Raw genomic sequence first — 112035 nt, forward strand, 5'->3', positions numbered from 1 at the left:
GCCGCGTGTCTATGACGGCATCTACCGCGCAGCCCTTTCCTACGGCATGACCAAGGATATGACGGCGCTGATCATCAAACTGCTTGCCAGCAATGTCGATTTCCAAGCGCAGCTGCGGCCGACAGACAGTCTCGAGGCCTTCTTCTCCGTCGCCGACAGCGCCGGTCAGGCGACCGAGGATTCCGAACTGCTCTACGTCAATGCCCGTTTCGGCGATACGCAGACGCGCTTCTACCGCTTCCAGGATCCCGACGACGGCACGGTCGATTATTTCGACGAGAGCGGCAAGAGCATCCGTCAGTTCCTGCTGCGTAATCCGGTTCCGAACGGCATCTTCAAATCGGGCTTCGGCATGCGCCGCCACCCGATCCTCGGTTTTGCCCGCATGCACACCGGCGTCGATTGGGCAGCACCCCGCGGCACCGCAATCATTGCCGCCGGCAACGGCACGGTCGAAAAAGCCGGCTGGGATTCCGGCGGTTACGGCAATCAGACGATCATCCGTCATGCCAACGGCTACGAATCCTCCTACAATCACCAGAGCGCCATCGCCAAAGGCGTCATCCCCGGCGCCAAGATCCGCCAGGGTCAGGTGATCGGCTGGGTCGGCACGACAGGCGAGTCCACCGGACCGCACCTGCACTACGAGCTGATCGTCAACGGCACCAAAGTCGATCCGTTGCGCATCCGCCTGCCAGGCGGCAAGTCGCTGCAGGGCGAAGCGCTGGCGAAATTCGAGGACGAGCGCAAGCGCATCGATACGCTGCTGAACAACCAGACGTCGGATCAGGTAGCGAGCAAGTAGTCTCGAGCCGATGTTCCTCGTCGTCATCTCGCCCGCTAACGAAAAATGGCGGCCGAAGCCGCCATTTCTGATGCATCCGGCACACCGGTTTATGCCGCTTCGCTCACGGTCTGCTTCGTCCTGAACTGCAGCCGGTCCGAACCGCTCGTCACCTTCACCGTCGAACCGTCCGGCACCTGGCCGGACAGGATCTGCTCGGCCAGCGGATCCTGCACGAACTTCTGGATCACCCGCTTCAGCGGCCTTGCGCCGTAGACCGGATCGTAACCCTTGTTCGCCAGCCAGTGACGGGCTTCCTCGTCGAGGTCGATGACGATCTTGCGTTCGGACAGCAGCGCCACCAGCCGCTTCAGCTGGATATCGACGATCGCGCCCATCTCCTCACGCTTCAGGCGGTGGAAGAGGATGATCTCATCGATCCGGTTCAGGAATTCCGGCCGGAAATGCCCGCGCACGACCTCCATCACCTGCTCGCGAACCGTGTCGCTGTCGTCGCCGTCTCTCAACTGCGTCAGATATTCGGCGCCGAGGTTCGACGTCATGATGATCATCGTGTTGCGGAAGTCGACGGTGCGGCCCTGGCCATCCGTCAGGCGGCCGTCATCCAGCACCTGCAGCAAGATGTTGAAAACGTCCGGATGCGCCTTTTCGATCTCGTCGAACAGCACGACCTGATAGGGCCGGCGGCGCACCGCTTCCGTCAACGCTCCGCCTTCGTCGTAACCGACATAGCCGGGAGGCGCGCCGATCAGCCGGGCAACGGAGTGTTTTTCCATATATTCCGACATGTCCATGCGCACCATCGCCGTCTCGTCGTCGAAGAGGAAGCGAGCCAGCGCCTTGGTGAGCTCCGTCTTGCCGACGCCGGTCGGGCCGAGAAAGATGAACGAACCGATCGGCCGGTTCGGATCCTGCAGCCCGGCACGGGCCCGGCGAACGGCGCGCGACACGGCCTGAACGGCATCGCCCTGGCCGATCACCGATTTCGCCAGCTCGTCTTCCATCCGAAGCAGCTTGTCGCGTTCTCCTTCCAGCATCTTGTCGACCGGAATGCCGGTCCAACGGGAAACGACATGGGCGATATTGTCGGGGGTTACCACCTCCTGCACCATCGCGCCGCGTTCGCCATCCTGCTTCTCGGCGTCGACGAGCTGCTTTTCCAGATCCGGAATAACGCCATAGGTCAGCTCGCCGGCGCGCTGGAATTCACCCTTGCGCTGGGCGATCGCCAGTTCGTTGCGAGCATCGTCGAGCTGTTTCTTGAGATCGGCGGCCAGACCGAGCTTCTGCTTTTCCGCCTGCCAGCGGGCCGTCAGCGCATCGGCTTCCTCTTCGAGGTCGGTCAGTTCGGTCTCCAGCCGCTTCAGCCGGTCGGCGGAGGCAACATCGGTTTCCTTCTTCAGCGCCTCACGCTCGATTTTCAGCTGGATGATGCGGCGGTCGAGTTCGTCGAGCTCTTCCGGCTTGGAATCCACCTGCATGCGCAACCGCGCCGCTGCCTCGTCCATCAGGTCGATCGCCTTGTCGGGCAGGAAACGGTCGGTGATATAGCGGTTGGAAAGCGTCGCAGCCGCCACCAGCGCCGCATCGGCGATACGCACCTTGTGATGCTGCTCGTATTTTTCCTTCAGGCCGCGCAGGATCGAGATCGTGTCTTCGACCGTCGGTTCGTCGACCACGACGGGCTGGAAGCGACGGGCAAGGGCCGGATCCTTCTCGACATGTTTGCGATATTCGTCGAGCGTGGTCGCACCGACGCAATGCAGCTCACCGCGGGCAAGAGCGGGCTTCAGAAGGTTGGATGCGTCCATCGCCCCATCGGCCTTGCCGGCGCCGACCAGCGTGTGCATCTCATCGATGAACAGGATGATCTCGCCGTTCTCGGCCTGGACCTCGTTGAGCACGGCCTTCAGCCGCTCCTCGAATTCGCCGCGGTATTTCGCACCGGCAATCAGCGCGCCCATATCGAGCGCCATCAGCTTCTTGTCCTTGAGCGATTCCGGCACGTCGCCATTGACGATGCGCAGCGCCAGCCCCTCGACGATCGCCGTCTTGCCGACGCCGGGTTCACCGATCAGCACGGGATTGTTCTTGGTGCGGCGGGAAAGCACCTGGATCGTACGGCGGATTTCGTCGTCGCGGCCGATCACCGGATCGAGCTTGCCTTCGCGGGCTTCGGCGGTGAGATCGCGGGCAAACTTCTTCAGCGAATCGAAACCCTGTTCGGCATTGGAGGAATCCGCCGTCCGCCCCTTGCGAATGTCGTTGATGACTTGATTGAGGCCCTGAGCCGTCACGCCTGCGTTCTTCAGCGTCGAGAAAGTCGAGGCCGAGGATTCGATCGCCAACGCCTGCAGCAGGCGCTCGACCGTGACGAAGCTGTCGCCGGCCTTCTTTGCCGCCTCTTCGGCGGTCGAAAGCACTTTGGCGAGCGGCTGGGCCAGATAGATATTGCCGTTACCACCGGAAATTTTCGGCAATTTGGCAAGGGCCGCGTCATTGGCCAGGCGGGCAGCCTTGGCGTCGCCGCCGGCGCGCTCGATCAGCGACGCCGCCATGCCCTGATCGTCGTCGAGCAGGACTTTCAGCACATGTTCGGGCGTGAACTGCTGGTGACCCTGCGCCAGCGCATAGGTCTGCGCCGACTGGATGAAACCGCGCACCCGCTCGGAATATTTCTCGATATTCATATTCTACCTCCTGGATCGCCCTGCCCTGACGAGGCACAGACCGATGATTGAGATCGACCCCCTGAAAAGGCAGGCCGCGCTTGGCCCGTCTGGAATTTGGGCGAAGCAGTCGTGGAGAATATGGTAGCCTGTTCTGCGAGTTTAAAGAGCTGATAAAACGAAAATCCCCGGCGCGAGGCCGGGGATTTTCGTTGCAATTCTAACAGATGGCATGAACCTCGCGCCTCCGGGAAGGAGACGCCGGATCCTCATTCCGATGCTGCTTCCGCCAGCACGGGCGCTTCGGCAGAAGCACCCTCGCCTTCGCCGGCGGCTTCCCCTTCTGCGCCGCGACGCGGGCGACGGGGACGGCTGCCGGTGCTGCGGCGGCGGGGCTGGCGTTCGCGCGGCTGACCGCCGGAGCCTTCCTCGTCCATGGCGACTTCGGCCGGAATGCCTTCGATCTCCGGCTGCGGACCAGTTCCGTCGATGACCTCGGCCTGGGGCGCCACCGGCGCCGGGGCGGGAGCCGGCTGAGGCTGGGGCTGCGACTCAGGTCGCGGCCGCGGCTGATGCTGCCTGTTCTGCGGCGGCTGGACGACGACGACATCATCACCGTCATTGTCGTTGTTATCGATCTCGTCGCCGTCGCGATCCGCGGCGTCATTGTATTCGCCGCGATCGTCGCGCTGGAAACGTTCCTGCATCTGCGCCTGGGCGCTGGCAATGATACGATTGTAGTGTTCGGCGTGCTGGAGATAATTCTCGGCAATCACGCGGTCACCGGAGCTTTGAGCGTCACGGGCAAGCTGCGCGTATTTTTCGGCGATATGCTGGGCAGTGCCGCGAATCTTCACATCGGGGCCGGAGCTGTCATAGGTTCGGGTCAGCGGATTGCCGCCCTTGCGGTTGAAATTGTTGTTATTGTTATTTCCGCCGCCGCCGCCGTTGTTATTATTGTTGCCACGCCCTCGACCGCGCTTGTTCTGCTGTCCTGGCCTCATAGATCGTTCACCTGAATTCTCTGTTTGTGATGGATACATGGCACCAACCGCCATGACCGAAAAGCGGGTCAGGACCTTTGTGCCGCGAGCATACTGCGCCTTTGCGCCGACCTGCCGCTTGGTTTCAAGTCAGATTGACTGATTCACGCATTGGGTCGTGTTCAACCGTTGAAACTCTCGTTTAAAAGAGCGGACCCCCGAGGCAAACCAAGTACCGAACGAATCTCGTTCATTCCTATCTGCCCAACACGTGACCGCAACCTATATTGCTTCCCTGGGAAATCCAAGCCTTTTCTTCGCAATAACAATAATGTCCTGTTCGATGCAGCAATTATCGCCTGTCACGCGAGCGCGAAAACGAGCACCCTGTCGTTCTGACCATAATCTTTTACGGATTTGAGGCACTTGAAGCCTTTCGCTTCGAAGATCGCCGTCACATCGTTTCGCTGGTCGTAGCCGATTTCCAGTCCGACGACCCCGTTGGGCCGCATGAACCTTGCCGCATCCTTGGCTATGGCTTTGTAAGCGTCAAGCCCATCCGGGCCGCCATCCAGCGCTGCAACCGGATCAAATTTCGTCACTTCGGGAGCGAGATCGTGAATAACATTGGAAGCAATATAGGGCGGATTTGAGACAATCACGTGAAAGGAACCCTCGATGCTCTCGAACCATCTCGACTGTATGGCCTCAAAACGATCCTGTAGTCCGTTTCTTTCTGCATTCGATCTTGCCGTCTGAAGTGCATCCGCCGATATGTCGCTGCCGACACCTGACGCCTGGGGACACTCGCTCAAAAGCGCAAGGCATATCGCCCCGGTCCCGGTTCCCATGTCAAGGATATGGAGATCGTCGTACCCCTTTGCAAGGTCCCTGAGACAGGCAAGCACCGTATCAACCAGGATTTCCGTATCCGGCCGCGGCTCCAGCGTTTCCGCCGAAAGCCGTAACGGCAGCCCATAGAATTCCCGCTCGCCGAGAATGCGATGCACCGGCTCGTGGCCGAGGCGCCGTTCCACCGCCTTGAAAATCTCCTCGGCCTGCTCGGCAGAAAGCCGCGCAGCCGATCGCGTCAACAGCTCGGTCGACGACAGCTTCAAAAGACCTGCGACAAGCAGCCGCGCATCGGTCGCCGGATCGACGATGCCTGCTTCGGTGAAGCGGCGGCGCGCCTCGGCAAGCGCGTCGGCGACCGTCGAGCTCATTGCTGCTCGCCGAGCTGCGCCAGCTGGCTGGCCTGGTAATCGGCCATCAGCGCATCGACGACCTCCTCGATTTCGCCTTCCATCATCCGATCGAGCTTGTAGAGCGTCAGATTGATACGATGGTCCGTCACCCGCCCCTGCGGGAAATTATAGGTGCGGATACGTTCCGAGCGGTCGCCGGAGCCGACCTGGCTCTTGCGGTCGGCCGAGCGCTCGCTGTCGGCCCTCTGCCGCTCGGCATCATAGAGCCTGGAGCGCAGCACCTGCATCGCCTTGGCGCGGTTCTGGTGCTGCGATTTTTCCGAGCTGGTGACGACGATGCCGCTCGGCAGATGGGTGATGCGCACCGCTGAGTCCGTCGTATTGACGTGCTGGCCGCCGGCACCCGAAGAGCGCATCGTGTCGATGCGTATATCTTCCGGCCGGATCTCGATGTCGATCTCCTCGGCCTCCGGCAGCACCGCCACCGTTGCGGCGGACGTATGGATGCGCCCGCCCGCCTCGGTTTCCGGCACACGCTGCACGCGGTGCACGCCGGATTCGAATTTCAGCTTGGCGAAAACGCCCCTGCCGGTGATCGTCGCGATGATTTCCTTGTAGCCGCCGGCTTCGCCCTCGCTCGCCGAGAGCACCTCCACCTTCCAGCTCTTTTCGGAGGCAAACCGCTCGTACATGCGAAAGAGATCGCCGGCAAAAAGCGCGGCTTCCGATCCGCCCGTGCCGGCGCGGATTTCGAGGATGGCGCTCTTTTCGTCGGCTGCATCCTTCGGCAGAAGCAGGATCTGCATCTCCTGCTCCAGCGCCTCGATCTGCTCCTTCACCTCAGGCAGTTCCAGCTCGGCGAGGTCGCGCATCTCGCGGTCGACCGATTTGTCCTCGAGCAGCGTTTCAAGATCGCCAAGCTCGGCGATCGCCTTCTCATAGGCGCGGATCTTCGTGACGACAGGCTGCAGCTCGGAATATTCGGATGCCAGCTTCACATAGACGTCGGCGGCGGGACCGGCCGACATACGCGCTTCGATCTCGCCGAAACGGCGTTCCAGCTCGCGCATCTTTTCAACGGGAAGCTTCGCCACCCTTCACTCCGATTCTTCTTATATCTGTCTAAAGGGGAATATTGTGGCTTTCGGCGAAGCGGGCAAGCACCTCGCGCATCGGCATCATGGCGTGGACATCGTCCAGCACCTCGTCCATCGCCTTCGTCAGCGCCCCGACATCGAGCCCGAGGAGCATTGCCTTCACCGGTCCGATCGAGGCCGGCGACATGGAGATCGAGCGGAAGCCGAGGCCGAGCAGCGCCATCGCCGAGATCGGTTTGCTGGCGAGTTCGCCGCAGAGCGTTACCGGGGTCTTGTTCCGATCCGCCCCCCGCACGATATCGCGCAGGATGCGCAAAAACGGTTTGCCGAGTGGATCGAAGCGGTCCGAGACCCGCGCATTGCCGCGATCGACCGCCATCGAGAACTGGAAAAGATCGTTCGAACCAACCGAGACGAAATCGACCGCCTCCATCAGCTCATCGAGCTGCCAGAGCAGTGCAGGCACCTCCAGCATCGCCCCGAATTGCAGCTTGCGCGGCAGCCCGTGGCCGAAGCGCGAGAGATGCTGCACTTCCTTCTGCAACAGCTCGCGCACCGTCTTCAGCTCGGAAACCTCGGTCACCATCGGCACCATCAGCTTCAGCTCGGTGCCGGCCGATGCCTTCAAGAGGGCGCGCAACTGGGTGCGCAACAATCCCGGCCGGTCGAGCGACAGCCGGATGGCGCGCCAGCCGAGTGCGGGATTTTCTTCCTCATGGCCACGGAAATACGGCACGACCTTGTCGCCGCCGATATCGAGCGTGCGGAAGGTGACGGGACGGCCGGCAGCCTGCTTTATCACATTGCGATAGAACTGCTCCTGCTCCTCCGCCTTCGGCATGGTAGAGGCAATCATGAACTGCAGTTCGGTGCGAAACAGGCCGATGCCCTCCGCGCCCGATTCCGAAAGCTGCGGCAGGTCGACCAGCAGTCCCGCATTCATCATCAGCGCGATCCGCTGACCATCCCTGGTCACCGGCTCGACGGCGCGCAGCGCCCTGAACTGTTCCTGCCGCCTGGCGCGGAAGCGCACCTTTTCCTCGTAGGAACGCCGGTGATCGGTCATCGGCCGCAAATGCACATGTCCCTCGTCGGCATCGATGATGACAGCATCGCCGTTCTCGGCGAGCGCCACCACACCGGCTGCCTGGCCGATGACCGGAATGCCCATGGCGCGGGCGACGATCACCACATGGCTCGTCACCGCGCCTTCTTCCAGCACCAGCCCGCGCACATTGGCGCGGGGATAATCGAGCAGTTCGGCCGCCCCCATGGCGCGTGCCAGGATGATCGCATCGCTGGGGAAACCTTCGGCGGTCGTCCGCCCGGTATAACCCGTCAGCTGCCGGAGCAGCCGGTTCGCCAGATCCTCGAAATCATGCATGCGTTCGCGCAGATAGGGGTCGGTCAGCCGCATCATGCGGGCCTTGGTGTCGCTCTGCACCTTTTCGACCGCCGCTTCCGCCGTCAGGCCGTTGCGGATCGCCTCCTCGAGTTTGCGCACCCAGCCCTGGTCATGCGCGAACATGCGATAGGTTTCGAGCACCTCGCGATGTTCGCCTTCCATCGACACGTCGCGGCGCGACAGCATGTCGTCGATCGAGATCCGGAGCGAGCCCATGGCTTCGGCAAGCCGCCGGATTTCCTTCTCGGCATCCTCGTTCAGCAGGTTGGTGACGACGATGCGCGGTTCGTGCAGCACGACGTAACCAAGGCCGATACCGTCATTATAGGTGTCGCCGTCGATCGTCACCGATCGTGTCAGGTCGAGTTCGAGGCCCGGCTTGGTGATCTTCTTGAGTTCGCCGGTGGCGATCATCTCGGCAAGCACCATCGCCGTCGTTTCGAGCGCTTCCACCTCCTCGTCGCGATAATTGCGGCTTGCCTTGTTCTGCACGACGAGAACGCCGAGCGAGCGCCCGGTTCTCAAGATCGGCACGCCGAGGAAGGAATGGTAGATTTCTTCGCCCGTTTCCGGCAGGTAGCGGAAGGCCGGATGCGACTGCGCGTCGGACAGGTTCAGCGGCTGCGCCGAAGCGGCGATCGTGCCGACGAGGCCCTGCCCCATCTTCAGCTGTGCCAGATGCACGGCTTCACGGTTGAGACCTTCGGTCGCATAGAGTTCAAGCACGCCATCGGCGCGCAACACGTAGACGGAGCAGACTTCCGCCACCATGTTGCCGGCGATCTGGCGGACGATCCGGTCAAGCCGATCCTGCGGCTCCAGCGGCTCTGCCATCAACTCGCGCAGCCGCCTGAGCAGCACGCGCGGACCGCCGGAAAGGTCTCTCATGGCGTCTCAAGCTCCCGAAACAACGCACTCAGTCCCGGCAGGCCTGCCTTCGTCTCCTCAACCTGAAGGGGCAGGCCGCCCGCTGGGAATCAATTCTTATCCAGACCGTAGCAGGAATGCAAAGTCCTGACAGCGAGTTCTGCATAGGGACCATCGATCAGGATGGAAATCTTGATCTCGGAGGTGGTGATCGCCTTGATGTTGATGCCTTTTTCAGCAAGTGCACGAAATGCGGTGGCAGCAACGCCTGCATGGCTGCGCATGCCGATGCCGATGACCGACACTTTCACCAGCCCCGATTCGTTCTGCACGACGTCGTAGCCGATCTTCTCCTTATGGTCGCCGAGCACCTTGATCGCCTTCTCGACGTCGCCCGACGGCACGGTGAAGGTCATGTCGGTCTTCGAGCCGTCCTCGGAGATGTTCTGGACAATCATGTCGACATTGATGTGGGATTCGGCGAGCGGTCCGAAGATCGCCGCGGAAACGCCCGGCCGGTCAGCAAGACGGCGAAGCGAGATCTGAGCCTCATCCTTGGCATAGGCGATGCCGGTGACTACTTCCTGTTCCACGATTTCATCCTCGTCACAAATCAGCGTTCCGGGCGGGTTTAGCAGATCGCCCATGCCCGGAGCATCGGGATCTTCGAATGACGAGCGCACGAAGGTACGCACCTTGTGCACCATGGCAAGCTCGACCGAGCGCACCTGCAGCACCTTGGCGCCGAGCGAGGCCATCTCGAGCATTTCCTCGAAGGCGATCTTCTTCAGCCGGCGCGCCTTCGGCACGATGCGCGGGTCGGTCGTATAAACGCCGTCGACATCGGTATAGATATCGCAGCGATCCGCTTTGACAGCAGCCGCGATGGCGACGGCCGACGTATCCGATCCGCCGCGCCCGAGCGTGGCCAGGCGGTTGTCCGGCCCCAATCCCTGGAAGCCGGCGATGACGGCGACCTGCCCCTCGCCCATGCGTTTGATGATGTCGGAGCCGTCAATCTCCAGGATCCGCGCCGCGCCATGCGCGTTGTCGGTGCGGATCGGGATCTGCCAACCCTGCCAGGAACGCGCATTGATATCCATCGCCTGCAAGGCGATCGCCAGCAGCCCCGAGGTCACCTGCTCGCCGGAGGCGACCACCGCATCATATTCCCGCGCATCGTAAAACGGCGAATTGGCGCCGATCACCTTCGGCATGCCCTGCACCCAGCCGACCAGCTCATTGGTCTTGCCGGACATCGCCGACACCACCACCGCCACCTCGTGACCGGCATCGACTTCGCGTTTCACATGGCGGGCAACGTTCTTGATGCGGTCCAGGTCAGCGACGGACGTGCCGCCGAATTTCATTACGATGCGTGCCATATGCCTCTACCACGACTGGCGCCGGAAATCGGAAACCCGACCCGGCATCACGAAAGCTCTGGGGCGGACCGCTTGGCGAAAGAGCCGGACTCCCAATTTCTGGAACCGCTCTAAAAGCCCAGGCCCTGAAGGCCCCAAGTTGCGGGGTCTCTTAGCGAGTTTGGCGGGGGGAGGCAAGCACACGATATAAAGCAATTGCCGAGCGCCTCCACGCTCGTCGCTCCTTGATACCCACGCCCCTTGACTTATGGCCCCGATCGTCCGACTTCACATCTCACGAACGCAAGGAGAGGACGATGACCGAAACCGCCAGAAGCACGATCGACCAGGGCGAAGTGGACCGCTTCTCGGCGATGGCGGCGGAATGGTGGAGCCCGACCGGCAAGTTCAAGCCGCTGCACAAGTTCAATCCCGTCCGCCTCGCCTATATCAGAGACAAGGCCTGCGAGAATTTCGGCCGTGATCCGAAAAGCGCGCGCCCGCTCGAGGGGCTGCGCGTGCTCGATATCGGCTGCGGCGGCGGCCTGTTGTCCGAACCTGTCGCCCGCATGGGGGCCACCGTCACCGGCGCCGATCCCTCCGAAAAGAATATCGGCATCGCCTCGACCCATGCCAAGGCCTCCGGCGTTTCGGTCGACTACCGCGCCGTCACCGCCGAGGAACTGGCGGACGCCGGCGAAACCTTCGATATCGTCCTGAACATGGAAGTGGTCGAACATGTCGCCGACGTCGAATTCTTCATGACGACCTGCGCAAAAATGGTCCGCCCCGGCGGCCTGATCTTCGTTGCCACCATCAATCGTACGATGAAGGCGGCAGCGCTTGCCATCTTCGCCGCCGAGAACATCCTGCGCTGGCTGCCGCGCGGCACCCACCAGTATGAAAAGCTGGTGCGCCCGGAAGAGCTGGAAAAGCCATTGACGGCAAGCGGCCTCGAGATCACCGACCGCACCGGCGTCTTTTTCAATCCGCTGTCGAACCAGTGGAATCTGTCCAAGGATATGGACGTCAATTATATGCTGCTGGCGAAGCGCAGGGTGTAGAGCAACGTCCTTGCGCCCGGAAAATTGTGATAAGGTGATCGGGTCATCCGAAGGGAAAACCGATGGGCGAAGCCGCAAAAGTTACCGTTACCCTCGAGCCTCGTCTCGAAGAATATGTGCGCGACGAGGTCGCCCGCGGCGCCTATAAATCGAGCAGCGACTATATCGAAAGTGTGCTCCGCGAGCGCTACGATGATGATCGACGCATTCACGAACTGGAAGACGAGTTACAAAAGGGCATCGACGATCTGGAAGCAGGACAAGTCATGTCCCTCGACGAGGCGTTTGACAGTGTCTACGCGGAACTTGGTCTGGACAAGCTCCGCACCCGATGAAGGTTGTTTTTCCCGAGCTGCCCGCGCCGATCTGCTCACAATTGGCCGGTATATTCTTGAACAAAATCCGGCACGCGCTTTGCCATTCATGGACGAGTTGCACTCCGCATGTGTGGAGATCGCAGACATGCCGCGTGCCTTTGTCGAACCGCGGTTGCCACGACTGACAGGGGTTCGCAGGCGTCTTTTCGGAAACTATCTAATCTTCTATCGAATTGAGGATTCGACCGTCCAAGTGATGCGCATCCTCCATGGCGCGCGCGATTACGTCCGCATCCTTCGACGGATGACTTGAAATCTTAATTCACATCCTCGGGCAGCACCGGAATGGCGGCAATCTCGATGCCCTCTTCCACAAGCGCCTGCGCCTCGTCCACTGTCGCCTGGCCGATAATGCCGCGGGCATCCGCCTCACCGTAATGGATCTTGCGAGCTTCCTCGGGAAACTTGGTGCCGACATCCTCGGAATTGGCCTTGACGGCCGCGACCGCCTCTTTCAGTTTTTGCAGAGCCTCCTGGCGCATGGCGTCCATCGCCAGCGTCTGTCTCTCGTCCTTCTTGCGCGCCGTCGATACCGAAGGCGCCATCAGCAGCTTGGAGACGGCAGCGGAATGGCAGACCGGACAGGTGAGGAACCCCGTCGCGACCTGACGGTCGAAATCGGCGCTTTCAGAAAACCAGCCTTCGAATTCATGGGCATTGTCACAGGTGAGGGAATAGCGGATCAAGCGGCCACGCCTCCGGCGACTGCCCCGGCAATCTTTTCGACCGAAAATTCCCGGCCATTCCTCAGGTTCGGGACCTTGTCATGCGCAGCCTTGACCGCGGCAGGGTCGATCTCGGCGATGATGATCGCCTCGCCGGTCGCCCCGGCCGAGGCCAGCACCGTGCCCCAGGGATCGATGATCATCGAATGGCCGAAGGTCTCCCGGCCGTCCTCGTGTCGCCCATCCTCGTGCCGGCCGGCCTGCGCGGCGGCAATGACGAAGACGCCGTTCTCGATCGCGCGGGCTCTGAGCAGGATCTCCCAATGCGCCTCGCCGGTCTGCTTGGTGAACGCGGCGGGAACCGTCATCACCTCGGCGCCGGCAATCGCCTGGGCGCGAAAGAGTGCGGGAAAGCGCACGTCGTAGCAGATCGCAAAGCCCATTTCGGCAAAGGGCAGCGACAGCACGCGCGCCTCCGAGCCTGCGGTATAGGCGGCACTTTCGCGCCAGCTCTCGCCATTGTCGAGGTCGACGTCGAACATATGGATTTTGTCGTAGCGATTAAGAATCCTGCCGTCGGGGCCGAACAGAAAACCGCGATTGGCGATCTTGCCATCGGCAAGCGCGATCGCCGTCGAGCCGACATGCATGTGGATGCCGAATTCGGCGGCAAGCTCGGAGCCGGTCTTGACGATGATATCATGCGCCTCGTCGGCGAGCACGGCACGCGCCGCCGCGCGGTCGCGCTGCAGCATGCCGGTCATCTCGGGCGTTTGCACATAGGTCGCGCCCTCTGCGGCCGCCTCGCGCACCAGCCGCGCCATGGCGGCGGCGTTCTTCGCCGGATCGACCCCGGAACACATCTGGATGGCGGCGGCCTTGAAGCTCATCGGCTCGTCCTCAGGCCGCCAGCATCGGATCGAGCTTGCCGGCCCGATCGAGCGCAAACAGATCGTCGCAACCGCCGACATGATCGGCGCCGATGAAGATCTGCGGAAAAGTGGTGCGTCCGTTCGACTTGCCGATCATCTCCTGGCGCAGATCCGGCGAGTAGGTGGCGTCGTGCTCGACATAGTCGACGCCCTTTTCTTCGAGCAGGGACTTGGCGCGGCTGCAATAACCGCAAAACTGCCGTGTATAGATGGTGACGGGTATCATGATCTCTCCAGACCGATGCCGGGTATTTCTGTCATATAGGCTCGGACAGAGCCCTTGCAAAGGTCAAAACCGTGATCTCGGCCGCCCCCGCCTTGCGCAATGTCCGGCTTGCAGCGGCGACCGTCGCCCCTGTTGTATAGACGTCGTCGACAAGCACGATGCGCTTGCCGAAAATGTCGTTTTCGCGCCCCTTGGCAACCGCGAAAGCGCCCCTGACATTGTCCTCGCGCGCCTTCGCGCCAAGGCCGACCTGCTGGCTGGTGCGCTTGACGCGGACAAGCGTGGCGGCAAGCAGCGGCTTGCCCGAAAGCCTTGCCATATGGCGGGCAAGCTCGGCGGCCTGATTGAACTTGCGCGTCAGCATGCGGGTGCTGTGCAGCGGCACCGGGATCAGCGCATCGCAGCTTTCGACCGTCCCGTCGGACGCGCGCAGCATCCAGGCGGACATCATCGGCACCAGATCGGTGCGATCGCGATATTTCAGCCCATGAACGAGATCGCGAACCGCATGGTCGTGGATCGCAGCCGACCGCAGCCGATCGAAGGGCGGCGGGTGGGCGATCGCCTCGGCGCTGAGAATGCCGGCGCCGAGATCGTGCGAGAAGGGGACGCCGAGCACCTCGCAATAAGGCCGCTCGATGAAGCGGATGCCGGACCAGCATTTCGCACAGAGCCCGCGATGGCCGCCGGTCGAAATGCCGCAGACCGAACAGGCCGGTGGATAAAAGAAATCGGCAAGTGCCGAAAACGGCCGCAAGAGATGCGCCCGCAAGACCTTTGATGGACTTTCGAAATCGATCGGCCCCATGCCGGCAAGGCTAACGCATAATCTCGAAAAGGAAAATCGTCTTGCCGCTTAAACCGCGCGGGACTAAGGACATCGCCATGGAAACGATTTTCGACAAGGCCCGGATCGCCGCGCATCGCCATCGCGCGCTTGTCAACAACGACCCGAAAGCCGCCTTCCTGCTCGATATCGCAGCTGAAGAAATGGCCGAGCGGCTTGCAGTCGTCGAGCGGACCTTCGAGACGGCTGTCGAACTGCATGGCGCAACGGGTGCTGCCGCCCGTGCCGCGCTGGCAACGGGCAAGATCGGCACGATGATCCGCGTTGAGAGCGAGAGGGCCTATGCGATCCCGGGAGAGGCCCTGATCGAGGCGCCGCTCGAGGACGTGCCGCTCGAACCGCAATCGGCCAATCTCATCCTTGCGCCCCTCAGCCTGCATCTGACCAACGACACGCCGGGCGTCTTCATCCAGATCCGCCGCGCTCTGAAGCCGGACGGCCTGTTCATGGCTGCGATCCCCGGCGCAGGCACGCTGCAGGAATTGCGCGACGTGCTGCTGGCCACCGAGGCCGAATTGACAGGCGGCGCAAGCCCGCGCGTCATCCCCTTTGCCGATGTGCGCGATGTCGGCAGCCTCATGCAGCGCGCCGGCTTCGCGCTGCCGGTGATCGATGCGGAAAACTATACGGTGCGATATGATTCGCTCTTTCCGCTGATGCGGGATCTGAGAGCCATGGGCATGAGCAATCCGCTTGCAGCCCGCGGCCGTGCGCTCACGCGCGCCTTCTTCCTGCGTGCAGCCGAAATTTACGCCGAGCGCTACGCCGATCCCGACGGGCGCATCCGCGCGACCTTCTCGATCATCTATGTCTCGGGATGGGCGCCGCACGAGAGTCAGCAAAAGCCGCTCAAGCCCGGTTCGGCCAAGGCGCGCCTTGCCGATGCGCTGAAGGTGGACGAGCACAAGCTCAGACAGTAACGGCCGGCTGCTTGTTCAATTCGCCGGCAGATTGTTGCCTATCGAGTTGAAAATCCCCTGCAGGCTGCCGGAGAAAATTCCAAGAGCGGAGACGATTGCGCCACCAACGAGTGCGGCGATGAGACCGTATTCGATCGCCGTCGCACCTCTGTTATCTGCAAGACATGCTTTTAAAAGACGCATTACCCCAACCCCTAGAGCATGTCGCGCAAAAGTGTGCCGCGGTTTTGCGATAACGACATGCGTAAAAACAAAGACCTAAAGCGCGAGGAGCGAATCTGAAAGATCGCGACGCGCTTTAGCGCGAACTGACAGCAAACGACCATTCCACGACCATCGGGCGATGGCCAGCATTTTTCAGCAACCGGCGCCGACACCGTAGCCCTGGACGACGCAGACCGAGCCGGGCGTATCCTGGAGGACACTGCGGCGGATCGTATAACGCTTGCCGCTTTCGGTCTTCGGGATTGATCCTGTTGTCATCGTATCGAATTCAGCCGGCGCGCTGGCAAAGACGCTTTTCTTCGAGGAATCCGCAAGCATCGGCGTCAGGATGAGTGTCAGCGCCACCACCGCTGTGCCGAACAGAAGGGCGATATTGAGCGCACCCGTCCTGCGCGAGGCAGACGAAACCCGTTCCTTTTCCCGGACAGCTTTCCAGAAATCATCGTCCATGACGTCAAGCCTTTTAATACACGCACGCCAGATGCTTGATTGAGGCCGATCTTTGGCAGAAGGTGTTAAACGATCCATTAATATCCACAGCCGAAAACGGCGTGGCGCGACAATAATCAGGTAACGCTAATGCATGTCGCCTGGAAGTGTGCCGCAGTTCCAGGATAACGACATGCAATAAAATAAAGATTTAAAGCGCTTCGCACGAATCGAGGTCAATGAGACGCGCTTTAAAGCAAATCCTGCAGCATCGGGATCAGCGGCTCGTCGGCCGGCGGCATAGGGTAATCGCGCAGCGCCTGCGGACGCACCCATTTCAATGCCTGGCCCTCGCGGCCCTGCGGAATGCCCTCGTAGCGCCGGCAGATATAAAGCGGCATCAAAAGGTGGAAGGTCTCGTAAGAGTGGCTGGCGAAGGTCAGCGGCGCGAGGCAGGCGATCTTCGTCTTGATGCCGAGCTCTTCCTCGAGTTCACGCACCAGCGTTTCCTCCGGCGTCTCGCCAGGCTCGACCTTGCCGCCGGGAAACTCCCACAACCCGGCCAGCGACTTTCCCTCGGGACGCTGTGCCAAGAGGATACGCCCGTCGGCATCGATCAACGCACAGGCGGCGACCAACAATATCTTCCGGCCATTGCACTGTATGAGAGGCTCGCTCATCGCGGCTCCTGCTGCCAATAGCAATAATGATAGGCGTCGCGAAAACCGAGCCGTTCGTAGAGTGCGATGGCCGGACGGTTGGACAGCTTCACCTGCAGCCAGGCCGAGCGGGCACTGCGCATGCGCGCCCAGCGCAGCGCCGAAGTCAGGATCTCGGTGCCGAGTCCCTCGCGCCGCCGCGTCTCGGAGACCGAAAGCGACATGATGCCGGCAAGGTCGTTGTCCTGGACGCAGAGCACGGTCGCCAGCGGACCATCCGCGGCATTCTCGATCATGAACAGGCCCGACGGCGGCTTGATCGCCGAAATGATTTCGGCAAGCGCCGGCTTCAAGCTCAGCGGCGCCCGCTCGACGGCGAGGTTGGCGTCGACGAAACGGCCGACATCATGGGTCGGCAGGTGATCGAGCGTATCCGGCAGCTCGGCCTCGGCGAGGTCGCAGGTCATCACGACAGTCTCGTCGAACCGCGTCCAGTTCTGGGCGCTGAGAAGCTCGATCAGCACCGGCGAAGCAAGCGGCGTCTGGCGCACCACGGCGGCGCGGCCGTAGGCCTCGAATTTCCGGCTTGCCTTTTCCAGGCGGATTTCGACGTCGCGGTGATCCGACGGATCGAGCGGCACGATGGAATTCAGCCGGTTGGACGGGTGGCCGGCCGTCAGCCGCACCTGCCAGCTGCCGTCATATTGCACGGATGCCGCCGGCCAGGCGCGGAAGCCGACGGCCTCCAGCCTGCGCACCAGCGGCAGATTATGTTGGGAAATGGATGCCTGCGCCAATGACCGATCAGCTCCGATAGTCGCCATTGATCGCAACATATTCCTTGGTGAGGTCGCAGGTCCAGACGGTTGCGGTGCCGGCGCCGAGGCCGATATCGACTTTGACGGGGATATCCTGCGCCTTCATGACGTCAGAGGCGGCCTGCTCGGAATAATCCGGGTCGCGCTCGCCATTGACGGCGACCCTGACATCGCCGAACCAGATGGTAAGCCGGTCGCGGTCGGCCATCTCGCCCGATTTGCCGACGGCCATGACGATGCGGCCCCAATTGGCGTCTTCGCCGGCGGCTGCCGTCTTGACCAGTGGCGAATTGGCGATCGACAGCGCAATGCGTTTGGCGGCGGCATCGCTTTCGGCACCCGCTACGGTGATTTCGAGCATCTTCGTCGCGCCCTCGCCGTCGCGAACAACCTGCAGCGACAGATCCTTCAACACTTCGTTGAGGGCCGCGCGGAAGGCAGCAAGGCGCGGATCGTCGGCGCGTTCGATGCGGGCCTGGCCGTCCTCGGCCGCAGCCCCCGTCGCAAACAGCATCAGCGTATCGGAGGTGGAGGTGTCGCTGTCGACGGTCATGGAATTGAAGGTCGGGCCGACGCCGTCGGACAGCAGCGCCTGCAGCGCAGCCGGCGCGATATCGGCATCGGTGACGACGAAGGAGAGCATCGTCGCCATGTCGGGCGCGATCATGCCGGCGCCCTTGGCGATCCCGTTGATCGTGACAGCGACGCCGCCGATCTCGGCGCTGCGGGTCGAAACCTTCGGATAGGTGTCGGTCGTCATGATGGCCTTGGCAGCTTCGAACCAGAAATCGCCGGTCGCTTCAGCCTGCATCTTGTCCAGGACGCCTGAGAACTTGGTGGCATCGAGCGGCTCGCCGATGACGCCGGTCGAAGCAAGGTAGACTTCGTTTTCACCGCAGCCGACGGCAGCCGCAGCCGACTTCGCCGTCAGCGCGGTCGCCTGGCGGCCCTTCAGGCCAGTGAAGGCATTGGCATTGCCTGAGTTGACGACGACGGCGCGAGCGCTGCCATGGGGAAGGTTCGCGCGGCAGAAATCGACCGGCGCCGACGGGCACTTGGAGCGGGTGAAAACGCCGGCGACGGCGGCCGGTCTGTCGAAGACCATCATCAGCACGTCGGTACGGTTCTTATACTTGATGCCGGCAGAGGCCGTCGCCATACGCACGCCGCGCAGCGACGGCATCGAGACGAAGGATTTCGGAGCGAGCGGAGAGACGGAACCGGACATGATGCGACACCTGCTAAAGAGCATTTCCAGGCGAAAGGGACACCGGTTCGCCTCCGGAAATGCGACAACAACGATGATAGTGAAGGGCCCGGAAGAACCGGGCCCAGATGCGATTATTACTGCTTCGGTGCCGGCGCGGCGGGCTCGCTGCCCGGCTCCGGCTGCTTGTTGGCCTGGTCGTAACCCTTGCGCAGCGTCTCGTCGGTGATATCGATCTTGGCCGAGGCCTTCGCCTTGTTCAGAAGCTCAAGATACTTGTCGCGCATGACGAGCTGACGAACCTGATCCTGCACCTGCTCGAAGGGCGGCGGCGGGGCGTCGCGCTTATCCTCGACCTTGATGACGTGATAGCCGAAATCGGTTTTAACAGGTGTCTTGGAATAGGTGCCCTTCTCAAGCGCGAAGGCTGCGTCCTCGAATTCCTTGACCATGCGGCCGCGCGAGAAATAGCCGAGATCGCCGCCTTCCGACTTGTTCGGATCGGTGGATTTTTCCTTGGCGAGTTCGGCGAAATCCTTGCCGGCGTCGAGCTGCTTGATGATGTCCTTGGCTTCGTCCTCGGTCTTGACGAGGATATGACGGGCGTGGACTTCTTCCTGTTTCGGCAGGGCGGCGACTTCCTTGTCGTAGCGGGCCTTGACTTCTTCAGGCGTCACGATGTCGACGACATGCTTCTTGAAGTAGGCGTTGTGCAGCTCGCGGTCGGTGAGATACTGCATACGCTTCTTGAATTCGTCGGTCTGGTCGAGCTTCTCGGCCGCAGCGTCGGCGGCCAGCAGCTTCACGTCGATGGCGGCGGAAAGGGCTGCGACCTTCTTCTGGTCATCGGGAAGCTGTGCCAGCTGCGGGTCGAGATTGGCGACCGCGAGGTCGAGTTCCGACTGGTGAATTTCCAGATTGCCGACCTTGGCGATGACGGCGTCATCGGCATAGGCCGGGGCCTGGAGCGCAACAAAAGTTGCAAACGCCAGAACGGCAAGCTTGTTGGTGCTCAACATGAAATACCCTTCAAAGTTACATCGCCGGCTTCAGCATCCTCTGAATCCAGCCCAAAATAGCCATCAGCACCGGATTGTGGCCTTTCTGTATCCGCCAAATCCGTTGACATCATTCGACCCCCCTCTTATCTGTCACGCAACCTCGCGTCCAGAACAGTTTCCGGGCGTTTTAAGGCGCGCGCCTGATTTTCGGCTGGGCCGCGAACAAGAAACGCCGGGGATGAATATTGAGAAAGGGCCAGTCATATGGTCAGCTTTGGCGGTATAGCCCGCAAGTTATTTGGGTCTTCCAACGACCGCCGCGTGCGGTCCTTCCAGCCGAACGTCGCTGCCATCAACTCTATCGAAGAGAAGACCAAGGCCCTGACGGACGAGCAGCTCGCGGCAAAGACCGCGGAGTTTCGTGCCCTGCTCGCCGAGGGCAAGACCCTCGACGACATTCTGGTGCCGGCTTTTGCCGTCGTTCGCGAAGCGTCGCGCCGCGTTCTCGGCCTGCGACCTTTTGACGTACAGCTGGTCGGCGGCATGATCCTGCATTCGAATGCGATCGCCGAGATGAAGACCGGCGAAGGCAAGACCCTCGTCGCCACCCTGCCGGTCTATCTGAACGCGCTTTCCGGCAAGGGCGTGCACGTCGTCACCGTCAACGATTACCTCGCCCAGCGCGATGCCGCGACCATGGGCCGCGTCTACGGCTTCCTCGGCATGACGACCGGCGTCATCGTCCATGGCCTCTCCGACGAGGAGCGCCACGCGGCCTATGCCTGCGACATCACTTACGCCACCAACAACGAACTCGGCTTCGATTATCTGCGCGATAACATGAAGTACGAGAAGAACCAGATGGTCCAGCGCGGCCACAATTTCGCGATCGTCGACGAAGTGGACTCGATCCTCGTCGACGAGGCGCGCACGCCGCTGATCATCTCCGGCCCGCTCGACGACCGCTCCGAACTCTATAATACGATCGACGCCTTCATTCCGATGCTGGTCCCCAGCGATTACGAGATCGATGAGAAGCAGCGCTCGGCCAACTTCTCCGAAGAGGGCACCGAGAAGCTGGAAAACCTGCTCCGCCAGGCCGGCCTCCTGAAAGGCAACGCACTCTACGACATCGAGAACGTCGCGATCGTTCACCATATCAACAACGCGCTGAAGGCCCACAAGCTCTTCCAGCGCGATAAGGACTATATCGTCCGCAACGACGAAGTCGTCATCATCGACGAGTTCACCGGCCGCATGATGCCGGGCCGCCGCTATTCGGAAGGCCAGCACCAGGCGCTCGAAGCCAAGGAAAGGGTGCGGATCCAGCCGGAAAACCAGACACTGGCCTCGATCACCTTCCAGAACTACTTCCGCATGTACGACAAGCTCGCCGGCATGACCGGCACGGCGCAGACGGAAGCGGAAGAATTCGGCAACATCTACAATCTCGACGTCGTCGAGGTCCCGACCAACCTGCCGATCAAGCGCATCGACGAGGACGACGAGGTCTATCGGACCTTCGACGAAAAGTTCAAGGCGATCATCGAGGAGATCCTCGACGCGCATAAGCGTGGCCAGCCGGTGCTTGTCGGCACCACCTCGATCGAAAAGTCGGAACTGCTCGCCGATCGCCTGCGCAAGCAGGGCTTCGACGACTTCCAGGTGCTGAATGCCCGCTACCACGAGCAGGAAGCCTATATCGTTGCCCAGGCCGGTGTGCCGGGCGCCGTGACGATCGCCACCAACATGGCCGGCCGCGGTACCGACATCCAGCTCGGCGGCAACCTCGACATGCGTATCGAGCGCGAACTCGGTGAAGTCGAAGCAGGCCCCGAGCGCGACGCCAGGGTTCAAGCGATCGTCGAGGAGATCAAGGAACTCAAACAGAAGGCGCTTGCTGCCGGCGGTCTCTACGTGATCGCCACCGAACGCCATGAAAGCCGGCGCATCGACAACCAGCTGCGCGGCCGCTCCGGCCGTCAGGGTGACCCCGGCCGCTCGAAATTCTACCTTTCGCTTCAGGACGACCTGATGCGCATCTTCGGTTCCGACCGCATGGACAGCATGCTGACCAAGCTCGGTCTCAAGGAGGGCGAGGCGATCGTCCATCCCTGGATCAACAAGGCCCTGGAGCGCGCCCAGAAGAAGGTCGAAGCCCGCAACTTCGATATCCGCAAGAACCTCCTGAAGTATGACGACGTTCTCAACGATCAGCGCAAGGTGATCTTCGAGCAGCGTCTCGAGCTGATGGAATCGACCAATATTTCCGAAACCGTTTCCGACATGCGCCGTGAGGTGATCGAGGACATGGTCGAAAAGCATATCCCCGAGCGCGCCTATGCCGAACAATGGGATGCTGTCGGCCTGAAGACCGGCGTTACCAATATTCTGAACCTCGATCTGCCGATCGAGGACTGGTTCAAGGAAGAAGGCATCGGCGAGGACGATATTCGCGAGCGCCTGACGGAAGCGACCAACGCCGCCTTCACGGAAAAGGCCGAGCGTTTCGGCGACGATATCATGCATTATGTGGAACGATCGATCGTCATGCAGACGCTCGATCATCTCTGGCGCGAGCACATCGTCAATCTCGACCATCTGCGCTCCGTCATCGGCTTCCGCGGTTACGCCCAGCGCGATCCGCTGCAGGAATACAAATCGGAAGCCTTCGAGCTGTTCACCGCGCTGCTCAACAATCTGCGCGAGGCCGTGACAGCTCAGCTGATGCGCGTCGAGCTGGTGCAGCAGGCCCCTGCCGAGCCCGAACCGCCGCTGATGCAGGCCCATCACCTGGATCCGACGACCGGCGAGGACGATTTCACCCCGGCGGTCTACCAGGCATCGGAAGTCATCGTCTCTCCCGAGAACCGCAACCCCGATGACCCGGCCACCTGGGGCAAGGTCGGCCGCAATGAGACCTGCCCTTGCGGTTCCGGCAAGAAATACAAGCATTGCCACGGCGCCTTCGAGCAGGCCTGAGGCAAGCCGCAAAGACCGCGAAAATGCCGCCTTCGGGCGGCATTTTCTTTTTGCGGCAACATCGGAAAACCGGGATGTCGGCGTCGGGCAGCAGGCCCCATCCGGAACCGTTTCTTAACCCTGTTCTGTCAAGACTTCAGGGACGATTTGCCTGACCTTTAGAGTTTTGCGTGTTCATCATGGCAGTCATAGAAACAGCGGAGAAGATGCTGCCCGCGGGTCTGCGCCCGATCGGCGGCCGTACGCTGCGCATGCTTGCGGCCGTGCTCACCGAACGCGGCGAAAAGGCGGCTGCCCAGCGCATGGCGCTGACAGCCTTTGCGATCCGCGTCCTCAGCGCGGCACTCGCCTTCGTCTCCCAGATCGTGCTTGCCCGGCTGATGGGCGAATATGAATACGGCATCTTCGTTTTCGTCTGGGTGCTGGTCGTCGTCTTCGGCGATCTCTCATGCCTCGGGTTTCACACGGCAATTGTCCGTTTCCTGCCGCAATACAGGGCAGCGGGCGCCTTCGAGGAAATCCGCGGCCTGACCGGCACGGCGCGCATATTCGCTTTGCTTTCCGGCACGGCGGTGCTCGCCGCCGGCATGCTCGGACTGCATTTTTTCGGCCATATGATCCAGGTCTATTATCTCGTCCCGATCTTCCTCGGCCTGCTCGCCATGCCGATGATCGCGCTTGGCGACATTCTGGAAGGCACGTCGCGGGCCAACCATTGGCCGGTCATGGCACTGAGCCCGGTCTATATCGTCCGCCCGATCCTCATCATCGCCTTCATGCTGATCGCCATTGCCGTCGGCGCCGAGCACACGGCCGTCACCGCCATGCAGGCAGCGCTCGTCGCGACCTTCGTCACCGCCCTTGGCCAGTATGCCGCAACGCTCTATCGCCTTCGACGTCATTATGACGAAGGCCCGCGCAAGGTGGATTTCCTCGCCTGGTTCAGCGTCGCCTTTCCGATTTTCCTGATCGAGGGCGTGAGCTTCCTGCTCACCAATTCCGATGTCGTCGTGGTCGGTATTTTCCTCGAGCCGCACGACGTCGCCATCTACTTCGCCGCTGCCAAGACGATGGCGCTGGTGCATTTCATCAATTTCTCCGTCAAGGCAGCCTCCGGCCCGCGCTTTTCCTCCATCATCGCCGAGGGCGACCATGCGCAGCTCGCGACCGCCGCCATCGACGCCGCCCGCTGGACCTTCTGGCCGGCGCTCGCTGTCGGTCTTACGGTGCTCGCCGCCGGACATCTTCTGCTGTCGCTGTTCGGCGGCGCCTTCACCTCGGGTTATCTGGTCATGGCGATCCTGCTTGCCGGCATCCTCGCCAAGGCGTTGGTCGGCCCGGCCGAAACGCTGCTGATGATGGCGGGCAAGCAGAACCTCTGCGTTGCGCTCTATGCCGGCGCCTTGGCCGCCAATGTCGGCCTCAACCTTGCTTTGATCCCGCATTACGGCATCGAAGGCACCGCGATTGCCACGGCCTCGGCCATGGCGGTCGAGGCGATGCTGCTGCATCTGGCCGTCCGCCGCACGCTCGGCATCGTCCTTTTCGCCTTCGCCAGCCCCACCGCCGCAACGCCAGAAATGAGAGTTCGATAGATGGTGCGTATTCCCCCCGTGACCGAAAGCACCGACAGCACCGCCAACCGTATGGTGCATGATCTGGCCGCGCTGAATTTCGAAGCACCGCAGGCGGAGGCACGCGCCGAGATCGGCCGGCCGGGGCGCGAGCTTTGCCTCTATCCCGGCAAGCTCGGCTATGAGCTTCAGGAAGAGCTCGACTTTCTCTCCAACCGGGCGATGGAGCCGAACGTCTTCTTTTCCGGCCGTTTCCTGGCTCCCGCAATGCCGCGGCTCGAAGACCGGCAGGTGAACTTCGCCCTGATCCGCGACCACAATGCCGGCCGCAGCCGCATGCGCTTCCTGTTGCCGTTTTCGATCGACAAGCCGGGCTTTGCCGTCGGCCCGTCGATCATCCGCGGCTGGTCGAACAGCTTCGGCCCGCTCGGCACACCGCTCGTCGACAGCGAAGATGCCGCCGAGACACTCGACAATCTCTTCGAGGGGCTGACGGCGCGCGATCTCAATCTGCCCGGCATCATGGTTCTGCCGGATCTCAGGCTGAACGGCATCTTCGTGCGCATGGTCAAGGCGGTGGCGCTCAGCCGCAATCTCCCCGTCACCGTCACCAATCCCTATTTGCGCCCGATGCTGCAGAGCGACGAAGAGGCCCCGGCCTATCTCAGCCGCACCATCTCCTCCTCGCATATGCGCGAGATGCGCCGCCAGTGGCGTCTGCTGGAGGAACAGGGAATGGCGGTCTATGCCGTCGCCCGCCAGCCGCGCGAAATCCACGTCCGCTTCGAGGAATTCCTGGCGATGGAAGCCGGCGGCTGGAAGGGCAAGCGGCGAAGCGCTCTCGTCACCGATCGCTATCATACGGCCTTCGCCCGCGAGGCGGTGTCGAACCTCGCCGCCGTCGATGCCGTGCGTGTTCACACGATCGATCTCAACGGCAAGGCGATCGCCGCCATCGTCGTGCTGATGATGGGCGGTGAGGCCTATACCTGGAAGACCGCCTATGACGAGAACTATGCCCGCTATTCGCCGGGCAAGCTCTTGATGAGCGAACTCACCGAATGGCATCTCGACGACGCCAATATCGTCCGCTCCGATTCCTGCGCCGTCTCCGACCACCCGATCATGAGCCGCTTCTGGCAGGAGCGCGAGGAGATGGGAACGCTGGTGATCGGCCTGACGCAGAACAGCGACCGCGACATGCGCCAGGTCACAGCCCAGCTCCACATGTACCGCAGCACCCGCAACATGGCGAAGATGCTGCGCGAAAAGATCATGTCGCTCGCCGGCCGAAGCTGACGCCCCTTGTTTTATGCATATCGTTCTCCCGGAACCGTTGCACACTTCCGAGCGATATGCACTAACCTTCGGCGGCCGCTTTCTCGCGCAGCAGCCGGCGGATCACCTTGCCGGTGGTGGTCAGCGGCAGGGCGTCGATGAATTCCACCTCGCGCGGATATTCGTGCATCGAAAGCCGCGTCTTCACCCACTCCCTGATGTCGGCCGCCAGCGCCTCGCTTGGATGGTGGCCGGGCGACAGCACGATATAGGCTTTGACGATTTCGGTGCGCACCACGTCCGGTTTGCCGACGGCGGCGGCGAGCTGCACAGCGGGATGGCCGATCAGGCAATCCTCGATCTCGGCCGGGCCGATGCGGTATCCCGATGAGGTGATGACGTCGTCGTCGCGGCCTTCGAAGGTGACGTAGCCCTCGTCATCCTGCCGGCCGATATCGCCGGTGAGCAGCCAGCCCTTGACGAATTTTTTCTCGGTCGCCGCCGCATCGTTCCAATAGCCGAGGAACATGACGGGATCGGGACTGGCGATGGCGATCTGGCCCGGCTCACCGGCCGGCAGCTCGTCTCCCGCATCATTGACGATCGCAACGCGATGCCCCGGCACCGCTCGGCCGATGGCGCCGGCCTTGGTGACACCATGGGCGGCGCTCGAAGCGAGTACGAAATTGCACTCCGTCTGGCCGTAGAATTCATTGACGGTGATGCCGAGCGCGCGCCGTGCCCATTCATAGGTCTCGCGGCCGAGCGCCTCTCCGGCCGAGCCGATGGTGCGCAGTACCAGATCGTATTTCGAGCGCGGATCGGAAACGGCGCGCATCAGCCGCAATGCCGTCGGCGGAATGAAGGCGTTGCGCACTCCCATCTCCGCCATGATCCGATAGGCCATGTCGGCATCGAATTTCTGCGCCGGCGACGAGACGACGGGAACGCCGAGCAGAAGGCTCGGCAGCAGCGCGTTGAGCAGCCCTCCCGCCCAGGCCCAGTCGGACGGCGTCCAGACCTTGTCGCCAGCCCGCGGAAAACCCTCATGGGCGAACTGCATGCCGGGAATATGCCCGGGCAGGACGCGGTGGCCATGCAGCGCACCCTTGGGCGGCCCCGTCGTTCCCGACGTGAAGATCATCAGCGCCGGATCGTCCGGACCGGTCTTGGCAACCTCGAAGACAGGGGAATGGCCGTCGACCAGTTCTCCGAAAGCGGCCGCATCGGCACTCGTCCCGTCGATGCTGACGACATGTTTCAGCATCGGCAGACGATCACGGATCTGCCGGATGCGCTCGAGACCGAAGCCATTGGTGACGATGGCGGCCACGCCGGCCGCCTTCAGCCGGTATTCCAGCGCCTCGACGCCGAAGAGCAGCGCCAGCGGCAGCGCGATCGCTCCGGTCTTGTAGATCGCCACATGCGCGATCACCGTCTCGAAGGATTGCGGCAAGAGCAGCGCGACCCGATCGCCGCGTTCGATCCCCAGCGAAACCAGCGCATTGGCAAAGGCCGAGGACCGGTCGGCGAGCGCGCGGTAGGTCAGACTGCGGTGATCGCCATCAGCGCTGAAATGTTCGAGACAGACGCGTTCGGGCGCCCGGGCCGCCCAGTCGTCGCTGACGGCGCGGCCGATATTGAAATCCTCGGGAATCCGCCACGAGAAATCGCGATAGAGATCGTCGTAGCGATCATGGGACGGCAGTATCATAGTCGAAATCCAATGAAATGCTGCACCAGCTAACACCTTGTGCTGCAATTGCGCAAGCGACCGGTCCTGAAGGCGATGACAGACCCGGCTTCAAAGCCCATCACGTATTGTTGTGCGCATCGCAGAACCGATTCTTCGCCGGGCGCCCTGCGACTTTGCCGGTTTCCGCGCTAGATCAGGAAAGCCGCCCCGGGGGCATTGGATTGCGGCATCGAATTGGATCATCGAATTCATCACGGAGTCGTTTCATGGAATATGCGAAATTCGGAAAGACCGGTCTGGAAGTCTCGAAGATCTGCCTGGGCTGCATGACCTTCGGCGATCCCGGCCGCGGCAATCATGCCTGGAGCCTGCGGGAGGAGGAAAGCCGGGCGATGATCCGGCAGGCGATCGATCTCGGCATCAATTTCCTCGACACCGCCAACACCTATTCCAACGGCTCCTCGGAAGAGATCGTCGGCCGCGCCATCAAGGACTTCGCCAAGCGCGAGGACATCGTGCTGGCGACGAAAGTGTTCAACCGCATGCGGCCGGGCCCGAATGGCGCCGGCCTGTCGCGCATGGCGATCTTCGACGAAATCGACAACAGCCTGCGCCGCCTCGGCACCGACTATGTCGACCTCTACCAGATCCACCGCTTCGACTACACGACGCCGATCGAGGAAACGCTGGAAGCGCTGCACGATGTCGTCAAATCGGGCAAGGCGCGTTATATCGGCGCTTCCTCCATGTATGCTTGGCAGTTCGCCAAGGCGCTCTACGTCTCCAGGCTGAACGGCTGGACCGAATTCGTCAGCATGCAGGACCACCTGAACCTGCTTTACCGCGAGGAAGAGCGCGAAATGCTGCCGCTCTGCGAGGACCAGAAGATCGCCGTCATCCCCTGGAGCCCGCTTGCCCGCGGCCGCCTGACCCGCGACTGGGACGAGGCGACGGCACGCAGCGAGACCGACGAATTCGGCAAGACGCTTTACACCCAGTCCGTCGACGCCGACCGCAGGATCGTCGAGGCCGTGGCCGCGATCGCCGAAGCCCGCGGCATCTCCCGCGCCCAGGTCGCCACCGCCTGGATCCTGCAGAAGAGCGCGGTGACCGCCCCGATCATCGGCGCTTCCAAACCGAACCACCTGACCGACGCGGTTGCCGCGCTCTCGGTCAAGCTCAGCGCCGAGGAAATCGCCGCGCTGGAAGCGCCCTACATCCCGCACGCCGTTGCCGGCTTCAAGTAGGTGCGTTCCCCTCTTCACCGACACGCGAAGAGGGGATCGAATATCTTCCGAGCCTGAGATTATCTCCGGCTTCCGGGATCGAGCTGCCGGCGCATCGTCACCAGAAACTGCTCGGCAAGCGCCCTGTCCTCGACCGCGCGGGCGAGAATGACGGCGCCCATCATCGATGACAGCGTGGTGGCGGCATTGGCGCGGCGCTCCTCTTCGCTCTCGCCGGGAACGATATCGGCGAGTGTGTCGACCAGCACCGACAGCCCATCGCTGAACACTGCCCGAACGGCGCCGCGGCTGCGGCTCACCTCCTGGATCAGCGTCGCAAAGACGCAGCTGCCGCCCGGATCGTCGACCGTGCGCCAGTGGATATAATGGTCGAGAAGCGATTCCAGCGGCCGGTCGGGAGAATTGGCGATATGCTCCTTCCAGCGCGTTTCGACCTTGTCGATCAGCTTGCGGCTGACCTCCAGCGCCAGGTCGTCCTTCGAGCCGAAATGACCGTAGAAGCCGCCATGCGTCAGCCCCGCCGCCTTCATGATGTCGGCGACGCCCACCCCGTCGAAACCGTTCTCGCGAAAGAGCACGCCGGCAACGCTCAGGATTTTCTCTCGGTTTTCGGCAAATTTCTCGCGGCTGACCCGCATTTTCATCTCCAGAAATAGTCGCTTGACAAAATATATGACGTCCATCATGAATAAGCAACAAATATGATGAACATCATGTAAATCAGGCCTCTATTCTCCCGAACCCGAATCCAACGGAATTTCGCCCATGGTCTCCACAGCCCTTGCCTCTACCCTTGCCCGGCGCAACATCCACTACGGCTGGGTCGTTGTTGCCGCGACCTTCCTCACCATGCTGGTGACAGCCGGCGCCATGGGCGCACCCGGTGTCCTCATCAAGCCGCTGCAGGACGAGTTCGGCTGGGAGACCTCGCAGATCTCCTCGGCGCTGGCGATCCGCCTGATCCTGTTCGGCTTCATGGGCCCCTTCGCAGCCGCCTTCATGAATTATTTCGGCGTGCGCAAGGTCATCGTCTTCGCGCTCGCCCTGATCGGTGCCGGCTTCGTCGGTTCGCTCTTCATGACCAGGCTTTGGCATCTGCTGGCGCTCTGGGGCATCGTCGTCGGCTTCGGCACCGGCCTGACGGCCATGGTGCTGGCGGCGACGGTCTCCACCCGCTGGTTCACCAAGCATCGCGGCCTCGTCGTCGGCATGCTTTCGGCGAGCTCGGCCACCGGCCAGCTGGTCTTTCTGCCGCTGATGGCCGAACTGACGGAGCGCTACGGCTGGCGATCGACGGTATTTTTCGTCTGCGCCATGATCATGGTCGCAGCTTTTGCCGTCCTTGCCTTCATGCGGGATCGCCCGGCCGACCTCAACCTGCCCTCGCTCGGCGAAACCGATGTAACGCCGCCGCCGGCAAGCACCTCCCTCGGCACCGCGCTGATGACGCCGATCACCGTGCTCAGGGAAATCTCGAAAACCTCGACCTTCTGGATCCTGTTTGCCACTTTCTTCATCTGCGGCCTCAGCACCAACGGCCTGATCCAGACCCATTTCGTCACCCTCTGCGGCGATTTCGGCATCGTGCCGGTGGCCGCCGCCAGCGTGCTGGCCGTCATGGGCATCTTCGATTTCTTCGGCACCATCGGCTCCGGCTGGCTGTCCGACCGCTTCGACAACCGCTGGCTGCTGTTCTTCTATTACGGCTTTCGCGGCCTCTCGCTGCTCTACCTGCCCTTCAGCGATTTCAGCTTTTACGGCCTCTCCATCTTCGCCATCTTCTACGGCCTCGACTGGATCGCCACCGTGCCGCCGACCGTCAAGATCGCCGCCGACCGCTTCGGCCGTGAAAAGGCCGGCCTCGTCTTCGGTTGGGTCTTTGCCGGCCATCAGCTGGGCGCCGCCACCGCCGCCTATGGCGCCGGCCTCTCGCGCACCGAGCTTTCGAGCTACCTGCCCGCCTTCTTCGTCGCCGGCGCCTTCTGCCTGCTGGCCTCGATCCTGGCGATCACACTGAAGAAATCCGGCCTGAGCGCCCCGGCGCCTGCTGGCGCCCATTGACATTGGAAAGCGCCCGGCCTCGAAACGAGGCCGGATCTCTCTACCGGATCAGTCTGATAACTTCGCTTGCCCGTCTTGCATCTGCGGCCGCCCGCATGTTAGACAGCCGCCCGTATCCGTTGCCCCATTGGCGGAATTGGTAGACGCGCTCGACTCAAAATCGAGTTTCGAAAGAAGTGCTGGTTCGACCCCGGCATGGGGCACCAGCCTTCGCTCTATGAGCTTCGGCTCGGCAAGCCGAAGCTCATAGAGCGAAGGCTGTCGCGCCGCAGTTCCGTTAGGAACGAAGGCGGACCGGTTTAGACAGTGCTCCGGCCACTAAAACCGTCATCCCGAATACGTTCGTCCGCGCCTCCGCATCGACAAGACGCGGAAGCACGGACCGAATTCACATCCGAAACTACTTGTTCTTCAGCAGCCACATCTTGCCGGCCATGGTGATGCCGTAGACGTCTTTTGCGCCGTCGTCATCCAGGTGCCGCCGCTCGAGGAAACCCGGCTCCTTCAGCTCGCCCAGCGTCTTGGCAGTGACCGATTTGATTTTCTGCGGCCGTTCTTTCCAACGGTCGTTCTTTGCATAAGTCACTGTCGCGTTCTGATGCGTCCATTTATTGGCTGGCTGAGGGTAAAGGTCTCCATCCCTGGCGAGTTTCAGTGCGGCGATCTGGGACGGCGTAAGTTCAATCATCGTGGAAAATCCTGTGCAGGCGGTATTTGCGCTGGGAGTGCGCTTCTACCAAAGGCGTGCTCATAACACCGACGGACGACTTTCACCACTGCATTGAGAGATTGGCGCAGGAAAGGCGAAACCCGGCTCTTGGGAACCGGGTTTCGTCTGTCGTGCATTTCCGATTAATCGCAGCGGCGAACCGTCCTGGTGACCTCGCCTTCGTCGGTCTGGCGGGTGACGCTTCTGGTTTCGCAGCCGCTGTCGCGATAGCGGCGGTGCTCGCGTTCGCGCACCGCACCGAAAGTGACGCCACGCTCGCTGATGGTGATGCCGGGCCGGACCCGCTCATGACGATAGCCATCGTCATAGGAACGTTCCCTGACATAGACGCTGTCGGCCAGGGCAGGCGCTGCAAACGAGCAGGCGGCAAGGGCCGCCACAGTACAGTTGAGGATGATCTTCCGCATGTCGTTTCTCCTTTCTTGATGAAAGGGCAACGACAAAAGACCCAAGTGGTTCCAACAGCGCCGAGCGCGCAGCCACGCGGCAGGCGACGGCAGACTATACCTTCGTCTCAACAGCAGGACTCGGAACGACCGACGCCCGCCATCCAAATCACCTGTTTAATTTTGCGCGCGCTTCGTCCAAAGTGGCCGCCGCTAAAGAAGAGAGGCCGGACGTGCATCAGGAAGTAGGACTCATCGCGACGGTTGCCGTCAGTTTCGTTTTCGCGGCGATTCTCGGCTATGGTGCCGATCGGCTCCGGCTGCCGCCGCTCGTCGGCTACCTCTTGGCCGGCATCCTGATGGGGCCGTTCACGCCGGGCTTCGTCGCCGATACCGCTCTTGCCGGCCAGCTCGCCGAAATGGGCGTCATCCTTCTGATGTTCGGCGTCGGCCTACATTTTTCCGCCTCCGACCTGCTTGCCGTGCGCGGCATCGCCGTGCCGGGCGCGATCGGACGCATCATTCTCGCCACGCTGCTGGGCATCGGCCTTTGCAAACTCTGGGGCTGGAGCCTCGGCGCCGGCATCGTCCTGGGCCTCAGCCTGTCGGTCGCCAGCACCGTCGTTCTGCTGAAGGCGCTGGAGGAGCGCAATCTCGTCAACGCCCCCAGCGGACGCGTTGCCGTCGGCTGGCTGATCGTCGAGGATCTGGTGATGGTGCTGGCGCTGGTGCTGCTGCCGGCGCTCGCCGAGCTTCTGGGCGGCAACGCCGCCGCGACCACAAACCACGGCCTCGGCGAGCTGCCGCTGGTGCTGACGATTGGCCTCACGCTGTTGAAGGTGGCGGCTTTCGCCGCCATGGCGATCTTCCTCGGTCCCCGCATCGTGCCCTGGCTGCTGACGATGATCGCCCGCACCGGCTCGCGTGAGCTGTTCACGCTGACGGTGCTCGCGATCGCGCTCGGCATCGCCTTCGGCTCGGCGGCGATCTTCGGCGTTTCCTTTGCGCTCGGCGCTTTTTTTGCCGGCGTCGTCATGAGCGAATCCCAGCTCAGCCACCGGGCGGCGGCCGATTCGCTGCCGCTGCAGAACGCCTTCTCCGTGCTGTTCTTCGTCTCCGTCGGCATGCTCTTCGACCCGTCGATCCTGGTGCGCCAGCCGCTGGCGGTGATCGGCGCGCTGGCGCTCGTCATCCTCGGCAAGGGCATCATCACCTTCGCGCTCGTCATATTGCTGCGATATCCGATCGGCCTGGGGCTGACATTGGCCGGCGGCCTTGCCCAGATCGGCGAATTTTCCTTCATCCTCGCCGGCCTCGGCGTGTCGCTTAAGCTTCTGCCGCATGAGGGCCAGGATCTGATCCTGGCCGCCGCCATCCTGTCGATCACGCTCAACCCGATCGTCATTCTCACGACCGACGGATTGAAGAAATACGCCCATTCGACATGGCCCTCGCTCTTCGAAAACTACGGCAGAAAGAGGCAGAAGACACTCGGCAAGGAACTGGAAAAGATCAGGGCGCTCGGCGAGGAACGCGAGCGCCAGCATCAGTTGAAGATGCAGCAGCTGATCGAAACCTTCCCGCTGTTCTCTCAGGTCAGCGAGGACGCGCAGGAGGAGCTGCTGTTGCTCTTCAAGGCGAAGTCCGCCCCTCCAGGCGAACGCGTCATTCGCCGCGGCGACCGCGGCGACAGTATGTACTTCATCTCGTCGGGAGCGGTGGAGGTGCGGCTTGCCAGCGGCGCGATCCGGCTGGAACCAGGCGCGTTCTTCGGCGAAATGGCGCTTCTCACCGGCGGACGGCGCACCGCCGACGTCATCGCCGTCGATTTCTGCCAGTTCGAGGTGCTCGAGCGGCGCGACTTCAACATGTTCATGTCACACCATCCCAATCTGCGCGCCGCCGTCAGCGAGATGGCCCAGAAGCGTACGGAGATGAACGTCCTGCGTCAGCAGTGGGAAAAGTCGATGGATCTGTCCTGAATCGCAAGCCGCGATGAGATTGGATCCCCCCGCGGCCAACCGGTTGCGGTGAAAGCCTCAACGCGCCGGCCAATAGCCATCGGAGCGGAAATCCTCGGGGATCGGGTCGAGCCGGGACAAGGCTTCCGCGGCGAAATCGATCTGCAGCGACAGGTGCTTGAGAGCCGCCAGCATCGGCATGCCGGTCGCAAATTCCCGGATTCGCGACAGATGACAGCCGCTTTCGCTGAGCCGCCGCGCCGCCTCCTGGCGCACATCCTCCGGGCTAGGCCTGCCGCTCTCTTCGGCCTGGACATTCATTGGCACGGCCCGCCCAAGCCCGCCTTCGATCACTTTGAACATTCTTTTGCCACCCTGCACGTCGACCCAATTCAGCTGGAGCATGGTCTCGTCCGAAAACCGCCCACACTTTTCGGCATCATGCTCTGCAGCTTGCCGCAGAATGGCCGATTCGCAATCTCGTGAAATCTTGGGAGAGGCATCGATCCCTCGCATCACGAAAATTTTTGGATGGCGGCGGCACGAAGGACACGGGCGAGCATTTACAGCGCCGCCCATGGCCCCTAAAGCTTTTTGCACCGCAACAGGAAGGGAACGGAATGCTCCGCAGACTTTACGACTGGACCATGTCTCTGGCCGCGCGCAAATCGGCCGAAGTCTGGCTCGCCGTCATCGCCTTCGTCGAAAGCTCCGTCTTTCTCGTCCCCGCCGATGTGCTGTTCCTGCCGATGGCGCTTGCCAAGCCGGAGCGCTCCTATCGCTACGCCCTGATCGCGACCGTCGCCTCCGTGCTCGGCGGCATCGCCGGCTGGGCGCTCGGCTTTTACGCCTATGAGACGGTGGCGCGACCAATTCTCGAATTCTACGGCAAGGTCGACGCCTTCGAGCAGATGAAGGCCGGCGTCACCTACGAATGGATCCTGCTGCTGCTCGTCACCTCGGGTATCGCGCATCTGCCGCCGATCAAGGTCGTGACCATTCTGTCCGGCGTCATCCACGTCAATCTGGCGCTTTTCGTTGTCTCGGCGATTATCGCGCGCGGCGCGCGCTTCCTGTTTCTCGCCTGGCTGCTGCGCCGCTACGGCGAGCCGATCCGGGATTTCGTCGAGAAGCGCCTCGGCCAGCTCGTCGGCATCGGTGCCGGCGCCGCGATCCTGCTATACGTCGGCTACCGCTCTTTCGCTCACTAAAGCGCGTCGCGATCTTTCAGATTCGCTCCTCGCGCTTTAGGTTTTTGTTTTTACGCATGTCGTTATTCGCTGCACACTTTTGCGCGACATGCTTTAGGCCCACCTTCGCGGAGTTCCGCCATGACTGTCACTTCTTCGCCGCTTGCCCGCCCCGGCTTTATCTATTCCATATTGCTCGCCATCGGCATGGCGGCGGCGGTCGGCACGGCGCTCGGTTTCCAATATATCGGCGGCTATATTCCCTGCGCGCTCTGCCTGCTGCAGCGCCAGCCTTATTATTACGCCATCCCGATCGCCATCCTCGCCGCCATCTCCGAACTCGTCGGCCTGCCGAACTGGATCACCCGCGCGCTCATTCTCGCCGCCGGCATCCTGATGCTGGTCACGGCGGGCATGGGCGTCTACCACGCCGGCGTCGAATGGCATTTCTGGCCGGGCCCCGCCACCTGCTCGACGACCGCAAACAGCATGACCAGCAATGCCGGCGATCTGCTCACCGAACTCAATACGATCAAGGGCCCGTCCTGCACCGATGCGGCGCTGAGGGTGCTCGGCCTGTCTTTTGCGGGCTGGAACGTGATCGCGGGAATTCTGCTCGCAGCCTTCGCCTTCGCAGGCGTCCGCAAATCGGCGTGAACTGATCAGGGCTGCAGTTCGGTATCCCAGTAGAGATAGTCGAGCCAGCTGTCGTGCAGATAGTTCGGCGGGAACAGCCGGCCGTTATTGTGCAGATCCTGCACCGTCGGCTGATAGGGCTTCTGCGATGGGAACATGCTGCCTGCTTGGGAAGCTTGCTGCCCTTGCGCAGGTTGCAAGGCGAACAGGCCGCCACGACATTCTCCCAGGTCGTCTCGCCGCCATGGGCGCGCGGGATGACGTGGTCGAAGGTCAGGTCGTCATGGGCGCCGCAATACTGGCATTCGAACCGGTCGCGCAGGAAGACGTTGAACCGGGTGAAAGCCGGATTGCGGGACGGCTGAACGTAAGTCTTCAGGCACACGACGCTCGGAAGCCGCATCGAGAAGCTCGGTGAGGAAACCGAATGCTCATATTCTGCGATGATGTTCACACGGTCGAGGAATACCGCCTTGATCGCGTCCTGCCAGGACCACAGCGACAAGGGGTAATAACTCAGCGGCCGGTAGTCAGCGTTCAGAACGAGCGCTGGCAGGGCCTGGGGGGAGACTGCAATCGTCAAGGGACTCTCCTGATCGATTCGGCATCTGCACCTGTATATTAGGCCGGTTGTTACAGGATTGTGAAGTCCAATAAATTCAGAGGATAAAGGCAATTTGAAGAGGGGTGCCGATCAGGCGGTCGGCACCATGTCGCGGCGGGTTTTCGCGGCGTAATAGGCCCAGAAAAGCCGTGCCGCCACGGAGCGCCACGGCGACCAGGCAAGCGCCTGCGCGGCAAGCGCCTTTGCCTGCGGCCGGGCCGCGAGACCGAATGCCGCACCGACGGCATTCTGCAGCGCGACATCGCCGGCCGGAAAGACATCGGCATGGCCGCCGCAGAACATCAGATAGACCTCCGCCGTCCACGGACCGACGCCCTTGAGCGCCGTCAGTTCGCCAAGCGCTTCGTCAGGCGGCTTCAGGCAGAGCCCGGAAAGATCGAGCCGGCCGGAGGCGACGGCGTCGGCGATCCGCGACAGGGTTTCGGCCTTGGCGCGCGACAGCCCGAATTCCCGCCAAGCCTCGGCGTGAAGCAGCACGTAGCCTTCGGCGGTCAGCAGGCCGTCTGCCGGCAGCATCCGCCGCCAGATCGCCTCGGCGCTGGCGCGCGATACCATCTGCGAGACGATGATATGGGCAAGGCCGGCAAAACCGGGTTCACGCAGCCGCAACGGAAGCGGTCCGATATCCCTGGCGATCGGCGCAAGGCGCGGATCGAGGCCAAGCAGCGCCTCCAGCCCCCGACTGACGTCGTCGTCGTTGCGGATGATCTGCACATAGCCTCCCAGTGGTTCGAAACTCAAATCCGTGGCAAAAGAAAGCATGATCACGAGTGAGCGTCAAAAACCTGTATTTCGTTTTGCGCCGAGTCCGAACGGACAGTTGCATCTCGGCCATGCGCTCTCGGCCCTCTTGAACCGTGACATGGCAGAGGCCGCGCATGGCCGCCTGCTGCTGCGCATCGAGGATATCGACCAGACGCGCTGCACGCCCGAATTCGAGGCCGGCATCCTCAGGGATCTCGACTGGCTGGGGATTGATTGGGAAAGTCCGGTACGGCGCCAGTCGGAACATTTCCCCGAATATCAGGCGGCGCTGCACGCGCTGATCGAGCGCGGCCTGGTCTATCCGGCCTTCCTGACCCGCGGCGAGGTGAAGGCGCGCGTCGCCGCCTATGAGGCGGCCGGTGCCCCCTGGCCGCGCGATCCGGACGGCACGCCGCATTATCCCGCCGACGATCGCAAGCGCCCGGAAGAGGAATGGCGGGAGATACTGGCCTCGGGGAAGAGGCATGCCTGGCGGCTCGATATGCGCAAGGCGCTGGACCGGATCGGCGAGCTGCTGTTCTGGACGGAAACCGGCGACGGCAGATCGGGCGAGATCGCCGCCGAGCCCGAAGTCTGGGGCGATGTCATCCTGTCGCGCTCGGACGCCCCGTCGAGCTATCATCTGTCGGTGGTCGTCGACGATGCGCTGCAGGGTGTCAGCCATGTTGTGCGCGGCTTCGACCTTTTCCCGGCGACATCGGTGCACCGGCTGCTGCAGGTGCTGCTCGACCTGCCGCAGCCCCTCTATCACCATCACCGCCTGATTCTCGATGCGAGCGGCCGCAAACTTTCGAAGAGCGAAGGCGACAGCGGGCTTGGGGAACTGCGCGCCAGCGGCCTGTCAGGGGCCGATATTCGCCGTCTTGTCGGGCTCTGACCGCCTTTCGACACGCTGCCTGCCGACGATGGACAGCGTATGGGAGAACATCCGGAAGACGCGGAATTTGATCAGCGCCGCGTTGATCTCCGCGCCGATGATGAAGATGACGCCAACCATGTAGAGGAAGATCAGCACGATCATGACGGAGGCGAGACCGGCATAGGTGGCGGTATAATTGGCGAAGGTCGCCAGATAATAGGCAAAGATCAGCGCCCCGGCCAGCCAGAGCAGCAGTGTCAGCAGCACGCCCGGAATGACGTCGAAGACCCGCCGCTTGCCGGCCGGCAGCCACAGATGCACGACCAGCAGCCCGACGGTCAGCACGACAAGCGTGCCGTAGATGCGCCAGCTGAAGACGACGTCGAGCGTATCGGCAAACAACGGAAGCCACTTCCTGGCATAATCGAGCGCCAGCGGCACGGCGACCAGCAGGATGCTGATCGCGGCAAAGATGATGACCGCGATCAGCACGTAGCCGAGGCTGGCGAGGCGGGTGAAATACCACGGCCGCGTTTCCTGCACCCGATAGGCACGGTTGAGCGAGATACGCAGCGCCTCGACGCCGTTCGAGGCGAAATAGGCGGCCGCCAGCACCGAGATCGTCAGCAGCCCGCCGCGCTGAATGGTCAGCACCTGCAGTACCTGGTCGGCGAGCGGCTTGGCGATCGCCTCCGGCCAGGTGTCGAAGATCAGGTGGATGGCGGTCGAGGAGAACTGATCGGCGCCGAGAAAGCTGGCGAGTGCCGTGCCGAAGATCAGAAAGGGGAAAACCGCAAGCAGGCTCGACAGCGCCACGTGGCTCGCCATGGCGAAACCGTCATCCTCGACCATATGACAGATCGCGTCGTAGACCACGTCGTAGATCGTGCGCAGCACCTTCGGCATTCCGTCTCCGGCTTTCCAGATTGTATCCTCTGGCCGAATATGGGAAACGAGTCCCAGTTTGTACAGGAATCATTCCATGGCGGGAGAGCGCACCATCGTCGTTACCGGATGCTCGTCCGGGATCGGCGCTCATTGCGCCCGGGCGCTGAAAGCCGATGGCTGGCGCGTCTTCGCGACGGTGCGCAAAACCGAGGATCTGGCGAGCCTGGAAGCCGACGGCATCGAAGCCTTCCTGATGGACTATGCCAGGACCGAGACGATTTCCGAACTGGTCGACAGCGTCATGAAACGCAGCGGCGGCCGCATCGACGCGCTCTTCAACAACGGCGCCTACGGTCAGCCGGGCGCCGTCGAGGATCTTTCGACAGCAGCGCTGCGCGCCCAGTTCGAGGCGAATTTCTTCGGCTGGCACGAACTGACGCGGCAGGTCATTCCGGCGATGCGCAGACGCGGCGAGGGACGGATCGTCCAATGCTCGTCGATCCTCGGCGTCGTGCCTTATCGCTACCGCGGCGCCTATACCGCTTCCAAATTCGCGCTCGAAGGCCTCAGCATCACTTTGCGCATGGAACTGCAGGGCAGCGGCATCCATGTGAGCCTGATCGAGCCAGGGCCGATCGCCACGCGTTTCACCGCCAATGCACTCGCCAAGATCAGGGAGCATATCGACGTCCGGAATTCACCGCACGCGGCCGACTATGTCAGGCAACTGGCAAGGCTCGACGGATCGGGGCCGGTCAACCGACACAAGCTTGGCCCGGAGGCGGTCTATTCCGTCTTGAAACACGCATTGAACTCGAAAAATCCAAGACCACATTATCCTGTAACGACGCCGGCTAAACAGGGCATGATCCTGAAGCGGCTGCTTCCGGCAGACCTCTTCTACCGCCTGATGCGCTGGACGGACTGAGAAAGCTGAATGCCATGTCCACGGTCACCTATATCCTTGCGATCATCGTCATGGGCGCCGTCGCCCTCGTCCTGATCCGCGGCCTCTTCAACATGATGAAGGGCGGCGACGCCAACCGTTCCAACAAGCTGATGCAGCTTCGCGTCCTGCTGCAGGCCATCGCCGTCATCCTGATCATGGTGACGCTCTGGCTGACCGGCGGCGGCCGGCCGACGTGAGGAACCGTGGGAGGGGTATTTTTTATGATGAACGCCGAAACACCCTCCCTCATTCCTGTGCTCGTCACAGGAATCCAGCCACCGCGCGTCCGCGCGGTGAATAACAAAATCCGACGTTCAAAAGAGTCGCCCGCGCGCAAAGACTTGCGCGCACTGGATTCCTGTGACGAGCACAGGAATGAGGGAGGTGAGGGAAGCGGCTTGAGGAAACACCCCTACGCGGTGTGTGTCAGTATGCCTGGGCGAGTTTGGCGAAAAGGCCAATCCCACCCTCCGTCATCCTCGGGCTTGACCCACTGCTGTCCGGTTTAAATTTAGTGGACATGGTGCACGGTGTTGATTCTACTCGTATTCGAGCGTTTCGCGACGATCTCGGACACGAAATAGGAGCAACACCGTGCGGCATGACAATAGCGTCTTTCATGATCTGTTGAAGCGGATTCCGTGGACGATCTTCGAAAGACTTGTGGAGGAGCATCAGGCCGACAAGCATGTTCGGCGGCTGTCGACGAAGAGCCAGTTGATCGCCCTGCTTTACGGCCAGCTTGCCGGTGCCGTCAGCCTGCGCGAGATCGTCGGGTCCCTGGAAAGCCATAGTGCCCGCCTTTACCATCTCGGCGCTCGCCCGGTGTCGCGCTCGACTTTCGCCGATGCCAACGGCCTGCGTCCGAGCGCCGTTTTTACCGAGTTGTTTACGCAGATGCTGGCCCGCGCCGGGCGCGGCCTCAAGCGGGCCATCGGCGAGGCGGTCTATCTGATCGACGGCAGCAGTCTGCCACTTTCCGGGGCGGGATCGCAGTGGGCCCGCTTTTCCGATCAGGCCTGCGGCGCCAAGATGCACGTCGTCTATGATGCCAATGCCGAACGGCCGATCTATGCGGCCGTCACCGCGGCCAATGTCAACGACATCACCGCCGCCAAGGAGATGCCGATCGAGGCGGGCGCCACCTATGTCTTCGATCTCGGCTATTACGATTTCGGCTGGTGGGCGAAGCTGGATGCCGCCGGCTGCCGCATCGTCACCCGCCTCAAGTCCCATACGAAACTGACAGCGAGCGCCGAGCAGGCGGTCAACGAGGATGCCGGCATCCTGTTCGACCGCATCGGCCTGTTGCCGCAGCGCCAGGCCAGGAGCCGCCGCAATCCGATGAACCGGCCGGTGCGCGAGATCGGCGTGCGGATCGAAACCGGCAAGATATTGCGCATCTTCTCCAACGATCTTACCGCCCCGGCCGAGGAGATCGCCGCACTTTACAAGCGCCGCTGGGCGATCGAACTGTTCTTCCGCTGGGTCAAGCAGACGCTGAAAATCCGCCATTTCCTCGGCAACAGCGAAAATGCAGTGCGCATCCAGGTGGCCGTCGCTCTGATCGCCTATCTGCTGCTGCAGATGGCAAAGGCCGACCAGGCCACCATCATAAGCCCGCTGGCCTTCGCCCGCCTGGTGCGCACCAACCTGATGCACCGCAAAAGGATCGACCGCCTGCTAAAACCACGCAACAACCCTCCCGGAAATCCCGGCCAGATGAGCCTCCAATGGTGACACAATTTAAACCGGACAGCAGTGGGCTTGACCCGAGGATCCATCCCCGTAGCCGCTGATGGATGCGGTGTGGATGCTCGGGTCAAGCCCGAGCATGACGGAGGTAGGGGTGATGCGACAATCCTCCCACCCACCGGCGGTGCAACATGGTGAAACTCAACAAGATCTACACCAAAACCGGCGATGACGGCACGACCGGGCTGGTGTCCGGCCCACGCCGGACAAAGGACGATCTGCGCGTGGAAGCCTATGGCACGATCGACGAGGCCAATTCCGCGATCGGCCTGGCGCGGCTGCACACATCAGGCTTGCCCGAGCTCGACGCCATGCTGGTGTCGATCCAGAACGATCTCTTCGATCTCGGCGCCGATCTCGCCACGCCTGATACCGGCGAGACGCCGGCCTACGAACCGCTGCGGATCGTCGAGACCCAGGTCGACCGCGTCGAACGCGATATCGATCAGTTGAACGCCGGTCTCGAGCCGCTGAAATCCTTCATCCTCCCGGGCGGCAGCCCGGCTGCCGCATATCTGCATCTTGCCCGCACGATTGCCCGGCGCGCCGAACGTCTGATGGTGGCGCTTGCCCGCAGCGACGGCGAAATCGTCAGCGAGCCGGCCAGGAAATACGTCAACCGGCTCTCGGATTTCCTCTTCGTCGCGGCGCGCCATGCAAATGACGGGGGCCAAGCAGATGTGCTTTGGGTTCCCGGAAAAAACAGATAGGTTCGCCGCGACGACGATCGCCGGGGGGCCTTTATGTTCATACCACTTCACGACGCCAATACGCTGAAACATATCAAGGTCCAGTGGGTGACGCTCTCGCTGATCGCGCTGAATGTCGCAATCTGGCTATTGACCAGCCTTGAGAGCGAGCAGGCAGCCCAGGCGACGACAGTCGGGCTCGGCTACATCCCGGCCATCGTCTTCGGCGATGCGGTGCTGGCGCCGGGGCTCGAAATCGTGCCGGAACCGCTGACTTATCTCACCTATGCCTTCGTTCACGCCGGCTTCTGGCATCTCGCCGGCAACATGATCTTCCTCTGGGTCTTCGGCGACAATGTCGAGGATGCGATGGGGCATCTGCGCTTCCTGATGTTCTATCTCGCCTGCGCAGCCGCCGGCGCGCTCTGCCACGGCCTGCTCGGCATGACGTCGCAAGCGCCGCTGGTCGGGGCATCGGGAGCGGTCTCCGGCGTGGTTGCCGCCTATGTCATGCTGCATCCGCGCGTCAGGGTTTGGGTGCTGGTCTTCTTCCGTGTGCCGCTGCCCCTGCCGGCTTTCGTACCGCTGCTTTTGTGGATCGGGCAACAGTTCTTCATGCTGGCGATCACACCCGAAAGCGACGTTTCCTGGGGCGCACATGTCGGCGGCATCATTGCCGGGGGTCTTTTAATCCTCGTCTTGCGCCGGCCCGGCGTGCCGCTCTTCGACCGGGAGATCGTCACACCTCGGGCCGTGAGAAACAGTCCTGGCGCCGTTCCGACCATCGCCGCCGGAACGGACGGACGGATAGCGCAGCGCTTTCCCTGGGGCCGGCGCTGATAGCGATATTGACGTGAACGTAAGCGTCCATATATTGCCGGTCAAATCGCCTGCCTGCGTCATGCAAGCGTTGAAATTGGAGGAAAAACGCGTATCCATGTCGCCATTCGACAATCGGAGCAGCGCCTGAGCGCGCATTTTCTAGAAAAGTCTCTGAAGCCAGTTTTCCCTGAAGGAAGGACCCCATGAAGATTCTCGTGCCCGTCAAAAGGGTTGTCGACTACAACGTGAAGATCCGGGTTCGTCCGGATGGTTCGGGTGTCGAGCTAGCCAATGTGAAGATGTCGATGAACCCGTTCGACGAGATCTCGGTGGAAGAGGCGCTGCGGCTGAAGGAAGCCGGCAAGGCCGAGGAAGTCGTGGTCGTCTCGATCGGTCCGGCCAAGGCCGAAGAGACGCTGAGGACGGCGCTTGCCATGGGCGCCGACCGGGCGATCCTGGTCGAGACCGAGGATGCCGTCGAGCCGCTCACTGTGGCCAAGATCCTCAAGGGCGTGGCCGATGCCGAACAGCCGGGCCTTGTTATCGTCGGCAAGCAGGCGATCGACGACGATTCCAACCAGACTGGCCAGATGCTGGCGGCGCTGCTCGGTTCTGCCCAGGCGACCTTCGCCTCGAAGATCGAGATTGGGGATGGCAAGGCGACCGTCACCCGCGAGGTCGATGGCGGCCTGCAGACGATCGAGATCAAGCTGCCGGCGGTCGTCACCACGGACCTGCGCCTGAACGAACCGCGTTATGCCTCGCTGCCGAACATCATGAAGGCGAAGAAGAAGCCGCTCGACAAGAAGAGCCCGGCCGATTTCGGCGTCGATACCACACCGCGGCTGAAGGTGCTGAAGACCGAGGAGCCGGGTGGCCGCAAGGCCGGCGTCAAGGTCAAGTCGGTCGCCGAGCTGGTCGACAGACTGAAGAACGAAGCCGGCGTGCTGTAATCGGGTTGGAACAGGAGCAACCATCATGACCATTCTTCTTCTGGCCGACCACGACAATTCGAGCCTCTCCGACCAGACCGCCAAGGCGCTGACCGCGGCAAGCCAGATCGGCCCCGACGTGCACATCCTCGTTGCCGGCAAGGGCGCCAAGGCGGCGGCCGATGCGGCGGCCAAACTCTCCGGCGTTTCGAAGGTGCTGCTCGCCGAAAGCGATGCACTCGCCAACAATCTGGCCGAGCCGCTGGCCGACCTGATCGTCTCGCTTTCTGCCGGCTACGACACGATCATCTCGGCCGCCACTTCGGTCGGCAAGAACGTGCTGCCGCGCGTCGCAGCCCTGCTCGACGTCGCCCAGGTCTCGGAAATCATCGAAGTCGTCTCCGCCGATACCTTCAAGCGGCCGATCTATGCCGGCAATGCCATCCAGACGGTGCAGGCAAGTGATGCCAGGAAGGTCATCACCGTGCGCACCGCCTCGTTTGCCTCGGCATCTGAAGGCGGCTCTGCCTCCGTCGAAGCGATCCCGGCGGCTTCCGATCCGGGCCTGTCGACCTTTGTCAAGGATGCGCTGTCGGCTTCCGACCGTCCGGAACTGACCTCTGCCAAGATCATTCTCTCCGGCGGTCGGGCGCTGGGCTCGGCGGAGAAGTTCCGCGAAGTCATCCTGCCGCTTGCCGACAAGCTCGGTGCTGCCGTCGGCGCCAGCCGTGCGGCTGTCGATGCCGGTTATGCGCCGAACGACTGGCAGGTCGGCCAGACCGGCAAGGTGGTTGCGCCCGATCTCTATATCGCCGCCGGCATCTCCGGCGCCATCCAGCACCTGGCCGGCATGAAGGATTCGAAGGTGATCGTCGCCATCAACAAGGACGAGGAGGCGCCGATCTTCCAGGTCGCCGACTATGGTCTGGTCGCCGATCTGTTCGAAGCCTTGCCGGAATTGCAGAAGGCGCTCTAAGCGCGCCAAATGCTTTTCTTTCGCACTTGCGAATGACTGGAAAATTATCTTTTATGGCGTTACTACTGCTGCCGGGCGATCATTTGCCCGGCAGTATTGCTAAAAAATGCGGCAGCGCGGGGGCGAATGCCGTGTGGGGGTTTGGAGATGAATGCGGTGTTGAAGAATATTGGTATTATCGGTGCCGGCCAGATGGGCTGCGGCATCGCGCATGTTTCGGCCGCCGCAGGTTACAGGGTTCACATCTACGATCTCTCCCAGGACCGCATCGAATCCGGCCTTGCCACCATCAACGGCAATCTTGCCCGCCTGGTGACGAACGGCAAGATGACCGAAGAGGAACGCAAGTCGACCTTGTCGCTCATCTCGGGCTCGTCCGATGTCAATGATCTCGCCCCGTCCGATCTCGTGATCGAGGCCGCCACCGAAGATGAGGCCGTCAAGCGCAAGATTTACACGCAGGTCTGTCCGGTCCTGAAGCCGGAAGCGCTGCTTGCCACCAATACCTCTTCCCTTTCCATCACCCGGCTTGCTGCCGCCACCGACCGCCCCGAACGCTTCATGGGCATACATTTCATGAACCCGGTGCCGGTCATGAAGCTGGTCGAACTGGTGCGCGGCATCGCGACCGATGAGAAGACCTTCTCCGCCGCCAAGGAATTTGTCGGCACGCTGGAAAAGACCATCACCGTCGCCGAGGATTTCCCGGCTTTCATCGTCAACCGCATCCTGCTGCCGATGATCAACGAGGCGATCTACACGCTCTATGAAGGCGTCGGCACGGTCGATGCCATCGACACGGCGATGAAGCTCGGCGCCAACCATCCGATGGGGCCGCTGCAGCTTGCCGATTTCATCGGCCTCGACACCTGCCTGTCGATCATGCAGGTGCTGCACGACGGTCTGGCGGACTCGAAATATCGCCCCTGCCCGCTGCTGGTGAAATATGTCGAAGCCGGCTGGCTCGGCCGCAAATCCGGCCGCGGCTTCTACGACTATCGCGGCGAAGTGCCGGTGCCGACGCGCTAAGGCGCAGCCCACTTTTGCGCGACATGTTTTAAGCAGACATCATCAGAAAGGGCGAATGGACCGGACGCCCGCGACATGCTTTCCTTGCCGTGAACGGGAGGGAATGCCATGTCGACCGAAACACCGATGTTCCTGCTGCAATGCTGCGTCCTGATCGGGCTCGCGGGTGTCTTTCTCATCAAGGGAGACGGTGACTCCTGACCGGCCTCCTTACGACCCGATCGCACCCTTGATCAGCGCCTTTGCATCGTCGCTGTCCCAGGCGGCAGGGCCGTTCATGGCAGAGATCAGGCAGCCCTTGTCGTCGAGCAGCAGCGTCACCGGCAGACCGAAGGCGAGGCCTTCCTTTTTCAGGCTGTTGAAGACCGCGATCGTATTGTCTCGATAGAGCTGCAGCGCATCGACACCGATTTCCGCGAGAAAGGCCTTCGGCTTCTCGTCGTCACCGCTATCGATATTGACCGGCACGACCTGGAACTTGTCGCTGCCCATCTGCTTTTCGAGTACGTTCAGCGCCGGCATCTCCTCGCGGCAGGGAACGCACCATGTTGCCCAGAGATTGAGAAGCACGGTCTTGCCGGCAAAGTGATCGAGCGTCAGCGGCTTGCCGTCGGGGCCGTTGAAGGACACCCCGGTCAGCTTGCGCGGTTCGCTGGCGGCAACCATGGCGGCGACCTGCCCCTTCATCAGCGGGGTGATGCCGGCGGCGCGATCCTTCGCAAGCTTGCATTCGGCAGACGCCGTTTCACCGCCGCCATTGCCAATCCCCGTCTCCTTCACGTATACCGCTGCCGCACCGGCAACCACGCCTGCAACGGCGGCGATTGCGATCAATTTTACGGACGGCAAGCCGAAAGGTTTTTTTGTCGTCATTTCATTCTCCAGGACGGGCATCTTCCATGGCCGAGAGCAACACGGACACCAAATCCTCAAACCAGATGTGGGGTGGGCGCTTCGCCTCCGGCCCGGACGCGATCATGGAGGAGATAAATGCCTCGATCGGTTTCGACAAGAAGCTATTCGCCCAGGATATCCGCGGTTCGATCGCTCATGCGACGATGCTTGCCCATCAGGGCATCATTTCTTCAGACGATAAGGACAAGATCGTTCACGGGCTAAACACGATCCTGTCAGAAATCGAAAGCGGCAATTTCGAATTCTCCCGCCGGCTCGAAGACATCCACATGAACATCGAGGCGCGCCTGGCGACGCTGATCGGCCCAGCGGCCGGCCGGCTGCATACCGCCCGTTCGCGCAACGATCAGGTGGCGCTCGATTTCCGCCTCTGGGTGAAGGAGGAGCTTGAGAAGACCGAAAGGATGCTGACCGGTCTGATCGCCGCCTTCCTTGATCGTGCCGAGGAACATGCCGAAAGCGTCATGCCGGGCTTCACCCATCTGCAGACCGCCCAGCCCGTCACCTTCGGCCATCACTGCATGGCCTATGTCGAAATGTTCGGCCGCGACCGCTCGCGCGTGCGCCACGCCATCGAGCATCTGGACGAAAGCCCGATCGGTGCGGCCGCCCTTGCCGGCACCGGCTATCCGATCGATCGCCATATGACGGCCAAGGCGCTGGGTTTCCGCGAGCCGACCCGCAATTCCATCGACACCGTCTCCGACCGCGATTTCGCCATCGAATTCCTGTCGATCGCGGCAATAACAGGCATGCACCTGTCGCGCCTGGCCGAAGAGATCGTCATCTGGTCGACGCCGCAATTCGGTTTCGTCCGCCTTTCCGACGCCTTCTCCACCGGTTCGTCGATCATGCCGCAAAAGAAGAACCCGGATGCCGCCGAACTGGTGCGAGCCAAGACCGGCCGCATCAACGGCTCGCTGGTGGCGCTGCTGACGATCATGAAGGGGCTGCCGCTCGCTTATTCCAAGGACATGCAGGAAGACAAGGAACAGGTCTTCGACGCGGCCGAGAGCCTGGAACTGGCAATCGCCGCCATGACCGGCATGGTGCGCGACATGACCGTCAACACCGCCCGCATGAAGGCGGCGGCCGGCTCCGGCTTCTCGACGGCGACCGACCTTGCCGACTGGCTGGTGCGCGAAGCGGGCCTGCCCTTCCGCGATGCCCATCACGTCACTGGCCGCGCCGTGGCGCTTGCCGAAAGCAAGGGCTGCGACCTTGCCGAACTGCCGCTCGCCGATCTGCAGGCGATCCATTCCGCGATCACCGACAAGGTTTACGACGTGCTGACGGTCGAGGCCTCGGTCGCCAGCCGCAAGAGCTTCGGCGGTACCGCGCCTTCCGAGGTGCGCAAGCAGATCGCCTTCTGGCGCGCCCGCAACTGAGAAATAGCGGGCGGGTGAGAGCCCGCCTCGCCCTTCCCGCCGACGCGGGAGCACGCCCAACAATCAGGGTGCACAAGGCGGATAAACTTCGCTATGAAGATCCCCATCGTTCGAAATGAATGATATCCGTCATGTGTCGCAGAAGAGGATATTCATGCAGAAGAGCTTGCCGCACCTCGTCCGCCTGACGGCGGTTCTCGCCGTCATCGGCCTTGCCGTTGCCGGATGCGGGCGCAAGGGCGATCTCGATCCGCCGAGTGCTGCGGCAACCAAGGAAGGCGACGTTTCCAAGCCGACGAAACAGCCGGGAACCGTTGACAAGCCCTTCCTTCTCGATCCTCTTCTTTAAGGCACAAGCCCGTGAACCATTTCGAGTACCGCGACGGCATCCTTCACGCCGAGAACGTTCCCGTTCCCGAGATCGCCAAGGCGGTCGGCACACCTTTCTACGTCTATTCCACCGCGACGCTGGAACGCCATTACCGCGTCTTCTCCGAAGCCTTCGGCGATGTCGATTCCATGGTCTGCTACGCGATGAAGGCGAATTCCAACCAGGCGGTGCTGAAGACGCTCGGCCGTCTTGGCGCCGGCATCGACGTCGTCTCGGAAGGCGAGTTGCGCCGCGCACTTGCCGCCGGCATTCCGGCAGAGCGCATCATGTTCTCAGGCGTCGGCAAGACGCCGCAGGAAATGGACTTCGCCCTCGAAGCCGGCATCTACTGCTTCAATGTTGAATCCGAGCCTGAGCTCGAAATTCTCAACCAGCGCGCCGTCAGCGCCGGCAAGAAAGCCCCGGTCTCCTTCCGCATCAACCCGGATGTCGATGCGAAAACGCATTCGAAGATTTCGACCGGCAAGAAGGAAAACAAGTTCGGCATTTCCTGGGAGCGTGCCCGCGCCATCTATGCCCACGCCGCCAAACTGCCGGGCATCGAAGTCACCGGCATCGACATGCATATCGGCAGCCAGATCACCGAGCTGCAGCCCTTCGACGACGCCTTCAAGCTGCTGCACGATCTTGTCGCGACGCTGCGCGCCGACGGCCATGCCATTCATCACGTCGATATCGGCGGCGGCCTCGGCGTGCCCTACAAGGACGACAACAATCCGCCGCCGCTGCCGGATGCCTATGCGGCGATCGTCAAGAACCAGCTGCGCGGCCTAAACTGCAAGATAATCACCGAGCCCGGCCGCCTGATCGTCGGCAATGCCGGTATCCTGGTGACCGAAGTCCTCTATGTGAAGGATGGTGGCGAAAAGACCTTCGTCATCGTCGACGGCGCAATGAACGATCTCATCCGCCCCACTCTCTACGAGGCCTATCACGAAATCCGCCCGGTGACGATTTCGGCGGCGAACGCCCCACGCATTCGCGCCGACGTCGTCGGCCCCGTCTGCGAGACCGGCGATTACCTGGCGCTCGATCGCGAAATGGCGATGCCGAAGCCCGGCGACCTGATCGCCGTCAGCACGGCCGGCGCCTATGGCGCGGTCCAGGCCGGCACCTATAACAGCCGCCTGCTGGTGCCCGAAGTTCTGGTGAAAGGCAGCGATTTCCATGTGATTCGCCCGCGCCGAACCTATGCGGAACTGATCAGCCTCGACTCCGTTCCGACCTGGCTCGACTAAAGCATGTCGCGCAAAAGTGTGCAGCGGTTTTGCCAGGCAAAGCGCGAAGCCCTTTTGCCAGGCAAAGCGCGAAGCGCTTTTGCCGCAACGGCATGCGTAAAACAAAGACCTAAAGCGCGAGAAGCGAATCTGAAAGATCGCGACGCGCTTTAGGCAGCCATCACTTTTTGGCGAATAAACGTGAAAAGCCGGTATTGCCGGCCGCTCGCCCTCGCCTTCGCCACAAAGAGTGTTATCCTTGTCAGCCATGAGCGTATTGCCCTGCAATCGCCGGAAGCGCCCTCTGTTCCAGAACGCCAGATCGCGGAGACCGGATCGATGACAAGCCCCTCGAGGCCGAAGAAAGGTGCATTTGCGCTCCGCCCTTCGCTTGCCCGACTGGTAACGACGAAACGCCTGCTGGCGCGCATCGTGCTGTTTTTCGAGCAGTTGCTGCCGCCGCTGATGCCGGTGCTCTCGGTCATCGCCTTTTATCTCTCCGCCTCCTGGTTCGGCATCTTCCGCAGCGTCCCGGACTGGCTGCGCATCCTGCTGCTGATCGCCTTTGCCGCGGCTTTTCTGGCCTCGCTTCTCCCCTTCCGCAGCCTGCGCTGGCCTGATGTCAGCCAGGCCGACCGCATGCTGGAAGAGCGCAACGGCCTGCCGCACCAGCCGGTCACCGTCCAGGAAGACGAGCTGGCCTTCGATACGCCTTTCGCGCAGGCCCTCTGGCGCGAGCACCAGACCCGCATGGCGGAAAAGATCGCAGCGCTCGATGCCGGCCTGCCGCGGCCGGATATCGCCGCACATGACCGTTATGCGCTGCGTGCCGTGCCGGCGCTGCTGCTGGTCACCGCATTCGCTTATTCGCTGTCGATCAATGGCGGCTCGATCGGTGATGCGCTGCAGGCAGCACCCGAGCAGGTCACGGTCGATCCGGCGGTGCGCATCGACGCCTGGGTGACGCCGCCTTCTTACACCGGCCGCGCACCGATCTACCTGACCGCGGACGGCAGCGAGCAGGCGCCGATCGACATTCCGCAATTTTCAGGCCTCACCGTCCGCGTCAGCGGCGGAAAGACCGCCGAAAAGGTCGTGTTCCGCAAGGCGAACGGCCAGGCGCAGGACATCGCCGTGCAGGCGGACACCAAACCGCAGCAGGCGGCGGTGTCGGCCGGCGAACAACCGAATACGGCCTCGGCCAGCCCGGCTCCCGTCGCGCAGACGCATATGATGAAACTCGATGAGAGCGGCGCGCTCGAAGTCAACGGCCGCCGCTGGAGTTTCAACATCCTTCCCGACAAAGCGCCTGAGATCGCCTTCGACGGCTTGCCGAAGCCCAGCGTCAACGGCGCGCTTGAAATCGGCTTTACCGTCAAGGACGATTACGGCGTCCAGGAGGCGCATGCGGAGATCGTTCCTCTGGAAAACGATCCGACGGCAACGCCGCTCTATCCCTTGCCGGAATACCGGCTGGATATTCCCCGCCGCAACGCCCGCGACGCCAAGGGTGTCACCAGCCGTAACCTGACCGACCATCCGCTGGCCGGCAAGCGCGTGCGCGTAACACTCGTCGCCAAGGATGCCGCCGGCCAGACCGGCCGCAGCCCGCCGCATGAGATGACGCTGCCGTCACGGCCCTTCAACGAGCCGCTTGCCGCAGCCGTCGCCGAGGAACGGCAGGTTTTCGCGCTCGACACCCGCAAGATGCCGCAGGCGATCGCACTGAACGAGGCGCTGACCATCCGTCCCGAGGAGACCATCCCCAAGCTCACCAACTATCTGCTGCTGCAATCCGCCTTGACGCGCATGAAGCTGGCGAGGGGCGAGGAAGCACTCAAGGATACTGCCCAGTATCTCTGGGAGATCGCTCTCGGTATGGAGGACGGCGATCTTTCACTTGCCGAGCGCAAGCTGCGCGAGGCCCAGCAGAACCTTGCCGACGCGTTGAACCGCAACGCCCCGGACGAGGAAATCAAGAAGCTGATGGACGAACTGCGCAAGGCGATGCAGGACTATATGGCCGAGCTTGCCCAGCGTATGCAGAACGCGCCGATGCAGCCGAACCAGAACGCGCAGAACATCCTGCGCCAGCAGGATCTGGAACGGATGATGGACCAGATCGAGAATCTCGCCCGCTCCGGCAATCGTGATGCGGCCCAGCAGATGCTGTCGGAATTGCAGCGCATGATGAACAATCTGCAGGCCGGCAGGCCGCAGCGCGGCCAGCAGAGCCAGGAAAACAGCGAAGCCCGCAAGCAGATCGACAAGCTCGGCGAAATCCTGCGTGACCAGCAGAAGCTGATGGATCAGACCTTCCGCCTCGATCAGCAGCTCAGGGACCGCATGCAGCGCGGCGAACCCGACATGGGCGAAAACGATCCGCTGCTTGACGAGATGAACCCCGAAGAAAACGGCGAACCGCAGGATCAGCAGCAGGGCCAGCAAGGCAAAGACGGCCAGCGGCCTTCGGACCAGATGACATCAGAGCAGTTGCGCGAGGCGCTGAAACAGCTGCGCACCCAGCAGGATGCGCTCGGCAAACAGCTTGGCGAATTGCAGAAGAAGCTGGGCGAGATGGGCATGAAGCCCGGCCCGGGCTTCGGTCAGGCGCAACGCGAGATGGAAGGCGCCGGCCGCGAACTCGGCCAGGGCCGCGGCCAGCCGGCCATCGAGAACCAGGGCCGCGCGCTCGAGGCGCTTCGCCAGGGCGCCCGCGACATGATGAACCAGATGATGCAGGCGCAGCAGGGCCAGCAAGGTCAGGGTCCGAACGGCCAGATGAGCCAGGGCGGTGACCAGAACGGCCGCGACCCGCTCGGGCGGCCACGCCCCACCGGACCGGATTTCGGCGACAACAGCGTGAAAGTCCCCGACGAGATCGACGTTCAGCGCGCCCGCGAAATCCTCGACGCGATCCGCGAGAAGCTCGGCAACAATCCGCCGCAGGAAATGGAACGGCGGTATCTCGAACGGTTGCTGGATATTCAGTAGCTCTCAAGCGCGTAACCCCGAAAATCGAAATCGATTTTCGGGGTTACGCGTGAAATTCCAATAGTCGACGCGCTTAAGCGACGAGCGCCCGGGCGACCGCCTTGCGGATATCGGGAAGCGCGAATGGTTTGGCGACGACGTCGATGATCTTTTCGGCAAGATCGTCGGCCCGTTCGCGCTGTTCGGCATAGCCGGTCATCAGCAGGATCTTCAGGCCGGGAAAAGCATCTTTTGCCTGATGGGCGAGTTCGATCCCGTCCATCACGGGCATGCGGATATCCGAAAGCAGCAGGTCATAGGTCCCGTCCCTCAGCTTCTCCAGTCCCTCGGCGCCATCGGCCGCTTCATCGGTCTCGTGACCGTCGAGCCTGAGCGCCCGGGCTACGAAAGACCGCAGGGAGTCCTCGTCTTCCGTAATCAGAATTCTTGCCATATGTGCATTGCTCCGTCTTCAGCCCAGCGACGGAAATCACCAGACTTTCCTTTTCGATCGGTAAAGATATCGAAGCGATGGACGGAATGGTTAACAACCTGTCTCGATCTCATGACAGCGCCGCGCGCCTGAAGAGACGCTGTAACACGTTGAATCGCTAGAGCATGTCGCGCAAAAGTGTGCAGCGGTTTTGCCAGGCAAAGCGCGAAGCGCTTTTGCCGCAACGACATGCGGAAAACAAGGACCTAAAGGGCGAAGAGCGAATCTAAAAGATCGCGACGCGCTTTAGATAGTTTTCTTAAATCGATACCGATTCAAGAAATTATGCGGCAGCTCAGGCGTCACCGGTCACCACGCCGACGAAAGGCAGTTCGCGAAACGCATAGGCAACGTCCATGCCGTAGCCGACGACGAAATAGTCGGGGCATTCGAAACCGACATAATCAGCCTCCAGCTTTTCCTTGCGCTTGACGCGCTTGTCGAGCAGCACGGCGATGGTGACATTGCGCGCGCCCCGCTCGAACAGCAGTTCCTTGGCAAAGAGCAGCGTCCGGCCGGATTCCAGGATATCGTCGATCAGCAGGACGTCGCGGCCATGCACGTCGCTGTCGATATCCTTGACGATGCGCACGCCCTGCGAAACGGTGCCGATGCCATAGCTCGACAGGGTGATGAACTCGACCTCCGGGGCAAGCCCGCTATCATGCAGGGCACGGATCAGGTCGGCGGCGAAGATGAACGACCCCTTGAGCACGGCGATGACGAGCAGGTCCTTGGTCGGGCCGTTGGCGATCTCCCGCGCCATCGAATGATTGCGCTCGGCGATTTGCTCGGCGGTGAAGAGCGGCTCGATATTTTTTCCGCGCACGACAGGCATAAGGGCTTGCTCCATGAAAAGAAGGGTAAGCCGTTAGCACATATGCGGGTCCGAAACAGCCTCGCCTCTGAAATTTAACGGGATTGACGCGAGTTGTGACCGGAAAGCCGGCCGCGACAGGCCCCGGATTTTCTATGGGAGGCCAGTTTTCTATGGAAGGAAAGAAAGCCTGACTTCCGGCATTTTTCCGCCGGTATGCTGGACACGGGCCGAGAAGCCCCGGCTCTGGCCGCTATAGATGACATCGGACGGCGGATTGATGACGATGCTGGCGGTCAGCCGCTCGTCGGTCACCAGATCGGCCCGGATCGGCCGCACCGTCTGCGTCGTACCGCTGTCGTTTTCGACGATGCCGTTGATGACGAGCACGCGCATGCCGTTCGCGTCGCGCGGCGTCACCGTCACATGGGTGAAATGCAGCGGCGCTCCGGAATAGGCGGGCTCCCCGGAAAAGCCGGAAAAACCACCCGCAAGCCCGAAGACGAGCACGACGAGCGCCAGAACCAGCGCGGAAAAACTCCGCATCGACGCGCGCTGCAGGAAAGATTCCATCGCCTGCAGAACCGAAGCGGCCGTCGCCTCCGCAAGCGGCGGCTGTGCAGCCTGTGCACCGGCCATGCGCTTGCGGTTGTCGTTATAAGTCCTTGCGGCAAATTCCGTCGGTCGGACTTTGCCGAGGGTGACGAATTCGGCGTCGGAAATATCGGCAGGGCGCGCCGTGCGGTACTGGCGAGCAGCAGGTTCCGGCGGCAGGAAATCATAGACCTGGCTCGGCGTCCGGCGGCTGAAGGAGGATGCTTCCATGGTGACTGCCTCGCAGATGTCCACATGGTTTCGATGCCGGCAGAAATCTTGGCATTGAAACGAATCCTCCTCAGTCGTAAATTTTAATGGTTAATGCTTCGCAAAGATCGCCATCAAACGGGCGTCTTTCCAGCAAATTTACCGGCTGTTAACCCTGTTGGTTAACAAGTCACACGGTGAAACCAAGAACAGACTGAGCTGCCCGTTGATCCACTTCGAGAATGTCGGTTTGCGCTATGGCATGGGCCCGGAAATTCTCCGGGACCTGACCTTCGACATTCCGAAGAAATCCTTTCAATTCCTGACGGGCCCATCGGGCGCCGGCAAGACGTCGCTGCTGCGGCTGCTCTTCATGTCGCTGCAGCCGACCCGCGGCCTGATCCGCATGTTCGGGCGCGATATTTCCGAAATCCCCCGCCCGGAACTGCCGCTGCTGCGCCGCCGCGTTGGCATCGTCTTCCAGGATTTTCGCCTCCTCGACCATCTGACGACCTATGAAAATGTCGCGTTGCCCTTACGCGTACGCGGCAAGGATGAGAGTTCCTACAAGACGGACGTGCTGGAACTGCTGAAATGGGTGGGCCTCGGCGAACGCATCAACGTGCTGCCGCCGGTACTCTCCGGCGGCGAGAAACAGCGCGCCGCGATCGCCCGGGCGCTGATGGACCGGCCGGAAGTGCTGCTGGCCGACGAACCCACTGGCAACGTCGACCCGCCGATGGCCAAGCGCCTGCTCAATCTCTTTCTCGAACTGAACCGTCTCGGCACGGCCGTTGTGATCGCCACGCATGACCTGGCGCTGATGGAACAGGTGGAAGCCCGCCGCATGATCCTTTCGGGGGGGCATCTCGATATCTATGACTGAGCCCCCATCCAGAAACCGGGACATGGCGCCTGGCAAGGCGGAACAGAAGCGGCCGGAAATGCGCGTGCGCCCGACCGCGCCGATCCTGCCGCCGTCCAACATTCAGGGCAATGCCCTGATGGTGGTCATATCGATCATGGCCTTCCTCGCCTGCCTGACGCTCGGCGGCGTCAGCATGGTACGCTCGACGGCGGCAAGCTGGGAGAGCCAGATTTCCCGCGAGATCACCATCCAGATCAAGCCGGACGACAATCTCGACATGGAAAAGGCGCTGACACAGGCGCGTGACCTGGCGTTGACCTTCGTCGGCACCAAGAGCGGCCAGATCGTCGACGAGGCGGCAACCGCCCGCCTGCTCGAACCCTGGCTCGGTCCCGGTCTCGACCTCAAGGATCTGCCCGTCCCCCGCCTCGTCGTCATCACCATCGACGAGAGCAATCCGCCGGATTTCGATGGAATGCGGGCGATGCTCAAGGACAGCATCCCGCAGGCCAGCCTCGACGATCACCGCACCTGGGTCGACCGGCTGGTGTCCATGGCGCACACGACTGTCATGATCGGCACCGGCATCCTGCTTCTGGTCTTCTCGGCCATGGTGCTGACCGTCGTCTTCGCCACGCGCGGCGCATTGTCGGGCAACCGCCACATCGTCGAAGTGCTGCATTTCGTCGGCGCCGAAAGCTCCTTCGTCGCCACCGAATTCCAGAAGCATTTTCTGAAGATCAGCCTCAAGGGGTCGGCGATCGGCAGCGCGCTTGCCGCTCTCTTTTTCGCCTCCGCGGGCTTCTGGCAGAGCCGGACGCTCGCCACCCCGGAAACAGATCAGGCCACAGCGCTCTTCGGCACTTTTTCCGTCGGCGTGCTCGGTTATGCCGGCATCTTCGCAACGATGATCGTCATCGCGCTGCTGACCACCTTCACCGCGCGTCTGACCGTCATGCGGACGATCTACGAAATCGATACACTACGCTCGGACCCGACACGCACCGACGGCATTGCGAGTTGATCGAGACCATGCCGTTTTGCCGTGAAAGCGTCTGTTCTGCGCCGCAATCAGCGTATAGTCACGATTCATGACCATGGGAGATACGACACCCAACCCGATTCACCAGGACCCGGAGCTCGACCACCGGGCGGGATTGGCGCCGCGGCGCGGGCTGATCCGCCGCCTGCTGCGTTGGGGCGGGTTTGCCTGCGTGCTGACCATGGCGCTGGTGTTCGGCGGCTTCCTGCGGTTCGCCGATTCCGTCACGACGCTGAAGCCCCCGGCCGAGCCGAAGGCAGATGCGATCGTAGTGCTGACGGGGGGCTACCAGCGCATCGACCAGGCCGTCGAGCTGCTGCAGAAGGGTGCCGGCAAACGGCTGCTGATCTCCGGCGTGCATCCGACCACGACGCCGAGGCAGATCCGCAGGATGACGCAGGGTTCAGCCGATCTCTTCTCCTGCTGCGTCGATATCGGTCACGACGCCATAGACACGATCGGCAATGCCGAGGAAGCCTCCAACTGGATCCATGCCAACGGCTACAGGAGTGTCATCGTCGTCACCAACAACTACCATATGCCGCGAAGCCTCGCCGAGCTCTCCTATGTCGATCCCGACATCGAGTTCATTCCCTATCCCGTCGTCAACTCGGATCTGAAAACCCGCAATTGGTTCACCGATCCGAACGCGATGCGCGTCATGCTCGCCGAATATGTGAAGGTGCTGCTGGCCGGCGCCCGCAACATCACCGGCTTCGGCCGCCACACCGGGCTGCGCTCGGCAAGCGTGTCCGCCGCAGACTGAGCTTTTGCATTAACCCATCAGCAAATGCTTTTTATGACGGGCAATATCGTGTAGGCCGGTCGCGTGAGCATGCCTCGGGAAAATTTCATGATCGCCCTGCGTTCCGTTCTCTTCAACACGATCTTCTACGCCAACCTCATCATCCGGATGATCGTGCTCTCGCCCTATTATTTCGTGGCGCCGCGGCTCACCGCCTATGCGATCCCGAAGAACTGGGCGCGTTCCAACCACTGGCTGATGCGGGTGATCGTCGGCACGACCTTCGAGATCGAGGGTCTGGAGAACCTGCCTGATGGTAGCTACATCCTGGCGCCGAAGCACCAGTCTTTCTGGGATACCTATGCGCTGCTGCCGTGGCTGAAGGACCCGGTCTACATCCTGAAGCGCGAGCTGATGTGGATTCCGCTGTTCGGCTGGTACGCCAAAAAGCAGCGGGTGATCCCGGTCAATCGCGGCGCCCGCGGCAAGGTGATGGTGGAAGTGCTCAAACGCACGAAAGAAGAGCTTTCGACCGGCCGCCAGCTGATCATCTATCCCGAGGGCACCCGCCGTCCGCCGGGTGCAGAACCGGTCTATAAATACGGCATCGCCCGCATGTACCGCGATCTCAGCATCCCGGTCGTGCCGGTCGCCATGCATCCCGGCCTCTTCTGGCCGCGGCGAAGCTTCCGCCGTTATCCCGGCCATTTCAAAGTGAGGATCCTGCCGCCGATCATGCCCGGCATGGATCCGGACGCCTTTTTCGCCCATCTGATCGAGGTATCGGAACAGGCAAGCGACGAGCTTCTTCTGGAGACCGTCGAGCGAAATCCGCATCTGCCGCTGCCGCCGACAGCGGTCGAAAGGCTGGCGGAGCTGCGTAAGGTGAAGGCGGAAACGGCCTAAAGCATGTCGCGCAGAAGTGTGCCGCGGTTTTCCCAGGCAAAGCGCGAAGCGCTTTTGCCAGGCAAAGCGCGAAGCGCTTTTGCCGCAACGACATGCGTAAAACAAAGACCTAAAGCGCGAGGAGCGAATCTGAAAGATTGCGACGCGCTTTAAGCGCGTAGCCGCTCCACTTCGTTGACGACCTGCTCCAGCCACTGATCGCGAATACCCATCTGCCTCAGATGCGCCAGCGTGTTGAACACATAGGCATCGTTCGGCCCGGACTGGCCCGTCGCCTCGCTCACCACACGCGCCGCCTCAAATGCATCGAGCGTGCCGGCATATTGCTCATGGTCGCGATCGGCAACATAGGTCACCGCCTCCACCCTGCGGCCTCCGGCAAATTGCAGCCGCACCCGCCGCTCCAGATAAACATTGGTGACCAGTTCGCGGGCGCGGAGATAATCGATCACCTCGTCCCATTTATCCGGCGAAATACGGAAGGCCATGCCGCGGCAGGTGCCGCCTCTGTCGAGGCCGAGGACGAGGCCCGGACTGTCGCGGGTGCCGCGATGGACGAAGGAGCGGACGCAGAGCGAACGCCTGTAACCATGCACCAGCGCATCGGCCCGTTCTAAAAACTCGAAGCCCGGATTCCACATCAGCGAACCGTAGCCAAACACCCAAAATTCGTCCATATCGCACGCCAGACCGGAATCACATTTGCGATTCACCATTGGAGAACATCATGGCAGCGTCAAGCCGATCCGGCAGCGGTCAATCCAGCAGCGGCAAGAAATTCTGGCTGCTGGGTGGCGGCATCCTCCTGGTGATCGCGCTTTATACCGGCGGTTGGTTCTATGCGGCATCGGCATTGAAGACCACGGTGCTGAAAGCGATCGCACCAGGCAATCCGGCGGGCGTCAGCGGCGAATGCGCCGATATCGAATTCCGCGGCTATCCTTTCCGTATCGGCCTGTTCTGCTCCAAGATCGATGTCGACGACAATGTCAACGGCGTCTCGGCCAGTTTCGGCGCGCTGCGCTCGGCAGCCCAGGTCTACGCGCCCGGCAATATCGTCTGGGAACTTGATTCGCCGGCCGAAATCCGCACCACCAACGGCCTTTCGATCTCGGCGCAATGGACGAACCTGCTGTCGAGCCTTGCGACCAGGCTCAAGGGTATCGACCACAGCTCGACCGTCATCGAGGGTCTGAAAGCGACGGCGGTCTCCTCCTACACCGGCCAGACCATCAGCTTCGATGCCGCTCGCACCGAAATCCATCTGCGCCAGAACGGCGCCGATCTGGATGGCGCAATCTCGGTGCAGGATGCCAACACGGCGATCAAGGACTGGCCGCAGATCTTCCCGAAATTCTCCGCCAGCATCGATCTGACCATCGCCGGCAAGGCCGGCCTGATCGACGGCAGTGATCCGAGCGGCCTTAACGGTGCCAGCGGCGAACTGCGCCGCATCGTCGCCGACATCGGCGACGGCAAGGTGATGACGCTCACCGGGCCTTTTTCCCTTGACGAGCAGGGTCTTCTGTCCGGAAAATTCAAGCTGGAGATCGAACAGCTCGGTCCCTGGGGCCACAGCTTGAAACAGGCCTTCCCCGATGTCGCCTCGACCGTCGATACGGCGACGAAGCTCTTGAAATCGCTTGCCGGCGGCAAGGACAAGGTCTCGGTCGATCTCGTCGTCGATCACGGCAACGCCACCGTCAGCGGCTTCATCCCACTCGGCCGGATTCCGCCGATCTAACCGATCCGCTTGATAAAAAAGACCTCGGGTACCGACTGAAGTCCGGGCAGCTCGATTGCGCCGGTTTCGACAAATCCGTTGCGGCGATGCCAGTCCTGCGGCCGGCTCTCGTCGCATTCGCTCGAGGTCATCAGCAAGTGGGCACCCTCGCCACGCATCGCTGCTTCCCAGGCGAGAAACAGCGCTGTGCCGACGCCCGACCGGCGGTGGCCGGGCAGAACGCGGATCATTTCCATATAGGGAACCCTGCCCCAGAAGCGGGAGAACCGCAGGAAGCCAACGATCTCGCCGGCCTGCCTGGCAACGAGATATTCGCCAACCGCCACGCATCGCGATACCCATGCCTTGCCGGCACTGGCGTCCTCGCGAGCCAGCCAGTCGATATCGGCCTGACTTGCGCTCGCCACCTCCACCATCGCGAGAGGCTACTTCTTATCCAGCGCGTGGGGACGGCCGAAATCGGGCGCGTCGACATCCTGGCCGGCCTGGACGATGGAGCGGCGGATGGCGCGCGTGCGGGTGAAGAGTTCGAAAATCTTGTCGCCCTCGCCCCAGCGGATCGCGCGCTGCAGATAGGCGAGATCCTCCGAGAAGCGTGCCAGCATTTCGAGGATCGCATCGCGATTGTGCAGGCAGACGTCGCGCCACATGGTCGGGTCTGAGGCAGCAAGGCGGGTGAAGTCGCGAAAGCCGGAGGCCGAATATTTGATGACTTCCGATTCCGTGACCGTCTCCAGATCGTCGGCGGTGCCGACGATGTTGTAGGCGATGATATGCGGCAGGTGCGAGACGATCGCCAGCACCTTGTCGTGATGCTCCGCATCCATCTCGTCGACCTTCGAGCCGAGCGCTTCCCAGAAGCTGCGCAGCCGTTTCATCGCCGCCTCGTCGGTGCCGGCGACCGGCGTGAAGATGCACCAGCGGCCTTCGAAGAGACCGGGAAAACCGGCATCCGGACCGGATTTTTCCGTACCGGCCAGCGGATGTCCGGGGATGAAATGCACATAATCGGGCATATGCGGCAGCATTTGCGCGATGACCGAGGCCTTGGTGGAGCCGACATCGGTGACGATAGTGCCCGGCTTCAAGCGTCCCGCGATCTCCTTCGCCACACTTTCCGAAGCACCGACCGGTACCGAAACGATGATGAGGTCGGCATCCTCGACGGCATCGGCCGAAGACGTCGTGTAGCGATCGCCGAGACCGAGTTCTTCCGCGCGCTTCAGCGTATCGGGGCTGCGCGTCGCGACGACGATCTCTCTTGCAAGGCCAAGCCGCCTGATGTCGTAGGCGAGCGAAGAGCCGATCAGACCGATGCCGATCAGCGCGATACGATCGAACTGCACGTTCATGCCTTGCGTCCCATGAATTCGGTGAGGGCGGCGATAACGCCGCGGTTGGCCTCGTCCGGCCCGATGCTCATGCGCAACGCATTGGCGAAGCCATAGCTGCGCACGGCGCGCAGGATATAGCCGCGGCTCGTCAGCAGATCGTCGGCATCGGCGGCGCGTTTGCCGTCGACCTCGGGGAAATGGATGAGGACGAAGTTGGCGACGGAAGGCGTCACCTTCAGGCCGATCGCTTCGAGCGCCTGAGTGAGCGTCTCGACCCACATCTGGTTGAAGGAGACGGCCTGCTGGATGAAAGCCTGGTCGCGGATGGCCGCAGCACCCGCGGCGATTGCCGCTGCATTCAAATTGAAGGGCGCACGCACCCGGTTCAACGCGTCGACGATTTCGACGGGCGCATACATCCAGCCGACACGCAGCGCCGCCAGGCCGTAGGCCTTCGAGAAGGTGCGGGTCATCACCACATTGGCATTGGAGGACACGACCTCGATGCCGGCTTCATAATCGTTGCGGCGCACATATTCGGCATAAGCCGCGTCGAGCACGAGCACGACGTGCTTCGGCAGCCCGGCCTGCAGGCGGCGGATCTCGCTGACCGGAACATAGGTACCTGTGGGATTGCCGGGATTGGCGATGAAGACGATCTTGGTCTTCTCCGTCACTGCCGCCAGGATCGCGTCGACATCGACGGTATAGTCCTTTTCCCGGACGACGACAGGCGTGGCGCCTGCGCCCATGATCTGGATCTTGTAGACGAGGAAGCCGTGCTCGGTGATAACGGCCTCATCACCGGCGCCGAGATAGACATGGCAAAGCAGGCCGAGCAGTTCGTCGGAACCGTTGCCGCACAGGATGTTTGCCGGATTGAGACCATGCACGGCAGCGATCGCCTCGCGCAGTTCGACCGCCTGCCCGTCGGGATAGCGCCCAAGATCGCCGCCAGCAGCCTTGAAGGCCTCGATCGCCTTCGGGCTGGCACCGAGCGGCGTCTCGTTGGACGAAAGCTTGTAGACGCGGGCAACGCCCGGCACATGTTCCTTGCCCGGCACATAAGATGCGATATCGAGAATACCGGGACGCGGAACGGGCTTGCTCATCTCAACGCTCATGGGATCGACCTTGGAATTGCCGGAAAATGACCCCGTGGCATTAAAGCGGAATCCGGTTCTTGTCGAGAGCCGGGCGGCCTCAGCGGTTGCGTGTGGTCGGTACGCCATGCGGCGCCAGAACCGGCACGAAGACGCGGCGAGAGGCGCGTGCCGCAACCGGCAGCCCCTGATAGAGCCGCTTCTGCGCCTCGACGATGATGACGCCTGAAAAGGCCGGCCACAGCGTTCGGCCGATCCGCTCGAAGGCGCGCCGAAGCCGCAGGATGGTCCTGAGCTTGGAAGGCGGGAAGAACAGCGCTTCGGCCGTTGCGCCTGGGGTAAAATTCGTCTCACGCAGCAGATGCGTCAGCTGACCGCGCGAATAGGGGCGGCCCGAACCGAAGGGCGTATGCTCCATGCGGGCCCACACACCGCGCCGGTTCGGCACGACAATAACCAGCCGCCCGCCCGGCGCCAGCACCCGCCAGAGCTCCTTCAGCGTCTCGCGCGGGCTTTCGGCAAATTCCAGCGAATGCACCATCAGCACCCGGTCAATCGAGGAATCCGGCAGCGGCAGTTCCTCGTCGAAGACAAGTGTCGTCGACGAGAGCGAGCCCATTGGCCAGTTCACCGCGCCCTGCCCGGCCGGCATGAAGGCGAAGGTGCGCTCGGTATCGGCCTGGAAGCGGTCGAGGAAAGGCACGGCATAACCGAGGCCGACCAGGCGCTCCTGCGGCAGCCGCACCCAGAGCGAGGACAGCGCCATGGCGATCGACTGCTCGGCAAGACGCCCGAGCTCGGAATGGTAGAACTGGCGTAGGTCGACGATATCGGCGTGCATTGCGATAAATGTTATCAGCGGGCGGTTGGACTTCAAGACCGGACCCTCTACATTTCCGCGAGACTCGCATGACAAGGGATTATTGCACGATGAAACCTTTGGAATTAGACGTTTTTCTCTGCCGCACCGACAATTTCGGCGTTCTCGTCCACGATCCGGAGACCGGTTTTACCGCGGCGATCGACGCGCCGGAGGAAGCCCCGATCCTGGAAGCGGCGACACGCCGCGGCTGGAGGATCACCCATATCTTCACCACTCATCATCACACCGACCATGTCGCCGCCAACCTGGCGCTGAAGGAGCAGTTCGGCTGCGAGATCATCGGCCCGATCAACGAGGCCATCGCCATTCCCGGCCTCGACCGGACGATGGCCGATGGCGACAGCTTCCTTTTCGGCGATCACACGGTCGATGTCATCGAGACACCCGGCCACACCGCCGGCCACATCTGCTATCACTTCGTCGACGACAAGCTGCTCTTTGCCGCCGACACGCTGTTTGCGCTCGGCTGCGGCCGCCTGTTCGAACGCCCGGCCGCCGACATGTGGCATTCGCTGCAGAAACTTGCCGTGCTGCCGGATGAGACCGCGGTCTATTTCGGCCACGAATATACGCTCTCCAATGCTCGTTTCGCACTAACGGTCGATCCCGGCAATGAGCGGCTGAAGAGCCGTGCGGGTGAGATCGAGGCCTTGCGGGCCGATGGCAAGTTCACCATTCCGACGACGCTGGGGCTGGAGAAGGAAACCAATCCGTTCCTGCGCGCCGCCGATCCGGCGATCCGCCGCAATCTGCTGATGGAAGGCAAGACCAACGAAGAAGTCTTTGCCGAGATCCGCAAGCGCAAGGACAATTTCTGATGTCTCCCGAGGAGATCATCCGCGAACTCGGCATGCAGCCGCACCCGGAAGGCGGCTGGTATGTGCAGACCTTCCGCGACACTATGGGCGGAGAGCGCGGCCACTCGACGGCGATCTACTACCTCCTGACCAGGGGGCAGCGCTCGCACTGGCACCGCGTCCATGACGCCGCCGAGGTCTGGCATTATTACGCCGGCGCGCCGCTTTCGCTGCACCGCTCGGAAGACGGAACAGCAAGCGAGACGCTGACGATCGGAACGAACCTTCCCGCCGGCGAACGGCCGCAGGCGATCGTTCCCGCCAACTGGTGGCAATCGGCCGAAAGCCTCGGCGATTTCACCCTGGTCGGCTGCACCGTTGCGCCCGGCTTCGAATTTTCGAGCTTCGAGATGGCGCCGCCAGGCTGGAAGCCCGGCGGCTGAGATCATTCCGCCGCAACGGCCGGCTGGATCTTGCGGCGGAACATGTTCTGGGCGGCCAGCACCGCCCCGCCGGTGACGAGCAGGCAGGCGAGCGCGATGCGCCAGCTCGGCTCGGCAAAGCCGAACAGCGTCAGGATCAGCGTCGACAGCAGCGGTGCGGCATAACTCGCCGCACCGAGGATCTGGATATCGCCGTTCTTGACGCCGTAATCCCAGGCGTAGAAGGCAGCCCCTACGGGCAGGAGCCCGAGCCCGGCGACGGCGAGCCATTCGAAGGCCGTTGCCGGCCAGACGGTCGTCTCCAGGCCGAGGTGACAGAACAGCGACAGGATCGAGGTCGCAAGGCAGAAGCCGGTGACGACATCGGTGGAGACGGCGTCAAAACGCCGGGTCAGCAGCGAGTAACCGGACCAGGTGAAGGCGCTGAGAAAGGCGGCCCCGTAACCGACGGCATAGGCGCCGTTAAAATCGATGCCGTTGCGGGCGACGATCAGGAAGGTGCCGCAGAGCCCGGCAAGGGCGCCGGTAACATGATACCAGCGCAGACGCTCGCCCGGCAGCAGCGCCGAGCCGACGACGATCAGCAGCGGCCAGAGATAGGCGACCAGCCCGGCCTCGACCGCCGGGGCGTTTCTGAGCGCGGTGAAATAGAGGAAATGATAGCCGAAAAGGCCTGCGATGCCGGTCAACCAGACCTTGGCCGGCTGCTTCAGCAGCGCCAGGCGGGCGGGGTTGACGACAAGCACGACGAGGCCGGGGATGCTGCCGATCGCAAAGCAGATGGCCGAAAGCTGGAACGGCGGCATCCTGCCGGAGGCTGATGTAAACAGCGCCAGGAACGACCACATCAAAATGGCCGTGAAACCGATCAAAGTCGCGCGAAGCTTCACCCGTCCCCCTTCACGCAGGCAGAAGCCCCGTCAGCTGTTGCTGCCATACTTGACGGCAGTGATCGTCACCATGCCATATTCTGTGGGAATGCGCACATAGACGGGAGCGTATACATTTGCCGCGTCCGACTTGGCAAACCAAATTTCCATCCGGTCGCTCTTGCTGAGATAGACGATGTCCTTGCGGCCCTTCTTGTAGCCCGAGCGCGGCACGAAGCGCACGCCGCAGACGACGGCCTTGCCCTTGAAGCCGTCGGTCGAAAAATCCTCGTCGCCCTTCGGCGACAGCACCAGATCCATGCGCGTCTCGCCGTCGAAGATCGGCAGCGTCTGCGAGCAGACCTTGGTGTCGCCGGTGAAGACCAGCCCGGAGATCGGATCGAGCACCGAGCGCATGTCGCCCGGCGTGACATCGACCCAGTTCTTCGGCCGTTTCGGCGCCGGCGTCGTCGTTGCCGAGACGATATTGCCGTTGCGGTAGCTCACCTCATAGACGCGGGCCTTCTTGCCGGTCTTGTAATAGAGCGAATATTTCTGCGCCTGCAGCCTGTCGTCCCGCACGACGCCGGTGACGCTGGTCTTGGCCGAAATCGTCGTGATGAGATCGGCAAGGCCGGCCGAATTGATGCTGCCGGCGATCTTGTAGCTGTGATCGTCCTCGATCTCGGTCAGGAACGCGGCGCGCGCGATCGGCAGGCCCGCGAGCGTCACCCGGTACTCCGTCCGATGCTGGATTTCGGCCGCCGATGCCGGTATGGCAAGAAGCGCTGTTATGGCCGAAATGAAAATCCGTCTGCCCGTATGAGCCATGAATGAAGCCTTGTCTTGCCGCGCGCCGGCAGCCTTTGCCGAGCGCTCTATACTCCTGCCGTGAAGCGAAGAAAACAGCAGCTTTTTGACAGAATTGCGGGAAAGGCCAAGGTTTGGCTTGACGCGAGCGGCCGGTCTGACTATAGAACCGCAACTTTCCAATCATGCCCGTTGGATTGCGCGCCCGGTTTTGCCGGGAATGGCAATTCGATGGCCCGAGAAAAACAAGAATAGGTGTTCCATGTCCCGCGTGTGCGAATTGACCGGCAAGGCCGTCCTGACTGGTAACAATGTCAGCCATGCCAACAACAAGACCAAGCGCCGGTTCCTGCCGAACCTGTGCCAGGTAACGCTGATTTCCGACGCTCTCAACCAGCGTTATCGTCTTCGCGTTTCGGCTGCTGCCCTTCGCTCCGTCGAGCATCGTGGCGGCCTCGATGCCTTCCTGATCAAGGCAAGCGAGAACGAACTGTCGATGCGCGCGCGCCTGCTGCGCCGTCAGATCGTCAAGAAGAACGCCGAAGCCGCTGCTGCGTAAGCTTCTTCCCTTCTTTCATACGGTTTCAAAAGGCTTGCACGGATAAAACCGGTCAGGCCTTTTGCTTTGCCTGAGCACTCCAACTGGTGGCATCACCCAGGATAAAAAAATGCTGAAGACCCGCTATACGATCGCCTATGTCGCCCTGATGACGCTTGTCGTCGTCGCTTCCAACTTCCTCGTCCAGTTTCCGCTGAACGCCGAAGTCGCCGGCATCAACCTGGCCGACATCCTGACCTGGGGCGCCTTCTCCTACCCGGTCGCCTTCCTGATCACCGACCTGACCAACCGCCAGTTCGGCCCGCAGGCAGCCCGCAAGGTCGTCTTTGCCGGCTTCGTCGTCGGCGTGACACTGTCCTTCTTCACCTCGGTGCCGCGCATCGCCATCGCCTCCGGCTCCGCCTATCTCGCCGGCCAGTTGCTCGATATCGCCGTCTTCAACCGCCTTCGCCGCCAGGCCTGGTGGCGCGCGCCGCTCGTCGGCTCGCTGATCGGCTCGGCGCTCGATACGGTGATGTTCTTCTCGCTGTCCTTCGCCGCGTTTTTCGTCTTCCTCGGCCCGAACGAACCCTTCGCGCTGGAAGCCGCTCCCATCTTCGGCGTCTTCGCCACGGAGGCGCCGCGCTGGATTTCCTGGGCGCTCGGCGATTTCGCCGTCAAGATGATCGTCGGCCTCGTCATGCTGCTGCCCTATGGCGCGCTGATGAACGTGCTGCGGCCGATGCAGGCCGCGCGCGCCAGCTGAGCAACGAGATCACCGACGCCGCCGGACAGCCCCGGCGGCGATCGCAGGATGAAGCAGCACCCCTGCCGTCAGATCGTCGATCTCCCGCGATGAATCGAGCCGCAGCACCGGCCCGGTCTGCGTTTCCAGCCATTGTTCATGCGCCGCCAGACTGCGCCGCTCGGGGCCCGCTGTATCGTAACTCGCCGCCCATTCCATGAATTCTCTGCTTTTGACTTCCATGTCGCCCCCCGGCCCGATCCTCTCTCCGTATCGGGCGACTTCCCGCGCACGGATGCGCGCCATCCGGAGTTCCGGCTCGATCCTGAGGAACACGATCAGATCGTAGAACGGCTCGAGCGGCCCGCCCCATTTCAGCGCGGAGCCGGAGAGCACCCAACCGTCATGGCGCGCCGCCGTCTCGAGAAGCAGCCGAATGCGCTCGTCGGCATCCCTTGCCGTGGTATAGGGCGGCTCGGTCGGCAGCCAGAAAAAATCGTCGGTGTCGAGATGGGCGATATCGAGCTTTTCGGCAAGCGCAAGGCCGAGCGATGTCGTGCCGGAACCGGACGCGCCCATGACATGGATATGCACGATGATTTCCCTCCGATAGCGGCGACGGGACGAAGGCTCAGATTGGCCGACCGCGGTTCAATCCGATAGCCAAAGCGTATGACATCAGTCTGACGCGGCCTGCTTCACATTGTCGGAAAGTCGGAATTCCAGCATCAGATTGCGCTGCAGGATCGAATGGTTGTCGTCCGAGATCAGGATGAGATGGGTCGAGCCGTCGGCGGCCTGGAAAGTGTCGAGCCCTTCCATATTGTCGATCTGCGAATTGAAATCGCCTTCGAGCAGCAACTCACCGTCGACGACGGCGCCGGGTCGGATATCGGCGCCCTTGATGCGCCGAAGGCGCATGCCGATACCTTCGGCCATGTTGAAACGCCGCTCCAACAGCAGCAGGTCGCCGTTCGGCAGGAAGGCGCCGTCGGTGACGTCGAAGCTGCCGTCGCGTGCGACCGCAAACTGGCCTTTCAGCGGCCCGCTCAGAATGGCCGCCAACCGGTTGCCGTCACGGTCGAGACCACGTTCGGAGACGATGACCACGCCGCCCTTGAGCGGGCTCGATGCGGGCGCGACAGTGATGGTTTCGATACCACGGTTGTCGCTCAGCATCTTGCGCGGGATGAGGATCGGCAGAGTGCCGATGGCGCGCGATTGGGCAAAGCCGGGATCGGGATAAACGTCGACGCGATGTTCCTGCTCGAAGGAGACCAGAATCCGGTCGCCGTCGAACGCCAGGCCCTCGGCATCCATATAACCCTTGCCCTCGAAGCTGCGTCCGGCGCTGTTCTTCATCGGGGTGATCTCGACATTGGAAAGGCCGGAAAGCCTGCCCTTGACGTCGCGCTCGATGCTGCCGGTCAGCCACTGGCCGGTATCGAGCACCACGACGAAATGTTTTTGATCCGGCCGGAAGCGGATGGAGGAGAGCGAGCCGAACAGCGCTTTGCTGGAGACCATCTCCAGCCCACCGAGAAATTCCAGCGAGCCGAATTGCATCTGCGAAGAGCCGATCCTGAAATCGGATATTTGCCGGCTAATGACAGGCACGTCGCCGGCCCATGATGGGGAAGCGCCGGCAGCGATGCAGAGAAGGATCGACGCCACACGGCGGAGGCGCTTGCCTATCATTCCCGACGTTTCCCTGATTGGCGTCAGCCGGCGCGACGAAGCCGGCCGCCGCGTGGCTGGGTGGATTGATCTTCGAACAGCGAGGCAAGCTGCTCGGTCATCGCGCCGGCGAGCTCGTCCGCATCGACGATCGTCACGGCGCGGCGATAGTAGCGCGTCACGTCGTGACCGATGCCGATTGCCAGCAGTTCCACCGGCGAGCGCGTCTCGATCTGTTCGATGACGGCGCGCAGGTGCCTCTCGAGATAATTGCCCGGATTGACCGACAGCGTCGAATCGTCGACCGGCGCCCCGTCCGAAATCATCATCAGGATACGGCGCTGCTCGCGGCGCGCCAGCAGGCGATTATGCGCCCAGATCAGCGCTTCGCCGTCGATGTTTTCCTTGAGCAGGCCCTCGCGCATCATCAGCCCGAGATTGGCGCGTGCCCGCCGCCACGGCGCGTCGGCCGATTTGTAGATGATGTGGCGCAGGTCGTTGAGGCGGCCCGGCGTCTGCGGCTTGCCGCCGGCAAGCCAGCTTTCCCGCGCCTGCCCGCCCTTCCAGGCCTTGGTGGTAAAGCCGAGGATCTCGACCTTGACGCCGCAGCGCTCCAGCGTGCGAGCGAGAATATCGGCGCAGGTGGCGGCGACCGTGATCGGCCGGCCGCGCATCGAGCCGGAATTGTCGATGAGCAGGGTGACGACGGTGTCGCGGAACTGCGTGTCACGCTCCATCTTGAAGGAAAGCGCCTGCATCGGATCGATGATGATGCGCTGCAGCCGGGCCGGATCGAGATAACCCTCTTCCAGGTCGAAATCCCAGGAGCGGTTCTGCTGCGCCATCAGGCGGCGCTGCAGCCGGTTGGCCAGACGCCCGACCGCGCCCTGCAGATGCGCCAGCTGCTTGTCGAGGAAGGCGCGCAGGCGCTCCAGCTCGGCCGCATCGCAGAGTTCCTCGGCGGTGATGATCTCGTCGAACTCTTCGGTAAAGACGTGATAATCGACCTTCTCGTTGAAATCGGAAAAAGGCGTGTTCGGACGGCGGGTCTCGCCCGGCGTTTCCGAATCGTCCTCGCCCTCTTCCATCATGTCGTCGTCGGAGATTTCGGCGCCTTCGGTCTCGCCGTCCTCCATCTGCTCGTCGGCGACTTCGCTGTCCTCGACCGGGGCGGCATCGGTGCCGGCATCCTCGTCGACCTCGTCCTGATCCTGCTCGTCGCCGCTCGGCTGGTCTTCCTGCTCCGATTGGTCGTCATTGTCGGCGTCGCTGTCGTCATCGCCGTATTCCTCGGCCATTTCCATGGCCGACAGCATGTTACGGACGACCTTGGCGAAGGCCTGCTGGTCGTTGATCGCGCTCGACAGATTGTCGAGCTCGGACCCTGCCTTCTCCTCGATGAAGCCGCGCCAGAGATCGAGCACCTTGCCGGCGGAAGCAGGCGGGCGCTGGCCGGTCAGCTTCTCGCGCACCATCATTGCCACGGCTTCGCCGACCGGCGCGTCTTCCTGGCGCTCGATGCCGGTGAAATTCGCCTTGGAATATTTCTCTTCCGTCATGGAGCGCAGGTTGGATGCCATGCCTTCCATGCGCAGCGCGCCGATCGATTCGACGCGCGCCTGCTCGACGACGTCGAAGATTGCCCGGGCGTCCGAGCCCTGCGGCGCCATCGTCGAATGCACCTTCTCGTCATGGCAGGCGAGACGCAATGCCATGGAATCGCCAAGCCCGCGGGTGACCGCCAGCTCATGCGCCGTCGGCCGCTTGGAAAGCTCCGGCAGACGGATGCGCTCGCCGGTCATGCCCGGCCGTTCATTGGCGAAGGTCACCTCGACATCGCCGTCGCCGGCGATCGAGCGCACGCAGCCGGTTATTGCCCGGCGCAATGGCTCGACGTCGACGGGCGCGCCGGGCTTTGCTTTCGAATTGTCACCGCGAGCTGCCATGATCGGTAGGGCCTCAGGCTCCGAGAACGATATTGGCAGCACTTTCCTTCAGCTCGACGCCGAAGGCGCGCTGATAGTGCTCGGCGACCAGCGGACGCTCCAGTTCGTCGCACTTGTTGAGGAAGGTGACGCGGAAGGCGAAGGCGAGGTCACCGAAGATTTCGGCATTCTCGGCCCAGGTGATGACGGTACGCGGGCTCATGACGGTGGAGAGATCGCCGTTCATGAAGGCGGCGCGCGTCAGATCGGCGACCCGCACCATCTTCGAGACGGTGTCGCGGCCGTCCTTGTCCTTGCCGAAGCTCTTCACCTTGGCGGCGACGATATTCACTTCGTGATCATGCGGCAGATAGTTCAGCGTCGTCACGATCGACCAGCGGTCCATCTGTGCCTGGTTGATCTGCTGCGTGCCGTGATAGAGGCCGGTCGTGTCGCCGAGGCCGATCGTGTTGGCGGTCGCAAACAGACGGAAGGCCGGATGCGGCCGGATGACGCGGCTCTGGTCGAGCAGCGTCAGGCGGCCGGACGATTCGAGCACGCGCTGGATGACGAACATCACGTCGGGGCGGCCGGCATCATATTCGTCGAAGACGAGCGCGACATTGTGCTGGTAGGCCCAGGGCAGGATGCCGTCCTTGAATTCGGTGACCTGCAGCCCGTCCTTGACGACGATCGCATCCTTGCCGACGAGATCGATACGGCTGACATGGCTGTCGAGGTTGATGCGCACGCACGGCCAGTTGAGGCGCGCCGCCACCTGCTCGATATGCGAGGATTTGCCGGTGCCATGATAACCGGAGATCATCACGCGGCGGTTATGGGCAAAGCCTGCGAGAATGGCGAGCGTCGTCTCGCGGTCGAAGAGGTAGTCGGGGTCGAGGTCCGGCACATAGGCGTCGCCCTTGCTGTAGGCGGGAACGCGGATGTCGGAATCGATGCCGAAGGTCTCGCGGACCGAAACGGTGGTATCGGGCAGTTGTGAAATATCGAGGTCGATCTTGCTCATCATGTCTCCAAGGCGGGTGATGCCACCCGGCCATACTGTCTCAGGCCATGTCGCAACCGTGACGCCGCGATTTTATTCCGCGCCCGTCCAGGTCGGAACGTCGGCGATACTTCTCCGGGACTGAAACGAAACCTCGGCGGGATAATGACCGCATGCGAGCATTCTTGAAAGAGTCCCGGACAAGAAACGCCGCGTCCGGAAGGTCGGCGGAGGCGATGTCGGGAAAACGCACAAATATGAGCCGCGTTTGCCTGCGGCCTCAGCCGATTTGGACCATACCCGATTGAAGCCCAAGAGCAAGGACGGGAATTAACAAAAACCGTTCTGCTTCAACAATTGATAGGCCTGGATGACGGCGCGGAAACGCTCTTCCGAGCCGCGGTCGCCGCCATTGGCATCCGGATGGTGCTTCTTGACCAGTTCCTTGTAGCGGCTCTTGATCTCCGCCGAGGTCGCACTGGCGTCGAGCCCCATCGTATCGAAGGCCTTGCTTTCCAGCGATTTCAGCTTGCGCGCCTGGGGAAAACGCGGACCACTGCCCTTGCCGCCTTCCTTGACGAAGCCGAAAGGATCGCGAACCCGCGAATAGGCGCCGGAGCGGACCTCCGAATGCAGCGGGCTGTCCTTGGCCGACTTGTTGACGCCGACTGTCCATGTCGGCCGATGGCCGGTGATCGCCTCTTTCTGATATCGGGCGATCTCGCCGTCGGAAAGACCGGAGAAATAATTGTAGCCCTTGTTGTAGTCCTTGACGTGCTCGAAGCAGAACAAAAAGAACTGGCCTTCCGCATTGCGTCCGACAGGAGCGCGATGCGAACCTTTTTTGTCGCAGCCGTCCCACTGACAGGTAGGCGGCGCCTGCTCTGTCTCCTGCTCGCGTTTGCGGCGTGTTCGGATGCGATCGAAATATTTGGAATCAAGTCTCATGACGGCGCTAATTATGAGGCTGTCGCGACGCGACAACAAGAATTGACAAACGGGTTTGTTGCTGGCTTGGTGGGAACCCTTTTCGCGAAACAGCAAGACCGAATGATGACCCTGCGAACCCGCATCGAAGAAAAACTCGTTGAAGCCTTCGCGCCCGACCGCCTGAGCGTCATCGACGAAAGCCACCTGCATGCCGGTCATCAGCCCGATATGACAGGCACCGGCGAAACCCATATGCGGGTGAGGATCGTCTCCGTCAAATTCGCCGGCATGTCGCGGCTGGCGCGCCACCGGGCGATCACCGAGCTGTTGAAACCGGAACTCGATGCCGGCCTGCATGCGCTGGCCGTCGAACCGGCAGCCCCTGACGAACCGACCCGCTGGTAACACAGCCTATATAAGACCGATCGCCCGCGATCCAAGCCGGATCACGCCGGTTTTGCGCCGTCTTCCCCGGCCGGGCGGATGCGCAGCTTGGTGATGCGGTTCTTTTCCCGCTTCATGACCACGAAACGCTTGCCATAGAAGGTGAAGGCCTGGCGCTCTTCCGGGATGATCATCGATTCATGGATGACGAGGCCGGCAATCGTCGTCGCCTCCTCGTCGGGCAGATTCCAGTCGAGCGCCCGGTTGAGATCGCGGATCGGCACGGCACCGTCGACGACAACCGAACCGTCGGCCTCCTGGCGCACGCCCTGGATCGCGATATCGTGCTCGTCGGAAATATCGCCGACGATTTCTTCGAGAATATCCTCCAGCGTGACGATGCCCTGCACCTCGCCATATTCGTCGACGACGACGGCGAAATGCTGCTTGCGCCTGAGGAAGGCGTTGAGCTGATCTTCGAGGTTGGTGCTGTCGGGCACGAACCACGGCTTCTGCGCGATCTTCACGATATCGAGGTTCTGCGGCTCCATGAGCGGCTCGGCAAGTGCGCGCAGCAGATCCTTGGCGTGCACGACGCCGATGATATTGTCGATCGTGCCGCGCCACAGCGGCATGCGCGTATAGGGGCTTTCGAGAATGGCGCGCACCACCGCCTCGGGCGGATCGTCGGCATTGATCGCCCGCATCGCCGTGCGGTGGACCATGATGTCGGAGAGTTCGAGCTCGCCGAGATCGAGCACGCCGCCGAGACGGTCGCGGTCGGCCTTCACCACCGATCCCTCGCGGTGCAACAGGTCGACGGCGCCGCGCAGTTCCTCATGCGCCGTCAGCATCGATACCTCCCGCGAGAGGTTGATGCCGAACAGCGCCAGGATCCGCCGGACGATCGCGTTGACGAAGGAAGAAACCGGGCCGACCACGAGGACGAAGAGTTTGACCGGCAGCGCGACGGCAAGGGCGAAGCGGTCGGGCGTCGAAATCGCCCAGCTCTTCGGCAGCACTTCGGCGAAGATGACCAGGATGACGGTCATCGCCAGCGTCGCGAGCGCCACGCCGGAACTGCCGAACAGCCCGAGGAACAGGCTGGTGGCGATCGAGGAAGAGAGGATATTGGCGAGATTGTTGCCGATGAGCAGCGCGCCGATCAGCCGGTCGCGCCGCTCGATCAGCTGCCGGACGAGACCGGCGCGTTCGTCGCCATTGACCTCGAGTGTGTGGATGCGGCTGCGTGAAACGGCGGTCAGAGCGGTTTCGGAGCCGGAGAAGAAGGCGGACATCAGCACGAGCGCCGTGATCGAAAGGATCTCCGGCCAGTATGTCGCGAGAAATGCCAGCGCGCCTTCGATCGTCGTCAAGGATGTTTTTCCCGGAGAAAGCTGATCACTTCGGAGGCAGGAACGTCATCGGCGACGAAGGACTGGCCGATGCCGCGCGTCAGGATGAAGGTAAGCTTGCCGCTCTTGACCTTCTTGTCCTGCGCGATCGCGTCCATCAGCGTTTCGGCCGGCGGCAATTCGCCCGGAATCTCGGACATGCGGGTCGGCAGACCGACCTCCTTCAGGTGCCGCTCCACGCGCCGCGCATCGTCGGGGCTTGCGAGATTCATCCGCGCGGAGAACTCATGGGCCAGCACCATGCCGATCGAAACGCCCTCGCCGTGCACGAGGCGGGAGCTGTCATAGGCTGTCGCCGCTTCCAGCGCATGGCCGAAAGTATGGCCGAGATTGAGCAGCGCCCGCTGGCCGTTCTCGCGCTCGTCGGCAACGACGACATCGGCCTTCGCCTGGCAGCTGGCGGCAATCGCCTCGATGCGTGCCGAGCCGCCCGTAAAAACCGCTTTCCAGTTGGCTTCCAGCCAGGCGAAAAAATCCGGCTTGTCGATCAGCCCGTATTTGGCGACCTCGGCATAACCGGCGCGGAATTCGCGCTCGCTCAGCGTATTCAGCACATCCGTATCGGCCAGAACCAGGTCCGGCTGGTGGAAGACGCCGATCAGATTCTTGCCGTGGCGGGAATTGATGCCGGTCTTGCCGCCGACGGACGAATCCACCTGCGCCAGCAGCGAGGTCGGCACCTGCACGAAGCGTACGCCGCGCCTGACGATGCCGGCCGCAAATCCCGAGAGGTCGCCGATGACGCCGCCGCCGAGCGCGATGACGCAATCGTTGCGCTCGACGCGAGCTTCGAGCACCTTGTCGCAGGCCGTCATCAAATGCTCGAAGCTCTTGGTCTTCTCGCCGGCCGGCAGCACGACCTCGGCCGCGGCGATGCCCGCTTCCTTCAGACTGGCGATCAGGGCCTCGAGATAAAGCGGCGCGACATTTTCGTCGGTGATCACAGCCGCCTTGCGGCCCTTGAGACGCGAGGCGATTTCGGCGCCGGCCCGCGCGATCAGCCCCGGGCCGATCAGGATGTCGTAGGCGCGCTCGCCGAGCGGCACATGCACCGTCTGGACTGATGAGGCGGAGATTGTCGCATTCATGACGCTGCACTTTCCTTCTGAGCTTCGATCACCGCCTTCAGCACCTCGTCGGCCATGATTTCCTTGCGCACATCGCGCGAGAGCACGGTGAGATCGGCCTGCGCATAGATCGGATAACGCGCGTTCATCAGGCTTTCGAGCGTCTGCTTCGGATTTTCGGTCTTGAGCAAGGGCCGGTTGTCGCGCTTGTTGACGCGCTCCCAGAGCACGTCGAGATCCGCCTTCAGCCAGACGGAAAGGCCGCCCCTCTTGATATGTCTGCGCGTCCGCTCGTTGATGAAGGCGCCGCCGCCGGTGGAGACGACCCGCGGCCCGCTCTTGACGAGCCGCTTCATCACCCGCGTTTCCAGCGCCCGGAATTCTTCCTCGCCATAGGCGGCGAAAAGTTCGGGGATCGTCATGCGCGACACCCGCTCGATTTCGTGATCGCTGTCGATGAAGGGAATGCCGAGCTGGCTGGCGACGATGCGCCCGACGGCGGATTTTCCTGCACCCATCAGGCCGACGAGGATCAGATTGCGTGAACCGAGCGCGGCGCGAGCTCTGTCTTTCAGGCTGTCAGCAACGGTCAGCAGTGGTTCACTCATCGGTCCATTCACACTTTGTTTGCAAACCGTATCGACAAATGCAGGTGGAGCGTCAAGTCGCGGACAAGGGAATCGTGGCTTGAAGAGCGCTTCTTGCACTTGCAGATACGCTTCTTATAACAGAAGCAAAGCATGAAGGAGTTGCCGGATGCCGACCCTGTTCCGTTTTCTGTTCTTCTGCGCGATCCTCGCCGGAACGGTCTACGGAGCCATGTGGGCGCTCGTGACCTTCGTCGAGCCCGAGCCGCGCGACGTGACGATCCGCATTCCGTCCGAGCGGGTCAATCCGCCTGCGACCGGCGCGATCGACCCGGCCAGGAAGTGAGCGGCATGAGAGATCTCGGTCACGTCCACGTGGAATCCTTCCTGGAGATGATGAGCGCCGAGCGCGGCGCGGCCGCCAACACGCTGCAATCCTATGAGCGCGACCTCGACGATGTCAGCGCCTTCCTGAAGGAACGCGGCATCCGGCTGACCGAAGCCGCCTCCGCCGATCTCGCCGCCTATCTCGCCTCGCTCGCCCGAAAAGGGTTCAAACCCTCGTCGCAGGCGCGCCGGCTTGCCGCCATGCGGCAGTTCTACAAGTTCCTCTATGCCGAGGGCCTGAGGACCGACGACCCCACCGGCATTCTCGACGCGCCGAAGAAGGGCCGCCCGCTGCCGAAAACGATGGGGGTCGAGGAGGTCGGCAAGTTGCTTTCACAGGCGGAGACCGAGGCGCAGGATGCAGCTCCGGGCCAGCTGCAGCGCCTGCGCATGCTGGCGCTCTTGGAGCTGCTCTATGCCACCGGCATGCGTGTCAGCGAACTGGTTTCGCTTCCCGCCCGCGTGCTCGACCAGGAAGGCCGTTTCCTGATGATCCGCGGCAAGGGCAACAAGGAGCGGCTGGTGCCGCTGTCGCAATCGGCGATATCGGCCCTGAAATCCTACGGGCGCCTGCTGGCGGCGGAAAATGCAGCGGTGAAGGATCCGCAGGAAAGCCCGTGGCTGTTTCCCGCCGCCTCGAAGGAGGGCTACCTGCCGCGCCAGGTTTTCGCCCGCGACCTGAAGAACCTGGCGATCCGCGCCGGGCTGACGCCGTCGATGATCTCGCCGCACGTCATGCGCCACGCCTTCGCCAGCCACCTGCTCGCCAACGGCGCCGACCTGCGCGTCGTGCAGGAACTGCTCGGCCATTCGGACATTTCGACCACACAGATCTACACGCATGTGCTGGAAGAGAGGCTGCAACAGCTCGTCCAGACACATCACCCCCTTGCCAAACAGGCGAAAAAGCACGAATAGGACCGGCGACAAGGGGCGGAGCCAGGAAAACGCCCCGGGCACAAGGAACGGAAACGCACCTCATGCACAATTATCTCGACTTCGAAAAGCCGATCTCCGACCTCGAAGGCAAGATTATCGAGCTGAAGAAGCTCGCCACGGAAGACGAGAGCATCGACACCACCGATGAGATCGGCCGGCTGGAGGTTCGCGTCCGCGAGGCGATCGTCGAAATCTATTCCAAGCTCAATCCCTGGCAGAAGACCCAGGTCGCCCGCCATCCGCAGCGCCCGCATTTCGTCGACTACGCCAGGACGCTGTTCCAGGAATTCACGCCGCTCGCCGGCGACCGCAAATTTTCCGAGGATGCCGCGATCCAGGCCGGCCTTGCCCGCTTCCGCGGCCAGCCCGTCGCTGTCATCGGCCAGGAAAAAGGCAACGACACCAAGACCCGCCTGAAGCACAATTTCGGCAGCCCCCGTCCGGAAGGTTACCGCAAGGCGATCCGCATCCTGGAGATGGCCGATCGTTTCGGCCTGCCGGTGATTTCGCTGGTCGATACGGCAGGCGCCTATCCCGGCGTCGGCGCCGAAGAGCGCGGCCAGGCCGAAGCGATCGCCCGTTCGACGGAAATGTGCCTCGGCGTCAAGGTTCCGCTCGTTTCCGTCGTCATCGGCGAAGGCGGCTCGGGCGGCGCCATCGCGATTGCCACCGGCAACAAGGTCTATATGCTCGAGCATTCGATCTACAGCGTCATCTCGCCGGAAGGCGCCGCCTCCATCCTCTGGCGCGATTCCACCCGCGCCCGGGAAGCGGCGACCAACATGAAGATCACCGCCGAAGACCTGAAATCGCTCGGCGTCATCGACGGCATCATTTCCGAGCCGCTCGGCGGCGCCCATCGCGATCCCGACAGCGTCATCGCCGCGACCGGCGATGTGATCGCCAATGCGCTCGGCGAAATGGCCTCCCGTTCCGGCGAACAGCTGCGCAACGAGCGCCGCCAGAAGTTCCTCAATATGGGCCGCAATCTCTAGAACAGGATGATTTTGGGCCGGATCAGCCTAAAACCTCAATCCCGTTCTAAATTAGGCTCAGGACTTATAAATTTAGTTTGATATGTGATCCTGTCCTCCGACAGGAGGTCCCTGACGGGTGATTTGTCTCTGCCGAGCGCGCGCCGGATGGCGCGGATATCGCCGTTCTTCCCGCTGTGGCGCGGATTCCGCAGGTCGATGACCGGCGGGTGGGCGCGTTGTGTTGAGCGCGGAGGCAATAATCTCCGCGTCCAGCCCCATCATTCGCAAGTCGGCGTCTCAGCCGGCAGAGAACTTTTGGACGGCGGTAACGTCGAAATAGTCCCGCCACTCGACAATCTTGTCGCCCTCGAGCTCGAAAATGCCCATGATCATCACGCGTCCGATTTCACTGCCGTCAGCACGCTCGAACCGGTCGAGCCTTTCGGTGAGAACGCGAGGTCCGTCGGCGGCAATCGCGTGCATGTCGATATGAACCGTGGAGATGCCCATCGACCTCTCCAGTTCGTCGATCATCGCAATGGCCTCTTCGGCGCCCTTTGTGACTGAAACGCCTTCGTTGACCCAGCGCGTGTTGGGTGTGAACCAGCGACGGACGGCTGGCCTTCCACCGTCTTCAAAGAACGTTGCGCAAAACGCCGAAACAGTTTCGATTGGGGTGGGCATGGCAGTTTCTCCTAGACCATCAGAAGCCCCGATGGCCTCTGTCTTGGCCCGATAATAGGGTTTGAACCCCAATGCCACGATGCCGAAACCTCCGCCACTCTTGCCTGATCTTCCGGAATGATTGATAGAACTGGGCAATCGGGTTAGAATGGCTCAATGAGCGAACTCGACAAAATCCGCGCCATCGCGATGCGCCACGCCGGTCGTCCAAGTCTTAAATTGCCGAGATTGTTCGCTTACACGCTCGACCATACAACCGAGATCGACCCGCTGATTTACGATCCTGCGGCGTCCTTGGTGATCCAGGGCACTCAGCGCATGTTTATCGGCGACAAGATGTTTGAGTACGGTCCTGGTCAAAGCATGATCGTTGCGGCCGAGATCGCTGCGTTGGGCCAGGTCTGTGAGGCGTCACAGGATAGACCGTTTGTCGCAGTCGGTCTGTTTCTGGACCCGGCTCTGTTGTCGGATCTCGTACTTGAAATGGCTGCGATACCCGAGTTGCCGATTGAATCGGGATATGGCGTGAGCACCGCGAGCGCGTCGCTCCTGGGCGCTTGGGGAAGACTGCTGGAACTACTCGACCGCCCAACCGAAATCCCGGTCATCGCACAGTCTCTGGAGCACGAGCTCATGTTTCGGCTGCTGATGGGGCCGCACGGCGGCCTGCTTCGTCAGATTGCCGGATCTGACTCGCGCCTGATGCACATCCGAAAGGCCATGGCTTGGATCCGCGACCATTACACCGAGCGCCTCAATTTCAAGGCGGTCGCCGCGCTCGCGGGCATGAGCGTATCCGTTTTTTACGACCGCTTTAAAGCCGTCGCCGCCGTCAGCCCGCTTCAGTATCAGAAGTATATCCGGCTCCACGAGGCCCGCCGTCGCATGATCGCGAACCAGGCGAGTGCAGCCGAGGTGGGGTTCGCGGTCGGCTATGAAAGCGCCTCGCAGTTCAGCCGTGAGTACAAGCGTCTCTTCGGAGCGCCGCCGGGTCAAGACACCGCGAGAGCGAAGGCAGGCTTGGGGGGCATTAATCCGCCAAGATCGCTCGGTGCTCGGCCAGATGTTGCTTGAAATGGCGGCCGTAGTCTCAACCTACGGCTACGACGACACTCTCTCGTAAATGGACTTCTTCAGCAGCCCGTTACGGAAGGTCAGGTCCGTTCGACGCCTGCGAAGATGCGCAGGACTTCGGCCGCATGGGCCGTGGGGTCGTATGATGGGTTGCCGATGCCGTGTGAAATGGGTTCCGTGGTCACGGCTTTCCAAAGCCGGTCGTGATTGCCCGCAGCGAAGTCCAGGAGGGCGTCGCGGACGAAGATATCTCGGCTAGCTTGCTCTTCGCTGCGTCCTGGGCGTTGCTGGCCGACGATGCCGTACATCTCCGTGCCGTGCACGGCTGGCGCACCTTCGACAGGGCCAACGGTGAGCAGGTGGGCATTGCCGCCCGCCGCAGCGTGCGCGAGCGCTGCACGCACGGCCGGTAGGGTGAAGAAGTAATCGGTGAAGAGCGCCCCGCGTACCTCGACCGGGGTCCGTCCGTTGACGTCATAGGCGGCGACGATGCTACGGGCACGGCTTCGGGGGATGCGCGACTTCACGACGAGCTCGCCGACCAGGTTATTGATGCTTCCCGGATCAAACTTCTCGGTCGCGTTGATGACCCACCAGTCCGCCTCATTCGTCGTAGTGCTGAAAAGAATATCAACGTCGCGGTGACGCCCTGATGCAAGGATGCGCAGCGGCGTGTCGGCCAGGACGGCGCCGGTCTGCAAGTTGTCGTTCACAATCCCGATAGTTGTGTTATCGATGCCGTGTCGGTCGCCGATGTCGCGCGGACTGACCTTGATCAGGATTTCAGCAAGGAGCTTTGCATCCAAAGTGAACAGACGCTCGGGATCGTCGGCGATGCCGAGTTCGGTGAGAAACTTAATCGCGAGTTCTTCGGCCCACCACGCCGGAACGATCCGGGAAGCACCGCCAGAGAACGCAGCGAGGCGCCGATAAAGTCCATCGGCGGCCGGGGCGGCCAGAAGCCCGATTGTTGAGTATGCCCCGGCGCTATGGCCGGTAACGGTGACATTCTGGGGGTCACCGCCGAAGCGGGCGATGTTCGCCTGCACCCACTTGAGAGCGGTGATGATGTCCTGAAGGCCAAGGTTGGTGGCGTCCGCGAACACGCCCCCGTACTGAGACAGCGAGAGCCAGCCGAACGGACCGAGCCGGTAGTTTAGTGACACCCCGATGGCGCGGCCGGTTGCGGCAAGACCTGAGGCGTTCGAGGTGGTCTGGGTGTTCGCACCAACTTCGAACCCGCCGCCGAAGATATAGACGATCACCGGAAGCGGTTCCGTGCCGGCGTCTTTGGGTGCCCAGACGTTGAGGTTCAGGCAGTTTTCACTCAGTCCATTGTCGGCCTCGAGCCAGTCGGTGTTGCCGGCTTGCAATGGCGCGGGTCCTTTCCGATCATAGGGCAGATCCGGATTGAACGGCAGTAAGACCGACCGGCGGAAGCGCTCGGCGGTGGCGTAAGGAATGCCCAGCCAAGAGCGGATCGAGTGGGTTGCGGTATCGGCACCAGTCATGTGTGGGGTCCTTCCGTTGACGGCGGCAGCATCGAAACATCCTCGACGATGAACTTGTTGACGCTACAAGGCGCCAAGAGCGATTGATCGCAGTATCGGACGCCTCCAACTGCAGGAAGGCACCGTTCAGACATTAACTGACACTTCTCAGACAATCTGGCCCGTTCAGGCTAGACAAGAACAATGCGCCCGCCACTCACAATATCAAGTCGGGCATCATCCGCAGTAGAGGATGGCTTCGATTACATGGGGGCCTCGCTCACGCATGGCATGGGCAAATGCCTCCTCGAACTCGGCAGGCGTCTCGGCGCGGGTGACGCCAACACCGAGGCCACCGGCGACCTGCACCCAGTCGATGGACGGGTTCTCCAGGCTCATCAGTGAGGCGGCGTTGCTTCCATGGTTTTCCGCGCCAACACGCTTCAGTTCATTGTTCAGGATACGGTAGGCCCGGTTGGCGTAGATGACAGTGACGATGTCGAGGTTCTCCCGCGCCTGCGTCCAGAGCGCGGGCAGAATGTACATAGCGCTGCCGTCACCCTGCAGGGTTACGACCTTTCGGTCAGGGCAGGCCACCGCGGCACCGATCGAAACGGCCATCATGCTGCCGATGGCGCCGCCTGTGAGGTTCAAATAGTCATGCGCCTCCGCAGTTGCCGTGGCCTCATAGTACGGAAATCCCGATGATGCGGACTCATCGGCGATGATGGCGTTCTGAGGCAGATGCCTGGCCACCACGCTCATGATGACGCCGGGTGATAACGGACCGGTCAATTCGTATTGCGGCATCTTGCGTTCGGCTCTTGCCGGTGTGGCTTCCGTCGCGCCGCAAGCTTCGACAAGGGCCTCCAGCGCGGCGATACCATCCTCCTGGGGTTGGGCCAACACAGCTAGCTGGCAGCCTGCGGGCGTGAGCCAGCTGGCCTTGTCGGGATAGGCAAAGAAGCTGACCGGCGGTGTCGTACCGACCAGGATGATGACGTCGGTGCCAGTCAGGAATTCAACGGCTTTTTCGGAGAAATAGGGCAGACGCTCGACCGGTACGCGGCCTGCACCGCGTTGCAGGCGCGGCGTGAAGGTGTCACACATCAAGCGAGCGCCGGTATGGGCAGCGATCTTGCCTGCGGCGTCCAGGCCGCGTTCCTGCAAGGCGTTGCCACGCATGATGATGGCAATCTTGCGTCCTTGCCCCAGCAGTTTGGCGATGCGGTCAACCGTTTCACCCGGCACGGGTTGCGCGACGGGCACGTCGATGCGGCCCCCGACACCCTCGGCGTCGGTCCAGGCCGTGTCTGCCGGCAGGATCAGCGTCGCAATGCGGCCGGGATGCTCGAGTGCGACCTTGACCGCCATGGCGGTATCGGCCGCGATATTGCGTGCGCTGCTTGACGAGTGCACCCAGTCGGAGACCGGTCTGGCAAAGCCCTTGATGTCGGAGGTTAGTGGCGCGTCGTATTGAAGATGCGCGGCGGCATGATCTCCCACCACGTTGATAACCGGACTTGAGGCGCGACGTGCATTGTGCAGGTTCGCAAGCCCGTTGGCGAGGCCGGGTCCCAGATGCAGCAATGTGCAGGCCGGGCGTCCCGTCATGCGGCCGTAACCATCCGCTGCACCGGTCGCCACGTTCTCTTGAAGCGCGAGGACAGGACGCATGCCGGGCACACGGTCGAGCGCAGCGACAAAGTGCATTTCCGACGTGCCGGGATTGGCAAAGCAGGTATCGACACCGTTGGTGACGAGTGTTCGAAGCAGGATTTCAGCACCGTTCACGATGATTCTCCGGTTTATTAGATCAGGCGATCATTGACTTTGCCCTGATGCAATTCAGCAAAGTAAATGATAATCTGAAATTTATTCGCCGCAATATTGGAGTCGATCATGTCGGAAGAAACGAATAGCGTTAGTAGAAAGACCACATCCACAGCCAGACTGGACGCAACCGACCGAAAATTATTAGGCCTACTGGCTGTGGATGCGACCCGGAGCTACGCGGATCTCGGCAAGCTGATGAATCTGTCGCCGCCAGCGGTTCACGAGCGCGCCAAACGTTTGCGACAGGACGGGGTGATTAAGGCCACCATCGCCGTCCTCGACGGCGGCCTTGTCGGACGTCCGCTTTTAGCGTTCATTCATGTCGATACGACCAGCTGGGCGGTAACGCGGCAATTGCTGGCGCTGGAGGAGTTTCCTGAGGTTGAAGAGATCCATACCATAACCGGGGAAAGCGCAATGTTGTTGAAGGTGCGCACGCGCGACACTCAGGCATTGGAAGAGCTGTTAGGCCGCATTCATTCTATTGACGGGTTTAAGGGTACTCGCAGTTATATCGCCCTATCGACCTACCTCGAACGCGGACCGAGTGCTGCGATCTGACTTTCGTGCGCAAGGCATGGCGGAAGAGAAAATACGGACCCGCTGATGTTCGCAACGACGGTCGCATCTTCAACGCCGAACTGCTCCCTTTAGTGTTCGCGCATCCAGTCCGACGCCTTAGGCTGGATATGAACGGCAACGCCTACGCCCGGGTGCGCGACTGCCGGGCAGCGATGACGCTGCTCCGTGCGTAGAGCCCGCATCCGAGCCAGATCATACCGAAGGTTGCCAGTTGAACGGGACGGATCGGCTCATGGTAGAGCAGGAACGCTTCCAGGAGGAGAAGTGTTGGAGCGATGAACTGCAGGAGGCCTAGCGTCGCGTAGCGCAGCCGCCGAGCGCCTGCGGCGAACAGGATCAGCGGCAGGGCGGTTATCGGCCCGGCGAGGATCAGGAGGGCGTCGACCACCCCGCTTTGCCCGAACGCCGTCTCGCCGAGACCGCTGACGTAGAAGAGGAGGCCGAGCGCGAACGGCGCGAGGATCGCGGTCTCGATCATCAGTCCGCCGAGCGCGTCGATCGCCGCGACCTTGCGGATCAGGCCGTAGACGCCGAAGCTCAAGGCCAGCGTGAGCGAGATCCAGAGCGCACCGCCGCCGCTGATGGCCAGAATCAGGACGCCGGCAGCCGCGACGCCGATCGCGACTTTCTGCAACCGGTCGAGCCGCTCGCCGAGCAGCAGCGTACCGAGCGCGACGCTGACGAGCGGCGTGATGAAATAGCCGAGACTCGCCTCGACGAGCCGCCCGTTGGCGGCCGACCAGATATAGACGAACCAGTTGATGGCGATCAACGCGGCGCTGAGGGTCAGCAGCCCCAGCGTACGGACTTTTGCTGCGGCAAGGATGGGTCGCATCTGTCTTGCCGCCACGAGGATCGTGCCGAACACCAGCAAGGACCAGAGAACGCGATGCGACAGGACCTGAAGCGCATCCACGTCCTTGAGCAGGTTGAGGTAGAGCGGCAGCACGCCCCACAGAACATTGGCGGCGATGCCATAGAGCAACCCCGTGCGGCTGTCGGGAGGATGGGTCATGGAAACCTCGGCGAGGATAAGCGTATCAAGGGTGTTAGGGCCGGCCTATGCCGGCCGGACCTGATATCAGGCAGGGTGGCCGACGACGTCGAAGGTCTCGATCTCCGGGTCCCCGGAAACGAAGGGCGCCGTCTTCGGACGGTGGGCGGCCATGTGCGAGGATGCACGGTGGGCGGCGAGCGCGGCCTCGTCGTCGTAGATTTCGACGAGCATGTAGGTGCCGGGACGCGTGCGCGACCGGAACAGGTCGTAAAGGCGGTTGCCAGGTTCGTTGCCGCGCACCGCCGCGGCCTGGGCGGCGAAGGCGTGCTTGAAGGCGGCATCGCTGTCGGGCGCCACCGTCATCTTCACCATCATTCCGATCATCGTCGTTTCTTCCTCTCGATCTTGGGCTCGCCGGATGTCGATTCCTTTGCCACCGGCGCAGCCCTGCGCGATACAAATGCCCGGCGTCACCTTGAGCGGCGCCGGGCATGGCAGCCACTCAGCCTTGGGTCAGGAACTGCTGCGTGGTGATTGCGTTGGCGTAGAACGGCGCGATCTCGGTCACGAAGTCATCTTGCTGCTTCCGGGTGTAGCCTGCCGACGCATCGTAGATGACGTTGGTGTGGTAGCCGAGGTCGTGGGCGTTGCGCATCGAGGATTCGACGCACTGGCGCAGCGAGAAGCCGGCGAGATAGATGTCGAAGATGCGGTTGTTGCGCAGATAGCTGTCGAGCGTGGTGCCGACGAACACGCTGCTCCCGCCGCCGCGCTCGCGGACGACGAATTCGCCTTCCGTAGGCTCGAAGCCGGGGAAGAAGTCTGCCTGCCCGCCCAGGAACGACCCATAGTCACGCATCATCCTGCGCAGCCCATACTTGCCCTCGCCCAGCACCTTGAACTCAGGCTCGAACTTCAGCGAAGCGTGGATCACGTGCATGCCGCGACGGCGGGCTTCGGCGAGCGCGATCTTCGAATTGGCGATCGCGATGTCGACCTGCTCGCGGTCCTGGAACGATGGATAGATTCCGCCGCTCGGCGAAAGCCAGTCGTTGACGTATTCAATAAGGATCAGCGCGCTCTTGTCGGCGACGTTGGTTGAATGGTCGGCCATGATGATACTCCTTGGTTGAAAAGCGGGTTGTGCAAGAGATGACGTGCAGCGTCAGGCGGCGACGAGGGCCCCGTTCTGGCGCAGATGGTCGCGGAAGCGCGCAGCATAATCGTCCACCACGGCCTCCTTGACGCTGGAGCGCGAAGCCAGCGCCGCGCGCCAGGCCGAGACCCGCGGCAGGCCGTCGAAGATCGGCTGCGCCGCCGCGGGCTGAATGATGGCGAAATAGCGAAACAGCGGGGCATAGATCGCATCGACCATGCCGAAGGCGGAGCCGGCGAAATAGGGGCCGGCGCCCAGTTCCGCTTCGAGCTTGCGCAGCCGGTCGCGAAACGCGGCTCTGCGGGCGTCGGCGGTCGCGGCGTCGACGGAGTGGAGGAACTGCCAGCCATCCGTCATGGTCTGGCTGGCGAATTCGATCCACGCCCGCTGCCGGGCGCGCAGCAGCGGATCCTCCGGATACATCGCTGTGCTGCGCTCCGTTTCCTCGAGATATTCGCAGATCACCATGCTTTCGAAGAGAATGGCGTCCTCGGCGCCGGCCCGGGCGATCTTCAGCAGCGGAACCTTGCCGGTCGGCGAAAGCGCCAGGAACCAGTCGGGCTTTGCCGAAAGATCGACATTGATCCGGTCGAAGGGCACACCCTTTTCCAGAAGGACGATCGCGGCCCGCTGAACGAAGGGGCAGAGCGGGTGGCTGATGAGCGTCAGGCGCGTTGCGGTCATGATGGTCTCTCGATCTTTTGTCATGGAAGGGTGTGGAACGGGCCGGCCGTCAGGGCAGCTGCCCGCCCGAAATGTCGAAGATGGTGCCGTTCGCCCAGCCCATCTCGTCGGACAGGATGACCGCAACCGCGCCGCCGATATCGTCTGGCTGCCCGACCCGGCCGAGCGCGATGCCCTGCGCCACGAAGGGCCCGGCGAGATGCACCACCATGTTGCGGCCGAGGCCCCGGCTAGCGCCGGTGATGATGGCGATCTGTCTGGTCATTACTCGCTCTTTCTTAAGCTTGTTTGGCGAGGAACTCGGTGCCGCTGCGGCTTCGTTCCGATAAGAGTGAGATAGTCCGCTTAGGCGTCGCCCGCCCGCCCAAAGCTCTCAATCTCTTGCCCGATTGTCTCAAGGTCTTTTTTTCTTCAAAGAGCCATGGCATAGAGGGTTTATGAACGAGCACCTTCAACCTCATATCGACATTGCCCTGCGACACGCGCGATCGGGCATAACGATCACTCAGATCCCACGATTGGAGATCGGAGTCGGACAAGCGACCTCAGGCACGTCGCCCTGCCTCTACCGATCCATGATCTGCTTCATCCTGCAGGGATCGAAAGATGTGGCGATCCACGACAATTTGCTGCGCTACGACTCAGCGCAATACCTCGTCAGCGCTCTGGATCTTCCCCTGAGCGGCCAAATCCACAATGCCGATGACGGGCGGCCTTATATCTCGGTGTCACTGGTCTTGGACCCGTCGCTGCTGTCTCAAATTGCGGCCGACATGCCGCCGATCCGCGATCCCGATGCGCCCGGTATCGGGATCGCGATCAATTCAATGACACCGCCGCTACGCGACACGCTGCTGCGTCTGCTTACCTTGCTCGATACCCCGAGCGACATACCTGTCCTGGCCCCGATGGCGGAGCGCGAATTGCTCTATCGTCTCCTCCAGGGACCGCAGGGCCGCTTGCTGCGCCATATCGCGCAGCCTGAAGGCGCGCTTGGTCGCATCCGCCGTGCCGTTGAATGGATCCGCGACCATCAGAACACCCGGTTGCGGATCGAGGCATTGTGCGATGTCAGCGGGATGAGCCGTGCCAGTCTGCACCGGCATTTCGTGGCGCTGACCAGCCTCAGCCCGGTCCAGTATCAGAAGCAGCTTCGTCTTCAGGAGGCTCGCCAGCTGCTGCTCGCGGGCGATCACAGCGCCTCCGACGTGGCCTTTGCCGTCGGTTATGAGAGTGCCTCGCAGTTTAGCCGCGAATATCTGAGGCAGTTCGGTGCGCCACCCGCGCGCGACGTGCGTCAACTCAGGCATTCGATAAGCAACCCCGTTTAGTGCTTGGTCCTCGATCACCGGCAGCCTTCCTAGAGTGGAGGCCGACATTAAATCTTGCGATTTGCAGACGGAAGAAGGGCGGATGGCCTGTCGAAACCGGGCAGCTACGCATCATCCGGCGTTCAGGCTGGTTAAAAAAACCTGAGATGATTAGGCAAGATGTTGAGCCTATTGGGCGGGACTGAAATCCCGCCTCTCGTTTATCTAGAGGGCGATCGACGCGTAAAGCGATTGAGAAAAGCAACGCCGTTGTTAGTCGAGACTAGAATCTAAAGAAACGAGCAACATTTATGACACGTCTTAATGGAAAACGTACCCTGATCACCGGTGGCACTTCGGGCATTGGTCTCGAAACCGCAAAGCAGTTTTTGAATGAAGGCGCCCGCGTCATCGTGACCGGCAACAACCCGGATTCCATCGAAAAGGCGAAATCCGCGCTCGGGCCCGAGGTTTTGGTTCTGAAGGCCGACAGCGCGAGCGTCGAGGCGCAGCGCGGGCTCGCAAATGCGGTGAAGGAGCATTACGGACAGTTGGACGTTGCCTTTCTCAATGCCGGCATCTCGATCTGGCAGCCGATCGAAGCCTGGACTGAGGAAGCCTTCAATCAATCCTTTGCCATCAACGTGCGCGGCCCCTACTTTCTGATCCAGGCTCTGCTGCCGGTCTTCGCCCAGCCCGCCTCGGTGGTGCTCAACACCTCGGTCAACGCCCATGTCGGCGCCGTCAACTCCTCCGTCTACGGCGCCACCAAGGCGGCCTTCCTCAACCTGTCAAAGACTCTCTCCTCCGAACTCCTGCCGCGCGGCATCCGCGTCAATGCAGTCAGCCCCGGCCCGGTCGAAACCCCGCTCTACGACAAGCTCGGCATTCCCGACGCCTATCGGGACCAGGTGAACAAGGACATCGTCTCGACGATCCCGCTCGGCCGCTTCGGCGTCGCGGCCGAGGTTGCCAAGGCCGTCGTCTATCTGGCATCCGACGAATCCGCATGGACGATCGGCACAGAAATCGTGGTCGACGGCGGGCGCACCCTGAACCGCTGATCTGTTCTGGCCGGGCCCGCCCCAACGGGCCCGGCTTCGATACAGCAAATACAGTTCTCCGCGGTGCCCGAAGCCACGGGCAGCGCCTTCGGAGGAGGAAGGTTCCGTGGCAAATTCAACAAGCGTTCGCGGTTGGATACGAGAGCGCCTCCCAATTCAGCCGCGAATATCTTCGGCAATTTGGCGCGCCGCCGGCATGTCCAGGAGATGCGTCAAGCGATTGACCACCCGACGGTGGCTTAACCGTCTGCGGCGGCGGGCCAATCTCCAAGACGCCGAGCCGACTCCGGCGCATGGTGCCGCCCGAAAATCGCTGAGACTTTTCGGCATCATGTCCGAGACAAGTTCGGCTTTCACCGATTGGGGCCAAACCTTGGCCACATTGATATTATCTGTAACATTCGCGCTTGCGGGGATGTTCAGGGCACGTCATAGGCTGGTAAGGATTTATAAAGTATAAGCCGTCTATGATTCCGTCTGATGCCCGAACTCCATAGGCGGACCGGGTCGCATTATCTTTATGGGCTAATTTGGATGCGCATACGTTATTTTGCCTATGTTTCCCTCATGGCGCTGGCTCTGACCGGCTGCAATGACGCGTTGGAAACCGCGCAGGTCGATCTCTCCAAGGTCAAGAACAAGGTCGAGCAGCCGCTTCCTCCCCATATCCTCACGGCCATGTCCGCCAAGGGCATGGACCGCAATTCGCCGATCATGATCCGCATCTTCAAGGAAGAAGGTGCCATGGAGATCTGGAAGGCGAAGACCGATAATCGTTTCGACAAGATCGCCGACTACAAGATCTGCGCCTGGTCCGGCCGTCTCGGCCCGAAGGTCAAAACCGGCGACCGGCAGGCGCCGGAAGGTTTCTACGACCTGACGCGCGCCAACCTGAACCCCAATTCCAAATATTATCTGGCGATCAACACCGGCTTCCCGAACCGCTACGACGCGGCCAACGGCCGCACCGGCTCCGATCTGATGATCCATGGCGCCTGCTCGTCCTCCGGCTGCTATTCGATGACCGACCAGCAGGTGCTTGAAATTTACGCCTTTGCCCGCGACGCCTTCAAGGGCGGCCAGGCGACGGTGCAGCTGCAGGCCTTCCCCTTCCGCATGACGGCGGAAAACATGGTCAAGCATCGGCTCGACTCGAGCTACGACTTCTGGAAGATGCTGAAGGTCGGCTACGACAATTTCGAAGTGACGAAACGCCCGCCCGAGGTGGCCGTCTGCGAGAAGAAATACGTCTTCAACCAGCAGGCAACCGATGGCGGCGCCTTCAATGCCGCCGGCAAATGCCCTGCCATGTCGACGCCGCCGGCGCTGACGGCAGCCCTTGCCGCCTACGGCAAGACCTATGATGCCGATTATGCCAAGGCGATGAGCAAATTCGACGGCATGGCCTGGTACGACCCCTCCGAAGCCGAGCGCAAGGCCGTCGTCGCCAAGACGCGCAAGGGCCGCGAACTTGCTTATGCGCCGACCGGCACCTCGCTGGAAGCCGGCCGCATGGTCAAGGTCGCCGAACTCGAAGACCTGATGGCCAAGCGCACCGCCCAGGGTCTGGCCGCCAAGACCGCGCCGGGCGCCACGCCGGCAATGCCTGCCGCACCGCAGGCAATCTCGGCTGAGCCGCAGGCAACCGCAGTCGCTGTCGCGACACCGGCGGTCGTGCCGATCCCGACGCAGAACCCGCTGGCCTTTGCGGCGCCCGAACCGCAGGAAACGGCGGAAGCCGCGGCAAAGAAGCCGTTCTGGAAATTCTGGGCGCGGAACTGAACGGCTTGAGCCCCGTTTTTTACGACCTTCGCGGCCTGAAATGCCCATTCCCGGTGATCAAGACACGCAAGAAGCTTGCCGCCATGGCAAGCGGCACCCTCATTCGCGTCGACACCACCGATCCGATGGCTGTGATCGACATGCCGCATTTCTGCAATGAGGACGGCCACGAACTGGTCGAGGCCGAAAAGACCGAAGACGGCCACCGTTTCCTGATCAGAAAGGGTTAAATTCTCAAGCCCGGAATGGCGAGCGGGTTGTCCGACAGCGCCGCGCGATCGGGCCTGTCGATGCGCGGCTTGCCGAGAAAGGCGTCGAACAAATCCTTGACGAAGGCTTCCGGCAGATCCCTTGTGATCAGCACCATGCGCGTGCGCCGGTCCTGCGGATCCGGCCAGGCGGGAAGCCGCACCGGCGGATGGAAGATGCTTTGCACGCCGTGCAGCACCAGCGGCCGTTCCGGCCGGTCGGAGACCGAAACGATCGCCTTCATTCTCAAGAGTTTCTCGCCATGGGCGGAGCGCAGGAGATCGATGAACATGTCGAGCGCCATCGGGTCGATCGGCTTCTCCTCGACGATCGAGAAAGAGCGGATCGAGGCATCGTGACGATTGACGTCGTGCGCGTCCTGGTGCGCATGACCGTGATGATGATGGTGGTGGTGGCCGTGATCATGGCCATGATGGTCATGGTCATGACCGTGATGCGCCTCGTGGGCGTCCTCGTCCTGCAGCCAGCGACTGACATCGGCGATCTTCGTCTTGGGATCATAGAGCCCGTTGACCAGCACCGCGGCGCTGCCGGCCTCGCTGCTGTCGGCGTCCATCATCGCGGCGCGCGGATTGAGCGCCCGCAGCCGCTTTTCCAGGGCATCCGTTCCAGCGCCGGCCATCGATTTTTTCGAGACGATCAGCCGGTCGGCGACCGCCGCCTGCTTGCGCGCTTCCTCGTGATTGTCGAGCGTCTGCAGCCCGTTGACCGCATCGACGACGGTGACGACACCGTCGAGCTCGAAATTCGTGGCAATGACCGGATTGCCCATGATCGCCTGCATGACAGGGGCAGGGTCGGCAAGGCCGGTCGTTTCGATGACGACGCGCTTCACCGGTTTGACGCGGCCGGTCTGCACCGCATCCATCAGGTTGGCGAGCGTATCGACAAGTTCGCCGCGCACGGTGCAGCACAGGCAGCCGTCCGAGAGTTCGATAATGGAATCGCCGGAGCTTTCGACCAGCAGATGATCGATGCCGACATCGCCGAATTCGTTGATGATGACGGCGGCATCCTTCATCTCGGGATGTTTGAGGATGCGGTTGAGCAGCGTCGATTTGCCGGCACCGAGAAAGCCGGTCAGGATGGTGACCGGAATCCTGTCGTTGAGCGCGCTCATGTCATTTTACCCTGGCAGTTTAGAAGGATGTCGGGCGCGGCATCGGCACCGGCACATTGGCGATCGCGCCGGCCGTATCGCCGGCCGCGACCTTGTCCGGCTGCGGGGCCGGCTGCTGATCCTGCCCGGGAATGAGGCCGGCAAAGACGAAACGCGGATCGTGGTCCATTTCCAGGATATAGGGCGACTGCACGCGCATGCGGCCGACCTCGTCTCGCGTTTCGCTGCGTATTTTTGCGCCCTTGGCGCTGCAGATGTCGGCGCTGATGTCGGCAACCTGGTCCTGTCCCGGGCCATAGGGCCGCAGCGACCCCAGCGTCTCGCTGCCGGGAAACTGCGTGGTAAATCCCTTCTGCAGAAGGTTTGCCGTCGCATCGGCGCGCGCCGCCAGGCTGTCGGTGCCGAGCACGACGGAGACCAGCGTGCGGCCGTTGCGTGTCGCCGAACCGATCTGGTTGAAGCCCGAGGCGCAGATGAAGCCGGTCTTCATGCCGTCGGCGCCGGCAAAGCGGCCGATCAGCATATTGAGGCTCGGCACGTTCTGCTGGCCGTTGGTGAAACCTTCAAGCGCGAAATAACCGGCATATTGCGGAAAATCGCGGCGCAGCGCCACCGTCAGCACCGCAAGATCGCGCGCCGTCGTATACTGCCCCTTGCCCGGCAGGCCGTTCGGATTGACGAAATGCGAATCCGTCATGCCGAGCTTCAGCGCTTCGCCGTTCATCCGCGTCACGAAGCCTTCCTGCGTGCCGCCGATGGCTTCGGCCACCGCGACGGCGATGTCGTTGGCCGATTTCACCATCAGGATCTTCAGCGCGCTGTCGAGCGTCAGCTTCTGGCCCGGCTTGAAATACATCTTGGCGGCCGGCTGGGCGGCTGCGCGTTTGCTCATGACAATGGGGGTGTCGAGGCTGATCTGGCCGGCGCGGATCGCGTCGAAGACGGTATAGACGGTCATCAGCTTGGTCAGCGAGGCCGGATACCATTTGCGGAAGGCTTCCTCATGTTCGAGCACGCGGCCGGTCTGCACGTCGACGAGGATATGCGGATTGGCCTGAGCGAGCGGAATGGAGGCAAGAAAACCGGCAGTCGCGGCGACCACGAAACTAAACGGCCGCAAAACGGCAAACAAACGGAAGTGGCTCGTCGACACGGTTCGTCCTTCGAATATCAGGAAAATCTCGAAACCTTCCCCTATCTAGCCTATATGGCTATGACATGGCAAAGGTCATTGACTAAGTAATTTCCGAAAGCCTCATACCCAGCTTCACACCGTCGTGATGCGATGAAAGATTGTCGGGATTTCATAACAGGAACGCGAATATGCCGATTTTGAACAGAGCCGCGGAATTGCAGGACGAAGTCGCCGAATGGCGCCGCCACATCCACGCCCGGCCCGAACTGCTTTTCGCGGTGGAAAACACGGCCGCCTTCGTCGCTGAAAAACTCAAGGAATTCGGCGTCGACGAGATCGTCACCGGCATCGGCCGCACCGGCGTCGTCGGCCTGATCAGGGGCAAGGGCGAAGGCCGCCGCACCGTCGGCCTGCGCGCCGATATGGACGCCCTGCCGCTGACCGAAATCACCGGCAAGCCCTGGGCCTCGAAGACGCCGGGCAAGATGCATGCCTGCGGCCATGACGGCCACACCGCCATGCTGCTCGGCGCCGCGAAATATCTGGCGGAGACCCGCAATTTCAACGGCAATATCGCCGTCATCTTCCAGCCCGCCGAAGAAGGCGGCGGCGGCGGCAACCTGATGGTCAAGGACGGCATGATGGAGCGCTTCGGCATCGAAGAGGTCTACGGCATGCACAATCTGCCGGGCCTGCCGGTGGGCCAATTCGCCACCCGCAAGGGCGCGATCATGGCGGCGACCGACGAATTCACCGTCACCATCAAGGGCCGCGGCGGCCACGCCGCCCAGCCGCACCGGACGATCGACCCGATTGCGATCAGCGCCCAGATCGTCGCCAACCTGCAGATGATCGCCTCGCGCACCGCCGATCCGATCCGCTCGGTCGTCGTTTCGGTGACCAAGTTCAATGCCGGTTTCGCCCATAACGTCATCCCGAACGATGCGACCTTCGCCGGCACCGTCCGCACCCTCGACCCTGAAATGCGCACGCTCGCCGAGACGCGCTTCCGCCAGATCATCGAGGGCATGGTCGCAGCCCATGGCGCCGAGGCCGACATCAGCTTCAACCGCAACTACCCCGTCACCGTCAATCATCCCGACGAGACCGAGCATGCGGTGGCCGTCGCCGGCGCCATCGCCGGCGAGGGCAATGTCAACGCCGAGATCGATCCGATGATGGGCGGCGAGGATTTCTCCTATATGCTGAACGCCCGCCCCGGCGCCTTCATCTTCATCGGCAACGGCGACAGCGCCGGCCTGCACAACCCGGCCTACGACTTCAACGACGAAGCCATCGCCCACGGCATCTCCTACTGGGTCCGCCTCGCCGAACAACGCTTGGGTCTCTGACAAGAATTAAGGCTTGGCTTCCTGCCAAGCCTTTTGTATGCATGGCATCAAGTGGTCCCGTAGCTCAGCAGGATAGAGCACCAGATTCCTAATCTGGGGGTCACGCGTTCGAATCGCGTCGGGATCACCAATATTTTTCAAATACTTATACCTTTTAGTCTGCGAAGATGTGAAGCCGCATTTCGTTATTGGGTAACCAGTGAGTAACGGTCGCCTCGTGTGATGCTCTGCCGCGCAACCTTGATAGGAATGTTTTTTGGCGCGGCGCGACCGCAAATTCGCAAAAGAAATTCGAGGGGTCTTTTGTCGTCCAAGCTCCGGTCAAACTCGGAAGCGGTCGCCGTGAACGCCTTGGGGAATGTCGGCCTCACTGTGGCAAGCCAATAAGAGTAGGGCCATCGACATACGGAATGTCGCAAAGTGCGCGCTCATATTCATCGTATCCCCCGCATATACGCTGGAATATTCGAACTGGTCGGCCACCCGAAATTTACCCATTTCCAGCGTCTGACCTTCCCCGAATAGGGCAAGTGCGGCCTTCGGCATATCCCCGGTAAATGCATCGACATTGCTGAAACGAGCCACGACAACGACGCCGCCTTTGGGCACTATCTGCCGTGTGATCTCATAATGCAGGGCTAGCCCGAGTTTCACCGAGAACGCGGATATCGAGTCGGTGCATATAGGACCTCCAACATTGACGAAGTTCCACGATGGAAGCAAAGCAGCCTCCTTGCCGAGCCGATGCAAATGCCCGACCTGATCTGTCTCCATTTCGCGGGTAAAGCCGGGATTATGGCGCTCAGCTGCCCGCAACAATTTTTGGAATTCAGTGCGTTGCGTATTTGTGGTCGGCTTGGGATAAAACCGCGACAATACGGCAAAAATAGTCTCGGCTTTTCTGGTCGAGTCTTGGCACGGCTGGCAGGAGGAAAACTCTAGTCCCTTGGGCCGGTGCTTGCCGTAGAATAGAACCCGAGAGGGCATGTGATCAAGTGTGGTTGCTTGCGTAGTTCCTCCGCAAAAGACACAGAAGGGCTGAGCAGCGAGCATTCGTTGTGTGTGGGTGAGATTGCCGGGAGAGGTCAAGACTGGACTGGCTTCCTGTTATTCGGACTCGATGGCCCGCGACGTATTCGCACTAGCCTGCCTCATCTCCCGCGCGTCTCGAAACGGCATTAGTATCGAGGGAACCCTGAATTGCGCTCAGTGGGCGGAAGCGAGAAAGATAGGAAGCTCAAACGTCTACGACGTCATACCTGGTAGGCTTATTAAACGGGATGTCCGCTGGCTCCGGGACTGAATTCTGGTTTGGGAAAGGTGCCGAGGGAGGTAGAATGATAACCTCTCTACCTGACTGCCTTTTCGCCATTCGAGCAATGGTCGGCAGAAATTGCTCTTCGCTGAACTCAATGTCCATTGTGACTCGAGGTGATTGGTGAACCGCCGGCTTGGTAAACTCTTCGAAATCATGATGCAATATTCGCTGTGACGCGCCTCGGTCGGTCCATTCACGGACCCACCAAGTCCAAAAGTCAGCGGCCTGCAGTGGCGGTACGTCCTTGTCATTTTCGAATATAGGGATATCGGCATAACGATCGCGAACGCCATCCGGTCGATGAAAAATGTATTCTTGCCACATACGCTCGACCAACTTTCGGTCGGAAGTGTCATCCATATGGAAGTGAACTACCTCGTCCAACGGGATCAGTTTTTGGAGCTGCGGTCGCTCTAGATGGAATTTGTCCATGAGGCACCTAAATGCGATCCAATAATAGTTCACAGGGTCCCATTCGATCGCCGCACCTGGGACGTAAATTCGTGTTCTTGCGCGGTCGAACTCAGATCGATTGAAGCGGGCAGATATGAAAATAGGCACGTACTTACTTATTACCGAATAGAAGAAACCCACTTCTTCGATCCTGTGCGTCATTTCGGCCATATGGAAATATCTATGTCCATCGGCACCGATCCGTCCAAAGCGCTTTGTGAATAATTGCCATTCTGCCGAAAACTTTACCCAGTCGCTGTGAGTGGCGATGCAGCCGCCGATGACGTAAGCATCGCCGCCTGGGGTATAGCTTTCATCGATATAAGCATGCCAGGACAAGTGCTCTCCTATAGCTCGTAAACCTCCGCATCCTGCCGCTCACGCAGTCCCTTAAATGACGCACGCATATTGCCCCGCGATGTGCTCTGCTCGAGTGAGGTGGTGCCCGTCGAAATAGAGAAGATCGAACGCCATGAAGATTGCCTCGCGCAACGACCACCACCAACTCCCAAAACCACCGGGCCTCAGCCGCCAGCACTGTTTTTCGCACTGGATTCGCCGGCAAACAGCGCCCAGATCCCTAGACTCAGTCCAGCCAGTGCAGGAGCGCCAATGAGAACTCCAAAATATATTGTGATTGGGAGGTCGTGAATTCCTATAAATAATTCCTGCCCAGCACACTTATCAGCCATGTATCCTTTGAAAGGTTGGCACTTCCCGGCGTTAGGGAATAAAAAGAAAAGACCGTCAATAACAAGCAGGACACTCAGGCAGATGCCCATGCCGCGAAACACTTCCACGCCGGGACGCCTGAAAGACATGTCCGGTTTCGTTTTTTGAACGGACCACAGTAGCTTGCCGAGCAAGAAGCACGCACCCGTTCCGAGAAATTGAGCTATAATCAGAGCAAGTGTCTGGTGGATGACGGGCTTCACGATTTGGGCAGTGAGTGCTGCCATGAATGCCACCAGCCCCAGTACTGAAACAACTGAAGCCCACGTAACCCCGTCGCGTGTTACAACTGCACGGTAAAGACCATAAGACGCCCAAGCAGTCATGGCTATGGGAATGAGGCCGATGGGCCAAGGGAACGAGAGATCAAGCATGCCCTGACTATGCCTGATCACATGCGTTACTCAACCTGAAAGTCAGTTATGCACAAACATGACCCAGACGTTCTTCGTAGCGGTTGGTGGGGCCGGGCAAAGCGCGTCTAGTTGATCTTCAGCCAGTGCCTCACCCAAGCAACGGCCCCATCAGCGAAAGGCGGCCGGCTTATAGCGCCTCCGCAGATCGTCTCGCCGCTCGATTAGCTCAACCGTCGAACGCCCTTCGGTCTCCGCGCAACTCGCCGAACACCAAATCCCAACACCGCCGCCGCACCCCAGCCACCGACAAACCCAATCACACCCCAGACAAGACCCGCAAAGCTGACGGGCACACCCGGCACAAAATCCCGCCAGGTATTGGCGAAGACGACATCATCCGGCTCCCCCATCAGCACGAAGGGCTTGGCGACCGGGGCGGCGGTGCCGAGTTTCAGTTGCTGCGACAGCAGCGTTTCGTAGCGCGTGATCGTGCTCTGCATCGAGACGCCGCGGTCGCGCAGAAAATCGTCGGAGGATTGGGCGTAGGCGGTGAGCGCCTGCTGGCGATCGAGGTGGTGGTCGGCCGCCTGGCGGCTGAAATCTTCGACGATAACGCTGAGTTCGTCGACCGCGCCGCCGATCCGCTGGCGGTATTGCTGGGCAAATTCCGGCGCCTGCGAAAAGACCGTGCCGCCGGCAAGCCCCGCGACGATGGCGATGATCCTTGCAATCGGTCCCATTCTCGATGCCTCCGGCTATCCCCCAGCGCTAACGATTGGCGGCCGCAAAGGTTTCTTCACCGACACAATCGGTAACTCTATGTGATTGAACCGACAGCGCTTCCGGCGAGTTGATCCCACGACAACCGAGTTTCTTCCGTGAGCAACTGAGAAAGAGAGGCTTAACATGAAACAGTTCATACTCGCCTGTACGCTCGCTGCGGCGTCGGTCTTTTCCGCAATGCCGTCAGAGGCGGCGAGCGTCACCATCACCACGGACAATGCGCGTCCCTATTACGGCGATTCCGAACGCCCCTATTACCGCCACCGTCCGTATCACCGCACGTATGGGATGTCGCATCGCGTCTCGCGTGATTGCTTCACCAAGACGGAAGAGATCCGCCGTCATGGCCGTACGATCGTCAAAGAAACCCGGATCTGCCGATAGGCAATCCACGCACCAAGCCCGGCCGATCAGCCGGGCTTTTCATTTGATATGGGGATGCGGAACTTCGCCTTGTCGGCTGCGTTATAGGCGAAGGGAGTGACCATCATGCGTATCAAAATGACTCTTTTGGCTGCCGCCTATGTCGCCGTCAGCGCCATGCTGCTTGCCATCGCCTATCACCCGCAGGGCTCGGGCGCCATGCAGAAGACGGATCGCCTGGCCGGTTCGTCCTTCCTGGTCGAACGCTTCGCCGGTTGACCCCGGGTGATCCACCGGGCGCCGTCTATCGGCGCCGGGATGTTCCGATAACGATCACGGCGAGCCCTCAAGCCAAGGCTCCGCCGAGTAGGATGCGATTGTGCACCGACTGCACGCCTTCGACGGCTTTTGCGACAGCGCTCGCCCGTTCGATCTCGCCGACCGTGCCGACCGTACCGCTCAGCACCACCTGGTCATTCTCCATCGTCACCTCGACATCGGACGCATCGATGCCGCCGGCAATCGCAAGCGCATTGGCAACGGCTGCCTCGACCCGCGCGCGATTGGCGATTTCGACCTCCATTTCAGGCTCGAGCCCGTGAAATGTCTGCTCTTTGAAAACCATGATCCGTTGCTCCTTGAACCTCATCAAGGAAGAACGCTTGGCGGCGGAATTTGGTTTCAGCGCCGCTACCACTGCAGGCGATAGCGCAGATTGACGCTGCCGGCCTCGCTTTGTGAAAACGGATTGCTGACCGAGGCATCGAGATTGAGGTTCGGCAGGATGGCCTGGCCGACGGCCACCGTCGTCGAGAAATCACTGGCGGCATTGCCGCCAGCATTGCTGATGCTTGTGCCGGCCGAAAGCGAGGTTCCCGTCCAGGGATGGATCAGCTTCAGCGCCTGCGATGCCGTCACCGAGGTCTGCCTGGTATCGACCGCGTCAAACTGCACACTGATCGACCGGCTCGATTGCATGTCGAGTGAATCGGACAGGATCCAGTTGCGCGAGCGGCTGAGGGTCAGCGCGCCGCTGCCGCGCAGCGTATCGACACTGACTTTCGCGCCCCGCTGCGATTGGCCGGCCGGCGTGACGCTCGTCTTCACGATGCGGCCCCACAGCATGGCCTGGCCGGAATCGGGCAGCAAGGCTCCGCCCTTGGTCGAGGCGAGCGCGATATCGGCGCCGGCGCTGGTTTCCCATTCCGCCGGCAGGCGAAAACCCATCGTCGCCTTGTAGGACCGATCGGAGAGTTTTGCCGGCGACCAGATCAGCAGGTCATCCGCCCTCGCAGTGGCAGCGAGCGACGGCAGGATGGCGAAAAACATGCATGTAGTTTTGAATATCGTCATGACATAAGAACCGGAGCGGCAGCGCACGCAATGGGATCACGGCCAAGCCCGCGATAGAGATCACGGCCAAGCCCGCGATAGAGATCACGGCCAAGCCGCTCATCCAGGTTTCATCTTCGATTTCATGTTTGGCCGAAAGGCCGGCGGCACAAAGTGCCTTTGCGGGCGCCGCAGCGCCCCGAATTGCTCATGCCAGCGTGGCTGACCACGGGAATCTCGATTCCCCGAGCAGTGCTGTAAGGATCGCCTCCAGCCGCCCCGATGTAAACCCCTCGACGGCGGAAATCTGCTGCACTGCACACTTGCCGCCCCCTCCAAAGCCTAGTAGAGCCTGAGCCTACGAGAGAAATTTTCGCGAAATTCCACATGATGACCGGCAAAAGCGCGCCGCGGCGCCTCAGCATCTTCGGTTCGACGGGTTCGATCGGCCAGAATACACTCAATGTCGTCGATCATCTGGGCGGACGGGAGAACTTCGAAATTTCCGTGCTGACCGGCAACGGCAATGTCGAATTGCTGGCCCGGCAGGCGAAATCATCCGGCGCGCGGCTGGCGGTAACGGCAAACGACCGGCATTACGAATCGCTGAAGAGCGAACTTTCCGGCAGCGGCATTGCGGTTGCCTCGGGAAAATCCGGCCTGATGGAAGCCGCCGACCGCGAAGCCGACTGGGTGATGGCGGCGATCGTCGGCACCGCCGGCCTGGCGCCGACGCTTGCCGCGGCACGCCGCGGCGCCGATATCGCCCTCGCCAATAAGGAATGCCTGGTCTCGGCCGGTGATCTGTTCATCAAGGCGATCCACGAAGGCGGCGGCAGGCTGCTTCCGGTCGACAGCGAACACAATGCGATTTTCCAGGTGCTGGAGGAAAACCAGCGCCACGCCATCGAGCGCGTCATCCTGACGGCGTCGGGCGGTCCCTTCCGCACCGCCTCGCTCAGGGAGATGGCTGACGTGACGGTGGAAACCGCCCGTGCGCACCCGAACTGGTCGATGGGATTGAAGATCTCGATCGACAGCGCCTCGATGTTCAACAAGGCGCTGGAGATGATCGAAGCCCGGCATCTGTTCGGCCTGACGCCGGAACAGATCGAAGTCATCATCCATCCGCAATCGATCATCCATTCGATGGTCGGCTATACCGATGGATCGGTGCTGGCCCAGCTCGGCGCCCCGGATATGCGCACGGCGATCGGTTATGCGCTGTCCTTTCCGCGCCGGCCGAACCTGCCGATCGAGCGGCTGGATTTCGCCAGGCTCGCCCGGCTGGATTTCGAGGCGCCGGACGAGGTGCGTTTTCCGGCGCTCAGGCTGGCGCGGCTTGCAATGACGCGCGGCGGTGTTCAGGGCGCGGTGCTGAACGGCGCCAAGGAAGTGGCGCTCGAAGCCTTTATCGAAGGGCGGCTGCCGTTCCTCGCCATGGCCGAGATCACCGAGCGGGTCATGGACGATCTGGCCGGCCTGCCGCCGGCCACCACCATGGACGATGTCTTTGCCGCCGACAGGCAGGCGAGGCAAAGGGCGGCTGATCTGATGAGCCTGGCGATCGCCGGCTGAAGGCTGCGTCTTTGTTTTCCGCATGTCGTTGGCGGCAAAAGCGCTTCGCGCTTTGCCTGGGAAAACCGCTGCACACTTTTGCGCGACATGCTCTACCGCAGCCGATTGCCGGCCTCGTCGAACAATCGGCAATCGGCGGGTTCGAACAGCAGGCCGACTTCTTCGCCCGCCGCAATGCCGACCGGCGAACGGTGCTCGACGGTCAGCGACTGGCCATCGGCAAGCTGGCAATAGAGATATTGCGTTCCGCCGAGATATTCCGAAAAATCGACCCTGGCCGACAGGCGGCCCGATGGATCGGATGCCAGCTTCAGATGTTCCGGCCGCAGGCCGAGCGTGACCGCGGCCCCCGCCGGCCTGTCTGCCGCCCGCAGGCCGCTTTCGATGCGCCGGCCGGCGACTTCCACCAACCCTCCATCGCTCCAGCAGGCATTCAGCAGGTTCATCCGCGGTGAGCCGATGAAGCCCGCCACGAAGGTATTGGCGGGATCCTCGTAGATCTGCCGCGGCGTTCCGGCCTGCTCGACCCGGCCGTCGCGCAGCACGACGATCTTGTCGGCGAGCGTCATCGCCTCGGTCTGGTCGTGGGTGACATAGATCATCGTATTGCCGAGCTCGCGATGCAGGCGGGCGATCTCGATGCGCATCGAAACGCGCAGTTCCGCATCGAGATTGGAAAGCGGTTCGTCGAACAGGAAGACATCCGGCTTGCGCACGATCGCCCGGCCGATCGCCACACGCTGACGCTGGCCGCCGGAAAGCTGGCCCGGCCGCCGGTCGAGAAGATGGTCGATCTTCAGGATGGCGGACGCGGCCTTCACCCGAGTCTCGATCTCAGCCGGCTGGGTGCGCGCCATCTTCAGCCCGAAAGCCAGGTTGTCGCGCACGCTCATATGCGGATAGAGCGCATAGGACTGGAAAACCATGGCGATGCCGCGCTCGGACGGATCGAGATCGGTGACCATGCGTCCCTTGATCTCGACCTCGCCGTCGGTCACGTCTTCGAGGCCGGCGATCATGCGAAGCAGCGTCGATTTTCCGCAGCCGGACGGGCCGACGAAGACGACGAATTCCCCTTCTTCGATCGTCAGGTCGATGCCGTGGACCACCTGCAGATTGCCATAGCTTTTTCGCACGTCCTGGAGCACGACGCTCTTGTTAGCCATACCGTTCGTCATCCCCAAACGACCTACTTGTCCGCCTGGACCCAGACGAGCATCTCTCCGGGCGCGCGGTTATCCCAGAGATGATAGGGCACGAAACGCGCCGTGGCGACCTGCCTTTCGGCCGGCGCCTTGCGATAAAGCGGCGCGCCCCAGTTCGACGTTTCCTCGCGCTCGACCTTGAGATCGAGGGCAACGGCATCGTTGAGGTCCTTCAGCACGACGGTTTCGGCCGCCGGCAGTTCGCGCGGCAGGACGATGGCATTGAGATCCTGGCCATTGTCCGTCGTCTCGACGCAATAGACCAGCGGGCCGCGCATCAAGGCGACGCGGCCGGCATCCTGGCGCACCTTCGGATTGGCATATTGCGGGCGAAGCGAAAGCGGCAGGAAAAGATCGACACGATCGCCATCGGCCCATTGCCGATCGATCCTGGCATATCCGTCACGGACAGCGGCGCCGAGATCGAGCTTTTCTCCGTTGACGCTGAGGGTGGCACCTTCAGCCCAATCGGGAATGCGCAGCGACAGGGCGAATTTTGCCGGCTTCTCCAGCCTGGTGGTGAAGGCAACCGCACCGTCCCACGGATAGTTGGTCGCCTGCTGGAGTTCGACCGCAGCGCCGTTGGCAAGCTTCAGCCGGGTGGTGCTCTCGCCATAGAGATGCACGGCGATTTCATCGTCGGCAACCGCATACATATAGGAGCCGATCGAGGTCACCAGCCGGGCGATATTGGGCGGGCAGCAGGGGCAATGATGCCATTTCCAGCGGTGGTGCTTGCCCGCACTTTCGAGCGGATTGTCGTAGAAGAAGGTCTTGCCGTCGGTGGAAAGGCCGGGCAGCGCGCCGTTATAAAGCGCCTGCTCCATGATGTCGGCGTAACGCCGGTCCGGCCCGCGCCCGAGCATGCGGCTTGCCCAGAAGACCAGGCCGACGGAGGCGCAGGTTTCCGCGTAGGCCGTGTCGTTGGGCAGGTCGTAATAGTCGGTGAAACCTTCGTTGGACGCCGCCGGGCCGATGCCGCCGGTAATATACATCTGCTTGGTCGTCAGATCATCCCAGAGCGTTTCCAGCGCCGCCGTCAGGCTGTCGTCCTTATATTCGGTGGCGATATCGGCCATGCCGGAATAGAGATACATGGCGCGCACCGCATGGCCGACGACCTTCGTCTGCTCGCGCACCGGCTGGTGCGCCTGGCCATATTCATAGGTCTTCTGATGGAAGTCGGCAGCGCTCCGGCCGTCGCGAGCGGCTTCGGCCGTGAAGAAGTGCGGCTCGGTACCGCGCTCGTCGATGAAATATTTCGACAGGTCGAGATATTTCTTCTCGCCGGTGACGCGGGCGAGCTTGACCAGCGCCAGCTCGATTTCCTCATGGCCGCAATAGCCTGATATCTGGCCTTCGCCATGGCCGAAGATCTTGATCATGTAATCGGCAAAGCGGCACATGATATCGAGCAGCTTGCGCTTGCCGGTCGCCTGGTAATAGGCGACCGCAGCCTCCATCAGGTGGCCGGCGCAATAGAGCTCGTGATGGTCGCGCAGATTGGTCCAGCGGCGGCTTGGCTCGACGCGCTGGAACCAGGCATTGAGATAACCGTCCTTATCCTGCAGCTTCTCGTACATGTCGATGATTTCGTCGGCACGCGCCTCCAGCTTCGGGTTCGGCCGGCGATAGAGCGAATAGGCGATGGTCTCGATCGACTTGCCGAGGTCGGAATCCCAGAACATCTGCGTCGTGCCGCCCCAGGGCTGAATGGGAATGACGACGCCGGGGCTCGGCTGGGAGACATCGATCGCCTTCAGCATGCCGGCCTCGACGCAGCGGTCGAGCAGGGTTTCGGCGGTGGAATTGCAGACGGCGTCCTGCCATTTGCCCCAGAAGCCGCCAAGCTCGACATCGGGAACGGCGACGGGACGAAACTGGCGGTCGTTGCTTGATTTGGTCATGGGTTCCACTTTCCCTAGGGTTATTTCACCGCGCCGGCCATCAGCCCGCGCATGTAGTAGCGTTGCAGGAGCAGGAAGACGATCAGGCAGGGGATCGTCATGACGACGACGCCGGCCTGCACCGCTCCCCAGTTGATGGCGCCGAGCCGCCCGGCGCGAACCGCCGTCATCAGCACCGGCAAAGTGTATTTCTCGTTGCTGGAGAGCAGCACGAGGGCGGCCAGAAACTCGTTCCAGGCATTGAGGAAGGCAAAGATCGCCACCGTCGCCACGCCGGGAAGCACCAGCGGCAGCAGGACGCGCGCAAGCAGCTTGAGGTCGCGCGCGCCGTCGATGCGCGCGGCTTCCTCGATTTCCTTCGGCACCGCATCGAAGGCGTTGCGCATCATGAAGACCGAGAAGGGCAGTTGCAGCGTCACATAGACGAGCGTCAGCCCGATGAGCGAATTGTTGAGGCCGAGTTTTGCCAGGATGATGAAGAGCGGCGTCAGGATCGACTGGAACGGGATCATCAGCGTGGCGATGATCAGCACGAAGAGCGCATTCTTCATCGGAAAGCGGTAGCGCGAGAAGCCGTAGCCGGCGAGCAGGCTGACGGTAACGGTCAGCATCACGGTGGCGACCGAAACGAACAGCGAATTGATCATGTGCCGCCAGATGCCGGCGCCGAACGTATCGAGCAGCGCATAGGCATCGAAGCTGACGCCCGAGCTCGGCCATGGCGGCAGAGGCGGCAGGCTGGCCTCCGCACCCGGCCGGAAGGAGGCAAGCAGCGTGATCGCGAAGGGGGCGAGAAAGAAGATCGAGATGGCGATGCCGGTGAGATGATAGGCCGACTTCACGCGGAGCGCCTTGCGGGCGCGGCGTTGCCTTGAGGTGCTCATGGGCGCTCCTCCCCGACGCGCAGCAGCCAGAGCTGCACGATGCTGATGGCCATCAGGATGGCGAGAAGCACGATCGAGAGTGCGGCGCCATAACCGAGATTGAACGACACGAAGGACTGGTTGAAGATGTAATAGACCACCGAGATCATCTTGTTCTGCGGTCCGCCCGCCGTCATGATGTAGAACTGGTCGAAGGCGAGGATCGAGCCGGTGACCGAGACGATCAGCGCCAGCGCGATCGTCTTGCGCATCAGCGGCAGCGTCAGATGCCGGAAACGCTGCCAGCGGCCGGCGCCGTCGATGCGGGCGGCCTCCGTCAGCTCGGATGGAATGGCCTGCAGCCCGGTCAAAAGAATGATCATGGTGAAGCCGGCGATCTTCCAGACGACCATCACCACCACGGTCAGGAAGGCGGTGTCGAAGGTCGCAAGCAGATTGGGGCTCTTCTCCACAAGACCGAGCGCTTTCAGGGCCGGGCCGATGAAGCCGCTGTCGACATTGGCAAGCCAGACCCAGAGCAGCGAGGCGGTCGCCAGCCCGACCACGACGGGCAGGAAGATGATGGTACGATAGGTGCTGACGAACTGCCGTTCCTTCTCGACGAAAATGGCCAGCGGAAAGGCGACGGCGAAGATCGCGATGGTGACGATCACGGTATAATAGGCGGTGAAACTCAGCGCCGTCATGAAGCGGGTGTCGTTGACCATGCGATAATAATTGTTGAAGCCGATCCAGCGCGACGCCCCCATCAGCGGCCAGTTGTGCAGGCTCATCCATCCGGTAAAGACGACCGGCATGACGAAGAAGACGATGACCAGCGCCATGGCCGGCGCGATATAGGCAAGGCCGCGCCAGTTCGATTGGCGCCGTCGCCTGCGCCGAGGCAATAGGGTCTCTGAACCGGAACCGGTCATCAAACGCTCCGCATCTGTCAATTGAAATTGGCCGGGAAGCTGCCACCGCTCCCCGGCCGCGGCCTTGGGAGAGTTATTGGCCGCTATCGATGATCGATTGCATTTCTGACTGGGCGCTGGAGAACGCACCGTCGACATCGTCGCCGAAGATCGCGGCATTGGTAAACGTTGCCCACGGGCCGTTGGCGCTGTTGATCAGATCGTTGAACTGCAGCGTATAGGGCGTCTTGGCCACGCTGATCGCCTTGAGACCGACCTGCATGCGCGGATCGAGACCTTCCAGCACCTTGTCGGCGATATCGCCGCGGGTCGGCAGGCTGCCATATTTCGCCATGATCTTCTGGCCGTCCATCGAATAGATATATTCGAGGAACTCCTTCACCGCGTCGATCTTCTTGGTGCCCTTGGTGATGACGAAATTGTCGCCGCCGGCAAAGGACGACGGCTTGCCGTCGACGCCGGGAATGAGGGTGACGCCGAAGTTGATGTCGGGATGCTGGGTCACCAGCGTGCCGATCGCAAAGGCGCCGAGGCTCTGCTGGCCGATCTTGCCGTTGGTAAACGTCAGGAAGTTGGCGCCGTTGTCGCTGGCCGCACCCGCCGGCACCAGGTCCTTCTTGACCATGTTGCGGTAGATATCGACGGCCTTGCGCATCTGAGGCGTATCGAGCGTCGCTTTCTTGCTGTCGGCCGACAGGATATCGGCGCCGGCACCCCAGGTGAGCGGCGTGAAGGTGAAGATCATGCAGCCGCCGCAGCCGCCGCCGGAGAAATAGAAGCCGTAGGTATCGTCACCGAGAGCCCGGATCTTCTCGGCATTGGCGGTGATTTCATCCCAGCTCGCCGGCGCCTTCTCCGGGTCGAGGCCGGCCTTTTTGTAGAGATCCTTGTTCCAGGCGAAGACCGACGTCTCCACAGAAAGCGGCAGGCCGTAGACCCGATCCTGGTAGGTGCCGAGGCGAACATGCGAGGGCGAAAGCGAATTGAAATAGGGAAGCGATTTCGCCCAGTCCGTCAGGTCTTCCAGCTGGCCGGCCGCAGCAAAAGCGGGATTGTAGATCAGGTCCATCGACAGTGCGTCCGGCGCCTGCCCGCCGGCGATCGCCGTCGCATATTTCTGCACCAGCTCGGAGAACGGCACTTCGGTCACCACGACCTTGTTGTCGTGGCTGGTATTATAGGCTTCGACGACCTTCTTGAAAGAGTCGCCGATGCCCGTGCGAACCCACATTTCGACGTTTTCGGCGGCTGATGCGGCCGACACCAGACACAAGGTAGCGATGCCGGTCGCCGCCAATAGACGCTTGATCATGACATTCCTCCCGATATGGCGCATCTCCCTGCGCCTTTGCTCATTTCCTGGTTCTCATTCCTTGGGGGCATTGCCCCCGCATGATTGCCGGACGATCAGCCGGCACGGCAATTTCCGGACACCCGGCTCGACGGGCCGTCCTTCCGCAAGCGCCAGCACCGTCAATCCGGCCTGCCGCCCGAGCTCCTTCAACTCCATATCCACCGTCGTCAGCGGCGGCCGTGTCTGGGCCGCGACAATCTCCCAATTGTCGAAGCCGATCACCGAAACGTCCTGCGGCACCTTGACGCCGCGCTCGCGCAGCGCGTCCACCGCGCCGCGGGCGATCTGGTCGTTGCCGCAGAAGAGCGCGTCAGGTTTTTCTCCCGGCCTCTTCCAGAGCTGTTCGACCGCCTCATGGCCCCAGCTTTCCGACCAGACGCCGTAAAGCACCGGCTCGCGATGGCCTGCCACCTCATGATAGGCACCGGCTCGTTCGCGCACCGAGAAGAACTCCTCCGGCCCGGTGATATGCGCGATCCGCCGCCGCCCGGCCTTGACGAGCCATTCCACCGCCAGTCGCGCACCCTGCTCGTCGTCCGAACGGAAGGTCACGCTGTTCTGCGTCCCCTCCGTGAAGGCGTAGACGACAGGCACATGCAAATTCGACAGGTCGACAGGCAGACGCCTGTCCAGCCGCTTTCCCGTGGCGATGATGCCGTCGACCTGCTTGTCCAGCATCGCATCGACATGGATCTGGGCGAGCGCCGGATCGTCTTCGATGGCGCACAGGAAAACCGAGACCCCGTGATCGACGAGGGCGTCCGAAATACCCGCCATCACAGGCAGCGTGAAACGACCGTAAGTGTCGTTGGTCAAGAGCCCGATGGTGAAGCTGCGTTTGCTGAGGAGCCCTCTCGCCAGCGCATTCGGCCGATATCCGATTTCACCGGCGATCCGCTTCACCCGCTCGCGGGTTTCCGCTCCCATCCGGCCGGTGTCGTTGAGCGCCTTCGACGCCGTCGAAATGCTCACCCCGGCAGCCGACGCCACCTCATGGATGGTGATCCTGCCTCTTTTTCCTCCCGATATGTTCAGAACGTCCTCCTTCTGAAGCGGCTTGAGAAAAGCTTTCACCAGCCTTACTGTCAAGTGAGAAAAGGTTTTCTCATGCAATTCGAAAAATGGAGGGAGGTGCGGCGCTGCGGGGACGGTGTGAAGGAAAGACCGAGCACAGCTTCTCACTGCGGCAGCACCGGATGCTGCTGCTGGGGCGATCGGGGGTTTGTGGCGGGAACTTGCGCGCGCAAAAGCGAGCGCGAATCAGAACCTCCGGCGGAGGTCCTGATTCGCGGCTTGAACCCGGGCGATCATCGAAAGATCAGGCGACGTGCCTTGCCAGCGCACAGCGCGACCAGAGCGAATGCAGGGCGTCGACGAGATGGGCGATATCGGCGTCGGAATGCAGCGGCGTCGGCGTGATACGCAGCCGCTCGGTCTTCTTCGGCACGGTGGGATAGTTGATCGGCTGGACATAGACGCCGCAATTGTCGAGCAAGAGGTCGGAGATCCACTTGCACTTGGCCGCATCGCCGACCAGCACCGGCACGATATGGCTCGGATTGGGCATATGCGGAATGCCGTTCTGATCGAGCAGCGAGCGGAGTTTGCGGACGCGATCCTGATGGCGGGCGCGCTCGAACTGGCTGACCTTCAGGTGCTGGATCGAGGCCACCGCACCGGCGGCGAGCGCCGGCGGCAGCGCCGTGGTGAAGATGAAGCCGGAGGCGAACGAGCGGATGAAATCGCACAGCGCCGTCGAGGCGGCGATATAACCGCCCATCACCCCGAAAGCCTTGCCGAGTGTGCCTTCGATGACCGTCAGCCGGTGCATCAGCCCTTCGCGCTCGGCAATGCCGCCGCCGCGCGGGCCGTACATGCCGACGCCGTGGACTTCGTCGAGATAGGTCATCGCGCCGTATTTGTCGGCGAGATCGCAGATCTCCTTGATCGGGGCGATGTCGCCATCCATCGAATAGACGCTTTCGAAGGCGATCAGCTTCGGCGCCTTCGGATCGGCGGCTTTGAGCTTGGCTTCGAGATCGGCGACGTCGTTATGCTTCCAGATCACCTTGTCGCACTTGGCGTAGCGGATGCCCTCGATCATCGAGGCATGGTTCAGCGCATCGGAGAAAATGACCAGGCCGGGAATTTTGGCGCCGAGCGTGCCGAGTGCCGCCCAGTTGGAGACATAACCCGAGGTGAAGATCAGGGCCGATTCCTTGCCGTGCAGATCGGCAAGCTCACGTTCGAGCAGGACGTGGTAGTGGTTGGTGCCAGAAATATTCCGGGTGCCTCCCGCACCCGCGCCACAGTGGTCGATGGCGGCTTTCATCGCCTCAATCACCTTCGGGTTCTGGCCCATGCCGAGATAGTCGTTGGAGCACCAGACCGTGACTTCCTTCTCGCCGTCGGCGGTGTGACGCGTCGCGCGGGGAAAATGGCCGCGCTGACGTTCGAGATCGGCAAAAACGCGGTAACGGCCCTCGGCATGAAGCCCGCCCAGTTCGTTTTTGAAAAATGCTTCGAAATCCATCATATGCTCCAGTATCGCGCGGCCGTTCTTGCCGACCGGACGTCCGCGCGTCAATGCTTACGCTTTGCTTTACCATCAACTGCGGCAAAAGGCCCAGTTTTTTGAATGATTCCAGATAAAAAATATAGGACCCGCAATTGATGAAATCGACGCGGTAAATGCGACGGCAATTCGCCGCGCTTACGCGGTCGCCGACATTGCTCCTGCCGCAAAAAAATCAGGACAATGGTGGACAACCCTTTCTTCCGACATAGTTTTCGAGCTAGCGTGCGAAAAAACAATAGGGACGGCCTATGCCCGTTGGGCGACAACCCAGGAGAAAAAAGATGAAAAAAGCTGTCATACTCGCATTGATCGGCCTGTCGATCGCAAGCTGCACCCCGACTCAGCAGGGGGCCGGCATCGGCGCCGCATCCGGTGCGGTCATCGGCGGCGTCGTCACCGGCGATGTTCGCGGCGCAGCAGTCGGCGCCGCTATCGGCGGCGTCTCCGGCGCCCTGATCGGCAGCGTCGCCGAACAGCCCGGCCAGTGCTACTATCGCGACCGCTATGGCCGCCGCTACATCGATGCCTGCCCGCGCTGAGACGCCTGCAGACCGAAAAATTCAGGAAATCCCGGACACACATCCGGGATTTTTTGTGCTGAATAACGCGCCGGCAATTTAAAATGGTACACCCGGCGCGATTTTGCCGCTAAGCTGTTCACGGCTGGGCAACGAAGCTTCATTGTAGACTTAAAAAGCGGCGGATGCGGATTAGAGGGACAGGCCCGAAAAGAGGTACTGCGTATCGGCGAACAGGCACCATGATGGTGGTCGCAGCGACAGCTGCGTTCTCACCGGTCCTGATCGGCGACGCTTACGCCTTCAAGCT

General features: G+C 61.9%; 114 protein-coding genes, 2 tRNA genes and 4 pseudogenes (2 of these 120 only partly in view). 54 read left to right on the plus strand and 66 right to left on the minus strand.

Features of this window, described 5'->3' with window-relative positions; genetic code table 11:
- Positions 1-805, plus strand: the 3' end of a protein-coding gene (locus tag RHEC894_RS19550) for a M23 family metallopeptidase (protein ID WP_085738512.1). 1136 nt of this gene lie to the left of the window's left edge; only the last 805 of its 1941 coding nucleotides appear in the window; its start codon lies off the left edge, out of view; it ends in the stop codon at positions 803-805.
- An 89-nt stretch (positions 806-894) separates the two neighbouring features.
- Here the strand turns inward: RHEC894_RS19550 and clpB are convergent, their stop codons facing one another.
- The 6 genes from clpB to RHEC894_RS19580 all read right to left on the minus strand — a co-directional run bounded on the left by clpB (position 895) and on the right by RHEC894_RS19580 (position 10416).
- Positions 895-3495, minus strand: coding sequence for an ATP-dependent chaperone ClpB (clpB, locus tag RHEC894_RS19555; RefSeq protein ID WP_085738513.1), 2601 nt, complete (start codon positions 3493-3495; stop codon positions 895-897).
- Positions 3496-3743: 248 nt separating this feature from the next.
- On the minus strand, positions 3744-4478 hold the full coding sequence (locus RHEC894_RS19560; RefSeq protein ID WP_085738514.1) for a DUF4167 domain-containing protein: 735 nt from the start codon (positions 4476-4478) through the stop codon (positions 3744-3746).
- A gap of 341 nt (positions 4479-4819) precedes the next feature.
- Positions 4820-5680, minus strand: coding sequence for a peptide chain release factor N(5)-glutamine methyltransferase (prmC, locus tag RHEC894_RS19565; RefSeq protein ID WP_085738515.1), 861 nt, complete (start codon positions 5678-5680; stop codon positions 4820-4822).
- Positions 5677-6756: a peptide chain release factor 1 gene (prfA, locus tag RHEC894_RS19570; RefSeq protein ID WP_085738516.1), complete on the minus strand. Its 1080-nt coding sequence runs from the start codon at positions 6754-6756 to the stop codon at positions 5677-5679. The genes prmC and prfA overlap by 4 nt, the downstream gene beginning before the upstream one ends.
- Positions 6757-6784: 28 nt before the next feature.
- A complete protein-coding gene (gene ptsP, locus RHEC894_RS19575; RefSeq protein ID WP_085738517.1) occupies positions 6785-9052 on the minus strand; it encodes a phosphoenolpyruvate--protein phosphotransferase in 2268 nt (755 codons plus the stop codon).
- 89 nt (positions 9053-9141) lie between these two features.
- On the minus strand, positions 9142-10416 hold the full coding sequence (locus RHEC894_RS19580; RefSeq protein WP_085738518.1) for an aspartate kinase: 1275 nt from the start codon (positions 10414-10416) through the stop codon (positions 9142-9144).
- A gap of 296 nt (positions 10417-10712) precedes the next feature.
- Between RHEC894_RS19580 and ubiG the strand changes: the two genes are divergently transcribed.
- From ubiG to RHEC894_RS19595, 3 genes are all read left to right on the plus strand, one after another.
- Positions 10713-11459, plus strand: a complete 747-nt coding sequence (ubiG, locus tag RHEC894_RS19585) for a bifunctional 2-polyprenyl-6-hydroxyphenol methylase/3-demethylubiquinol 3-O-methyltransferase UbiG (protein WP_085738519.1) — start codon at positions 10713-10715, stop codon at positions 11457-11459.
- A 62-nt stretch (positions 11460-11521) separates the two neighbouring features.
- Positions 11522-11794, plus strand: a complete 273-nt coding sequence (locus tag RHEC894_RS19590) for a type II toxin-antitoxin system ParD family antitoxin (RefSeq protein ID WP_085738520.1) — start codon at positions 11522-11524, stop codon at positions 11792-11794.
- Entirely contained in the window at positions 11751-12089 is a 339-nt protein-coding gene (locus RHEC894_RS19595) for a type II toxin-antitoxin system RelE/ParE family toxin (RefSeq protein WP_348630126.1), read from the plus strand. Before RHEC894_RS19590 ends, RHEC894_RS19595 begins: the two co-directional genes overlap by 44 nt.
- 4 nt (positions 12090-12093) lie before the next feature.
- Here RHEC894_RS19595 and RHEC894_RS19600 read toward each other — a convergent pair whose 3' ends face one another.
- Genes RHEC894_RS19600 through RHEC894_RS19615 form a run of 4 tightly spaced genes read right to left on the minus strand, consistent with a single transcriptional unit; the run spans position 12094 to position 14467 of the window.
- Positions 12094-12522: a DUF1178 family protein gene (locus tag RHEC894_RS19600; RefSeq protein WP_085738522.1), complete on the minus strand. Its 429-nt coding sequence runs from the start codon at positions 12520-12522 to the stop codon at positions 12094-12096.
- The gene (locus RHEC894_RS19605) at positions 12519-13391 is read right to left on the minus strand and encodes a carbon-nitrogen hydrolase family protein (RefSeq protein WP_085738523.1); all 873 of its coding nucleotides are present in this window, start codon (positions 13389-13391) and stop codon (positions 12519-12521) included. Before RHEC894_RS19605 ends, RHEC894_RS19600 begins: the two co-directional genes overlap by 4 nt.
- 10 nt (positions 13392-13401) lie before the next feature.
- The gene (grxC, locus tag RHEC894_RS19610; protein WP_085738524.1) at positions 13402-13659 is read right to left on the minus strand and encodes a glutaredoxin 3; all 258 of its coding nucleotides are present in this window, start codon (positions 13657-13659) and stop codon (positions 13402-13404) included.
- A gap of 31 nt (positions 13660-13690) precedes the next feature.
- Entirely contained in the window at positions 13691-14467 is a 777-nt protein-coding gene (locus tag RHEC894_RS19615) for a ComF family protein (RefSeq protein ID WP_085738525.1), read from the minus strand.
- A 77-nt stretch (positions 14468-14544) separates the two neighbouring features.
- On the opposite strand from RHEC894_RS19615, the gene RHEC894_RS19620 reads away from it, so the two are divergent.
- Positions 14545-15426, plus strand: a complete 882-nt coding sequence (locus RHEC894_RS19620; protein ID WP_085739062.1) for a methyltransferase domain-containing protein — start codon at positions 14545-14547, stop codon at positions 15424-15426.
- Between the two features lie 15 nt (positions 15427-15441).
- Here the strand turns inward: RHEC894_RS19620 and RHEC894_RS19625 are convergent, their stop codons facing one another.
- The 6 genes from RHEC894_RS19625 to RHEC894_RS19650 form a co-directional block, all read right to left on the minus strand.
- Complete coding sequence (locus RHEC894_RS19625) at positions 15442-15609, minus strand: Flp family type IVb pilin (protein ID WP_085738526.1); 168 nt, start codon at positions 15607-15609, stop codon at positions 15442-15444.
- A gap of 174 nt (positions 15610-15783) precedes the next feature.
- Positions 15784-16101 carry a hypothetical protein gene (locus tag RHEC894_RS19630; RefSeq protein ID WP_085738527.1) on the minus strand — a complete coding sequence of 106 codons (318 nt, stop codon included), beginning with the start codon at positions 16099-16101 and terminating at the stop codon, positions 15784-15786.
- Positions 16102-16331: 230 nt separating this feature from the next.
- Entirely contained in the window at positions 16332-16760 is a 429-nt protein-coding gene (gene mutT, locus RHEC894_RS19635; RefSeq protein ID WP_003590017.1) for an 8-oxo-dGTP diphosphatase MutT, read from the minus strand.
- Entirely contained in the window at positions 16757-17563 is an 807-nt protein-coding gene (locus RHEC894_RS19640) for a GNAT family N-acetyltransferase (protein ID WP_085738528.1), read from the minus strand. Before RHEC894_RS19640 ends, mutT begins: the two co-directional genes overlap by 4 nt.
- A complete protein-coding gene (argJ, locus tag RHEC894_RS19645; protein ID WP_085738529.1) occupies positions 17544-18785 on the minus strand; it encodes a bifunctional glutamate N-acetyltransferase/amino-acid acetyltransferase ArgJ in 1242 nt (413 codons plus the stop codon). The genes RHEC894_RS19640 and argJ overlap by 20 nt, the downstream gene beginning before the upstream one ends.
- 116 nt (positions 18786-18901) lie before the next feature.
- Positions 18902-19783, minus strand: a complete 882-nt coding sequence (locus RHEC894_RS19650) for a peptidylprolyl isomerase (protein ID WP_085738530.1) — start codon at positions 19781-19783, stop codon at positions 18902-18904.
- Positions 19784-20029: 246 nt separating this feature from the next.
- Here RHEC894_RS19650 and secA point away from each other — a divergent pair, with 246 nt between their 5' ends.
- From secA to RHEC894_RS19665, 3 genes are all read left to right on the plus strand, one after another.
- Positions 20030-22747, plus strand: coding sequence for a preprotein translocase subunit SecA (secA, locus tag RHEC894_RS19655; protein WP_085738531.1), 2718 nt, complete (start codon positions 20030-20032; stop codon positions 22745-22747).
- 179 nt (positions 22748-22926) lie between these two features.
- Positions 22927-24342, plus strand: a complete 1416-nt coding sequence (locus RHEC894_RS19660; RefSeq protein ID WP_085738532.1) for an oligosaccharide flippase family protein — start codon at positions 22927-22929, stop codon at positions 24340-24342.
- A complete protein-coding gene (locus RHEC894_RS19665; RefSeq protein WP_085738533.1) occupies positions 24343-25620 on the plus strand; it encodes a GNAT family N-acetyltransferase in 1278 nt (425 codons plus the stop codon).
- A 61-nt stretch (positions 25621-25681) separates the two neighbouring features.
- On the opposite strand, the gene RHEC894_RS19670 is transcribed toward RHEC894_RS19665, so the two are convergent.
- Positions 25682-27313, minus strand: a complete 1632-nt coding sequence (locus RHEC894_RS19670; RefSeq protein WP_085738534.1) for an AMP-binding protein — start codon at positions 27311-27313, stop codon at positions 25682-25684.
- Positions 27314-27561: 248 nt separating this feature from the next.
- Here RHEC894_RS19670 and RHEC894_RS19675 point away from each other — a divergent pair, with 248 nt between their 5' ends.
- The gene (locus RHEC894_RS19675) at positions 27562-28542 is read left to right on the plus strand and encodes an aldo/keto reductase (RefSeq protein ID WP_085738535.1); all 981 of its coding nucleotides are present in this window, start codon (positions 27562-27564) and stop codon (positions 28540-28542) included.
- A 59-nt stretch (positions 28543-28601) separates the two neighbouring features.
- Here RHEC894_RS19675 and RHEC894_RS19680 read toward each other — a convergent pair whose 3' ends face one another.
- Positions 28602-29180 (minus strand): TetR/AcrR family transcriptional regulator, encoded by a 579-nt coding sequence (locus RHEC894_RS19680; RefSeq protein WP_010069063.1) that lies wholly within the window; start codon positions 29178-29180, stop codon positions 28602-28604.
- A gap of 127 nt (positions 29181-29307) precedes the next feature.
- On the opposite strand from RHEC894_RS19680, the gene RHEC894_RS19685 reads away from it, so the two are divergent.
- Both RHEC894_RS19685 and RHEC894_RS19690 read left to right on the plus strand, forming a co-directional pair.
- The gene (locus RHEC894_RS19685; protein WP_010069064.1) at positions 29308-30603 is read left to right on the plus strand and encodes an MFS transporter; all 1296 of its coding nucleotides are present in this window, start codon (positions 29308-29310) and stop codon (positions 30601-30603) included.
- Positions 30604-30724: 121 nt separating this feature from the next.
- Positions 30725-30809 (plus strand) — tRNA-Leu (locus RHEC894_RS19690).
- A gap of 194 nt (positions 30810-31003) precedes the next feature.
- Here RHEC894_RS19690 and RHEC894_RS19695 read toward each other — a convergent pair.
- Together RHEC894_RS19695 and RHEC894_RS19700 are read right to left on the minus strand one after the other, a co-directional pair.
- On the minus strand, positions 31004-31291 hold the full coding sequence (locus tag RHEC894_RS19695; protein WP_085738536.1) for a hypothetical protein: 288 nt from the start codon (positions 31289-31291) through the stop codon (positions 31004-31006).
- A 164-nt stretch (positions 31292-31455) separates the two neighbouring features.
- Positions 31456-31740 (minus strand): hypothetical protein, encoded by a 285-nt coding sequence (locus tag RHEC894_RS19700; protein ID WP_085738537.1) that lies wholly within the window; start codon positions 31738-31740, stop codon positions 31456-31458.
- A 212-nt stretch (positions 31741-31952) separates the two neighbouring features.
- On the opposite strand from RHEC894_RS19700, the gene RHEC894_RS19705 reads away from it, so the two are divergent.
- Positions 31953-33701, plus strand: coding sequence for a cation:proton antiporter (locus RHEC894_RS19705; protein ID WP_085738538.1), 1749 nt, complete (start codon positions 31953-31955; stop codon positions 33699-33701).
- Positions 33702-33758: 57 nt separating this feature from the next.
- On the opposite strand, the gene RHEC894_RS19710 is transcribed toward RHEC894_RS19705, so the two are convergent.
- Complete coding sequence (locus RHEC894_RS19710; RefSeq protein WP_085738539.1) at positions 33759-34085, minus strand: hypothetical protein; 327 nt, start codon at positions 34083-34085, stop codon at positions 33759-33761.
- A 215-nt stretch (positions 34086-34300) separates the two neighbouring features.
- Between RHEC894_RS19710 and RHEC894_RS19715 the strand changes: the two genes are divergently transcribed.
- A complete protein-coding gene (locus RHEC894_RS19715) occupies positions 34301-34891 on the plus strand; it encodes a YqaA family protein (RefSeq protein ID WP_010068941.1) in 591 nt (196 codons plus the stop codon).
- A gap of 120 nt (positions 34892-35011) precedes the next feature.
- Positions 35012-35527: a disulfide bond formation protein B gene (locus tag RHEC894_RS19720; protein WP_010068942.1), complete on the plus strand. Its 516-nt coding sequence runs from the start codon at positions 35012-35014 to the stop codon at positions 35525-35527.
- A 5-nt stretch (positions 35528-35532) separates the two neighbouring features.
- On the opposite strand, the pseudogene RHEC894_RS19725 reads toward RHEC894_RS19720, so the two are convergent.
- Positions 35533-36089, minus strand: a pseudogene (locus RHEC894_RS19725) (HNH endonuclease).
- Positions 36090-36200: 111 nt separating this feature from the next.
- On the minus strand, positions 36201-36893 hold the full coding sequence (locus RHEC894_RS19730) for a DNA-3-methyladenine glycosylase (RefSeq protein WP_085738540.1): 693 nt from the start codon (positions 36891-36893) through the stop codon (positions 36201-36203).
- Here RHEC894_RS19730 and gluQRS point away from each other — a divergent pair.
- On the plus strand, positions 36892-37773 hold the full coding sequence (gene gluQRS / locus RHEC894_RS19735; RefSeq protein ID WP_085738541.1) for a tRNA glutamyl-Q(34) synthetase GluQRS: 882 nt from the start codon (positions 36892-36894) through the stop codon (positions 37771-37773). The two genes, RHEC894_RS19730 and gluQRS, sit on opposite strands and share 2 nt — an antisense overlap.
- On the opposite strand, the gene RHEC894_RS19740 is transcribed toward gluQRS, so the two are convergent.
- Positions 37738-38661: a YihY/virulence factor BrkB family protein gene (locus tag RHEC894_RS19740; protein ID WP_085738542.1), complete on the minus strand. Its 924-nt coding sequence runs from the start codon at positions 38659-38661 to the stop codon at positions 37738-37740. The two genes, gluQRS and RHEC894_RS19740, sit on opposite strands and share 36 nt — an antisense overlap.
- Before the next feature lie 76 nt (positions 38662-38737).
- Here RHEC894_RS19740 and RHEC894_RS19745 point away from each other — a divergent pair, with 76 nt between their 5' ends.
- The 9 genes and pseudogenes from RHEC894_RS19745 (at position 38738) to RHEC894_RS19785 (ending at position 45795) form a co-directional block, all read left to right on the plus strand.
- A complete protein-coding gene (locus RHEC894_RS19745; protein ID WP_085738543.1) occupies positions 38738-39571 on the plus strand; it encodes an SDR family oxidoreductase in 834 nt (277 codons plus the stop codon).
- 14 nt (positions 39572-39585) lie between these two features.
- The gene (locus RHEC894_RS19750; RefSeq protein ID WP_010065544.1) at positions 39586-39789 is read left to right on the plus strand and encodes a twin transmembrane helix small protein; all 204 of its coding nucleotides are present in this window, start codon (positions 39586-39588) and stop codon (positions 39787-39789) included.
- 45 nt (positions 39790-39834) lie between these two features.
- Positions 39835-39993, plus strand: a pseudogene (locus RHEC894_RS33435) (tRNA lysidine(34) synthetase TilS); the annotation flags it as partial.
- A gap of 193 nt (positions 39994-40186) precedes the next feature.
- Positions 40187-41332 carry an IS4 family transposase gene (locus RHEC894_RS19760; RefSeq protein ID WP_010069540.1) on the plus strand — a complete coding sequence of 382 codons (1146 nt, stop codon included), beginning with the start codon at positions 40187-40189 and terminating at the stop codon, positions 41330-41332.
- 146 nt (positions 41333-41478) lie between these two features.
- Entirely contained in the window at positions 41479-42057 is a 579-nt protein-coding gene (locus tag RHEC894_RS19765) for a cob(I)yrinic acid a,c-diamide adenosyltransferase (protein ID WP_085738545.1), read from the plus strand.
- Positions 42058-42090: 33 nt separating this feature from the next.
- Positions 42091-42876 (plus strand): rhomboid family intramembrane serine protease, encoded by a 786-nt coding sequence (locus RHEC894_RS19770; RefSeq protein ID WP_010067102.1) that lies wholly within the window; start codon positions 42091-42093, stop codon positions 42874-42876.
- Between the two features lie 185 nt (positions 42877-43061).
- A complete protein-coding gene (locus RHEC894_RS19775; protein WP_085738546.1) occupies positions 43062-43811 on the plus strand; it encodes an electron transfer flavoprotein subunit beta/FixA family protein in 750 nt (249 codons plus the stop codon).
- Between the two features lie 25 nt (positions 43812-43836).
- Entirely contained in the window at positions 43837-44766 is a 930-nt protein-coding gene (locus RHEC894_RS19780) for an electron transfer flavoprotein subunit alpha/FixB family protein (RefSeq protein ID WP_085738547.1), read from the plus strand.
- Positions 44767-44913: 147 nt separating this feature from the next.
- Positions 44914-45795: a 3-hydroxybutyryl-CoA dehydrogenase gene (locus RHEC894_RS19785; RefSeq protein ID WP_085738548.1), complete on the plus strand. Its 882-nt coding sequence runs from the start codon at positions 44914-44916 to the stop codon at positions 45793-45795.
- A gap of 210 nt (positions 45796-46005) precedes the next feature.
- Here RHEC894_RS19785 and RHEC894_RS19790 read toward each other — a convergent pair whose 3' ends face one another.
- Positions 46006-46668 carry a TlpA disulfide reductase family protein gene (locus RHEC894_RS19790; protein WP_085738549.1) on the minus strand — a complete coding sequence of 221 codons (663 nt, stop codon included), beginning with the start codon at positions 46666-46668 and terminating at the stop codon, positions 46006-46008.
- Between the two features lie 26 nt (positions 46669-46694).
- Here RHEC894_RS19790 and argH point away from each other — a divergent pair, with 26 nt between their 5' ends.
- The 4 genes from argH to RHEC894_RS19810 all read left to right on the plus strand — a co-directional run bounded on the left by argH (position 46695) and on the right by RHEC894_RS19810 (position 52700).
- A complete protein-coding gene (gene argH, locus RHEC894_RS19795) occupies positions 46695-48098 on the plus strand; it encodes an argininosuccinate lyase (RefSeq protein WP_085738550.1) in 1404 nt (467 codons plus the stop codon).
- Positions 48099-48252: 154 nt separating this feature from the next.
- On the plus strand, positions 48253-48447 hold the full coding sequence (locus tag RHEC894_RS19800) for a lipoprotein (RefSeq protein ID WP_003543301.1): 195 nt from the start codon (positions 48253-48255) through the stop codon (positions 48445-48447).
- A gap of 11 nt (positions 48448-48458) precedes the next feature.
- Complete coding sequence (gene lysA, locus RHEC894_RS19805) at positions 48459-49727, plus strand: diaminopimelate decarboxylase (protein ID WP_085738551.1); 1269 nt, start codon at positions 48459-48461, stop codon at positions 49725-49727.
- A gap of 318 nt (positions 49728-50045) precedes the next feature.
- Positions 50046-52700, plus strand: a complete 2655-nt coding sequence (locus RHEC894_RS19810) for a TIGR02302 family protein (RefSeq protein WP_085739063.1) — start codon at positions 50046-50048, stop codon at positions 52698-52700.
- A gap of 73 nt (positions 52701-52773) precedes the next feature.
- Here RHEC894_RS19810 and RHEC894_RS19815 read toward each other — a convergent pair whose 3' ends face one another.
- The 3 genes from RHEC894_RS19815 to RHEC894_RS19825 all read right to left on the minus strand — a co-directional run bounded on the left by RHEC894_RS19815 (position 52774) and on the right by RHEC894_RS19825 (position 54814).
- Positions 52774-53133: a response regulator gene (locus RHEC894_RS19815; RefSeq protein WP_010069565.1), complete on the minus strand. Its 360-nt coding sequence runs from the start codon at positions 53131-53133 to the stop codon at positions 52774-52776.
- A 334-nt stretch (positions 53134-53467) separates the two neighbouring features.
- Positions 53468-54010, minus strand: a complete 543-nt coding sequence (hpt, locus tag RHEC894_RS19820) for a hypoxanthine phosphoribosyltransferase (protein WP_003567049.1) — start codon at positions 54008-54010, stop codon at positions 53468-53470.
- Between the two features lie 150 nt (positions 54011-54160).
- A complete protein-coding gene (locus RHEC894_RS19825) occupies positions 54161-54814 on the minus strand; it encodes a hypothetical protein (RefSeq protein WP_085738552.1) in 654 nt (217 codons plus the stop codon).
- Between the two features lie 205 nt (positions 54815-55019).
- Between RHEC894_RS19825 and ftsE the strand changes: the two genes are divergently transcribed.
- The 4 genes from ftsE (at position 55020) to RHEC894_RS19845 (ending at position 58354) form a co-directional block, all read left to right on the plus strand.
- Positions 55020-55679, plus strand: a complete 660-nt coding sequence (gene ftsE, locus RHEC894_RS19830) for a cell division ATP-binding protein FtsE (RefSeq protein WP_003567051.1) — start codon at positions 55020-55022, stop codon at positions 55677-55679.
- Positions 55672-56685 carry an ABC transporter permease gene (locus tag RHEC894_RS19835; protein ID WP_085738553.1) on the plus strand — a complete coding sequence of 338 codons (1014 nt, stop codon included), beginning with the start codon at positions 55672-55674 and terminating at the stop codon, positions 56683-56685. The genes ftsE and RHEC894_RS19835 overlap by 8 nt, the downstream gene beginning before the upstream one ends.
- A gap of 67 nt (positions 56686-56752) precedes the next feature.
- Entirely contained in the window at positions 56753-57469 is a 717-nt protein-coding gene (locus RHEC894_RS19840; RefSeq protein ID WP_085738554.1) for a YdcF family protein, read from the plus strand.
- A gap of 87 nt (positions 57470-57556) precedes the next feature.
- Positions 57557-58354, plus strand: a complete 798-nt coding sequence (locus RHEC894_RS19845) for a 1-acyl-sn-glycerol-3-phosphate acyltransferase (protein ID WP_085738555.1) — start codon at positions 57557-57559, stop codon at positions 58352-58354.
- Positions 58355-58503: 149 nt separating this feature from the next.
- Here RHEC894_RS19845 and RHEC894_RS19850 read toward each other — a convergent pair whose 3' ends face one another.
- Complete coding sequence (locus tag RHEC894_RS19850) at positions 58504-59031, minus strand: gamma-glutamylcyclotransferase (RefSeq protein ID WP_085738556.1); 528 nt, start codon at positions 59029-59031, stop codon at positions 58504-58506.
- Positions 59032-59081: 50 nt separating this feature from the next.
- Here RHEC894_RS19850 and RHEC894_RS19855 point away from each other — a divergent pair, with 50 nt between their 5' ends.
- The gene (locus RHEC894_RS19855; protein WP_085738557.1) at positions 59082-60098 is read left to right on the plus strand and encodes a DUF2125 domain-containing protein; all 1017 of its coding nucleotides are present in this window, start codon (positions 59082-59084) and stop codon (positions 60096-60098) included.
- Here the strand turns inward: RHEC894_RS19855 and RHEC894_RS19860 are convergent.
- The 4 genes from RHEC894_RS19860 to RHEC894_RS19875 form a co-directional block, all read right to left on the minus strand.
- Entirely contained in the window at positions 60095-60514 is a 420-nt protein-coding gene (locus tag RHEC894_RS19860) for a GNAT family N-acetyltransferase (protein ID WP_010067575.1), read from the minus strand. The two genes, RHEC894_RS19855 and RHEC894_RS19860, sit on opposite strands and share 4 nt — an antisense overlap.
- A gap of 9 nt (positions 60515-60523) precedes the next feature.
- On the minus strand, positions 60524-61450 hold the full coding sequence (locus RHEC894_RS19865; RefSeq protein ID WP_085738558.1) for a prephenate/arogenate dehydrogenase family protein: 927 nt from the start codon (positions 61448-61450) through the stop codon (positions 60524-60526).
- Positions 61447-62544: a histidinol-phosphate transaminase gene (gene hisC, locus RHEC894_RS19870; RefSeq protein ID WP_206427879.1), complete on the minus strand. Its 1098-nt coding sequence runs from the start codon at positions 62542-62544 to the stop codon at positions 61447-61449. The genes RHEC894_RS19865 and hisC overlap by 4 nt, the downstream gene beginning before the upstream one ends.
- Positions 62545-62635: 91 nt before the next feature.
- Positions 62636-63412, minus strand: coding sequence for a class I SAM-dependent methyltransferase (locus RHEC894_RS19875; RefSeq protein WP_003582647.1), 777 nt, complete (start codon positions 63410-63412; stop codon positions 62636-62638).
- Positions 63413-63465: 53 nt separating this feature from the next.
- Between RHEC894_RS19875 and gloB the strand changes: the two genes are divergently transcribed.
- On the plus strand, positions 63466-64236 hold the full coding sequence (gene gloB, locus RHEC894_RS19880; RefSeq protein WP_085738560.1) for a hydroxyacylglutathione hydrolase: 771 nt from the start codon (positions 63466-63468) through the stop codon (positions 64234-64236).
- Complete coding sequence (locus tag RHEC894_RS19885; RefSeq protein WP_010069652.1) at positions 64236-64658, plus strand: cupin domain-containing protein; 423 nt, start codon at positions 64236-64238, stop codon at positions 64656-64658. Before gloB ends, RHEC894_RS19885 begins: the two co-directional genes overlap by 1 nt.
- A gap of 2 nt (positions 64659-64660) precedes the next feature.
- On the opposite strand, the gene RHEC894_RS19890 is transcribed toward RHEC894_RS19885, so the two are convergent.
- Both RHEC894_RS19890 and RHEC894_RS19895 read right to left on the minus strand, forming a co-directional pair.
- On the minus strand, positions 64661-65548 hold the full coding sequence (locus RHEC894_RS19890) for an EamA family transporter (RefSeq protein ID WP_010069653.1): 888 nt from the start codon (positions 65546-65548) through the stop codon (positions 64661-64663).
- A 30-nt stretch (positions 65549-65578) separates the two neighbouring features.
- The gene (locus tag RHEC894_RS19895) at positions 65579-66358 is read right to left on the minus strand and encodes a DUF3108 domain-containing protein (RefSeq protein ID WP_010069654.1); all 780 of its coding nucleotides are present in this window, start codon (positions 66356-66358) and stop codon (positions 65579-65581) included.
- A 241-nt stretch (positions 66359-66599) separates the two neighbouring features.
- On the opposite strand from RHEC894_RS19895, the gene rpmB reads away from it, so the two are divergent.
- Positions 66600-66896 carry a 50S ribosomal protein L28 gene (gene rpmB, locus RHEC894_RS19900; protein ID WP_010069655.1) on the plus strand — a complete coding sequence of 99 codons (297 nt, stop codon included), beginning with the start codon at positions 66600-66602 and terminating at the stop codon, positions 66894-66896.
- Between the two features lie 109 nt (positions 66897-67005).
- On the plus strand, positions 67006-67641 hold the full coding sequence (locus RHEC894_RS19905; protein ID WP_010069656.1) for a VUT family protein: 636 nt from the start codon (positions 67006-67008) through the stop codon (positions 67639-67641).
- A gap of 9 nt (positions 67642-67650) precedes the next feature.
- On the opposite strand, the gene RHEC894_RS19910 is transcribed toward RHEC894_RS19905, so the two are convergent.
- The 5 genes from RHEC894_RS19910 to RHEC894_RS19930 form a co-directional block, all read right to left on the minus strand.
- Complete coding sequence (locus tag RHEC894_RS19910; RefSeq protein ID WP_085738561.1) at positions 67651-68217, minus strand: AAA family ATPase; 567 nt, start codon at positions 68215-68217, stop codon at positions 67651-67653.
- Positions 68218-68298: 81 nt separating this feature from the next.
- Complete coding sequence (locus RHEC894_RS19915) at positions 68299-69318, minus strand: esterase-like activity of phytase family protein (protein ID WP_010069658.1); 1020 nt, start codon at positions 69316-69318, stop codon at positions 68299-68301.
- 23 nt (positions 69319-69341) lie between these two features.
- The gene (gene cobT / locus RHEC894_RS19920) at positions 69342-71243 is read right to left on the minus strand and encodes a cobaltochelatase subunit CobT (RefSeq protein WP_085738562.1); all 1902 of its coding nucleotides are present in this window, start codon (positions 71241-71243) and stop codon (positions 69342-69344) included.
- Positions 71244-71256: 13 nt separating this feature from the next.
- Complete coding sequence (gene cobS / locus RHEC894_RS19925; RefSeq protein ID WP_085738563.1) at positions 71257-72249, minus strand: cobaltochelatase subunit CobS; 993 nt, start codon at positions 72247-72249, stop codon at positions 71257-71259.
- Positions 72250-72558: 309 nt separating this feature from the next.
- Entirely contained in the window at positions 72559-73176 is a 618-nt protein-coding gene (locus RHEC894_RS19930; protein ID WP_085738564.1) for a J domain-containing protein, read from the minus strand.
- Between the two features lie 102 nt (positions 73177-73278).
- Here RHEC894_RS19930 and RHEC894_RS19935 point away from each other — a divergent pair, with 102 nt between their 5' ends.
- Positions 73279-73563, plus strand: a complete 285-nt coding sequence (locus RHEC894_RS19935; RefSeq protein WP_206427880.1) for a BolA family transcriptional regulator — start codon at positions 73279-73281, stop codon at positions 73561-73563.
- Positions 73564-73604: 41 nt separating this feature from the next.
- Here RHEC894_RS19935 and RHEC894_RS19940 read toward each other — a convergent pair whose 3' ends face one another.
- The 3 genes from RHEC894_RS19940 to RHEC894_RS19950 are packed head-to-tail and all read right to left on the minus strand — an operon-like array spanning position 73605 to position 76632.
- Complete coding sequence (locus RHEC894_RS19940) at positions 73605-74918, minus strand: HlyC/CorC family transporter (protein WP_085738565.1); 1314 nt, start codon at positions 74916-74918, stop codon at positions 73605-73607.
- Entirely contained in the window at positions 74915-76045 is a 1131-nt protein-coding gene (aroB, locus tag RHEC894_RS19945) for a 3-dehydroquinate synthase (protein WP_085738566.1), read from the minus strand. The genes RHEC894_RS19940 and aroB overlap by 4 nt, the downstream gene beginning before the upstream one ends.
- Positions 76042-76632 carry a shikimate kinase gene (locus RHEC894_RS19950; RefSeq protein WP_085738567.1) on the minus strand — a complete coding sequence of 197 codons (591 nt, stop codon included), beginning with the start codon at positions 76630-76632 and terminating at the stop codon, positions 76042-76044. The genes aroB and RHEC894_RS19950 overlap by 4 nt, the downstream gene beginning before the upstream one ends.
- Before the next feature lie 148 nt (positions 76633-76780).
- Here RHEC894_RS19950 and RHEC894_RS33070 point away from each other — a divergent pair, with 148 nt between their 5' ends.
- The 3 genes from RHEC894_RS33070 (at position 76781) to RHEC894_RS19960 (ending at position 78932) form a co-directional block, all read left to right on the plus strand.
- Entirely contained in the window at positions 76781-76957 is a 177-nt protein-coding gene (locus tag RHEC894_RS33070; protein WP_089152721.1) for a hypothetical protein, read from the plus strand.
- A gap of 5 nt (positions 76958-76962) precedes the next feature.
- Positions 76963-77916: a site-specific tyrosine recombinase XerD gene (gene xerD, locus RHEC894_RS19955; RefSeq protein ID WP_085738568.1), complete on the plus strand. Its 954-nt coding sequence runs from the start codon at positions 76963-76965 to the stop codon at positions 77914-77916.
- A 62-nt stretch (positions 77917-77978) separates the two neighbouring features.
- A complete protein-coding gene (locus tag RHEC894_RS19960) occupies positions 77979-78932 on the plus strand; it encodes an acetyl-CoA carboxylase carboxyltransferase subunit alpha (protein WP_085738569.1) in 954 nt (317 codons plus the stop codon).
- A 279-nt stretch (positions 78933-79211) separates the two neighbouring features.
- Here RHEC894_RS19960 and RHEC894_RS19965 read toward each other — a convergent pair whose 3' ends face one another.
- Positions 79212-79676, minus strand: coding sequence for a limonene-1,2-epoxide hydrolase (locus RHEC894_RS19965; RefSeq protein WP_245339484.1), 465 nt, complete (start codon positions 79674-79676; stop codon positions 79212-79214).
- Between the two features lie 78 nt (positions 79677-79754).
- Here RHEC894_RS19965 and RHEC894_RS19970 point away from each other — a divergent pair, with 78 nt between their 5' ends.
- Complete coding sequence (locus RHEC894_RS19970) at positions 79755-80672, plus strand: AraC family transcriptional regulator (protein ID WP_010068988.1); 918 nt, start codon at positions 79755-79757, stop codon at positions 80670-80672.
- Positions 80673-80752: 80 nt separating this feature from the next.
- Here RHEC894_RS19970 and RHEC894_RS19975 read toward each other — a convergent pair.
- Both RHEC894_RS19975 and RHEC894_RS19980 read right to left on the minus strand, forming a co-directional pair.
- Positions 80753-82192 (minus strand): annotated as a pseudogene (locus RHEC894_RS19975) (carboxylesterase/lipase family protein); the annotation flags it as partial.
- Positions 82193-82399: 207 nt separating this feature from the next.
- On the minus strand, positions 82400-83956 hold the full coding sequence (locus RHEC894_RS19980) for an acetolactate synthase large subunit (protein WP_085738571.1): 1557 nt from the start codon (positions 83954-83956) through the stop codon (positions 82400-82402).
- A gap of 108 nt (positions 83957-84064) precedes the next feature.
- On the opposite strand from RHEC894_RS19980, the gene RHEC894_RS19985 reads away from it, so the two are divergent.
- On the plus strand, positions 84065-84559 hold the full coding sequence (locus RHEC894_RS19985) for an Lrp/AsnC family transcriptional regulator (RefSeq protein WP_049732422.1): 495 nt from the start codon (positions 84065-84067) through the stop codon (positions 84557-84559).
- A 142-nt stretch (positions 84560-84701) separates the two neighbouring features.
- Here RHEC894_RS19985 and rarD read toward each other — a convergent pair whose 3' ends face one another.
- The 5 genes and pseudogenes from rarD to RHEC894_RS32555 form a co-directional block, all read right to left on the minus strand.
- Complete coding sequence (gene rarD / locus RHEC894_RS19990) at positions 84702-85595, minus strand: EamA family transporter RarD (RefSeq protein ID WP_085738572.1); 894 nt, start codon at positions 85593-85595, stop codon at positions 84702-84704.
- A 66-nt stretch (positions 85596-85661) separates the two neighbouring features.
- A complete protein-coding gene (locus tag RHEC894_RS19995) occupies positions 85662-85961 on the minus strand; it encodes a putative quinol monooxygenase (RefSeq protein WP_085738573.1) in 300 nt (99 codons plus the stop codon).
- A gap of 118 nt (positions 85962-86079) precedes the next feature.
- Entirely contained in the window at positions 86080-86691 is a 612-nt protein-coding gene (locus RHEC894_RS20000) for an isochorismatase family cysteine hydrolase (protein ID WP_010068319.1), read from the minus strand.
- 51 nt (positions 86692-86742) lie between these two features.
- The gene (locus RHEC894_RS20005) at positions 86743-87417 is read right to left on the minus strand and encodes a glutathione S-transferase family protein (RefSeq protein WP_049732418.1); all 675 of its coding nucleotides are present in this window, start codon (positions 87415-87417) and stop codon (positions 86743-86745) included.
- A 49-nt stretch (positions 87418-87466) separates the two neighbouring features.
- Positions 87467-87604, minus strand: a pseudogene (locus RHEC894_RS32555) (3-oxoacyl-ACP reductase); the annotation flags it as partial.
- 250 nt (positions 87605-87854) lie between these two features.
- Between RHEC894_RS32555 and RHEC894_RS20015 the strand changes: the two are divergent.
- The 4 genes from RHEC894_RS20015 to RHEC894_RS20030 all read left to right on the plus strand — a co-directional run bounded on the left by RHEC894_RS20015 (position 87855) and on the right by RHEC894_RS20030 (position 91803).
- A complete protein-coding gene (locus RHEC894_RS20015) occupies positions 87855-88748 on the plus strand; it encodes an AraC family transcriptional regulator (protein ID WP_049732416.1) in 894 nt (297 codons plus the stop codon).
- Positions 88749-89038: 290 nt separating this feature from the next.
- Entirely contained in the window at positions 89039-89791 is a 753-nt protein-coding gene (locus RHEC894_RS20020; protein ID WP_049732415.1) for an SDR family oxidoreductase, read from the plus strand.
- Positions 89792-90325: 534 nt separating this feature from the next.
- Entirely contained in the window at positions 90326-91573 is a 1248-nt protein-coding gene (locus RHEC894_RS20025) for a murein L,D-transpeptidase family protein (protein WP_085738574.1), read from the plus strand.
- Between the two features lie 5 nt (positions 91574-91578).
- Positions 91579-91803, plus strand: a complete 225-nt coding sequence (locus RHEC894_RS20030; RefSeq protein WP_085738575.1) for a sulfurtransferase TusA family protein — start codon at positions 91579-91581, stop codon at positions 91801-91803.
- On the opposite strand, the gene RHEC894_RS20035 is transcribed toward RHEC894_RS20030, so the two are convergent.
- Positions 91800-92963, minus strand: coding sequence for a GTP-binding protein (locus RHEC894_RS20035; protein ID WP_085738576.1), 1164 nt, complete (start codon positions 92961-92963; stop codon positions 91800-91802). The two genes, RHEC894_RS20030 and RHEC894_RS20035, sit on opposite strands and share 4 nt — an antisense overlap.
- A gap of 19 nt (positions 92964-92982) precedes the next feature.
- Entirely contained in the window at positions 92983-94116 is a 1134-nt protein-coding gene (locus RHEC894_RS20040) for a D-alanyl-D-alanine carboxypeptidase family protein (RefSeq protein WP_085738577.1), read from the minus strand.
- A gap of 170 nt (positions 94117-94286) precedes the next feature.
- On the opposite strand from RHEC894_RS20040, the gene RHEC894_RS20045 reads away from it, so the two are divergent.
- Both RHEC894_RS20045 and RHEC894_RS20050 read left to right on the plus strand, forming a co-directional pair.
- Positions 94287-95450, plus strand: coding sequence for a M20 aminoacylase family protein (locus RHEC894_RS20045; RefSeq protein WP_085738578.1), 1164 nt, complete (start codon positions 94287-94289; stop codon positions 95448-95450).
- Between the two features lie 53 nt (positions 95451-95503).
- Positions 95504-95580 (plus strand) — tRNA-Arg (locus RHEC894_RS20050).
- 191 nt (positions 95581-95771) lie between these two features.
- Here RHEC894_RS20050 and RHEC894_RS20055 read toward each other — a convergent pair.
- From RHEC894_RS20055 to RHEC894_RS20070, 4 genes are all read right to left on the minus strand, one after another.
- Positions 95772-96539, minus strand: coding sequence for a hypothetical protein (locus RHEC894_RS20055; protein WP_245339485.1), 768 nt, complete (start codon positions 96537-96539; stop codon positions 95772-95774).
- Between the two features lie 148 nt (positions 96540-96687).
- Positions 96688-97560 carry a DUF3800 domain-containing protein gene (locus tag RHEC894_RS20060; RefSeq protein ID WP_085738580.1) on the minus strand — a complete coding sequence of 291 codons (873 nt, stop codon included), beginning with the start codon at positions 97558-97560 and terminating at the stop codon, positions 96688-96690.
- Positions 97561-97745: 185 nt separating this feature from the next.
- Entirely contained in the window at positions 97746-98327 is a 582-nt protein-coding gene (locus tag RHEC894_RS20065; protein ID WP_085738581.1) for a hypothetical protein, read from the minus strand.
- Positions 98328-98530: 203 nt separating this feature from the next.
- Positions 98531-99049 (minus strand): DUF2937 family protein, encoded by a 519-nt coding sequence (locus RHEC894_RS20070; protein WP_085738582.1) that lies wholly within the window; start codon positions 99047-99049, stop codon positions 98531-98533.
- A gap of 166 nt (positions 99050-99215) precedes the next feature.
- On the opposite strand from RHEC894_RS20070, the gene RHEC894_RS20075 reads away from it, so the two are divergent.
- Entirely contained in the window at positions 99216-99476 is a 261-nt protein-coding gene (locus tag RHEC894_RS20075) for a hypothetical protein (protein ID WP_085738583.1), read from the plus strand.
- Positions 99477-99581: 105 nt separating this feature from the next.
- Complete coding sequence (locus RHEC894_RS33075; protein WP_164517697.1) at positions 99582-99734, plus strand: hypothetical protein; 153 nt, start codon at positions 99582-99584, stop codon at positions 99732-99734.
- A 67-nt stretch (positions 99735-99801) separates the two neighbouring features.
- Here RHEC894_RS33075 and RHEC894_RS20080 read toward each other — a convergent pair whose 3' ends face one another.
- Together RHEC894_RS20080 and RHEC894_RS20085 are read right to left on the minus strand one after the other, a co-directional pair.
- Positions 99802-100080 carry a BON domain-containing protein gene (locus RHEC894_RS20080; RefSeq protein WP_085739065.1) on the minus strand — a complete coding sequence of 93 codons (279 nt, stop codon included), beginning with the start codon at positions 100078-100080 and terminating at the stop codon, positions 99802-99804.
- A 65-nt stretch (positions 100081-100145) separates the two neighbouring features.
- Positions 100146-100808, minus strand: coding sequence for a hypothetical protein (locus RHEC894_RS20085; protein ID WP_085738584.1), 663 nt, complete (start codon positions 100806-100808; stop codon positions 100146-100148).
- A gap of 366 nt (positions 100809-101174) precedes the next feature.
- Here RHEC894_RS20085 and dxr point away from each other — a divergent pair, with 366 nt between their 5' ends.
- The gene (gene dxr / locus RHEC894_RS20090) at positions 101175-102365 is read left to right on the plus strand and encodes a 1-deoxy-D-xylulose-5-phosphate reductoisomerase (RefSeq protein ID WP_085738585.1); all 1191 of its coding nucleotides are present in this window, start codon (positions 101175-101177) and stop codon (positions 102363-102365) included.
- A 92-nt stretch (positions 102366-102457) separates the two neighbouring features.
- On the opposite strand, the gene ugpC is transcribed toward dxr, so the two are convergent.
- The 7 genes from ugpC to hemA form a co-directional block, all read right to left on the minus strand.
- Positions 102458-103543: a sn-glycerol-3-phosphate ABC transporter ATP-binding protein UgpC gene (gene ugpC / locus RHEC894_RS20095; protein WP_085738586.1), complete on the minus strand. Its 1086-nt coding sequence runs from the start codon at positions 103541-103543 to the stop codon at positions 102458-102460.
- Between the two features lie 11 nt (positions 103544-103554).
- The gene (locus RHEC894_RS20100) at positions 103555-105477 is read right to left on the minus strand and encodes a glycoside hydrolase family 127 protein (protein WP_085738587.1); all 1923 of its coding nucleotides are present in this window, start codon (positions 105475-105477) and stop codon (positions 103555-103557) included.
- 20 nt (positions 105478-105497) lie between these two features.
- A complete protein-coding gene (locus RHEC894_RS20105; protein WP_085738588.1) occupies positions 105498-106361 on the minus strand; it encodes a carbohydrate ABC transporter permease in 864 nt (287 codons plus the stop codon).
- On the minus strand, positions 106358-107275 hold the full coding sequence (locus RHEC894_RS20110) for a sugar ABC transporter permease (protein ID WP_004679642.1): 918 nt from the start codon (positions 107273-107275) through the stop codon (positions 106358-106360). The genes RHEC894_RS20105 and RHEC894_RS20110 overlap by 4 nt, the downstream gene beginning before the upstream one ends.
- 73 nt (positions 107276-107348) lie before the next feature.
- On the minus strand, positions 107349-108587 hold the full coding sequence (locus tag RHEC894_RS20115) for a sugar ABC transporter substrate-binding protein (protein WP_085739066.1): 1239 nt from the start codon (positions 108585-108587) through the stop codon (positions 107349-107351).
- Between the two features lie 54 nt (positions 108588-108641).
- The gene (locus RHEC894_RS20120; protein WP_085739067.1) at positions 108642-109619 is read right to left on the minus strand and encodes a LacI family DNA-binding transcriptional regulator; all 978 of its coding nucleotides are present in this window, start codon (positions 109617-109619) and stop codon (positions 108642-108644) included.
- Between the two features lie 328 nt (positions 109620-109947).
- Positions 109948-111162, minus strand: coding sequence for a 5-aminolevulinate synthase (hemA, locus tag RHEC894_RS20125; protein ID WP_085739068.1), 1215 nt, complete (start codon positions 111160-111162; stop codon positions 109948-109950).
- 326 nt (positions 111163-111488) lie between these two features.
- Here hemA and RHEC894_RS20130 point away from each other — a divergent pair, with 326 nt between their 5' ends.
- Positions 111489-111746: a YMGG-like glycine zipper-containing protein gene (locus RHEC894_RS20130; protein WP_003567150.1), complete on the plus strand. Its 258-nt coding sequence runs from the start codon at positions 111489-111491 to the stop codon at positions 111744-111746.
- Between the two features lie 164 nt (positions 111747-111910).
- On the plus strand, positions 111911-112035 hold the beginning of the coding sequence (locus tag RHEC894_RS20135; RefSeq protein WP_206427881.1) for an autotransporter assembly complex family protein. It continues 1810 nt past the right edge of the window; 125 of the gene's 1935 nt are visible here — the first part of the coding sequence; its start codon is at positions 111911-111913; its stop codon lies off the right edge, out of view.

Origin of the sequence: Rhizobium sp. CIAT894 (assembly GCF_000172795.2) — a bacterium.
Lineage (GTDB): Bacteria > Pseudomonadota > Alphaproteobacteria > Rhizobiales > Rhizobiaceae > Rhizobium.

Coding starts and splice junctions, on each gene's coding strand:
- clpB (WP_085738513.1), bottom strand. CDS start 3,495: ATGAATATCGAGAAATATTCCGAGCGGGTGCGCGGTTTCATCCAGTCG.
- RHEC894_RS19560 (WP_085738514.1), bottom strand. CDS start 4,478: ATGAGGCCAGGACAGCAGAACAAGCGCGGTCGAGGGCGTGGCAACAAT.
- prmC (WP_085738515.1), bottom strand. CDS start 5,680: ATGAGCTCGACGGTCGCCGACGCGCTTGCCGAGGCGCGCCGCCGCTTC.
- ptsP (WP_085738517.1), bottom strand. CDS start 9,052: ATGAGAGACCTTTCCGGCGGTCCGCGCGTGCTGCTCAGGCGGCTGCGC.
- RHEC894_RS19580 (WP_085738518.1), bottom strand. CDS start 10,416: ATGGCACGCATCGTAATGAAATTCGGCGGCACGTCCGTCGCTGACCTG.
- ubiG (WP_085738519.1), top strand. CDS start 10,713: ATGACCGAAACCGCCAGAAGCACGATCGACCAGGGCGAAGTGGACCGC.
- RHEC894_RS19590 (WP_085738520.1), top strand. CDS start 11,522: ATGGGCGAAGCCGCAAAAGTTACCGTTACCCTCGAGCCTCGTCTCGAA.
- RHEC894_RS19605 (WP_085738523.1), bottom strand. CDS start 13,391: ATGAGCTTCAAGGCCGCCGCCATCCAGATGTGTTCCGGGGTCGATCCG.
- grxC (WP_085738524.1), bottom strand. CDS start 13,659: ATGATACCCGTCACCATCTATACACGGCAGTTTTGCGGTTATTGCAGC.
- RHEC894_RS19615 (WP_085738525.1), bottom strand. CDS start 14,467: ATGGGGCCGATCGATTTCGAAAGTCCATCAAAGGTCTTGCGGGCGCAT.
- RHEC894_RS19620 (WP_085739062.1), top strand. CDS start 14,545: ATGGAAACGATTTTCGACAAGGCCCGGATCGCCGCGCATCGCCATCGC.
- RHEC894_RS19625 (WP_085738526.1), bottom strand. CDS start 15,609: ATGCGTCTTTTAAAAGCATGTCTTGCAGATAACAGAGGTGCGACGGCG.
- RHEC894_RS19630 (WP_085738527.1), bottom strand. CDS start 16,101: ATGGACGATGATTTCTGGAAAGCTGTCCGGGAAAAGGAACGGGTTTCG.
- mutT (WP_003590017.1), bottom strand. CDS start 16,760: ATGAGCGAGCCTCTCATACAGTGCAATGGCCGGAAGATATTGTTGGTC.
- RHEC894_RS19640 (WP_085738528.1), bottom strand. CDS start 17,563: ATGGCGACTATCGGAGCTGATCGGTCATTGGCGCAGGCATCCATTTCC.
- argJ (WP_085738529.1), bottom strand. CDS start 18,785: ATGTCCGGTTCCGTCTCTCCGCTCGCTCCGAAATCCTTCGTCTCGATG.
- RHEC894_RS19650 (WP_085738530.1), bottom strand. CDS start 19,783: ATGTTGAGCACCAACAAGCTTGCCGTTCTGGCGTTTGCAACTTTTGTT.
- secA (WP_085738531.1), top strand. CDS start 20,030: ATGGTCAGCTTTGGCGGTATAGCCCGCAAGTTATTTGGGTCTTCCAAC.
- RHEC894_RS19660 (WP_085738532.1), top strand. CDS start 22,927: ATGGCAGTCATAGAAACAGCGGAGAAGATGCTGCCCGCGGGTCTGCGC.
- RHEC894_RS19665 (WP_085738533.1), top strand. CDS start 24,343: ATGGTGCGTATTCCCCCCGTGACCGAAAGCACCGACAGCACCGCCAAC.
- RHEC894_RS19670 (WP_085738534.1), bottom strand. CDS start 27,313: ATGATACTGCCGTCCCATGATCGCTACGACGATCTCTATCGCGATTTC.
- RHEC894_RS19675 (WP_085738535.1), top strand. CDS start 27,562: ATGGAATATGCGAAATTCGGAAAGACCGGTCTGGAAGTCTCGAAGATC.
- RHEC894_RS19680 (WP_010069063.1), bottom strand. CDS start 29,180: ATGCGGGTCAGCCGCGAGAAATTTGCCGAAAACCGAGAGAAAATCCTG.
- RHEC894_RS19685 (WP_010069064.1), top strand. CDS start 29,308: ATGGTCTCCACAGCCCTTGCCTCTACCCTTGCCCGGCGCAACATCCAC.
- RHEC894_RS19695 (WP_085738536.1), bottom strand. CDS start 31,291: ATGATTGAACTTACGCCGTCCCAGATCGCCGCACTGAAACTCGCCAGG.
- RHEC894_RS19700 (WP_085738537.1), bottom strand. CDS start 31,740: ATGCGGAAGATCATCCTCAACTGTACTGTGGCGGCCCTTGCCGCCTGC.
- RHEC894_RS19710 (WP_085738539.1), bottom strand. CDS start 34,085: ATGCTCCAGCTGAATTGGGTCGACGTGCAGGGTGGCAAAAGAATGTTC.
- RHEC894_RS19715 (WP_010068941.1), top strand. CDS start 34,301: ATGCTCCGCAGACTTTACGACTGGACCATGTCTCTGGCCGCGCGCAAA.
- RHEC894_RS19720 (WP_010068942.1), top strand. CDS start 35,012: ATGACTGTCACTTCTTCGCCGCTTGCCCGCCCCGGCTTTATCTATTCC.
- gluQRS (WP_085738541.1), top strand. CDS start 36,892: ATGATCACGAGTGAGCGTCAAAAACCTGTATTTCGTTTTGCGCCGAGT.
- RHEC894_RS19730 (WP_085738540.1), bottom strand. CDS start 36,893: ATGCTTTCTTTTGCCACGGATTTGAGTTTCGAACCACTGGGAGGCTAT.
- RHEC894_RS19740 (WP_085738542.1), bottom strand. CDS start 38,661: ATGCCGAAGGTGCTGCGCACGATCTACGACGTGGTCTACGACGCGATC.
- RHEC894_RS19745 (WP_085738543.1), top strand. CDS start 38,738: ATGGCGGGAGAGCGCACCATCGTCGTTACCGGATGCTCGTCCGGGATC.
- RHEC894_RS19750 (WP_010065544.1), top strand. CDS start 39,586: ATGTCCACGGTCACCTATATCCTTGCGATCATCGTCATGGGCGCCGTC.
- RHEC894_RS19765 (WP_085738545.1), top strand. CDS start 41,479: ATGGTGAAACTCAACAAGATCTACACCAAAACCGGCGATGACGGCACG.
- RHEC894_RS19770 (WP_010067102.1), top strand. CDS start 42,091: ATGTTCATACCACTTCACGACGCCAATACGCTGAAACATATCAAGGTC.
- RHEC894_RS19775 (WP_085738546.1), top strand. CDS start 43,062: ATGAAGATTCTCGTGCCCGTCAAAAGGGTTGTCGACTACAACGTGAAG.
- RHEC894_RS19780 (WP_085738547.1), top strand. CDS start 43,837: ATGACCATTCTTCTTCTGGCCGACCACGACAATTCGAGCCTCTCCGAC.
- RHEC894_RS19785 (WP_085738548.1), top strand. CDS start 44,914: ATGAATGCGGTGTTGAAGAATATTGGTATTATCGGTGCCGGCCAGATG.
- RHEC894_RS19790 (WP_085738549.1), bottom strand. CDS start 46,668: ATGACGACAAAAAAACCTTTCGGCTTGCCGTCCGTAAAATTGATCGCA.
- argH (WP_085738550.1), top strand. CDS start 46,695: ATGGCCGAGAGCAACACGGACACCAAATCCTCAAACCAGATGTGGGGT.
- RHEC894_RS19800 (WP_003543301.1), top strand. CDS start 48,253: ATGCAGAAGAGCTTGCCGCACCTCGTCCGCCTGACGGCGGTTCTCGCC.
- RHEC894_RS19810 (WP_085739063.1), top strand. CDS start 50,046: ATGACAAGCCCCTCGAGGCCGAAGAAAGGTGCATTTGCGCTCCGCCCT.
- RHEC894_RS19815 (WP_010069565.1), bottom strand. CDS start 53,133: ATGGCAAGAATTCTGATTACGGAAGACGAGGACTCCCTGCGGTCTTTC.
- hpt (WP_003567049.1), bottom strand. CDS start 54,010: ATGCCTGTCGTGCGCGGAAAAAATATCGAGCCGCTCTTCACCGCCGAG.
- RHEC894_RS19825 (WP_085738552.1), bottom strand. CDS start 54,814: ATGGAAGCATCCTCCTTCAGCCGCCGGACGCCGAGCCAGGTCTATGAT.
- RHEC894_RS19835 (WP_085738553.1), top strand. CDS start 55,672: ATGACTGAGCCCCCATCCAGAAACCGGGACATGGCGCCTGGCAAGGCG.
- RHEC894_RS19840 (WP_085738554.1), top strand. CDS start 56,753: ATGACCATGGGAGATACGACACCCAACCCGATTCACCAGGACCCGGAG.
- RHEC894_RS19845 (WP_085738555.1), top strand. CDS start 57,557: ATGATCGCCCTGCGTTCCGTTCTCTTCAACACGATCTTCTACGCCAAC.
- RHEC894_RS19850 (WP_085738556.1), bottom strand. CDS start 59,031: ATGGACGAATTTTGGGTGTTTGGCTACGGTTCGCTGATGTGGAATCCG.
- RHEC894_RS19855 (WP_085738557.1), top strand. CDS start 59,082: ATGGCAGCGTCAAGCCGATCCGGCAGCGGTCAATCCAGCAGCGGCAAG.
- RHEC894_RS19860 (WP_010067575.1), bottom strand. CDS start 60,514: ATGGTGGAGGTGGCGAGCGCAAGTCAGGCCGATATCGACTGGCTGGCT.
- RHEC894_RS19865 (WP_085738558.1), bottom strand. CDS start 61,450: ATGAACGTGCAGTTCGATCGTATCGCGCTGATCGGCATCGGTCTGATC.
- hisC (WP_206427879.1), bottom strand. CDS start 62,544: ATGAGCAAGCCCGTTCCGCGTCCCGGTATTCTCGATATCGCATCTTAT.
- gloB (WP_085738560.1), top strand. CDS start 63,466: ATGAAACCTTTGGAATTAGACGTTTTTCTCTGCCGCACCGACAATTTC.
- RHEC894_RS19885 (WP_010069652.1), top strand. CDS start 64,236: ATGTCTCCCGAGGAGATCATCCGCGAACTCGGCATGCAGCCGCACCCG.
- RHEC894_RS19895 (WP_010069654.1), bottom strand. CDS start 66,358: ATGGCTCATACGGGCAGACGGATTTTCATTTCGGCCATAACAGCGCTT.
- rpmB (WP_010069655.1), top strand. CDS start 66,600: ATGTCCCGCGTGTGCGAATTGACCGGCAAGGCCGTCCTGACTGGTAAC.
- RHEC894_RS19905 (WP_010069656.1), top strand. CDS start 67,006: ATGCTGAAGACCCGCTATACGATCGCCTATGTCGCCCTGATGACGCTT.
- RHEC894_RS19915 (WP_010069658.1), bottom strand. CDS start 69,318: ATGATAGGCAAGCGCCTCCGCCGTGTGGCGTCGATCCTTCTCTGCATC.
- cobT (WP_085738562.1), bottom strand. CDS start 71,243: ATGGCAGCTCGCGGTGACAATTCGAAAGCAAAGCCCGGCGCGCCCGTC.
- cobS (WP_085738563.1), bottom strand. CDS start 72,249: ATGAGCAAGATCGACCTCGATATTTCACAACTGCCCGATACCACCGTT.
- RHEC894_RS19930 (WP_085738564.1), bottom strand. CDS start 73,176: ATGAGACTTGATTCCAAATATTTCGATCGCATCCGAACACGCCGCAAA.
- RHEC894_RS19935 (WP_206427880.1), top strand. CDS start 73,279: ATGATGACCCTGCGAACCCGCATCGAAGAAAAACTCGTTGAAGCCTTC.
- aroB (WP_085738566.1), bottom strand. CDS start 76,045: ATGAATGCGACAATCTCCGCCTCATCAGTCCAGACGGTGCATGTGCCG.
- RHEC894_RS19950 (WP_085738567.1), bottom strand. CDS start 76,632: ATGAGTGAACCACTGCTGACCGTTGCTGACAGCCTGAAAGACAGAGCT.
- RHEC894_RS33070 (WP_089152721.1), top strand. CDS start 76,781: ATGCCGACCCTGTTCCGTTTTCTGTTCTTCTGCGCGATCCTCGCCGGA.
- xerD (WP_085738568.1), top strand. CDS start 76,963: ATGAGAGATCTCGGTCACGTCCACGTGGAATCCTTCCTGGAGATGATG.
- RHEC894_RS19960 (WP_085738569.1), top strand. CDS start 77,979: ATGCACAATTATCTCGACTTCGAAAAGCCGATCTCCGACCTCGAAGGC.
- RHEC894_RS19970 (WP_010068988.1), top strand. CDS start 79,755: ATGAGCGAACTCGACAAAATCCGCGCCATCGCGATGCGCCACGCCGGT.
- RHEC894_RS19985 (WP_049732422.1), top strand. CDS start 84,065: ATGTCGGAAGAAACGAATAGCGTTAGTAGAAAGACCACATCCACAGCC.
- rarD (WP_085738572.1), bottom strand. CDS start 85,595: ATGACCCATCCTCCCGACAGCCGCACGGGGTTGCTCTATGGCATCGCC.
- RHEC894_RS19995 (WP_085738573.1), bottom strand. CDS start 85,961: ATGATCGGAATGATGGTGAAGATGACGGTGGCGCCCGACAGCGATGCC.
- RHEC894_RS20000 (WP_010068319.1), bottom strand. CDS start 86,691: ATGGCCGACCATTCAACCAACGTCGCCGACAAGAGCGCGCTGATCCTT.
- RHEC894_RS20005 (WP_049732418.1), bottom strand. CDS start 87,417: ATGACCGCAACGCGCCTGACGCTCATCAGCCACCCGCTCTGCCCCTTC.
- RHEC894_RS20015 (WP_049732416.1), top strand. CDS start 87,855: ATGAACGAGCACCTTCAACCTCATATCGACATTGCCCTGCGACACGCG.
- RHEC894_RS20020 (WP_049732415.1), top strand. CDS start 89,039: ATGACACGTCTTAATGGAAAACGTACCCTGATCACCGGTGGCACTTCG.
- RHEC894_RS20025 (WP_085738574.1), top strand. CDS start 90,326: ATGCGCATACGTTATTTTGCCTATGTTTCCCTCATGGCGCTGGCTCTG.
- RHEC894_RS20035 (WP_085738576.1), bottom strand. CDS start 92,963: ATGAGCGCGCTCAACGACAGGATTCCGGTCACCATCCTGACCGGCTTT.
- RHEC894_RS20045 (WP_085738578.1), top strand. CDS start 94,287: ATGCCGATTTTGAACAGAGCCGCGGAATTGCAGGACGAAGTCGCCGAA.
- RHEC894_RS20065 (WP_085738581.1), bottom strand. CDS start 98,327: ATGCTTGATCTCTCGTTCCCTTGGCCCATCGGCCTCATTCCCATAGCC.
- RHEC894_RS20070 (WP_085738582.1), bottom strand. CDS start 99,049: ATGGGACCGATTGCAAGGATCATCGCCATCGTCGCGGGGCTTGCCGGC.
- RHEC894_RS20075 (WP_085738583.1), top strand. CDS start 99,216: ATGAAACAGTTCATACTCGCCTGTACGCTCGCTGCGGCGTCGGTCTTT.
- RHEC894_RS33075 (WP_164517697.1), top strand. CDS start 99,582: ATGCGTATCAAAATGACTCTTTTGGCTGCCGCCTATGTCGCCGTCAGC.
- RHEC894_RS20080 (WP_085739065.1), bottom strand. CDS start 100,080: ATGGTTTTCAAAGAGCAGACATTTCACGGGCTCGAGCCTGAAATGGAG.
- RHEC894_RS20085 (WP_085738584.1), bottom strand. CDS start 100,808: ATGACGATATTCAAAACTACATGCATGTTTTTCGCCATCCTGCCGTCG.
- dxr (WP_085738585.1), top strand. CDS start 101,175: ATGATGACCGGCAAAAGCGCGCCGCGGCGCCTCAGCATCTTCGGTTCG.
- ugpC (WP_085738586.1), bottom strand. CDS start 103,543: ATGACGAACGGTATGGCTAACAAGAGCGTCGTGCTCCAGGACGTGCGA.
- RHEC894_RS20100 (WP_085738587.1), bottom strand. CDS start 105,477: ATGACCAAATCAAGCAACGACCGCCAGTTTCGTCCCGTCGCCGTTCCC.
- RHEC894_RS20105 (WP_085738588.1), bottom strand. CDS start 106,361: ATGAGCACCTCAAGGCAACGCCGCGCCCGCAAGGCGCTCCGCGTGAAG.
- RHEC894_RS20110 (WP_004679642.1), bottom strand. CDS start 107,275: ATGACCGGTTCCGGTTCAGAGACCCTATTGCCTCGGCGCAGGCGACGG.
- RHEC894_RS20115 (WP_085739066.1), bottom strand. CDS start 108,587: ATGATCAAGCGTCTATTGGCGGCGACCGGCATCGCTACCTTGTGTCTG.
- hemA (WP_085739068.1), bottom strand. CDS start 111,162: ATGGATTTCGAAGCATTTTTCAAAAACGAACTGGGCGGGCTTCATGCC.
- RHEC894_RS20130 (WP_003567150.1), top strand. CDS start 111,489: ATGAAAAAAGCTGTCATACTCGCATTGATCGGCCTGTCGATCGCAAGC.